General features: G+C 64.1%; 109 protein-coding genes and 2 pseudogenes (2 of these 111 only partly in view). 45 read left to right on the top strand and 66 right to left on the bottom strand.

What is annotated here, in order from left to right; all coding sequences use genetic code 11:
* The 3 genes in view from AC04SI_RS08740 to denD are tightly spaced (at most 60 nt apart) and all read left to right on the top strand, a layout consistent with a single transcriptional unit that may run on beyond the window.
* Positions 1–442 carry the end of a cation diffusion facilitator family transporter gene (locus AC04SI_RS08740; RefSeq protein ID WP_404276245.1) on the top strand. The gene continues 545 nt to the left of window position 1, outside the view, so 442 of the gene's 987 nt are visible here — the last part of the coding sequence; its start codon lies beyond the left edge, outside the window; the stop codon is at positions 440–442.
* Between the two features lie 60 nt (positions 443–502).
* Positions 503–709, top strand: coding sequence for a hypothetical protein (locus tag AC04SI_RS08735; RefSeq protein WP_404276243.1), 207 nt, complete (start codon positions 503–505; stop codon positions 707–709).
* A gap of 3 nt (positions 710–712) precedes the next feature.
* Positions 713–1690, top strand: a complete 978-nt coding sequence (gene denD / locus AC04SI_RS08730; protein ID WP_404276241.1) for a D-erythronate dehydrogenase — start codon at positions 713–715, stop codon at positions 1688–1690.
* Between the two features lie 19 nt (positions 1691–1709).
* Here denD and AC04SI_RS08725 read toward each other — a convergent pair whose 3' ends face one another.
* The 4 genes from AC04SI_RS08725 to AC04SI_RS08710 form a co-directional block, all read right to left on the bottom strand.
* A complete protein-coding gene (locus AC04SI_RS08725) occupies positions 1710–2888 on the bottom strand; it encodes a nickel/cobalt transporter (protein ID WP_488474187.1) in 1179 nt (392 codons plus the stop codon).
* 8 nt (positions 2889–2896) lie between these two features.
* Complete coding sequence (locus AC04SI_RS08720; RefSeq protein WP_404276240.1) at positions 2897–3565, bottom strand: DUF1007 family protein; 669 nt, start codon at positions 3563–3565, stop codon at positions 2897–2899.
* 87 nt (positions 3566–3652) lie between these two features.
* Entirely contained in the window at positions 3653–4552 is a 900-nt protein-coding gene (locus tag AC04SI_RS08715; RefSeq protein ID WP_404276238.1) for a LysR family transcriptional regulator, read from the bottom strand.
* A gap of 3 nt (positions 4553–4555) precedes the next feature.
* A complete protein-coding gene (locus AC04SI_RS08710; RefSeq protein ID WP_404276236.1) occupies positions 4556–5755 on the bottom strand; it encodes an amidase in 1200 nt (399 codons plus the stop codon).
* Positions 5756–6296: 541 nt separating this feature from the next.
* On the opposite strand from AC04SI_RS08710, the gene odc2 reads away from it, so the two are divergent.
* Entirely contained in the window at positions 6297–7430 is a 1134-nt protein-coding gene (gene odc2, locus AC04SI_RS08705; protein WP_192177854.1) for an ornithine/lysine decarboxylase, read from the top strand.
* A 97-nt stretch (positions 7431–7527) separates the two neighbouring features.
* A complete protein-coding gene (locus tag AC04SI_RS08700) occupies positions 7528–8097 on the top strand; it encodes a GNAT family N-acetyltransferase (protein WP_404276234.1) in 570 nt (189 codons plus the stop codon).
* A gap of 68 nt (positions 8098–8165) precedes the next feature.
* On the opposite strand, the gene AC04SI_RS08695 is transcribed toward AC04SI_RS08700, so the two are convergent.
* The 9 genes and pseudogenes from AC04SI_RS08695 to AC04SI_RS08655 all read right to left on the bottom strand — a co-directional run bounded on the left by AC04SI_RS08695 (position 8166) and on the right by AC04SI_RS08655 (position 13365).
* On the bottom strand, positions 8166–8450 hold the full coding sequence (locus AC04SI_RS08695) for an SCP2 sterol-binding domain-containing protein (protein ID WP_120014974.1): 285 nt from the start codon (positions 8448–8450) through the stop codon (positions 8166–8168).
* A 168-nt stretch (positions 8451–8618) separates the two neighbouring features.
* The gene (locus tag AC04SI_RS08690) at positions 8619–9143 is read right to left on the bottom strand and encodes a hypothetical protein (RefSeq protein WP_006199421.1); all 525 of its coding nucleotides are present in this window, start codon (positions 9141–9143) and stop codon (positions 8619–8621) included.
* A gap of 79 nt (positions 9144–9222) precedes the next feature.
* A complete protein-coding gene (locus AC04SI_RS08685; protein WP_404276231.1) occupies positions 9223–9645 on the bottom strand; it encodes a hypothetical protein in 423 nt (140 codons plus the stop codon).
* Between the two features lie 8 nt (positions 9646–9653).
* Positions 9654–9965, bottom strand: coding sequence for a rod-binding protein (locus AC04SI_RS08680; RefSeq protein WP_488474186.1), 312 nt, complete (start codon positions 9963–9965; stop codon positions 9654–9656).
* Positions 9966–10308: 343 nt separating this feature from the next.
* A pseudogene (locus tag AC04SI_RS08675) lies at positions 10309–10898 on the bottom strand (DUF924 family protein).
* Between the two features lie 2 nt (positions 10899–10900).
* Positions 10901–11812 carry an SDR family oxidoreductase gene (locus tag AC04SI_RS08670; RefSeq protein WP_404276227.1) on the bottom strand — a complete coding sequence of 304 codons (912 nt, stop codon included), beginning with the start codon at positions 11810–11812 and terminating at the stop codon, positions 10901–10903.
* A gap of 92 nt (positions 11813–11904) precedes the next feature.
* Complete coding sequence (locus tag AC04SI_RS08665; RefSeq protein WP_404276226.1) at positions 11905–12174, bottom strand: hypothetical protein; 270 nt, start codon at positions 12172–12174, stop codon at positions 11905–11907.
* A 322-nt stretch (positions 12175–12496) separates the two neighbouring features.
* Positions 12497–12778, bottom strand: a complete 282-nt coding sequence (locus AC04SI_RS08660) for a hypothetical protein (protein ID WP_404276225.1) — start codon at positions 12776–12778, stop codon at positions 12497–12499.
* Entirely contained in the window at positions 12721–13365 is a 645-nt protein-coding gene (locus tag AC04SI_RS08655) for a class I SAM-dependent methyltransferase (RefSeq protein ID WP_488474114.1), read from the bottom strand. The genes AC04SI_RS08660 and AC04SI_RS08655 overlap by 58 nt, the downstream gene beginning before the upstream one ends.
* A 316-nt stretch (positions 13366–13681) precedes the next feature.
* Here AC04SI_RS08655 and AC04SI_RS08650 point away from each other — a divergent pair, with 316 nt between their 5' ends.
* A complete protein-coding gene (locus tag AC04SI_RS08650) occupies positions 13682–15286 on the top strand; it encodes a bifunctional AfsR/SARP family transcriptional regulator/alpha/beta hydrolase (protein WP_404276224.1) in 1605 nt (534 codons plus the stop codon).
* 217 nt (positions 15287–15503) lie between these two features.
* On the top strand, positions 15504–16097 hold the full coding sequence (locus AC04SI_RS08645) for a transglutaminase-like cysteine peptidase (RefSeq protein ID WP_404276223.1): 594 nt from the start codon (positions 15504–15506) through the stop codon (positions 16095–16097).
* Positions 16098–16139: 42 nt separating this feature from the next.
* Here the strand turns inward: AC04SI_RS08645 and AC04SI_RS08640 are convergent, their stop codons facing one another.
* The 3 genes from AC04SI_RS08640 to flhA are packed head-to-tail and all read right to left on the bottom strand — an operon-like array spanning position 16140 to position 19364.
* Positions 16140–16523, bottom strand: a complete 384-nt coding sequence (locus AC04SI_RS08640; RefSeq protein ID WP_404276221.1) for a hypothetical protein — start codon at positions 16521–16523, stop codon at positions 16140–16142.
* A 4-nt stretch (positions 16524–16527) separates the two neighbouring features.
* Entirely contained in the window at positions 16528–17280 is a 753-nt protein-coding gene (gene fliR / locus AC04SI_RS08635) for a flagellar biosynthetic protein FliR (RefSeq protein ID WP_006199412.1), read from the bottom strand.
* Positions 17277–19364, bottom strand: a complete 2088-nt coding sequence (gene flhA / locus AC04SI_RS08630) for a flagellar biosynthesis protein FlhA (protein WP_404276217.1) — start codon at positions 19362–19364, stop codon at positions 17277–17279. Before flhA ends, fliR begins: the two co-directional genes overlap by 4 nt.
* Positions 19365–19471: 107 nt before the next feature.
* Here flhA and AC04SI_RS08625 point away from each other — a divergent pair, with 107 nt between their 5' ends.
* Complete coding sequence (locus AC04SI_RS08625; RefSeq protein ID WP_404276215.1) at positions 19472–19771, top strand: putative quinol monooxygenase; 300 nt, start codon at positions 19472–19474, stop codon at positions 19769–19771.
* 177 nt (positions 19772–19948) lie between these two features.
* On the top strand, positions 19949–21730 hold the full coding sequence (locus AC04SI_RS08620; RefSeq protein WP_488474113.1) for a chloride channel protein: 1782 nt from the start codon (positions 19949–19951) through the stop codon (positions 21728–21730).
* A 22-nt stretch (positions 21731–21752) separates the two neighbouring features.
* Here the strand turns inward: AC04SI_RS08620 and AC04SI_RS08615 are convergent, their stop codons facing one another.
* The 31 genes from AC04SI_RS08615 to AC04SI_RS08465 form a co-directional block, all read right to left on the bottom strand.
* Positions 21753–23396 carry an MFS transporter gene (locus AC04SI_RS08615; protein ID WP_404276212.1) on the bottom strand — a complete coding sequence of 548 codons (1644 nt, stop codon included), beginning with the start codon at positions 23394–23396 and terminating at the stop codon, positions 21753–21755.
* A 308-nt stretch (positions 23397–23704) separates the two neighbouring features.
* On the bottom strand, positions 23705–23971 hold the full coding sequence (fliQ, locus tag AC04SI_RS08610; protein ID WP_006204067.1) for a flagellar biosynthesis protein FliQ: 267 nt from the start codon (positions 23969–23971) through the stop codon (positions 23705–23707).
* A 27-nt stretch (positions 23972–23998) separates the two neighbouring features.
* Positions 23999–24406, bottom strand: a complete 408-nt coding sequence (gene flgD / locus AC04SI_RS08605) for a flagellar hook assembly protein FlgD (protein ID WP_120014896.1) — start codon at positions 24404–24406, stop codon at positions 23999–24001.
* Positions 24406–24849, bottom strand: a complete 444-nt coding sequence (gene flbT / locus AC04SI_RS08600) for a flagellar biosynthesis repressor FlbT (protein WP_006204069.1) — start codon at positions 24847–24849, stop codon at positions 24406–24408. The genes flgD and flbT overlap by 1 nt, the downstream gene beginning before the upstream one ends.
* Complete coding sequence (gene flaF, locus AC04SI_RS08595; protein WP_006204070.1) at positions 24846–25193, bottom strand: flagellar biosynthesis regulator FlaF; 348 nt, start codon at positions 25191–25193, stop codon at positions 24846–24848. Before flaF ends, flbT begins: the two co-directional genes overlap by 4 nt.
* A 31-nt stretch (positions 25194–25224) precedes the next feature.
* Complete coding sequence (locus AC04SI_RS08590; RefSeq protein ID WP_404276210.1) at positions 25225–26277, bottom strand: flagellar hook-associated family protein; 1053 nt, start codon at positions 26275–26277, stop codon at positions 25225–25227.
* Between the two features lie 3 nt (positions 26278–26280).
* Complete coding sequence (flgK, locus tag AC04SI_RS08585) at positions 26281–27732, bottom strand: flagellar hook-associated protein FlgK (protein ID WP_404276208.1); 1452 nt, start codon at positions 27730–27732, stop codon at positions 26281–26283.
* Positions 27733–27762: 30 nt separating this feature from the next.
* The gene (locus AC04SI_RS08580) at positions 27763–29019 is read right to left on the bottom strand and encodes a flagellar hook protein FlgE (protein ID WP_192177879.1); all 1257 of its coding nucleotides are present in this window, start codon (positions 29017–29019) and stop codon (positions 27763–27765) included.
* A gap of 104 nt (positions 29020–29123) precedes the next feature.
* Positions 29124–29792 carry a response regulator transcription factor gene (locus tag AC04SI_RS08575; protein WP_006204074.1) on the bottom strand — a complete coding sequence of 223 codons (669 nt, stop codon included), beginning with the start codon at positions 29790–29792 and terminating at the stop codon, positions 29124–29126.
* A 233-nt stretch (positions 29793–30025) separates the two neighbouring features.
* Complete coding sequence (locus AC04SI_RS08570; protein WP_404276206.1) at positions 30026–30616, bottom strand: transglycosylase SLT domain-containing protein; 591 nt, start codon at positions 30614–30616, stop codon at positions 30026–30028.
* Positions 30546–31838 carry a flagellar hook-length control protein FliK gene (fliK, locus tag AC04SI_RS08565; RefSeq protein WP_404276205.1) on the bottom strand — a complete coding sequence of 431 codons (1293 nt, stop codon included), beginning with the start codon at positions 31836–31838 and terminating at the stop codon, positions 30546–30548. The genes AC04SI_RS08570 and fliK overlap by 71 nt, the downstream gene beginning before the upstream one ends.
* A 101-nt stretch (positions 31839–31939) precedes the next feature.
* Positions 31940–33397, bottom strand: coding sequence for a chemotaxis protein MotC (locus AC04SI_RS08560; RefSeq protein ID WP_404276204.1), 1458 nt, complete (start codon positions 33395–33397; stop codon positions 31940–31942).
* Positions 33394–34773: a MotB family protein gene (locus tag AC04SI_RS08555; RefSeq protein WP_404276203.1), complete on the bottom strand. Its 1380-nt coding sequence runs from the start codon at positions 34771–34773 to the stop codon at positions 33394–33396. The genes AC04SI_RS08560 and AC04SI_RS08555 overlap by 4 nt, the downstream gene beginning before the upstream one ends.
* A complete protein-coding gene (locus tag AC04SI_RS08550; RefSeq protein ID WP_404276202.1) occupies positions 34770–35396 on the bottom strand; it encodes a hypothetical protein in 627 nt (208 codons plus the stop codon). Before AC04SI_RS08550 ends, AC04SI_RS08555 begins: the two co-directional genes overlap by 4 nt.
* 3 nt (positions 35397–35399) lie before the next feature.
* On the bottom strand, positions 35400–37046 hold the full coding sequence (fliF, locus tag AC04SI_RS08545; protein ID WP_404276201.1) for a flagellar basal-body MS-ring/collar protein FliF: 1647 nt from the start codon (positions 37044–37046) through the stop codon (positions 35400–35402).
* A 153-nt stretch (positions 37047–37199) separates the two neighbouring features.
* A complete protein-coding gene (locus tag AC04SI_RS08540) occupies positions 37200–38084 on the bottom strand; it encodes a flagellin N-terminal helical domain-containing protein (RefSeq protein WP_192177885.1) in 885 nt (294 codons plus the stop codon).
* A gap of 248 nt (positions 38085–38332) precedes the next feature.
* On the bottom strand, positions 38333–39217 hold the full coding sequence (locus AC04SI_RS08535) for a flagellin N-terminal helical domain-containing protein (protein ID WP_192177886.1): 885 nt from the start codon (positions 39215–39217) through the stop codon (positions 38333–38335).
* Positions 39218–39426: 209 nt separating this feature from the next.
* Positions 39427–40158: a flagellar type III secretion system pore protein FliP gene (fliP, locus tag AC04SI_RS08530; RefSeq protein ID WP_404276199.1), complete on the bottom strand. Its 732-nt coding sequence runs from the start codon at positions 40156–40158 to the stop codon at positions 39427–39429.
* Complete coding sequence (locus AC04SI_RS08525; protein WP_488474112.1) at positions 40155–40655, bottom strand: flagellar basal body-associated FliL family protein; 501 nt, start codon at positions 40653–40655, stop codon at positions 40155–40157. The genes fliP and AC04SI_RS08525 overlap by 4 nt, the downstream gene beginning before the upstream one ends.
* 27 nt (positions 40656–40682) lie before the next feature.
* Entirely contained in the window at positions 40683–41387 is a 705-nt protein-coding gene (gene flgH / locus AC04SI_RS08520; RefSeq protein WP_404276196.1) for a flagellar basal body L-ring protein FlgH, read from the bottom strand.
* Entirely contained in the window at positions 41384–41971 is a 588-nt protein-coding gene (locus AC04SI_RS08515) for a MotE family protein (RefSeq protein WP_404276195.1), read from the bottom strand. Before AC04SI_RS08515 ends, flgH begins: the two co-directional genes overlap by 4 nt.
* A 3-nt stretch (positions 41972–41974) precedes the next feature.
* The gene (locus tag AC04SI_RS08510) at positions 41975–43216 is read right to left on the bottom strand and encodes a flagellar basal body P-ring protein FlgI (RefSeq protein ID WP_006204087.1); all 1242 of its coding nucleotides are present in this window, start codon (positions 43214–43216) and stop codon (positions 41975–41977) included.
* Complete coding sequence (gene flgA / locus AC04SI_RS08505; RefSeq protein WP_404276192.1) at positions 43213–43737, bottom strand: flagellar basal body P-ring formation chaperone FlgA; 525 nt, start codon at positions 43735–43737, stop codon at positions 43213–43215. Before flgA ends, AC04SI_RS08510 begins: the two co-directional genes overlap by 4 nt.
* 6 nt (positions 43738–43743) lie before the next feature.
* On the bottom strand, positions 43744–44532 hold the full coding sequence (flgG, locus tag AC04SI_RS08500; protein ID WP_192177892.1) for a flagellar basal-body rod protein FlgG: 789 nt from the start codon (positions 44530–44532) through the stop codon (positions 43744–43746).
* A 9-nt stretch (positions 44533–44541) separates the two neighbouring features.
* Positions 44542–44877, bottom strand: a complete 336-nt coding sequence (fliE, locus tag AC04SI_RS08495; protein WP_488474111.1) for a flagellar hook-basal body complex protein FliE — start codon at positions 44875–44877, stop codon at positions 44542–44544.
* Positions 44877–45293, bottom strand: a complete 417-nt coding sequence (gene flgC / locus AC04SI_RS08490) for a flagellar basal body rod protein FlgC (protein ID WP_404276188.1) — start codon at positions 45291–45293, stop codon at positions 44877–44879. Before flgC ends, fliE begins: the two co-directional genes overlap by 1 nt.
* Before the next feature lies 1 nt (position 45294).
* Complete coding sequence (gene flgB, locus AC04SI_RS08485; RefSeq protein WP_404276186.1) at positions 45295–45675, bottom strand: flagellar basal body rod protein FlgB; 381 nt, start codon at positions 45673–45675, stop codon at positions 45295–45297.
* A gap of 95 nt (positions 45676–45770) precedes the next feature.
* Positions 45771–46571 (bottom strand): hypothetical protein, encoded by an 801-nt coding sequence (locus tag AC04SI_RS08480; protein ID WP_404276184.1) that lies wholly within the window; start codon positions 46569–46571, stop codon positions 45771–45773.
* Positions 46552–47973: a flagellar protein export ATPase FliI gene (gene fliI / locus AC04SI_RS08475; RefSeq protein WP_488474110.1), complete on the bottom strand. Its 1422-nt coding sequence runs from the start codon at positions 47971–47973 to the stop codon at positions 46552–46554. Before fliI ends, AC04SI_RS08480 begins: the two co-directional genes overlap by 20 nt.
* Positions 47974–47977: 4 nt before the next feature.
* The gene (flgF, locus tag AC04SI_RS08470) at positions 47978–48700 is read right to left on the bottom strand and encodes a flagellar basal-body rod protein FlgF (protein WP_488474109.1); all 723 of its coding nucleotides are present in this window, start codon (positions 48698–48700) and stop codon (positions 47978–47980) included.
* A gap of 7 nt (positions 48701–48707) precedes the next feature.
* Positions 48708–49484, bottom strand: coding sequence for a DUF1217 domain-containing protein (locus AC04SI_RS08465; protein WP_488474108.1), 777 nt, complete (start codon positions 49482–49484; stop codon positions 48708–48710).
* Between the two features lie 171 nt (positions 49485–49655).
* On the opposite strand from AC04SI_RS08465, the gene motA reads away from it, so the two are divergent.
* From motA to AC04SI_RS08435, 6 genes are read left to right on the top strand one after another with little or no spacing between them, the layout of a single operon-like run.
* Positions 49656–50531: a flagellar motor stator protein MotA gene (gene motA, locus AC04SI_RS08460; protein WP_192177899.1), complete on the top strand. Its 876-nt coding sequence runs from the start codon at positions 49656–49658 to the stop codon at positions 50529–50531.
* 31 nt (positions 50532–50562) lie between these two features.
* Entirely contained in the window at positions 50563–51498 is a 936-nt protein-coding gene (locus AC04SI_RS08455) for a FliM/FliN family flagellar motor switch protein (protein WP_404276176.1), read from the top strand.
* 34 nt (positions 51499–51532) lie between these two features.
* Complete coding sequence (gene fliN, locus AC04SI_RS08450) at positions 51533–51919, top strand: flagellar motor switch protein FliN (RefSeq protein WP_404276174.1); 387 nt, start codon at positions 51533–51535, stop codon at positions 51917–51919.
* A 30-nt stretch (positions 51920–51949) separates the two neighbouring features.
* Positions 51950–52966: a flagellar motor switch protein FliG gene (locus AC04SI_RS08445; protein ID WP_192177901.1), complete on the top strand. Its 1017-nt coding sequence runs from the start codon at positions 51950–51952 to the stop codon at positions 52964–52966.
* Between the two features lie 24 nt (positions 52967–52990).
* On the top strand, positions 52991–54073 hold the full coding sequence (gene flhB / locus AC04SI_RS08440) for a flagellar biosynthesis protein FlhB (RefSeq protein WP_488474107.1): 1083 nt from the start codon (positions 52991–52993) through the stop codon (positions 54071–54073).
* Complete coding sequence (locus AC04SI_RS08435; protein ID WP_192177903.1) at positions 54070–54504, top strand: hypothetical protein; 435 nt, start codon at positions 54070–54072, stop codon at positions 54502–54504. Before flhB ends, AC04SI_RS08435 begins: the two co-directional genes overlap by 4 nt.
* A 118-nt stretch (positions 54505–54622) precedes the next feature.
* On the opposite strand, the gene AC04SI_RS08430 is transcribed toward AC04SI_RS08435, so the two are convergent.
* Both AC04SI_RS08430 and AC04SI_RS08425 read right to left on the bottom strand, forming a co-directional pair.
* Entirely contained in the window at positions 54623–55393 is a 771-nt protein-coding gene (locus tag AC04SI_RS08430; RefSeq protein WP_404276171.1) for a helix-turn-helix transcriptional regulator, read from the bottom strand.
* Positions 55390–56019, bottom strand: coding sequence for a helix-turn-helix transcriptional regulator (locus AC04SI_RS08425; RefSeq protein WP_244425987.1), 630 nt, complete (start codon positions 56017–56019; stop codon positions 55390–55392). The genes AC04SI_RS08430 and AC04SI_RS08425 overlap by 4 nt, the downstream gene beginning before the upstream one ends.
* Before the next feature lie 530 nt (positions 56020–56549).
* Here AC04SI_RS08425 and AC04SI_RS08420 point away from each other — a divergent pair.
* Positions 56550–57743: a TMEM43 family protein gene (locus AC04SI_RS08420; RefSeq protein ID WP_488474106.1), complete on the top strand. Its 1194-nt coding sequence runs from the start codon at positions 56550–56552 to the stop codon at positions 57741–57743.
* A 39-nt stretch (positions 57744–57782) separates the two neighbouring features.
* On the opposite strand, the gene AC04SI_RS08415 is transcribed toward AC04SI_RS08420, so the two are convergent.
* Positions 57783–58814, bottom strand: a complete 1032-nt coding sequence (locus AC04SI_RS08415) for a histone deacetylase family protein (protein ID WP_404276169.1) — start codon at positions 58812–58814, stop codon at positions 57783–57785.
* Positions 58815–58983: 169 nt separating this feature from the next.
* On the opposite strand from AC04SI_RS08415, the gene AC04SI_RS08410 reads away from it, so the two are divergent.
* The 8 genes from AC04SI_RS08410 (at position 58984) to AC04SI_RS08375 (ending at position 69583) form a co-directional block, all read left to right on the top strand.
* Complete coding sequence (locus AC04SI_RS08410) at positions 58984–60648, top strand: amidohydrolase (RefSeq protein WP_404276168.1); 1665 nt, start codon at positions 58984–58986, stop codon at positions 60646–60648.
* A 125-nt stretch (positions 60649–60773) separates the two neighbouring features.
* Entirely contained in the window at positions 60774–61874 is a 1101-nt protein-coding gene (locus AC04SI_RS08405; RefSeq protein ID WP_404276469.1) for an ABC transporter ATP-binding protein, read from the top strand.
* Entirely contained in the window at positions 61874–62803 is a 930-nt protein-coding gene (locus AC04SI_RS08400) for an ABC transporter permease (protein WP_488474105.1), read from the top strand. Before AC04SI_RS08405 ends, AC04SI_RS08400 begins: the two co-directional genes overlap by 1 nt.
* Positions 62796–63608, top strand: coding sequence for an ABC transporter permease (locus AC04SI_RS08395; protein WP_488474104.1), 813 nt, complete (start codon positions 62796–62798; stop codon positions 63606–63608). Before AC04SI_RS08400 ends, AC04SI_RS08395 begins: the two co-directional genes overlap by 8 nt.
* Before the next feature lie 29 nt (positions 63609–63637).
* Positions 63638–64666 (top strand): extracellular solute-binding protein, encoded by a 1029-nt coding sequence (locus AC04SI_RS08390; RefSeq protein WP_488474103.1) that lies wholly within the window; start codon positions 63638–63640, stop codon positions 64664–64666.
* 63 nt (positions 64667–64729) lie between these two features.
* The gene (locus AC04SI_RS08385; protein WP_488474102.1) at positions 64730–65926 is read left to right on the top strand and encodes a serine hydrolase domain-containing protein; all 1197 of its coding nucleotides are present in this window, start codon (positions 64730–64732) and stop codon (positions 65924–65926) included.
* A 31-nt stretch (positions 65927–65957) separates the two neighbouring features.
* Positions 65958–67136: a serine hydrolase domain-containing protein gene (locus AC04SI_RS08380; protein WP_488474101.1), complete on the top strand. Its 1179-nt coding sequence runs from the start codon at positions 65958–65960 to the stop codon at positions 67134–67136.
* Between the two features lie 128 nt (positions 67137–67264).
* Positions 67265–69583, top strand: a complete 2319-nt coding sequence (locus tag AC04SI_RS08375; protein WP_488474100.1) for a Tex family protein — start codon at positions 67265–67267, stop codon at positions 69581–69583.
* Here AC04SI_RS08375 and AC04SI_RS08370 read toward each other — a convergent pair whose 3' ends face one another.
* Positions 69584–70480: a LysR family transcriptional regulator gene (locus tag AC04SI_RS08370; RefSeq protein WP_488474099.1), complete on the bottom strand. Its 897-nt coding sequence runs from the start codon at positions 70478–70480 to the stop codon at positions 69584–69586.
* 109 nt (positions 70481–70589) lie between these two features.
* On the opposite strand from AC04SI_RS08370, the gene AC04SI_RS08365 reads away from it, so the two are divergent.
* The 11 genes from AC04SI_RS08365 (at position 70590) to amaB (ending at position 86040) form a co-directional block, all read left to right on the top strand.
* On the top strand, positions 70590–71786 hold the full coding sequence (locus AC04SI_RS08365) for an acyl-CoA dehydrogenase (RefSeq protein ID WP_488474098.1): 1197 nt from the start codon (positions 70590–70592) through the stop codon (positions 71784–71786).
* A gap of 248 nt (positions 71787–72034) precedes the next feature.
* Positions 72035–75394, top strand: a complete 3360-nt coding sequence (locus tag AC04SI_RS08360; protein ID WP_488474097.1) for a transglutaminase family protein — start codon at positions 72035–72037, stop codon at positions 75392–75394.
* Between the two features lie 6 nt (positions 75395–75400).
* Complete coding sequence (locus AC04SI_RS08355; RefSeq protein WP_488474096.1) at positions 75401–77812, top strand: circularly permuted type 2 ATP-grasp protein; 2412 nt, start codon at positions 75401–75403, stop codon at positions 77810–77812.
* A 13-nt stretch (positions 77813–77825) separates the two neighbouring features.
* A complete protein-coding gene (locus AC04SI_RS08350; protein ID WP_488474095.1) occupies positions 77826–78710 on the top strand; it encodes a transglutaminase family protein in 885 nt (294 codons plus the stop codon).
* Between the two features lie 131 nt (positions 78711–78841).
* A complete protein-coding gene (locus AC04SI_RS08345) occupies positions 78842–79777 on the top strand; it encodes a glycosyltransferase family 2 protein (RefSeq protein WP_488474094.1) in 936 nt (311 codons plus the stop codon).
* A 22-nt stretch (positions 79778–79799) separates the two neighbouring features.
* Entirely contained in the window at positions 79800–80651 is an 852-nt protein-coding gene (locus AC04SI_RS08340; RefSeq protein WP_488474093.1) for a glycosyltransferase family 2 protein, read from the top strand.
* Positions 80652–80662: 11 nt separating this feature from the next.
* Entirely contained in the window at positions 80663–81400 is a 738-nt protein-coding gene (locus AC04SI_RS08335) for a hypothetical protein (protein ID WP_404276148.1), read from the top strand.
* Between the two features lie 85 nt (positions 81401–81485).
* The gene (locus AC04SI_RS08330) at positions 81486–82592 is read left to right on the top strand and encodes a DNA topoisomerase IB (protein ID WP_488474092.1); all 1107 of its coding nucleotides are present in this window, start codon (positions 81486–81488) and stop codon (positions 82590–82592) included.
* Positions 82593–82712: 120 nt separating this feature from the next.
* Positions 82713–83087 carry a YciI family protein gene (locus tag AC04SI_RS08325; protein WP_192177924.1) on the top strand — a complete coding sequence of 125 codons (375 nt, stop codon included), beginning with the start codon at positions 82713–82715 and terminating at the stop codon, positions 83085–83087.
* Entirely contained in the window at positions 83084–84358 is a 1275-nt protein-coding gene (locus AC04SI_RS08320) for an RNA polymerase sigma factor (RefSeq protein WP_488474091.1), read from the top strand. Before AC04SI_RS08325 ends, AC04SI_RS08320 begins: the two co-directional genes overlap by 4 nt.
* Before the next feature lie 167 nt (positions 84359–84525).
* Positions 84526–86040, top strand: coding sequence for an L-piperidine-6-carboxylate dehydrogenase (gene amaB, locus AC04SI_RS08315; RefSeq protein WP_488474090.1), 1515 nt, complete (start codon positions 84526–84528; stop codon positions 86038–86040).
* An 85-nt stretch (positions 86041–86125) separates the two neighbouring features.
* Here the strand turns inward: amaB and AC04SI_RS08310 are convergent, their stop codons facing one another.
* The 6 genes from AC04SI_RS08310 to AC04SI_RS08285 all read right to left on the bottom strand — a co-directional run bounded on the left by AC04SI_RS08310 (position 86126) and on the right by AC04SI_RS08285 (position 92207).
* Positions 86126–87214 carry an ABC transporter ATP-binding protein gene (locus AC04SI_RS08310; RefSeq protein WP_404276142.1) on the bottom strand — a complete coding sequence of 363 codons (1089 nt, stop codon included), beginning with the start codon at positions 87212–87214 and terminating at the stop codon, positions 86126–86128.
* A complete protein-coding gene (locus AC04SI_RS08305) occupies positions 87201–88139 on the bottom strand; it encodes a carbohydrate kinase family protein (protein WP_488474089.1) in 939 nt (312 codons plus the stop codon). Before AC04SI_RS08305 ends, AC04SI_RS08310 begins: the two co-directional genes overlap by 14 nt.
* Positions 88140–89156 carry an SIS domain-containing protein gene (locus AC04SI_RS08300; protein ID WP_488474088.1) on the bottom strand — a complete coding sequence of 339 codons (1017 nt, stop codon included), beginning with the start codon at positions 89154–89156 and terminating at the stop codon, positions 88140–88142. It abuts the gene before it with no gap.
* A gap of 2 nt (positions 89157–89158) precedes the next feature.
* Positions 89159–90004, bottom strand: coding sequence for a carbohydrate ABC transporter permease (locus AC04SI_RS08295; RefSeq protein ID WP_404276137.1), 846 nt, complete (start codon positions 90002–90004; stop codon positions 89159–89161).
* Positions 90004–90888 (bottom strand): carbohydrate ABC transporter permease, encoded by an 885-nt coding sequence (locus AC04SI_RS08290; protein WP_404276136.1) that lies wholly within the window; start codon positions 90886–90888, stop codon positions 90004–90006. The genes AC04SI_RS08295 and AC04SI_RS08290 overlap by 1 nt, the downstream gene beginning before the upstream one ends.
* 80 nt (positions 90889–90968) lie before the next feature.
* Entirely contained in the window at positions 90969–92207 is a 1239-nt protein-coding gene (locus AC04SI_RS08285; RefSeq protein WP_404276135.1) for an extracellular solute-binding protein, read from the bottom strand.
* A 211-nt stretch (positions 92208–92418) separates the two neighbouring features.
* Between AC04SI_RS08285 and AC04SI_RS08280 the strand changes: the two genes are divergently transcribed.
* Entirely contained in the window at positions 92419–93633 is a 1215-nt protein-coding gene (locus AC04SI_RS08280) for an ROK family transcriptional regulator (RefSeq protein WP_404276133.1), read from the top strand.
* Between the two features lie 9 nt (positions 93634–93642).
* Here AC04SI_RS08280 and AC04SI_RS08275 read toward each other — a convergent pair.
* Positions 93643–94312: pseudogene (locus AC04SI_RS08275) on the bottom strand (hypothetical protein).
* Between AC04SI_RS08275 and AC04SI_RS08270 the strand changes: the two are divergent.
* Entirely contained in the window at positions 94223–94546 is a 324-nt protein-coding gene (locus tag AC04SI_RS08270) for a hypothetical protein (protein ID WP_404276483.1), read from the top strand. The pseudogene AC04SI_RS08275 and the gene AC04SI_RS08270 overlap by 90 nt on opposite strands.
* A gap of 84 nt (positions 94547–94630) precedes the next feature.
* Here the strand turns inward: AC04SI_RS08270 and AC04SI_RS08265 are convergent, their stop codons facing one another.
* Complete coding sequence (locus AC04SI_RS08265; RefSeq protein WP_404276131.1) at positions 94631–95497, bottom strand: hypothetical protein; 867 nt, start codon at positions 95495–95497, stop codon at positions 94631–94633.
* 131 nt (positions 95498–95628) lie between these two features.
* Positions 95629–96342, bottom strand: a complete 714-nt coding sequence (locus AC04SI_RS08260) for a GntR family transcriptional regulator (protein ID WP_404276129.1) — start codon at positions 96340–96342, stop codon at positions 95629–95631.
* 264 nt (positions 96343–96606) lie between these two features.
* Between AC04SI_RS08260 and AC04SI_RS08255 the strand changes: the two genes are divergently transcribed.
* From AC04SI_RS08255 to AC04SI_RS08230, 6 genes are all read left to right on the top strand, one after another.
* Positions 96607–97695, top strand: a complete 1089-nt coding sequence (locus AC04SI_RS08255) for an ABC transporter ATP-binding protein (protein WP_404276127.1) — start codon at positions 96607–96609, stop codon at positions 97693–97695.
* Between the two features lie 34 nt (positions 97696–97729).
* Positions 97730–99019, top strand: a complete 1290-nt coding sequence (locus tag AC04SI_RS08250; RefSeq protein WP_065518292.1) for an ABC transporter substrate-binding protein — start codon at positions 97730–97732, stop codon at positions 99017–99019.
* Positions 99020–99238: 219 nt separating this feature from the next.
* Complete coding sequence (locus tag AC04SI_RS08245; protein WP_404276125.1) at positions 99239–100153, top strand: ABC transporter permease; 915 nt, start codon at positions 99239–99241, stop codon at positions 100151–100153.
* Position 100154: 1 nt separating this feature from the next.
* Complete coding sequence (locus AC04SI_RS08240) at positions 100155–100973, top strand: ABC transporter permease (RefSeq protein ID WP_488474087.1); 819 nt, start codon at positions 100155–100157, stop codon at positions 100971–100973.
* A gap of 8 nt (positions 100974–100981) precedes the next feature.
* Positions 100982–101728 (top strand): aspartate/glutamate racemase family protein, encoded by a 747-nt coding sequence (locus AC04SI_RS08235; RefSeq protein WP_488474185.1) that lies wholly within the window; start codon positions 100982–100984, stop codon positions 101726–101728.
* Positions 101729–101735: 7 nt separating this feature from the next.
* The gene (locus AC04SI_RS08230) at positions 101736–102569 is read left to right on the top strand and encodes a GNAT family N-acetyltransferase (RefSeq protein WP_488474184.1); all 834 of its coding nucleotides are present in this window, start codon (positions 101736–101738) and stop codon (positions 102567–102569) included.
* Positions 102570–102631: 62 nt separating this feature from the next.
* On the opposite strand, the gene melA (AC04SI_RS08225) is transcribed toward AC04SI_RS08230, so the two are convergent.
* The 6 genes from melA (AC04SI_RS08225) to melA (AC04SI_RS08200) form a co-directional block, all read right to left on the bottom strand.
* Entirely contained in the window at positions 102632–104002 is a 1371-nt protein-coding gene (melA, locus tag AC04SI_RS08225) for an alpha-glucosidase/alpha-galactosidase (RefSeq protein ID WP_404276119.1), read from the bottom strand.
* Between the two features lie 21 nt (positions 104003–104023).
* A complete protein-coding gene (locus AC04SI_RS08220) occupies positions 104024–105691 on the bottom strand; it encodes an ABC transporter ATP-binding protein (protein WP_404276117.1) in 1668 nt (555 codons plus the stop codon).
* Positions 105692–105701: 10 nt separating this feature from the next.
* Positions 105702–106841, bottom strand: a complete 1140-nt coding sequence (locus tag AC04SI_RS08215; RefSeq protein WP_488474086.1) for an ABC transporter permease — start codon at positions 106839–106841, stop codon at positions 105702–105704.
* 1 nt (position 106842) lies between these two features.
* Positions 106843–107850, bottom strand: coding sequence for an ABC transporter permease (locus tag AC04SI_RS08210; protein WP_404276113.1), 1008 nt, complete (start codon positions 107848–107850; stop codon positions 106843–106845).
* Between the two features lie 94 nt (positions 107851–107944).
* Positions 107945–110029, bottom strand: coding sequence for an ABC transporter substrate-binding protein (locus AC04SI_RS08205; protein WP_404276112.1), 2085 nt, complete (start codon positions 110027–110029; stop codon positions 107945–107947).
* Between the two features lie 114 nt (positions 110030–110143).
* Complete coding sequence (melA, locus tag AC04SI_RS08200; RefSeq protein ID WP_404276110.1) at positions 110144–111610, bottom strand: alpha-glucosidase/alpha-galactosidase; 1467 nt, start codon at positions 111608–111610, stop codon at positions 110144–110146.
* A 305-nt stretch (positions 111611–111915) separates the two neighbouring features.
* Between melA (AC04SI_RS08200) and AC04SI_RS08195 the strand changes: the two genes are divergently transcribed.
* Together AC04SI_RS08195 and eglC are read left to right on the top strand one after the other, a co-directional pair.
* Positions 111916–112713 (top strand): AraC family transcriptional regulator, encoded by a 798-nt coding sequence (locus tag AC04SI_RS08195; protein WP_404276466.1) that lies wholly within the window; start codon positions 111916–111918, stop codon positions 112711–112713.
* A 229-nt stretch (positions 112714–112942) separates the two neighbouring features.
* Positions 112943–113323 carry the start of an endo-1,3-1,4-beta-glycanase EglC gene (eglC, locus tag AC04SI_RS08190; RefSeq protein ID WP_404276109.1) on the top strand. The gene runs 1011 nt beyond the window's last position, so the window shows 381 of its 1392 coding nt (coding positions 1–381); it begins with the start codon at positions 112943–112945; its stop codon lies off the right edge, out of view.

Genomic DNA, 113323 nt, shown 5'->3' with positions numbered 1-113323 from the left:
CCTGGTCATCCTGGCGACCGGATGGACGCCCATCGATCCGATCCTGTCGGTGCTGGTCTCGCTGCTGATCCTGTCGACAGCGTGGTCGCTGATGCGCGAAGCCGCCCATGTCCTGCTCGAAGGCGTGCCGGCAAGCCTCGATCGCGATCTCATCGCCAAGGACATCGAGGGGACGGTGAAGGGCGTGCGCGAGGTGCATCACATGCATGTCTGGTCGCTCGATGGCTCAGCCAACATGGCGACGCTGCACGCCTGCCTCAATGACGGGGTCGATGCCCATACCGCCGTCAGCGCCATCAAGAAACGGCTTGCGGCCGAGCACGGCATCAACCATGCCACTGTCGAACCGGAATTCGGGCATTGCGCCGATGACGAGCATGATCACGACCATGATCATGATCATGCACATGGTACGGCGCCGCATCACGGTCACTATCACTGACGCAGGGAATCCCATGACATTGGCAATGAGCATGATTTTCCGCCGCATCGGGCGCGCGTGATGGATCGCGATACGCGCAATGCACTGATTGCGGCGGCATGGATCATGCTGCTGTTCGGCCTCGCCGCCTATTGGCTGCCAACGGTGATGCTGGCGGTCGGCAGCGTCTCGACCGTTCTCGCAGTCGTCGTCGCCGCCATCTTCCTGCTGGCGTTGTTCGTCGTGTTCTGGCTGCGCGGCCGCAGCCAACGCAAGAAGGGTCTCTGACAAATGCGCATTCTGATCACCGGAGCGGCAGGCATGGTCGGCCGCAAGCTCATTGCCCGGCTGGCGAAGGACCGGACGCTGCGCGGGCAGAAGATCACCGCGCTAGACCTGCACGACATCGTGCCGCCGCAGGCGCCCGTCATCGACGGCGTCGATACCTCCATCCATACCGGCGATCTCGCAGCACCCGGCGCGACGGCAAGCCTGGTGGCTTCGCGTCCCGACGTGATCTTTCATCTTGCCGGCATCGTGTCGGGCGAGGCGGAGGCCAATTTCGATCTCGGCTACCGCGTCAATCTCGACGGCACGCGTGCGCTGTTCGATGCCGTGCGGCTGGCGGCGTTCGCGCCGCGCCTTGTCTTCACCTCGTCGATCGCCGTGTTCGGCGCGCCGTTCCCGGATATCATCCCGGACGAATTCCATCCGACGCCGCTGACCTCCTACGGCACGCAGAAGCTGATTGGCGAGGCGCTGCTTGCCGACTATTCCAGGCGCGGGTTTTTCGATGGCATCGGCATCAGGCTCCCGACGATCTGTGTCAGGCCCGGAAAGCCGAACAAGGCTGCCTCCGGGTTCTTCTCCGGCATCATCCGCGAGCCGCTGAGCGGTCAGGAGGCGATCCTGCCGGTGCCGCGCTCGGTCGTGCACACCCATGCCAGCCCGCGCTCGGCGGTGAACTTCCTGATCCATGCCGCCGGGATCGACGGCAGTGCCGTCGGGCCGCGCCGCAACCTGACCATGCCCGGCGTCGCCGTCACGGTCGGCGAGCAGATCGAGGCGCTCGAGCGCGTCGCCGGGGCCGGCGCGGTGAAGCTGATCCGCGAGCAACCCGACGAAATGATCTGGGCGATCGTGAAGGGCTGGCCGACGCGGTTCGAGGCGCGGCGTTCGAGGGAGCTTGGCTTTACAGCCGAAAAGAGTTTCGACGAGATCATCCACGCTCATATCGAGGATGAGCTCGACGGCAAGGTGGCGAACTAAGCCTGATGGCGCCCGGGCGTTATACCCCGCCAGTCAGGCTTGCCGACAGCAGCAGCAATCCGAACAGGAAGACGAAGGCCGCGCCGCCGATCTCGACGATCGAGTGGATGCGGTTGCCCATACGGCCGTCACCGGCGAAATAGACGGCCCAGTTCTTGGCGGTGACGGCAAGCGTCGCCAGCGCCGAGACCGTGATCGCCGTGCCGAGCGACATCGCCAGGACCGACAGCAGGCCGCCGAGCCAAAACCCGTTAAGCAGCGCGAAGCTCAGCACGATCAGCGCGCCGGAGCAGGGGCGGATGCCGACGGCGGCCACCGCGGACCAGGCCGTGCGCCAGTCGAAACGATCGCCCGACAGCAGTGACGGATCGGGCGCATGCGAATGGCCGCAGGTCTCGCAGACCTCGCCCGCCGCGTGGTCGTGATGGGCATGCGCGCCATGATCGTGGTGATCGTGCGCGCCGTGGTCGTGATGATCGTGGGCATGTGCCCCGTGGTCGTGATCATGCGAATGGTCATGGTCCGTATGATCGTGGTCGTGACGCGCATGGGAATGCGCCGAATGCGCATGCGCGGCATGGGAATGGCCACCATGCGAATGGGCGTGAGCAGCCGAGAGACTGTAGGCCGGGCCGGGGCCGAACAGGCGCAGGACGGTGGGACCGAGCTTGCGCCACAGCAGCCAGGCACCGAACAAGGTGACGAAGACAAAGCTCATGATCTCCATGAACCATGCAGCGTCGGTCATCGAGACGGTGGTGCCGCGCAGCACGAAATAGGCGAGCAGCATGACGGCGATCGCCGTCAACCCCTGCAGCAGGGCCGAGACGAAGGACAGCAGGATTCCGCGCTTCAGCGCCACTTCGTTGGCCACCATGTAGGACGAGATCACCGCCTTGCCGTGACCGGGACCGGCGGCGTGGAAAATGCCATAGGCGAAGGAGAGCGCAATCAGCAGCCACATCTTGCTGCCGTCCTGGCGCATCGCTTTCATCGCCGTCGCCAGCGCGCGGTAGAATTCCTGCTGTCTGAGATTGATCCACATCAGGATGTGGGCGAACGGGCCGCTGGCGGTGGGGGCCATGCCGTCATTGGTGCCGATGCCGAGCGAGCTCTGGGCATGGGCGGAGCCGAGGAAGTGCGTCATCAGCAGAGCGGCGGCCACGAGGCCGAGCGCCAGGCGCGGGGACGGTTTCATCACCGGATCTATCCTTCTGGCGGGCAGTTCAGTTCGAGCTTGGTGGCGAAGATCTTGCTCATGTCGGTGCCTGTCGGATCGTTGAAGAAGGCTTCCGTCAAGGTCTTCTGGTTCTCTGCGATGGCCTCGTCCGGATCCGGACGGACGACCTTCTTGGTGCATGTCGAAGGCAGGCCTTCGACCGTGATGTTGGAATCCTCGGTGAAGTCGATTGCCGTATAGAAGGTCGGGTCGTAGACGCCGATGTCGATCTTGCCGGACAGCTTGATCGGCTGCTTCGGCTCGGACTCGAACAGGATGATCAATTGATCGTTCTCGAAATTGGCCATCAGGTGCGGCGGCGGCGTCATCGCCACGTCCTTGCCGTCGACGGTGACGAGCTGGAAGTAGTTGAATTCGGCGAGCGAAGCGTGGACGGTGTCAGCGACATCCTTCAGCTCCTTGTCGTCAAGCTTCAGGTCGGAGTTCTTGTCGAACTCCATCATCACCGTACTCGAAAACAGGTCGTCGAAGCGCCAGAGATGGCGCAGCGCTTTCACACTTTGGTGATCTGGGCTGAGGATGACGTCGAGGCGGGCCTCGGCGAAGACGTGGGGGTGCGCAGCGGCCGACTCGACCGCGGCAAATGTCGCCGCCATGGCCGAAGCCATCAAAATTGCCTGCCGTTTCAGCTGCATTCTCGGTCGCGATTCCATCGACTTCGGAGGTGGACCCGAGAGTTATCACAAAGGGGGCGAAATTGGGACCGCCGGGCACGAGGCCAGTCAGGCGGCGTCGCGCACCCTGAACCATTGCACCAGGAAATCGACGAAGACGCGGACCTTGGCGGGCAAATAGCGCCGATGCGGATAGACGGCGAAGATGCCGGCGCCCGACATGATACGGTCGTCCAGCGCGGTCACCAATCGGCCGCTCTCGAGATCGGGCGCGGCGATGAAATCCGGCAGTATGGTGAACCCCAGCCCCGACACAGCGGCAGCCCGTGCTGCCATCGGGCTGTTGACCTCGACCGGACCGGAGACCGAAACGCTCACCGTGTCGCTGCCGTCGCCCTTGAACTGCCAGTTGTTCAGCCCGCGACCGTTGGTGTCGACGATGCAGGGAATTCGGGCAAGGTCTTGCGGCCGCGCCGGCATGCCGTGCCTGGCGATGAGCTCCGGAGAGGCGCACAGCCGCACCGAAAACGGCGCCAGACGTCTGGCGATGAGCGAGGAATTCTCCAGCCGCGAAATGCGCACCGCGAGATCGAAGCCCTCCTCGACCAGGTCGACGAAGCGGTCGTCGAGCTGGATGTCGAGCACGATGTCGGGGTGCTGTTTGGCAAAGTCGATCAGCGATTGGCCGATCGGCGCGTCGGCGAAGGTGCGCGGCGCCGAAAGCTTGATGCGGCCCCGCACATCGCCGGAGGATTCGCGCACCGCATCGGCCAGGCTGTCGACCTCGCGCACGATCTCCGAGGCGCGCCGGTAATAGGTATGGCCGGCTTCGGTCATCGAGAACTGCCGCGTGGTGCGGTTCAACAGCAATGCGCCCAGCTCGTCCTCCAGTTCGCGCACATATTTCGACAGCAGCGCCTTGGAGCGGCCGATCTTGCGCGCGGCCGCCGAAAAGCCTTCGGCCTCGACCACGTCGATGAAGGCGCGCATGCGGGTCAGCGTGTCCATGGCTCAGGCCTTTCGTGCGGCGTCGAGAAGTTTGCGGCCGAGCCGTATCAGGGCAATGTCGCTTCCGGAAGGGCCGAGCAGCGAGAGGCCAAAGGGCGCACCGTCCACCGATCCGAGCGGCAGCGTGATCTGCGGAAAACCGGATAGGCCCGAAAGGCACAACAGATGCAGCGCCCTTTCGCGATAGGCCTGGAGCTGCTCGGCCGTGCCGTTGACGAGCGGTGCCGGGCCGGGAACCGTCGGCAGCACGAGAAAGCCATGGTTGCCAAGCAATCTGGCGAGCTCGGAGCGGAAGACCAGCCGGCGCGCCGTCTCTGCTTCAGCGGTTCTGGTGTCGACCGCGCGGCCGAAACCGAAGCGCTCGTCGACGCCGGGACCAAGGCGAGGCTCTCCAGCCGTGATCCACTCGCCATGCACCTGCCAGGCCTCGTAGGCCTGCAGCCGGCGAAAGCACCAATAGAGCTCGTCGGGGGAAGAGGCGAAGCTGTAGTCGATCGGCGTCGGCTCGCCGAAAACGGCTGCCGCCCACGCCTTCATTTCAGCATATTCGGCGGCCTCGGCCGGTCCGGCGACGAAGGCGTCCAGCCAGCCGATCGAAAGCGGGCGGTTGAGCGCGTGCTGATGCGGATCGCGGCCGAGCAGGAGTTTGCCGACCGCCTCGTAGGTCTCGATGTCGTCGGCGAACCAGCCGAACGTGTCGAGGCTTGGCGCCAGCTTCATGGCGCCCTCAAGTGAGATGCGGCCATGCGTGGTGCGCAGCCCGATCAGCCCGCAGAAGCTCGCAGGCGCCCGAATGGAGCCGCCGGTGTCCGAGCCGACGGCAATATCGGCGAGCCCGCCTGCCACCGCGGCGGCCGAGCCGGACGAGGAACCGCCAGTGACGCGGTCGGGCGCGGCCGGGTTCACCGGAAACGGGAAATGCGCGTTCTGGCCCATCAGCGAGAAGGCAAGCTCGTCGGTCTGGGTCTTGCCGATGAAGCGCGCGCCGGCATCGAGAATCACCTGCACGGCCTCGGCCGTCTGAGAGGCGGCGTGGGCCTCGGCGAATTTGCGCGGGTTCCCGCAGCCGGTGCGGTAGCCGGCGACGTCGTAGATGTCCTTGACTGCCAGCCTGAGGCCGACGAGCGGGCCCAACTGCGCATGCTCCACCGGCATTTGGCGAAGGTCGAGGAAAGCGTTGAGCGGGCCGTGTGTGCCTGTCATCGTTCAATATCCGGATACGGTCATGCGTAGATTGTTCGGTGCCGGAAATTTTACAACCAGGGGATACGATTTTTATTGATTGTGAAACCCTTCGCTCTTATATCGCGCTTGCCCAAAGTCGCACGTGCCTGTGGGTGTCCGCCGATCCTCGAATGGTGAGGGCAATCGGTAAGGTAACTGGAGCTAACCCCTCCAGTCGGTTTAGCGGCCAACCGCCAGACCGAGGACACCTTGAAGCAACGACGGTGCGGGCCTTTCTGGTGTTCTGCCGGTTGTCCAAAGACCGGGGTTACTGAAGAGGCACACCTTCATTGCCGGCAGTGCGGACGGGTCTCCCATCCAAGCCAAGGCAGACAAAGCGAACCGAGGCCGGGCAAGGCCAAGGTTCACCGCCGCGAGACGGCGCTTCATGGTTCCGGGGTCTCCACCGGCTGGTTCCATGGATTTCCGTCCCGCCTTTGTCCACCGCGTGTTCGCGAGGCCGACGGCCCGCGTCCCGCAGCCTTACTGCGCGCCGCAAGGCGCTGATGGAGAGACCCCGATGGCTACCCAGCGCATCCTTGACTTCCTCGCCACCCGACGTCCGAACGGCCCGTGCCTCGTCGTCGACCTCGATGTCGTGCGCGACAATTTCCGCGCCTTCGAGAAGGCGTTGCCCGATTCGAAAATCTATTATGCGGTGAAAGCAAACCCGGCGCCGGAAATCCTGCGCCTCCTTGCTGCGATGGGCTCGTCCTTCGACACCGCTTCCGTTGCCGAAGTCGAGATGGCGATGGACGCCGGTGCGCCGGCGGACCGCATCTCCTTCGGCAACACCATCAAGAAGGAGCGTGACATCGCACGCGCCTACCAGCTCGGCATTCGCCTGTTCGCGGTCGACTGCGTCGAGGAAGTCGAGAAGATCGCCCGTGTCGCTCCCGGCGCGCGCGTGTTCTGCCGCGTGCTGACCGACGGCGAGGGCGCCGAGTGGCCGCTGTCGCGCAAGTTCGGCTGCGTGCCGGCAATGGCCGTCGACGTGCTGCGCCATGCCAAGACGCTCGGCCTCGACGCCTATGGCGTGTCGTTCCATGTCGGCTCGCAGCAGACCGACCTGACCGCGTGGGATCGTGCGCTGGGCGACGCCAAGCATGTGTTCGCGACGCTCGCTGACGAAGGCATCGTCTTGAAGATGGTCAATATGGGCGGTGGTTTCCCGACCCGCTACCTGAAGGACGTGCCGGTGGCGCAGGCCTACGGCCAGGCGATCTTTTCGGCGCTGCGCAAGCATTTCGGCAATGCGCTGCCCGAGACCATCATCGAGCCGGGCCGCGGCATGGTCGGCAATGCCGGCGTTATCAAGTCGGAAGTCGTGCTGATCTCGAAGAAGGCCGACAACGACAATGTGCGCTGGGTGTTCCTCGACATCGGCAAGTTCGGCGGTCTCGCCGAAACAATGGACGAGGCGATCCGCTACCCGATCGTCACCGCGCATGACGGCACCGAGACCGCGCCTTGCGTGCTCGCCGGCCCGACCTGCGATTCGGCCGACGTGATGTACGAGAAGACGCCGTATCCGCTGCCCTTGTCGCTGACCATCGGCGACGAGGTGCTGATCGAAGGCACCGGCGCCTACACGACGACCTACGCTTCGGTCGCCTTCAATGGCTTCGAGCCGCTCCGATCCTACGTGATCTGACGGTTCGAAAGAACCGCTCAGATCATCCCAGGTGGGCGCCCGTCGCCCGCCCGGGCTCGCCTGTGGAACAGATCTCCGCTCGTGAAGGATCGCGGAAATGGAAATGCCAGTTGAAATCGTGAACCACTCGCCGGCCTTTGTGATGGTCGCCGAAACCGCCACCGATGAGGCGGCGCGCGAGGCTTTGCTCGATCGAGCCATGGGGCCGAAGCGGCGGAAAAAGTCGTCGGAGAAGCTGCGGCGCGGCCGCCGGCCTTCCGAAGGCCTCGCCTTTGTCGTGCGCGACGCCTCGGGCGCCGTCGTCGGCACCGTGCGGCTTTGGGACGTGAGGCTGGGCGAGGGCGGTCGGGCAGCGCTGCTGCTCGGCCCGCTCGCCGTCGACCCCGCCCTCAAGAATGCCGGCATCGGCTCGGCGCTGATGCGGCACGCGGTGGCCGAGGCGGCGCGCCTTGGCCACGGCGCCATCCTGTTGGTCGGCGACGCACCCTACTATGGGCGCTTCGGTTTCTCGGCGGCAAAGACCGGCGCACTTACCATGCCGGGCCCCTATGAGCGGCACCGGCTGCTGGCGCTGGAACTGACGGAAGGCGCGCTTGACGGCGCGCAGGGCACGCTACGGGCGGCGGGGCGCAAGCTGAAGGCGCTGCCGCTCACGTTCGCGGCGTAGAGCTTCCAGCCTGGATACAAGCAAAAACGCCGCCCGATGGGCGGCGTTCTATCTTGATCCGGAGCGGATCAGCCGAGCAGCTGGCTGAGCGCCATGGCGACCGTCATGTCGCCTTCGACCTTGATCTTGCCGGACATGAAAGCCATGGTCGGGTTCAGATCGCCTGCAATTAGCGAGTCCAGATCGTCGAGCGAGAGCTTTACGGTGCAATCGGTCGGTGCGTCGGTGGTCGAGATGGTCGCGCCGTCGATGACGATGACGCCGTCGCTACCCGTGTCGAACTTCACCGAATGCTCGAAACCGGCGCTTGCCACGCGCGACTTGATCCGGTCGGCAATCTCCTGAACGCCCATGGCTGTTCTCCTCGTCTGGTTGCGTTGATGCGCATATAGCTTTGAGTTGACGTTTACGTCAACGCGGCCGGGATGCGTCATCTTGGTTTTCGGCCGATATGTGAGGCGCCGTCTGAGCTTTCGCCTGAAACCAGACTAGCGCTCGTGGCCGATCCGCATTGCTGCAGGTCAATGTCCCGAGGCTGCCTTGGCCGGTTCCGTGGTCGCTGGCTCATCGTCATTTTTGCGCCGGCGCATAGCGTTGTCGCGGATCTCGTCCTTGGTCAGGAAGTTGACTTGGTCGACCAACACATCATGCACCAACTCGACGCCGACACGGGCGTTGACGGTTTCGCGGATGGCGTTGCGGAAGGCGTCGAGATCGATCGTTTCCTTCTTGGTGAAGTCGATCTGCGGATTGGCATAGAGGTAGGAATAGACCTGGTCGGTCATCAGTGCCGCGGCCGGGATCGACAGTTTCTTTATCTCGGCGGGTTCGACCGTATAGACGAGCTTGGTTAGAAAATAGCCGTCGATCCGGGAATCGCGGATCAGCGGCACCGAGATCATGTCGGTCTTGACGTAATCGAGACCGCCCAGCATCGGCTTGGGCGTCTCGCCGACGCCATTTTCGCCGGCTGCCTGGAACGAATAGAACACCGCGCCGAGCGTGGCGGCGCAGATCCAGATCGCGGCGGCGATGAATTTGATCATGTCTTTTTTTCTTGTTTGAGCATGATCTTGTCCGAAAACCGGGTCCCACTTTTCGCTGACGCGGTCCTGCGGTTCGGGATCACGCTCTTGCCCAGCCGAATTCGCCGGCCGAATAGGTGCCGTCGGCTTCGGCGCGCTGGATGGCGTTCTTCAAAAGACCGGCGACCTCGTTGACGGCGTTGAGATGAGCGAGGATCGCGGCCTCGTTGCGCGCCAGTTTCTGGCGCAGCCGCGTCAACCCCTCGCGGTGCTGCTCCAGGAATTCGATCTCGTTGCCGCCCTTGATGGCGCGGGTCAGCTCATAGAGGTAGCGGCTCTTGCGGGCGTTCGACGCCTTGAGGTCGAAACCGGTGCCGGTGCGGATGCCCGCCGTCTCCTCTTCGACCGCTTCCTCGATGCGGCCGATGATGGCGGCAAGGTTTCCGGGGCGCGCGAAGGCGATCGGCGCGTCAGGCGCGACCGTGCGGGCAGGCAGATTGGAGAAGTCCGATTTGTCGGCCATGTAGGTCCCTAGATCTCTTTATCTGTTTTTATGGTTGTCTCATCGCCGGTCATCGACCGCGCGGCCTGGCGCTGCAGTTCCTGGACCATGGAGGTCGACAGCCGGGTCTGCTGGTCGATCTCGGCCTTGTCCGGGCCGCCCGAAACGGGGCCGACGGGCACCATGCGCTTGCCGTCCATGTAGTGGTCAGCGAGCAGCGATTTGGCGATGCCGATGCCGCCGCGCGCGGCCATGACATCGGCCATGTGCTCGGCGAGCTGCGATTTCCACATGTCGCCGGCCAGCCCCTTGCCGTAAACGCCCTCGGTGTCCTTGGGCATCATGTTCTGGATGAAGGTCTGCAGCACCATCGCCTCGAAGCGCTGGAATTTTTTCTCCGGGTTGGCCGCCCCGGTTGCGTCAGCCGTGCTGCGCGACAGGATCGAGCCGGCATCAGCCGAAGCGGCGGTATCGACCGAAAAGGTCCCAGAAACACCGCCGGCCCGCTTTGTCAGCGCGGCGCGGGCGGCTTCGATGTCCGCCGGTTCGACTGCGCGGGCAACATCCAGAACGATGTCGCTGGGTGGAGAAATGGCCAAGAAGGTCCGCCTTTTGCCCGTTTTCGTGTCAAGACAATGCCCCAACAAGCTTGCGGCAGGCTTGCGAGGAGAGCCGATGCCTTTGTCAGCCGGCGAAACCGCCTTCATCGAGAAAGCATTGCTCCTCCGGCCGCATGGCGCGGCCGAGAATCGGTTGCGATGCGGGAAGCGTCCGAACCGCCTGATGATGTCGCGGTGGTGTTCGGCGCGCTCCAGGTTTGGTCCGCCGGTCTCGCTGGCCAGCGCCACCGAGCGGTCTTGGTCGGCAAGGCTCTCGGAATGGGCGAAGGGCAGCCTCAAGAACAGCTGCCAGGTCGGGTGCACCTCGTGCTCGAAACCCGCATCGATGGCGTCGGCCGCGATGCGGCGAGCCTTCTCGTCGGTCGCATACATGCGCGGCGTGCCGCGAAAGGCATTGCGTGGGAACTGGTCGAGCAGCACCAGCAGCGCCAGGGCGCCGTATGGTGTTGCCGCCGAGCCGTCGCAGTCGCCGCGTGCCGCCGCCTCGTGCAGCGGCAGGAAGCGGTCGCGAAAGACGCGGTCGAACTCCGTGTCCTTGGCGAACCACGCGGTGGGTCCCACCAGCCACCAGAAGTCGATGACTTCGGCGGCTTCGTGAGGCACATTTTCGAGCGCGGATGAACCGGCCCGGTCCTGGATCAGGATCGCTGCCATGGTCATGCCGCCCTCTCGGTGCCGGCCAGCGCCGGCCAGTCCTGAGCCTTTGCCCAGTCGGCGAACGAGGTTGGTTTGATCGCCAGCATGCCGATCGTGTCGGCGAGATCGACGGCGAACAGTATCGAGCGCTGCCGGTGCACCCAGGCGTAATTGGCGGCGACCTGTTCGGCCGCTTCCTTGCCCAGCATCGCGGTGAGGCCCGTGGCAAAGTCCGCCAGCGGTACCGGATAGTACTGGACCTGGCGGCCGACAATGTCGGACAGAACATCGCCAATCTGCTGTCCGGTGAGTGCCTCGGGGCCACCAATGTCTAAACTCGCGCCGGCAAGCTCCGGCCGGCGCATTGCCTCGACCACATAGGCCGCCATGTCTTCCGATGAGATCCAGGAGGTTCGAAAGTCCGACGGCAGCGGATAGGCGAACACGCCACGGTGAACGATCGCAGGCGCGCTCCAGGGCGCGGCGATATTGCTCATGTAGAGCGTCGGCTTGAGGACGATCGACGGCAGACCGGAAGCCTTCAAACGGTCGATGAGTTCGACCTTGGCCTCCATCAGCGCCGTGCCGGAATGCCTGGAAACATGACCGCTGGCGTTAAACACCAGAAGCTTGACGTCTGCCGCCAGCGCCGCGTCGATCATGTTGCGACCGTAGCGGAGAATTTCCTTGGGGCCGGCATCGAGCGGCAGCGTCAGCGCCACCGCATCGACTCCAAGGCAGGCGAGGCCGACACGGTCGGCATCGGCAAGGTCGCCGCGCACGATGTTGACGCCGTCACCAAACGGGTCGGGCGAGCCTTTGCGCAAGAGAAGGCGCACGGTCGCGCCCGCCGCGCGGCAGGCTTGCACGATGGCTGATCCCTGGGCGCCGCCGGCGCAGGCGACCAGAACTGAACTGGGGAAATCAGACATTAAGTTTGCTCCTCGGTCGCGAGGTGATTCCAAGCGGCGGGTGAGCCCGCCGCTTGGACGTCGGATGTCGACCGTGATGGTCGATCTCGCCATCAACGGCCCCAGATTCCCTGGCCATAACCCGGCGCGGGCTTATCGAAAGCCGAATTTCCACCCTGCGCCTTTTCGCCATCGTTCGTGCCGATGCTCTTCGTGCTGTTCGGGTCGATCGAGTAGCCGTTGTCGGACGCCATCGAAGAGTGGCCGGTGACCGGATAGCTGTCGGGGCCCGGGATGAAGTGCGAGCCATAGTGGTCGCTGCCGGCGAAAGCCATGCCGGAGGCAGACAGGAGCGCAACAGCGGCAAGAATGATCTTCTTCATTTCAATTCTCCATCGTTAAGAGTTTAACAATTGGCGGCCCGCGCTTTGCCTTGCACTGCGTTGATATGGCCGTCTTTTCAGGCACTTAGCAAAACCTCCCAGCCGTCATCCTTCTGGACGCGCGGCGGCAGGTTGTTCAGCGTACGATCGTCTTGGGTTTGGTCGTGCGCTGTTCGTGAGGCTGCTTACGGCAGCCGGAATCATCGAGAACTCTGGTCCTTCTTCCAAGGTCGCGGCCGAACCATTCGGCTACGTCAATGCGGCCTGTGGGGAATGGCGGTTCCCGATTACCGTTGCGTCGTAAAGTGAATGCCTCGGATCCTCACTGTTGCGAGCAGGTCCAGGCGCCGATCATGGGCGGAAACATGATGCAGGCTCCATGTGCGACAGCTTCCTCGCGCAGCCGGTCGGCAAGGTCGTCGATGCCGATCTCCGCGGCCGTGGTGATGCCTGTCCGCTCCATCGCTGGAATGAGGCTTCTGACGGTCTGCGCGATGTATTCATAGCCAAGCGATTCCCCGCCGCCTTCGACGCGGGCGCCGGAGATCATCTGCGGGACGGGCAAGCCGGCAGCGAGATAGGTCGAAAACAGCTTTCCGCCCATGTCGGTCTCAAAACCGGTTCGCGCGAAGGCCCGAACGATCCAGCCGAGCACCTGTGTGAAGAGCGGTGTTGTGGGGACGCTTCGTGCGTAGGCATCGACATCTCCTGGAAGGCGACGATGCCGCCCGGGCGCAAGAACCCTGCCAGACGGCGCAGCGTCTCGGCTGGTTCGGGCAGATACATCAGGATAAGCCGCCCGATGATGGCGTCGAACTTTCTCTCCGGAACGAAGCTGGCAAAATCGGCCGAGGCAAAGCGCACCCAGTAGCATTGTCCCGCTGCGACGGCACGACGCTCTGCCGTTTCGACCGCATCCTGCGACCGGTCGATGCCCAGCACCGACCCGCTCGGGCCAACCAGTTGCCCGGCAAGCAGAGAAACGTCGCCAACGCCGCAGCCCAGGTCGAGCACGTGCATGCCTTGCTTCAGTCCGTCTCGGCGCAGCACATCCTCTGTCAGGTCACGCACGAAGTCGCCCTGCAGCTGCAGCCGTTTGAATTCGCCTTCGGAATAGCCGAGCGTATACTGTCTGGTATCAAGGGTTTCGGTCCGGCCGTTTGGCCGGCGTTCGACAAAGCTGGTGTTCACTGCCCCGTCTCCTCAAAAACCGGTTTCCTGCTGGGGGCTGTCGAGAATCGTTCGAATCCGTACGACCGGTTGGAGTCTCATGCTCCACCTCGCCCAACATGTCTGGGCCGGTACCGGGTCTGAGTTGCTTTGATATCTGCCGCCCCGCAACGGCACGGGAACAAAATCCCGCCGACGATCTAACGCGATCAACGTGGTCGCAGGATCAGGGAGCTGCGTTTAAGCGAGCGTGGTAGCGAGCGTGGTAAGAAACGCCGCAAATGTGGTATTTTGCGTTGAAAGCGACCGGGGAGCGGGGGAACGCAGCCGGGGCGTAATGTCATCGCACATTCAGATCTGCCTTCTGGGTGAATTGCGCATTGTGTCGGACGGACGCCAGCTCGACCTGCCGCCGTCCAAGAAGACGCGCGCGCTGCTGGCCTATCTGGTGCTGACCGGTCGCCCGCACCGGCGCGAGCGATTGTGCGAGATTTTTTGGGAGCTGCCTGACGATCCGCGCGGATCGCTGAGATGGGCACTGAGCAAGATCCGTGCCCTGGTTGACGTGCCCGGCTCCGAGCGGTTGAGCGCCGATCGTGAACGCGTTTCCTTGATCCGGGATTCGGCGACGGTGGACTATCTTGAAATCGTCCAGCGACTGCAGGCTTCCTCACCGCCCGCCACACTCGATGAACTGCACGAATTGGGGAAGCTTCTGGCGCTGCCTTTGCTCGACGGGCTCGATCTGCCGCAGCTTGACGCCTACCAGGCCTGGCTCGCGGCCGAGCGCGAGGAGGCGCTGCAACTCCGTCTCGGTGTGCTGGAGCGCATCACGCTTCACCCCGAAACCAGCGACCGCGACGCAGTCAAATGGCTGCGCCAGTGGCAAAGCGCGGACCCGACTTCGGAACAGGCCGCCGGCATCCTGGTTCGAACGCTCAAGCGGCTCGGTCGCGGCGACGAAGCCGCCGGGGTGGTGAGCAACTACCGGCGCATGGCCAAGGACACCGGGTTAGCGCCGGTAGACGATCTGTCGGAAGTGGGGCCCCCACCCTCCGCGGCCGAGACGGCAACAATGGTGCCCAGCCTCCTGAAGCGCCAGTCGATCGGTTTTTGTCAGTCGGCAGATGGAGTGCGTATCGCCTACGCGACCGTGGGCACGGGACCGCCACTGGTCAAGGCCGCCAACTGGCTCAATCACCTTGAACTCGACTGGCAGAGTCCGATTTGGAGCAAGACTTTTCAGGCGCTGGCCGAGGGACGCACGTTTGTCCGCTACGATGAACGCGGCAACGGTCTTTCCGACTGGGAAGTGGACGACATCAGCTTCGAGGCGTTCGTGCGCGACCTCGAAACCGTTGTCGACGCGCTGCGGCTGGAGCGTTTCCCGCTGCTCGGCATGTCGCAAGGCTGCGCGGTGTCGATCGCCTATGCCCTGCGACATCCCGAGCGGGTGTCCGCGCTTGTACTGATTGGCGGCTACGCGGCAGGCTGGCGCATCGGCTGCACGGCAGAAGAGCAGGAGCGGCGCCAGGCGGTGATGACCTTGACCAAGCTCGGTTGGGGCACCAACAATCCCGCATATCGCCACATCTTCTCGCAGACTTTCATGCCGGACGGCACACCCGACGAACTTGCCTGGTTCGACGAATTCCAACGGCAGACCACCTCGCCGGACAATGCCGTCCGGTTCCAAGATGCATTCGGCGATATCGACGTGCGCTACCAGTTGGCGCAGCTGCACGTGCCAACCCTGGTGCTGCACGCCCGACACGATCAACGCATATCGCTCGATCAAGGCCGGGAACTTGCCATCGGCATTCCGAATGCCCGCTTCGTCGTGCTGGAGAGCCGAAGCCACATCATCTTAGGCCACGAACCCGCCTGGCCGGTATTCATGGACGAGGTCCAGCGGTTCCTCGCAGAGACAAATACAGCATAAGAAGGTCAATTTCAGAGCAGATTGGGCAGGTCCGATTTCCCCGTGCCCCTTGCGGCCTCTTTCTGGAAGTACGCTGGCTGTCTGCCGATAACCTCAAGTCTTATTTTAGAAAGTATTAATCTGTTAACGAGACTGCCTCGTTTGGGACCAAATTGAGCAGTTTAGAAACCGCTCATTAACCCGCCCCGCTCATCCTCAAATCCATGCACCGGAGACGTTGATTGTGAAACGCGATGTCGCGCTGATCGCATTTTTGCTGTCGTTTGCCTGCCCGTTTGCTGCGCAGGCAGGGACGACCATGGAAACCAAGGGCAAGGCGTTCGCGCCGCCCGCCTTCTATTCGTTCTGTAGCCGACAACCCAGCCTGTGCAGCACGGCCGGCGGAAAGAAGGTCGTCGCCCTGCAGCCCAAGCTCAGCTCGGAATTGAAGCAGGTGAACCGATCGGTCAATTCACGCATCACGGAGCTCAGCGATCGTGTCGCTGTCGGCAAGGACGACGACTGGCGCTTGCCGACCGTCTCTGGCGATTGCGAGGATATTGCGATCCTGAAGAAGCTTGAACTGATGAGGCGCGGCTGGCCGGCCTCGGCGCTCCTGTTGACTGTGGCAAGCTATGGCGGCGATGGGCACACGGTGCTGACCGTGCGCACCAGCGAGGGCGACCTGGTGCTCGACAATCTCACGAACTCCGTCCGTGACTGGTCCAGCACTCCCTACAGCTACTTCGCCCGACAGGCGCAGGGGAATGGCAAACGCTGGGAGCGGATCGGCGGCGCCAAGCCTATCCAGACGACCGCGACGGGCGGCTGAGGCTTCTCAGCTCGAAGTTCAGCCCCACGCAGAATTCCGCAGCTACTCGTGTCCCCGCTTCTGGGCGATCAGGTCGAGACGCTCGCGGTCGGAGCGTTCGCGCTCGTCGCGGCGGCGCACGTCCTTGTAGGCACGCTCGACCATGTTGGTGCGCGCGGTCGCCGTGGCGATCAGCGCGGCCTCCTGCCTGGCGCTTTCCTGGTTCGCCTCCTGGCGAACCAGCGCATTGGCGATGCGGCGATGGTAGAGGTCGGGAAACAGGCCGGCGAGCGACCGGTCGGCGTCGAAACGTTCGACCAGTTCCCTGGCTTCGGCTTCGGCGGCCGCGGCGGTTGTCAGGAATGTCGCGTGACGGGTTTCGTGCAGCGCCTTCAGCTGCTCCTGCACCTTGACCAGCTTCCTGAGGCGGTCCTTGCGCGTGGTCATCTGCCTACCGCGCGAGCGTCAGGTCGACAAAACCGTCGACGAACAGCGACAGCATGGTGCCGATGGCGAAATAGAAGATGATCAGCCCGCCGGCGATGACGAAGGGCAGCGAGATGAAATAGACCGGGATCTGCGGCGTCAGCTTGTTGACGAAGCCGATCGTCAGATTGACGAGGATGGCATAGGCGACGAAGGGGCTGCCGAGGCGGATGACCAGGAAGAAGGCGTCCGAAACGGTGTCGGTGAGATCGACCAGGGCCGCCTGCGGGTTGAAGAAGACATTGACCGGCGCGACGGTGTAGGAGGCGACCAGCGCCCGCACGATCTCATGGTCGAAATCGAAGACGAACAGCAAAAGCAGCGCCGAAAACGAGATGATGGCGGCAAGGGCCGCCTGCGGCTCCGCCTCCTCGATCGCCGGCCCGCCGGTGCCGCCATAGCCGATCAGCATGGCGATGGCCGAGCCCATGAAGCGCAGCGCCTCCATGTAGAGCCTCGTCATGGCGCCGATCAGTCCGCCGACCAGCAATTCCGAGACGATCATCGGCGCCAGGATCTGCGGACGCGGATCGACGAACGGATAGATGCGGTCCCAGAGGAAGGCGAGCAGCCCGCCGGTGGCGGCCACCGCCACGAACAGCCGGACCTGGATCGGCACGCGGGCGCTGGACAGGCCGGGCATCAGCATGAAGCAGGCGCCGATGCGGCAGAAGGCGAGGAAGGCGGCGATCACAACGCCTTGCGAGAGCGCGCTCACGATATGGTCCCGAGCACCTTGATCTCGACGCCCTTGGCGATTTCGACGTGGCTGAGCACCGGCAGCGTGGTGAACAGGCGCTCGATGATCATGCGCACATAGGGACGCGCATCCGGCGCGGTGACGAGGACGAAGCGCTCGCCGGCCTCGAGATGCTTGCGGATTGCCTTGGTCGCGTCCTGGCCGAATTCCTCGAGCTGGCGCGGGTCGATGTCGAATTCGCGCACCTCGCCCTTGGCGTCGCGCTTGAGGCTCTGGTGGAAAGCGAGGTCCCAGCGGTTGCCGAGCCGCAGCACCTTGAGCACGCCGCCTTCGGAGAGGTCGCCGCAGATCTGCTGCGCCATGCGGATGCGGACATGCTCGACGATCTGCTCGGTGCGGCGCACATGCGGGGCGATCTCGGCGATCGCCTCGATGATCAGGTGCAGATTGCGGATCGAGACGCGTTCGGCCAGCAAGAGCTTCAGCACCGCCTGCAGACCCGGATAGGAAATATGCGTGGTGCAGATCTCGTCGGCGAGCTTGCGGTATTCGGGGTCCTGGCGTTCGAGCAGCGCCTTCATGTCCTTATACGACAGAAGCTGCGGCAGGTTGTTGCGGATGACCTCGGACAGGTGGGTGAGCAGCACCGACATGTTGTCGGCGAAGGTGTAGTTCTCGCGCTTCAAATCCTCGGCGAAGGTTTCGAGTACGGAGAAGGCGCGCATGCCGAAAGCCGGCTCGCGGATCTCCTCGCCGGGAAGTTCCGGCACGTCGCGGGTGCCGAGCAGCACCATGATCTCGCCGACGCGCATCTGGTATTCGGCGACCACCGTGCCGTGGACCTTGATCTGGTAGCTCTTCGGCGGAATGGCGAAATCATCGGCGACGCGCACTTCCGGCACGACGAAGCCGTATTGCGTGGCGAACTTCTTGCGCATCTTGCCCATGCGGAAGACCAGTTCCTGATGCGATACCAGCAGCCTTGTCGAAAGCTGCTTGCCGATCAAGAGCTCGATCTCGGCGGTGGCGAGCGAGGCCTTGACCGAGTTCTTCTCTTCCTCGGCCTTGTTGGCCTTTTCCTGGTTCTTCACCGCCTCGGCGGCGGCGAGTGCCCGGTTGTGGCGCAGCGGGATGATGTAGCCGAGACCGGCCATACCGCCGGCAAGAGCAAAGAACGGGAACAGCGGCAGGCCGGGCATCAGACCCAGAATGACGAGCAGCGACGCCGCGACGTAGAGCGCGCGCGGATGGGCGCCGAGCTGACCGAACACCGCCTGGTTGGTCGAGCCACGCGTGCCGCCCTTGGAGACCAGAAGGCCGGCGGCGAGCGAGACGATGAGTGCCGGGATCTGGGTGACGAGGCCGTCGCCGACAGACAGCTTGATGAACACGTCGGCGGCCTGGCCCATGCCCATGTCGTGGCGGATGTAGCCGATGGCGATACCGCCGACGATATTGATGGCGGTGATGATGAGGCCGGCGATGGCATCGCCGCGGACGAATTTCGAGGCGCCGTCCATCGAGCCGAAGAAGGAGGATTCCTCCTCCAGTTCGCGGCGGCGCAGCTGCGCCGTCTTTTCGTCGATCATGCCGGCGGAAAGGTCGGCATCGATCGACATCTGCTTGCCGGGAATGGCGTCGAGGGTGAAGCGCGCGCCGACCTCGGCGATACGGGTGGCGCCCTTGGTGATGACGATGAAGTTCACCACAATCAGGATCAGGAAGACGATGAGGCCGATGACGAAGTCGCTGGCCATCACCAGCCGGGAGAAACCGGCAATGACATAGCCGGCGGCGTGGGTGCCTTCATTGCCATGCGCCAGGATCATGCGCGTGGTGGCGATGTTGAGCGACAGCCTCAGCATGGTTGCGATCAAGAGCACGGTCGGGAAGGACGAGAAATCGAGCGGGCGCTGGATCCAGAGCGCAACCATCAGGATCAGCACCGACAGCGCGATCGAGAAGGCAAGGCCGATATCGATGAGGAAGGCCGGGATCGGCAGGAACAGCACGGCCAGGATGATGACGATCCCGATCGCGAAGAAGACGTCGCGGCCGTTCTTGGCAACGGTGCCGGCTGCAATGCTTTCGCTGATCGCCATAATCGTCCTCAAATCATAAGCCTGCCGCGCGCGACAGCCTTGTAAGCCTAGCTGGCCAAGCTTGCGCGAGGGTGGGAGAATGCGCCCTGAGAGAAGAAGGGAATCGCATGCTCCTGATCATCGGCACGGTCCGTTTGCCGCCGGACAAGCTCGCTGAGGCAAGACCGGCCATGCAGCGGATGATCTCCGCCAGCCGCGCCGAGCCCGGCTGCATCGAATATTCCTATGCGCAAGATGTCCTCGACGCAGGGCTTATCCACGTCTCCGAAGTCTGGAGTGACCGCGCCGCGCTCGACGCGCATTTCAGCTCGGCGCACATCGCGGACTGGCGTGCAAGCTGGGCGACGCTCGGCATCGGTGATCGCAATCTGATGCTCTACGAAGCGGGCAATGCCAAGCCGACCTGATCGATCGAAGACAGTTTCGGCGATGCCGGCTCGGCGCTGCTGAGCTTCGCAGGGGTGGGAAGCTGCAGCGCGGTGCCAAAATGGCGCCACAAGCAGTCGGCATTGCGGTTGTCACGCAATGCCGCCGGGCGTATCAGGCGGCAGCTTCCACCTCTTGCTCAACGGCGAGCCGTTCCGGTGCTTTCCAGAAACGAACCTCAAGTCTATGCCCGCCGGCTCCGCGCGGTGCTGATCAGATCGATCCCGCTGCTCGAGGCGCGCGGCATCGTGATCGTCGTCCTGGCCGGTGTCGTGGGCGTGATGGCGGGCGTGCTGGTCACGGCGATGAGCCAGATGGTGCAGGGCATGCATGGGCTGCTGTTCGGGGTCCAGCCGGGCGGCCGGCTGTCGGCGATGTTTTCCTTATCCGACCCGGTTCAGGCGGCGATCCCGGCGATCGGCGGCATCCTGCTCGGTCTGTCGGTGGTCTGGCTGCGGAAGCGAAAGTTCCGCACCCCGGTCGATCCGATCGAGGCCAACGCGCTTTACGGTGGACGCATGTCGCTCACCGACACTTTCATCATCGCCGGGCAGACGATCATCTCGAGCGGCTTCGGGGCTTCGGTCGGACTGGAGGCCGGCTACACGCAAGTCGGCTCCGGCTTGGCGTCGCGGTTGGCGCGCGCCTTGAGGCTGCGTCGCAATGACGTGCGTATCCTGGTCGGCTGCGGCGCGGCAGGTGCTATCGCCGCCGCCTTCGATGCGCCGCTGACGGGGGCCTTCTACGGGTTCGAGCTGGTCATCGGCATCTATTCGGTCGCCAATGTCGCGCCGGTGATGACCGCCGCGATCTGCGCTTCGCTGACCGCCGAGGTGTTTGGTGGCGTGCCCTTTCCGCTGGAGCTCGCCGGCCTGCCGGCACTCACCGCCAGCCAGTATTTGCCGTTCCTGCTGCTCGGGCTTCTGGGCGGCGCCGCTTCCATCGCCATCATGCATCTGGTCAGCCTGATCGAGCGCGGCTTTGCCAGGCTTTCCATCGACGCCTCGCTGCGACCCTTCATCGGCGGCATTCTCGTCGGACTGCTGGGGCTGGTCACGCCGCAGGTCCTGTCCAGCGGCCATGGCGCCCTGCATCGCGAGTTCGCGATGAATTACGGCATCGCCGTCGTCGCAAGCGTCTTCGTGCTGAAGCTGGCGGCTTCAGCGATCTCGCTGGGCTCGGGCTTTCGCGGCGGCCTGTTCTTCGCCTCGCTGTTCCTCGGTGCGCTGCTCGGCAAGATCTTCGCCGGGGTGATGGCATTCGTATCGCCGGCAACCGGCATCGATCCGGCGGTTGCCGCCGTCGTGGGCATGACCTCGCTTGCCGTCGGCGTCGTCGGTGGGCCGCTGACCATGACGTTCCTGGCGCTGGAATCGACGCGCGACCTGACGCTGACCGGCGTCGTGCTGGTGGCCTCGATCATGTCGGCGATCCTGGTGCGCGAAACTTTCGGCTACTCGTTCTCGACGTGGCGTTTCCATCTGCGCGGCGAGACGATCCGCAGCGCGCACGACGTCGGCTGGATGCGCAGCCTCACCGTCGGCTCGATGATGCGCAAGGATGTCCGCACCATCGACGCTTCGACGACGCTTGGCGCTTTCCGTAAGGAAATCCCGCTCGGCTCAGCGCAACGCGTCATCGCGGTGGACGAGGGCCGGCACTATGTCGGCGTGCTGATCGTGGCCGAACTGCACAGCGAACTGTCCAACGGCGAGACGCCGGTGCGGACGCTTGCCCAGTTCAAGGATGCGGTTCTGGTGCCGACCATGAACGTCCAGTCGGCGGCCGAAACCTTCCAGCGCGCCGGCGCCGAGGAACTGGCCGTGGTCGAGGATTTCGCCGACTGCGTCGTGCTTGGGCTTTTGACCGAAAGCCATCTGATGCGGCGCTATGCCGAAGAACTCGACAAGGCGCGGCGGGATCTGTCCGGCGAGGGCTAGCCAGAGATCATACCGGCCCCGATCAGTGTTCGATCGGCCCCTTCGGCATGACGAGCGCGGTGCCGGCGGTCGTCGGCCGCTCGATCATGCGGCGGACGCGGGGCGACTCGCTGCCGCTGTGCAGCGCCCGTATGCGCTCGCCGATGACGGCGTCGGCATGGGTGGCGCGCCTGTTGTGGCGGATGTATTCGAGCCAGGTCGGCGTGTGGTAGTGCTCGATCCAGATCGCCGGATTTTCGAGGTCGCGCGCCAATGTCCAGTTGCGGGCGCCGTCGCGGCGGCGGATGCGGCCGCGCTCGGCCATGGTGGCGAGGAACTCCGGCACGTCCTCGTCACGGATGATGTATTCGATCATGATGGCGATCGGGCCGCTGCGCGGCTTGAGGTCGAGCCCGAGAGGCGGCTCCTTGAAGCGGTTGAGCGGGTCGAGATTGAGCACCGCCTGCTGGGGCAAAGGCAGCAGCAGGCCGATGGTGCCGCCTGCCAGCATGGCGATGCTTGCCACGATGAGCGCGGTCTCGGCGCCATGCGCGTCGGCGACGACGCCCCAGATCCAACTGCCAAGTGCGATGCCGCCGAAGGTCGCCGTCTGGTAGACCGAGAGCACCCGGCCGACCACCCAGCGCGGTGTCGACATCTGCACCGTGACGTTGAAATGCGACAGCGCGATCACCCAGCAGGCGCCGCCGACGAGCAGTCCGAGCGCAGTCTGCCAGGCGTGGTCGCTGATGGCGGCGTTGAAAGCGCAGACGGCGAAGCCGGCAAAAGCCATGCGCACCATCGTCTCGCTCGACAGCAACTGCCGCAGCCGCACGCTGATCAGCGCCCCGCCGACCGCGCCGATGCCGAAGGCGCCGAGCATGATGCCGTAGGTCAAGGCGTCGCCCTTGACGACATCGCGCGCCACCAGCGGCAGCAAGGCGAGCACCGCGCCGGCGCTGAAACCGAAGGCAAAACCCCTGACCAGGACCTTGCCGATGTTGGGCGACATGGCGACATAGCGCAGGCCGGCGCCCATCGCCGCTCCCAGCGTCTCGCGCGGCAGCGTCGACACCGGCAGATCCGGCTTCCAGCGAAACAGCACGATGATCAGGCCGACATAGCTTATTGCGTTGGCGGCGAAGGCAGCGGCAGCACCCGCGGCGGCGACGATGATGCCGCCGATCGCCGGGCCGACGCTGCGCGTCAGATTGAAGCCCAGTGAGTTCAGCGCGACGGCTGCCGGCAGCTTGGCGCGCGGCACCATGTCGCCGACCGAGGCCTGCCATGACGGATTGTTCAACGCCGTACCGCTGTCGATCAGGAAGGTGAAGGCAAGCAGCGTCCACGGCGTGATCAGGCCGAGGTAAGTGAAGACGGTCAGGAGCACCGAGACGACCAGCATGAAGGTCTGTGCGACCAGCATGACCTTGCGACGGTCGAAGCTGTCGGCGATGGCGCCGGCAACCAGCGCAAACAGCATGATCGGCAAGGTGGTCGAGGCCTGGACGAGCGCGACCTGGTAGGACGAGGTGGCGATCGAGGTCATCATCCAGGCGGCGCCGACGCCCTGGATCAGGCCGCCGAAATTCGACACCAGGCTGGCCGACCATACAGCCCGGAAAATGCCGTGCCGGAAGGGCGCCAACGCCGAGACGCGGTCGCCGCCCGGCTCGTCATCGATCATCAATGCTGTCCCGCCTGATTACGTCCGTACCCCTCACCGTCATGCCACCTATGGAGGTGGAACACGGCAGCGCGGGAGGCGAACACCACTTCGAAAAAGACCATGGTCCAACAACAGGATAGCACGGCAAAAATACGTCGGGACGCAACTAATCCAAAGGTCTTGGCGCTCTGGACCAATTTAGAGCCTGGTCCCGCGGCGTTCGCGGCGGTGTACAGCGCGTCGGTGAGGGTGCCCGCTGCAGCCGGCCGAAGATTTCGGGCATGCTGAATGGTACCTGGCGAAGGCGCTGGAATTTCCGCGCGGGCCTAGAAGCCGCTTTCGATGCGCTCGAAGATAACGTTGGTGAAGGCCGATATCTGGCCGCCGATAAACGGACCGGTCAGCGCCACCACCAGCATGATGGCGACGATCTTGGGGACGAAGGTGAGGGTGATTTCCTGGATCTGCGTCAAGGCCTGGATCAGGGCGATGCCGATACCGACCGCCATTGCCACCAGCACGACGGGAGCGGATGCGGTCAGCACCGTCCACACCGCGTATTGTACGATATCGAGGGCGTCTGCCTCGTTCATGGCACCGGCCTCGGCTATAGTTCGCGACTAGCTCGCGGCCTTGACCGAGACGCCCGAGGTCACGGGAACTTCCGTGCCGTTCTCCAGCACAGCGATAAGGCCGCTGCTGGCGAGGCGCACCGACGCCACGGTGCCTGATGTGTTGCCGTCGGCGGACGTTATCGAGCGGCCGATCAGGGCATCGGCCTGCGACAAGGCCGAGGATTGCATGATCTGGTCGAGCTTGGTGTTGGTCTGCACCGATTGCTCGACCTGCGAGAAGGTGGCGAGCTGGGCGACATACTGCGTCGAATCCATCGGCTTGGTCGGATCCTGGTTCTTCATTTCGGCGATCAGCAGCTTCAGGAACGACTGGTAGTCGACCGCTGTCTTGGAGGTCGACGTGGTGGTCGAATTGGCGCCGGTCGGTATGGTGGTCGTCATGTCAACGGTCATTAGTATCGGGCTCCCACGGCCAGCGGGCGCGGCGCACCCGCAACATCGTCATTGCCGCCAAGCGCGCGGCGTTCGAGCGGATAAAGCGCACGGATCGCCTTCAGCGCCTCATAGATATGGTCCTCGCCGACCATGCGGTCGATCTGCTTTAGCGCGCTGCAGATCCGTTCGTCCTCGAAACTCGCCAGCAGCATGGGCAGCGAGCGGCGGAACATGTCGCGCGCCTCGGAGGCCGCCTGCGGGTTCATCAGCATGACCTGCAGGATGAAATAGAGCTGCTTGAGCGGTGTCGACGCCTCGTCGGCCTGGATGACATGGCTTTCGAGCAGGAACTGCACGTCGTTCATCAGCTCGATGGCGACCTTGCGGTCGACGCGGATGACGGCGCCGTTGATGTAGATCTTCTCGTTCGGCTTCAGCGATATCTTCAGCGTGTTGGTCATTGAATGCCGTCCCGGATGATCTGGGACACTTCGATCAGGCCTTCGAAATTGTTCGTGCGGCCCTGACGGATGTCCTCGGCCTCGCGCAGCAGCCACAGGCCGATGGAGATCAGGTTGGCGCGCAATTCCTTGGGCAAGGCATTGTCGCTGGAGCCGAGATCCTCGACGAAGGTGGTCCATACCCGGTTGGTGAAGTGCAGCGCCTCGGCTGCTTCCATCGAACCATGGCCGACGGCCGCCGCCGCCGCGAGCATGTCGATCGAGCGGGTGAGCAGCTGCCGCTCCCGGTCCTTCGCGTCGGCGACGGAGTCGGTCTGGATGTCGGCGTAGGAGAATTGGTACATCTTGGGAGCTCTGCCGTTCCGGTGGGTGGTTTCAGGTCAGGTAATTCAACAGGCTGAGTTGCTGCAGGCGCGCCGTCAGCGCGAAGGACGTCTCGATATGCTGCGTCAGGTCGGCGACGCGGGTCGCGGCCTCGGCGGGATCGACGCCTACGAGGTCGATGATATGCTTCTCGAACAGGTCGACCTGGGTTTTCATGCGATCGGTGGCGTCGGACACGCGCTTCTGGGCGAGGCCGGCCTCGGACCGCACCTGGACAAGTCCGCCGATGGCCTCGCCGACCAGCGTTTGGGCGCGGCTGGTGACCGCAGTCCTCGCTGCCTGGCTGATGGTGCTGCTGGAAAGCAGGCTGGTGACCATGGCCGATGCCATGGCGAGCTTGCGGATGCCTTCTTCGTTGGCGCTGACCGAGGTTTCGGTGGTTTCGTTGAGCGCGATGCGGCTGGTGATCTGCTCATCGGTAGCGTTCGACCAGGTGCCTTGCCAGCCCGAGCCGAGGAACTGCGGCTCGACGCTGGTGGTGATGAAATCATCCATCTGGGCAGCAGTGATGCTGGCTGCGGCCGGATCGCCCTGCGCGAAACCGAAATAGGCGACGAAGGAAGCGTCGAAGGCAGCCTTGGCGGGGGAGCCGGTGGCCGCGAAATCATCGATCGGCTTGACGTCAGTGTTGGTGCCGGCGAACAGATATTCGCCATTCACGCCGGTGTTGAGGATTCCCGTCATCTGCTGCAGCGCCGAGGCGCCGGCGGCCTGCGTGATGCTGGTCGAGGAATCGCCGGATACGGCGCTGGTCAGGGCCGAGAGGAAACTCTGCGCAACATCGGAGAGCTGGCCAAGCGAATCCTGGGTCGATGTGAGCCGGGCGGCGACCAGCGCATTGGAATCGATGATGCCGTTCAGCCGGTCGAGATCGCGCGAGAAGGTCACGGCCTGAGTCGTGCGTCCGCCAAGCGCCAGACCGACATCGGCGACCTGACCCGTCGACGACTCCTTGGTCGCCTTGACCAGTTCGGCCTGCATGCGCATTTGCTGATAGCGCATGGCATTGGACAATGCAGCTGAGGAGACGGATGTGGCTTTCATGGATTATCCCACGGCATCGAGCAGGGCTGACAGCATGTCGTCGACAGTCTTCATCATGCGCGCCGAGGCCTGATAGGTGTGTTCGAGATCGAGCAGCAACGACATTTCCTGGTCGACATTGACGCCGGTGTCGTTGGACAGCGCCTCGGCCGTGCGCGTGGCCAGCGCTTCCTTGGCGTCGGCGGTCGTCGAGGCCTGCTGGCGCACGCCTTCGAACCAGCCGATGGCGTTGGCGGCATAGTCGGAGACGCTGGATGTCGTCGTGATGCCGGCGGCGGCATCGAAGGCCATCGGCTGGTCGAGCCTGTCGCCATAGGCGATCAATAGGTCGGAATAGGATGAGCCGCTGGTGTTGAGGATATAGGCCGCGCCGTTGGCGCCGCCGTCGCGCAGCAGCGCCGGGTCGCCGCCGGCGCTCGGATCCATCGCCATGTTGACGCTGATCGAACCGGCAAGGCCATTGACCAGCGTGCCGGCCGCCGGCACGGCGGGCGCGCCGGACCAGGTGAACAGGCCGGCCGCATCGGATTGCGACGGCGCGGTTTCGGCGAAGGCGGAGATGAGACCGCGCGCGGTCTCGTCGAGCTGGCTCTGCATGGTTGCGGCGACGCTGTCGCGCAAGGTTATCAGGCCGGCGAGCTTGCCGACAGCGCTGGTGTTGTCGCCGGTGCCGGCGGAGACCGGGACGTTGTCGATATAGATGGTGTTGCCAGGGGTGCCGGCGGTGTAGCCGGCCGACGGCGTGAAGCTCACCGAGCGCGGCACGGTCTCGAACAGCGTCGTGCCGTCGGTGGTGGTGATGACCATGTCGTTGTCGCCGCGCGTAAAGGTCGAGACGGGGACATATTCGGCAATCTTCTTCAGCAGCGCGTCGCGCTGGTCGAGCGCGTCGGACACGTCGGTGCCCGAACGCGTTCCGGAGATGACGGCCTTGTTGGCATCCTGGAACTGGCTGAGCAGCGAGTTGAGGTCATCGACGGCGGTGGCGATCTGGCTGTCGGTCCGGGTGCGGAAATCCTGGATCGCCGTGGTGCCGTCGTTCAGCGAGCGCACGACATCCTTGGCCGCGTCGATGACGCTGGCGCCGAGATTCTGGTTGGACGGCGTCGTCGCGTAGAGCTGCAGCGCATTCTGCAGATTGGCGATCGCGGTCGAAGGCGAGTAGGCGTTGTCGACGCCGTTTACAGCGAGATCCAGCTGGTCCATGCCGCTGTAGAGCGCGCTCTGGCCACTCCATGCCGAGAGCGCGCTGAGGTTCTGGCGAAACAGCAGGTCGTTGGCCGCTCGCTGGACCTCCACGGAACGGGCGCCGGGCGCCGTGCTGGTGATGACCGCGGTGCGGCGGGCGTAGTCCGAATTGGAGGCATCGGCGACGTTGCGGGAAACGATGCTGGTCTGTTTCGACGTGGCCAGAAGCGACGACTGGGCGATGCTCAATGCGGAAGACAGCGACATGCGGCTCTTTCACGGGCGGACGCCCGTCGTTTATCTCTTCAGGTTGACAAGGACGTCCATCAGGTCGGAACCCGTCTGGAAGACTTTCGAATTGGCGGTATAGCTGCGCTGCGCCGCGATCATGTTGGTGAGTTCCTCGGCGATATCGACGTTGGAATTCTCGAGTGCGCCTGAGACGATCGAGCCGAGCTTGCCTTCACTGGCGAAGCCGATGCGCACGGCGCCGGAGTCTGAACTCTGCGAATAGACATTGCCCGGCAATGCGGTGAGGCGATCGGGACTGGTCACGTCAGCCAGCGGGATCTTGTAGAGCGGCTTGGTGGAGCCGTCCTCATACTGCGCGTAGATGACGCCGTCCTCGCCGATCTGGACACTCTCGATGGTGCTCGGGGCGTTGCCGTTGACCTCAGCTTCTGAAACCGTGTAGCCGGTGCCGAGCTGGGTCAGCTTGGACAGATCGATGCTCAGGGCCGCGCCGTTCGGCACGGTGAGCGAGATGCTGTCGACGGCGCCCGTGAGCTTGCCGGTGGTGGTGTCGAAGGTCAGGTTGGCCGAACCCAGTGCGCCACCCGTATAGGGGAAGGACGTGCCGGCGGTGGCCTGGGACTGGTCGAAGACCGAGACTTCCCAGGTGCCGGTTCCGGTGTTGGTGAAATAGACGTCGAGCAGCACCTTGTTGCCGAGATTGTCATAGGCGACCAGCGAGGACTTCGACGTGTATTCGGCGGTCGCACTGTTGGTCGAGGGCAGGCTGCCGGCAGCAACCGTCGTTGCGCCCGCCGGCAGATTGCCGGTAAAGGTGCCCTCGGTGCTGGGGGTCGCCGTCATTTCCTGGTCGGAAATCTGCACCGGCACAAGGCCCTCGAAGCCGTTGGCGGTGGCGGCCGGCACGCCATTGTCGTAGCTGTAGGCCATCAGCTGGTAGCCGGCAGCGTTGACCAGCTTGCCCTCGGCGTTCGGAACGAAGGCACCTGCGCGGGTGAGGTAAGGCGTTCCGCTCGGATCCTGGACGACAAAGAAGCCGTCGCCATTGACCGCCAGGTCCGACACCGAAGTGGTGTACTGGAGCACGCCCTGGGCGCTGATCGAGGAGCGGACCGTCGTGGTGACGCCGCCCGAATTATAGGCGCCGCCGGTGCTCGGCATAACCAGCGTCGAAAACTCCGTCGAGGACCGCTTGTAGCCGGTGGTGTCGGAATTGGCGATGTTGTCGGCGACGGTCGACAGGCGATTTGCCTGCGCGTTCATGCCGGAAACGCCGGTCCGCATCATTCCGTACAGGCTCATCGAAACGTCTCCTCAATGCCCCGAGAGTGGGGTCCATGACAGTGGTCGCGAGCCTATGCCCTGTGTCTTGCGCGAGGCTGGCGCGGGCCGAGCGGGCGCGGGCATCAAAACACCAGCCGATAGCCGAGGAAGCGCTTGGAATCGATCGGGTCGTGGCCGAGCTTTTCGCGCAGCTTCTTGCGCAGCTTGCTGATATGGCTTTCCACCACGTTCTCCTCGACCTCCTCGTCGAAGATGCCGTAAATGGCGTTGAAGACCTGGGTCTTGGTTACGCGCCGTCCGCGATTGCTGGCCAGATATTCGAGGATACGGCGCTCGCGGCGCGGCAAGGGCAGCGGCTGGCCGTCGATCTCGGGATCGCGGCCGTCCATGAAGATGCGCATCGAGCCGACCTCGGTATAGGGCGCGTCTTCCTGCGCGCGGCGGCGGATGGCGGTGATGCGGGCCAGGATCTCGCGGATGTGAACCGGCTTGCGGATGACATCGTCGACGCCGCTCTCGAACAACCGAAGCGTGTTTTCGAGCGAGTGCTGCTCGCTCAGCGCAATGACCGGAGCACCGGTGCGGTCGCGGATCTGGCGTGGAGAAATCGCGCCTTCCCGGCAGTCGCCGATGAGGAAGGCCCTGACCGAGCGCAAATCGGTGTCGGCCGCCGAGTTCACCCATTCCCCGAATTCGCCCGGAGCGAAGCCTGCACAGGCGACGCCTTCGCGATCGAAAAGTGAGTTATAGCCTTCAGTTACGAGCTCTCGCTCGTCAACGATCACGATCATCGGCCCGCCCTCCGAATCAGCTCATTTGCCCCGTGGAAAAAGGCGTATCCGGTGGCGGGAATCCTGAACAACCGTCATTTCTTGTAGCTATTTTCTTGGGAGTTTTTTTGGGACGCGTAAATAAGCGCGGTCGCATGGGTGCATCGGCGGTGTATCGGCAGCTGCGTCTTGCGGGGGCGCGGCTGCCTCCAGCAGGGCTGAGAAAGTCGGCGAGGCTGTCGCGCGATCTACAATCATGGATTGCAGAAATCGCGAGCGTTGGGCGTCCATTTCCCGAAGCCGGTGGCGACCATGTTGGCGATGACGCGGCAGACATAGAGCTTCTGCGCCGGATCGTTGTCGGGCCCGGCATGGTATCGGGCCACCGCCATCGACCAAGTCAGGTGACGGGCATGGAGACTGGCCAGGAACCGCGCCGCGTAGTCGACGTTCTGGCGCGGGTCGAGCATGTCGGCGACGCTGCGGAAATGCGAGGCGTGATAGTGGTGGTTGACCTGCATGCAGCCGAGATCGATCAGCGTCTTGCCTTCGCGGCGGGCAGTCTCGAACGTTGCCAGGGCCTCGGCCCGGCTCCTGGGGAAGACAGCTTTTCCTTCTATGTTCAAAGCGTTAGGCTGGAGGCTGCCCTTGTTGCCGGTCTCGGTCAGTCCGACGGCATAGAGGATGCCGGCGGGCACGCCGTAACGGTCGGCGGCGCGCAGGATCTCCGGCTCGCAAGGATTGCCGGCCGCGTTCGCGGCGCCGGCGGTGACGCTAGATAAACATGCCGTCGCCAGTGCGCTCGCGAGCAGGCGAAACAGCACGGCCGATTTCCTGTGCGTCATTGCGGTAGTTCCTTCCCGGCTGCTGACCACCGGAACCGGCATTGCCGCCGCTCGGGTCGCCGGACTGAAAGGCGGACTGTTCACGCCCCGTCGACATCGGCAGGGAACTGCTTGCATCGGCGCGGGCGGTGGTGGGGGCTGCTATCGAAGGTTGCAGGATCGCGACCTTGTCGACGTCGAAACCGAGCCCGCGCAACGACTTGACGATGGCCTCGCTGTCGGCCGCCAGACGGCGGTATGCCTCATGGGTTTCGGGCTTCAATTCGATCGAAAGCTGCTCGCCGGCAAGCCGTAGGCTGGCGGTGACCATGCCAAGCTCGGCCGGGTGAAGCTCGATCTTCAGAATATGTGTCGGAACGGCAACAGAGCTGGCCATCTGCGGGCTCGCGGAGGCCGTCGAAAAAGCCTGACGCAGGCCGCTGTCGGACGTGATGGCGTCAAACAGGACCGATGTCGTCTGGCTCATCGGGCTTTGCGCTGGCGCCGGGAAGCTCTGCTCGGCGACGACGTCGATGCGTGCGGCGGACGTAGCCTGTTTTCCCTGTTCGGAGGGCATCGCCGATCTGATGGCTTCAAGGCTCTTCGACCCAGGCGCGGGCCGTTTTGCCGGCGATGCCGGCACGTCTGTCGCGACCTTGTCCTTCGACGGGATCGTAGTGTCGTCATCTGGACGCGGCGGCCCCTTGAGGACGGAGCCAACGACGTCCGGCTGCCGGAGCTGTCCTGGAAGGCTCACGCCGTTGGCGATGCGTTCGGCCTTTGCGATGGAGCCGACATCGCGCGCATCGGAGCCGGAGCTTGAGCGGGATTTCTTCAAGGAGGAAAGCTGTTGCTGCGCGGGCAGTGGCTGGCTTTCAAGCGTCGGCTCGGCTGTCTCCCGGTTGGCCGTGGCCGCGCTTACTTCCGCCTTGGCCGCGGCCGAGAATTGCCGGATGTCATGCAAGGCCATCAGCAACGGCAGGCGGTCCTGAAGCGATGCCACATTCGCGCTTTGCGCGGCCGGTTCCGCGTTGTCACTGGCCTTGCCCGTATCGGTGTCGGCATCCGCCTTCGCGATCCTGCCGGCGGGCTGTTTCGGCGAAGCGGCCCTGGCTGACGGCTCGTGGTCGGGCTGCACCTTGCCAAGGTTCACCGACGCACCCTTGGCCCATCGTGCGCCGTGCGGCCCTGCGTCGTTCGGCTGGCTTTCCGGTCCGGCCGGCTTTTCGGTGCCGCGCACCATGTCGTCGAAGCTTGACGTCTCGCTGCTGCCGTTCGTCGCCGCCGCCTTGGATGGCGCGCGCGTGGAAACAAGTCCCGGAAGGGCCTGGCCGAGGCTGGTGGTCATTTCGGAGCGGCTCCAAGCATCTGATCGATCAGGTCGAGTTGATGGCGCGTGTTGATCATCGCCGCGTCGGTGGGATCGTGCGGATCGAGGCCGCCAGCCGATGCCGATGCCGGTTGCGGCACCGGGGCATCGGTGGACGCGGACGCGACAGCCGGTGCAGCGGCAGGCGCGGAGCCCTGCGCCGCCGCCGCCGGGGAAGCAGAAGCCGCTGACGATTTATCCGGCGACGCGGCGGCCGCGGCCGGCGCTTCCGACGGCTTTGCGGCAGGGGCGGATGCTTCCAGCGCCGGCTGCTCGGACATCACGCCTTCGACCGGCGGAAGGCCGGCCTCGTCGGATTTGTCCGTTGCGGCGATTTCGGTCTCGGGTTTCGGCGCGGCGGCAGGGCCGGGTTCTTGGGCGGGAAGAGGGGCGGGCGGCGCGACCACTTCGCCGGCAATGGCTTGCGCGGCATCGAGCAGGTCGCGGTCGCTTTGCGAAAGCCTGCTGCGGTCGATCTTGCCCAGCTTGGCGCGCACGTCGTCGATTGTGCCCGACGTCACGGTGGACAGGCTGGAGTAGAGCTGGGCGCGCGGATCGTTCTCGTTGTTGTTGCCGTTGCGGCCCTGCTCGGCCCTGGCCGCGGCAAAGGCGGAGAGATCCGTCAGTCCGTCGATCGCCGCGCGGCGAGCGATACGCAGATAGATCACCTTCTCGCGTTCGGGATCCATCATCGCGGTGATGTCGGCGAGCTTGTCCTGGCTGATCGCCATGTGCAGCGTGATCATGCCCGAAACGAAGGAGTCCGCGAACTGGCTGGCATAGGGCGAATAGAGATAGCTCGCGACATACTGGGTGGAAGCAAGCGCGAAGCGCGCCGCGTCGCCCTGCGCCGCAGTGATGCCGACGGAGCGGCGAAGTGCTGCTTCCTCAACCAACGTGCCGGGGCTGAGCAGGCGGGCGTCGTCGAGCAGAGCGAGTGCCTCGGCCGGCTCGTCGGTGGCGAGCAGCGAGCCCTTGACCAGCGCCACGAAAGCGCCGAGGTCGCTCGGCAGCGTCATCGGGTCGATCGGCTTCAGTGCCTCTATCGCCTTGGCGGGCCGGCCGTTCAGATAGTCGATGATACCCTTGGCGATGGCGTGGCTTTGCGGATCCGCTTCGGCGCGTGAAGTCACCGCCTCGACCGTGACCGGGTTGCCGCCGCTCATGCCGTAGACGAGCAAGGCGCGGAAATTCTTCGGCTCCTTGAAATCCTCGGCATCCGCTGCGCGCAGGCGCGTGTCGACCATTTCCAGAAGCTTGGCCTGCATCGGCAGCGCCGCATGGTCGCCGGCGGCAATACGGTCCTGCACGAGCTGCAGTGAGCGCACCAGCTGATAGGGTTGCAAGGCCCCCTCGGCGAAGCCGGTCGAGGGCGGCCCGGCGGTCAGCAGCAGCAGGCCGATGGCGCGGCCGATGATGGTCGCACCTCTCATCCGCCGCTCGTCATCAGGATCTCGATGCGGCGGTTCGCGGCCGCCATCGGATCGGCGCGATCTTTCGGCTGACGGTCGGCAAAGCCCGCGACCTCGGTGATGCGACGTTCGTCGACGCCGCCGCGCACCAGCATGTAATAGGCGGAATGGGCACGCGCCGTGGACAGCCGCCAATTGTCGTAGGTGTCGCTGCGGAACGGCCGCGCGTCGGTATGGCCGTTGATGCTGATCGTGCCCTTCTGGCCGTTGACGATGCGGCCGATCTTCTCCATCGCCAGCACCAGCTCGCGCCTCGGCATGGCCGAGCCGATCTCGAACATGCCGAAATCGAGCTGGTCGGTGATCGAGATCACGACACCCTTGTCGGTTGCCTCGACCGAGACACCGTCATGCAGCTTGTCGCCCGGCTTGAAGGCCTCGGCCAGTTGCTGCTTGACCTCGGCCGCGGCCTTGACGGTGGCGGCGCTCGGCGCCTTTTCGCCGGCATCGGTCCTTGCGGTCTCCTCGGCCTTGACGGTTTCGACCTTTGCCGCGGGCTCGGTCTTCGGCGCCGGCTCGGCCTTCGCCATGGTTTCGGGTTTTGCCGCTTCGGTCTTTGCCGCCGACGCCGATTTCGGCTCCGTCTTGTCCGGCGCGGATTTTGCCAATGGCTCGAGCGGTGCAGCCGTCACGGGCGGCGCCGGCGGCACGGCCTTGACCTTCGGCACCTGACTTTCGGCGACCTTGTCGCCGGCCTTCACCGGATCGCCTTCGATCCTGGTGCGTTCGGCACTTGCCTCGGCGCCGGGCGCGGCCACCTGCTGCGACCAGAAGTCCGGCGCGAACGGATCGCGGTAGGATACGCCGCCGGAGGCACCGGTCGCCGGGCCGGCATTCTGCACCCCGCCATCGCCCTTCTCGCTGACGTTCTGCATCACGCCGGTGTCGGCGGCGATCTCCGACAGGACCGCGTAGGGGTCGGCAAACATCTGTTCGTCGGAGTGGTCCGATGCCTGTGAGGATTCCTTGGCTTGCCTTTTGTCCGAAGATCCGGCGGCGCCCTGGCCGTCCTCGCCGGCCTTGCTGGCCCCGTCCTGCGGGTTGTCGGCCGTCAGCCCGACCTTGCTCGGACCATCGCCGACATCTTCAAGCCCTTTGCGGCTGGAGTTGCGGTCGATCAACTCGACCGGGTTGAAGTAGCTGGCGACGGCCGCCTTGGTCTGCTCGTTGGCGGCGTTGATCAGCCACATGACGAGGAAGAAGCACATCATGGCGGTCATGAAATCGGCAAACGCGATCTTCCAGACGCCGCCATGATGGCCATCGTCGTGGTCGTCATGATTGCGCTTGACGATGATGATCTCGTGCCTGGCTTCGCCGGCCTCGACAGCGCTCATGACAGGATCTCGGACAGGGAAGCCGACCATTCGGCGATGCGCGTCTCGAAGACCGTTTCATCGATGGCAATTGTCAGGTCGAAACCTGGGCTCTCGACAAAGTCGAGTTGCGCAGCGCGCGGGCCGAGAGAGGTCTTCAACGTTTCGAACAGCGAAAGCGGGCCGCGCACGGAGATGCGCACCGCCTCGGAATCGGCGACGGCCTCGCCGATGGTGCGGGCAAGAGCCTCGATCGAGCGCTTCTGCAGGTCGTCGGTGACGATGCCGCCGACGATGCGGCCGACCGTGGCGCCGACAAGCCCGGTCACGCGTGTCTCCATCGCCTCGATGTGTGCCGCGACGGCGGCGCCGAGATCGCCGCCGAAGCTGTCGAGAAAGGCCTTTGCTTCCTCGGCATTGGCTTGGCGCTCGGCGTCGAGCGCGGCCTGGTGGTCGACGGCAAGGCGCGCTTCCAATGCTGCTTCGGCCTCGGCGACGGCTTCGGCGATCAGCGTACCGATATCGGCCTGCGGCGCGGGCGCTTCCGGCTTGCGCGCGGCTTCGCTCGCGGGCTGGGGTTGGCTGCCGCGCTGGGCACGCGTCCCGAAATCCGGCAGAAGGTCGAAGAGGGCGGCAGAGGCCATGGTTTATCCCGCGACTTCCTGGGCGGCCCATTTGCGCAGGATATGCGCGGTGCGCTCCTCATTGATGTCAACCATGCGGGCAAGGCGGTCCTGCGGTGCGGGCCTGATCTTCTGGCGAAGGTCGTCAAGCGGGGTGGAGCCGGGGCGGGTGCCCGGCAAGGCAACCGGAGCGGCCGCCGTTTCGAGAGCGGCGGGCTCGGGCGTTGGCAGCGAACGCTGCACGTCCTCGAAGCTCGGACCGGCGAGGGCTGGCGTTGCCTTTGCCGTCAGAGCAGCTGCCATCGGCCTCAGACCGAAGAAAGCCACCAGGAAAACCACGACGATGAAGGCGACGGCGTTGATGAGGGTGCCGGCATGCGTTCCGATCGATGCCAGCATGCCAGGCTGTTCGATCGGCTCGCCGTCCAGCCCGTCGATGAACTCGACAGCCGAGACGTCGATAACGTCGCCGCGCTTGTCGTCGAAGCCGGTGGCCGAAGCCACCATCTTCTGGATGTCGGCAACGCGCTTGGCGATCTGTTCGGGCGTTGCGTCCTTGCCGAGGATGGTCGCCAGCCGCTGCTGGTTGACGACGACGGCGATCGACATCTTGGTGACCGAATAGCCGTTGGAGACGGTGGCAATCTTCTTCGAATTGATCTCGTAGTTGGTGATCTCCTCCTTGCGGTCGTTCTGGGAGGAGGATTGCGGGCCCTCAGTGCTGGTGGTCTGGGTCTCCGGCAGGTTCTGCTCGACGCTTGTCGGGGCCGAAGCCTGCTTCTGGTTGTTGTTCTCATTGGCCCGCACCGACTGCACGGAACGTTCGACGCGCGACTCCGGATCGAAGATCGTCTCTTCGGTCTGGCGGGTGTCGGTGTTGACGTCGGCCTTGACGCTGGCACGGAAATTGTCGGGACCGAGATAGGGGGTCAGCGCGCGGCGGATGTTGTCGCCGATCTGCGCCTCCACCGTCTGCTCGACGCCCAGCGTGCGTGCGGCGCTGGTGTTGGAAGGGTCGTCCCCGGCCGCCAGAAGGTTGCCGTTGGAATCGAGCACCGTCACCTTGTCGGCCGAGAGACCGGGAACGGCGGCGGCGACGAGATGGCGGATCGACATGGCGCTCTTTTCGGCATCGATGCCGGAATAGCGGATGACCACCGAGGCGGAGGGCTGCTGCTCGTCGCGGCGGAAATTGGCGCGCTCTGACATGACGATGTGGACGCGCGCCGCCTTGATGCCGGCAATCGACTGGATGGTGCGCGCGATCTCGCCTTCCAGTGCCCGCACCCGGGTGATCTGCTGCATGAAGGATGTCAGGCCCAGCGAGCCGACATTGTCGAACAGCTCGTAGCCGGCATTGGCGCTGGTCGGCAGACCCTTCTCGGCAAGCAGCATGCGCGCCTGCGCGGTGGTGCCGGCCGGCACCAGCACGGTGGTGCCGTCGGGGCCGACGTCGAAGCCGATGCCGGCTTCGCCCAACACCAGGCCGATCTGGTTCACGTCGGAGCGTTCAAGTCCGACATAGAGCGTCTCGTAGGCCGGCCGGTTGAGATAGACCGAGGCAACGCCGATGACGGCCATGACCAGCGCGGCGATGCCGCCCAGCATGGCGAGGCGCTTGACGCCAAATCCCTGGAGATTCGAGATGATGCTCTGGATCTGTTCCGGCACGATTCAACGGCTCCCAGCAAGACTGTCCGTGGGAACACTAGACCGCGAAGCTTGTGCGAGGATGATAGGCTTAAACTGAAAGGCCGCGCCCCAGGCGCGGCCTTTCAATCCGAAGAAAAAGCTTGTCAATCCGAATGGAAAACTTGCTTGGGCCTAGCTCTTGAACAGCGACAGGATGGACTGCGAGTTGCCGTTGGCGATGGACAGCGCCTGGATGCCGAGCTGCTGCTGGACCTGGAGCGCCTGCAGGCGGGTCGATTCCTTGTTCATGTCGGCATCGACCAGGGCGCCGACGCCCTTGTCGATCGAGTCGCTTAGGTTCGACAGGAAGCTCTGCTGGGTGTCGATGCGCGACTTGGCGGCGCCGAGATAGGCAGCGCCGGTCGACAGTCTGGCAAGCGCGGTTTCAACGTTACCGAGTGCGGTGTCGATGGCCGTGTCGGTGACCGCGGCGGCGCTCGGATCGAAGAAGGTCGTGGCCAGCAGACCACCGACGATGCCGCCGGTGCCGGCCACGTCGAGAACCTGGGTGTCGGCGGCCGTGACGTCGATCGTGTCGATGGCGACGGTTGTGCCGGTACGGTTGTAGGAAGCGACGATCTTCAGGTCCGAAGCGGCCAAGCCGTCATTCTGCAGCAGATTCGAGCCGGCATAGCTGGCATTGGTGACGGACGACTTGATCTGGTCCTGGATGGCCTTGATTTCCGTCGCGATCTTCTGCTGGTTGTCCTGGCTCGCGCCACGGGCGGTGACGAGCTTGGCCTTGATCAGGTCGACCTGGTCCTTGATGTCGGTGATGGCGGTGTAGGCGGTGTCGACCTTGCCGGCGCCGAGGCCGAGCGAGTCCTGAACAGCCGAAAGCGCCTTGTTGTCGGATTTCATCGAGGTGGCGATCGACCAGTAGGCGGCGTTGTCGCTGGCGGTGGCGACGCGGTAGCCGGTCGAAATGCGGGCCTGCGTCGTTTCAAGCTGCTTGTTGGTGGCGTTGAGACTCTGAAGCGCGGTCAGCGCCGCGGCGTTGGTCATGATGCTTGCCAAGATACACCTCTTCTCAAAGCAGGCATGCCTCGCGCATGCCGGTCAACCTGTTCGGCGGGAGCGTCATGCCTGTCGACCAACTGGTGGTCTGCCCGTCCTAAGCGAATGGTTAACCATGAGTATCGCGATATCGTTAATGGCGCGTTAAAACCATGCTTTGACAACGAAAAACGGTAGCATCTTCACAACGAAAATCGGGCCGCGCTGATGGCGCGGCCCGATGCAGATAACTGAAGTCCGGTAAGCGATCAGCCGCGGAACAGCGACAGGATGGACTGCGAGTTGCCGTTGGCGATCGACAGCGCCTGGATACCGAGCTGCTGCTGGACCTGGAGGGCCTGCAGGCGGGTCGATTCCTTGTTCATGTCGGCATCGACCAGAGCGCCGACGCCCTTGTCGATCGAGTCGCTGAGGTTCGACAGGAAGCTCTTCTGGGTGTCAATACGCGACTTGGCGGCGCCGAGCGAGGCAGCGCCGGTGGACAGTGAGCTAAGCGCCGTTTCAACGTTGCCGAGTGCGGTGTCGATGGCGGCGTCGGTAACCGCAGCGGCGCTCGGATCGAAGAAGGTCGTGGCCAGCAGACCACCGACGATGCCGCCGGTGCCGGCCACGTCAAGAACCTGGGTGTCGGCAGCCGCGACATCGATCGTGTCGATGGTGACGGTCGCGCCGGTGCGGTTGTAGGAAGCGACGATCTTCAGGTCCGAAGCGGCGGCGCCGTCGTTCTGCAGCAGGTTCGAGCCGGCGAAATTGGCGTTGGTGACCGACGACTTGATCTGCGCCTGGATGGCGTTGATTTCGGTCGCGATCTTCTGCTGGTCTTCCTGGCTGGCGCCACGGGCGGTGACGAGCTTGGACTTGATCAGGTCGACCTGGTCCTTGACGTCATTGATGGCGGTGTAGGCGGTGTCGACCTTGCCGGCGCCGAGGCCGAGGGAGTCCTGAACGGCGGAAAGCGCCTTGTTGTCGGATTTCATCGAGGTGGCGATCGACCAGTAGGCGGCGTTGTCGCTGGCGGTGGCGACGCGGTAGCCGGTCGAAATGCGGGCCTGCGTCATTTCAAGCTGCTTGTTGGTGGAGTTCAGGCTCTGCAGCGCGGTCAGCGCCGAGGCGTTGGTCATGATACTGGACATGGCTACTCGTACCTTGTTTTTACACGTGTTTTTTTGACATACCGGCTTGTCCGGTATGACGGTGCGGCATCATGCCAATGATCGCTGAAACAGATCACCCGCCATCTGGAGCGACTATGGTGGCAAGTCCCTACCAAAGCGCTAAATCGGACGGTTAACCGAAAATATATTGCGGGAAATTCTTGCAGGCGCCGCGTTTGGCCGGACGGTCAGGTGAAGGATCGCACCAGGCTGCCGACGAGCAGGTTCCAGCCGTCGATCAAAACGAAGAACAGGATCTTGAAGGGCAGCGACACGACGGTCGGCGGCAGCATCATCATGCCCATGGCCATGGTGATGGTGGCGACGATCAGGTCGATGACGAGGAACGGCAGCACGATCAGGAAGCCGATCTCGAAGCCGCGGCGGATCTCCGAGATCATGAAGGCCGGCACCAGGATGCGCAGGTCGACGGTCTCCTTTGCAACGACCTGGCCGCGCTCGCGGGCAAGGTCGGCGAAGAGGTCGAAATCCTTGTCGCGCACATTGCGCAGCATGAAGGTACGGAACGGGTCCGAAATCTTCTCGAATGCCTCGGTCTGGCTGATCTGGTTGTCCATCAGCGGCTTGACGCCGGTGTTCCAGGCCTGGTCGAAGGTCGGCGCCATCACATAGAAGGTCATGAACAGCGATAGCGAGATAAGGATCAAATTGGCCGGAGTCGATTGCAGGCCGATGCCGGCGCGCAGGATCGAGAAGGCGATGACGAAGCGTGTGAAGCTCGTCACCATGATCAGCAGGCCCGGCGCCACCGACAGCACGGTGAGCAGGCCGAACATCTGGATGATGTAGCCGACGGTGGTGCCGTCGGCCTTGCCGATGCCGCCGAGATCCAGCTGCTGGGCTCCGGCGACGGATGTGGCGACGAACAACAGCGCCGCAGCGACGAGCAATTTTCTCATTCGAGCAGCAATGTCCTGATCAGAATCTGTTTGGCATGACCGCCGCTGCGGATAGCGGCGCGCTCCTCGAGGTCGGCCTTCAGATGCTGGTAGCCGCTGGCGCCCTCGATCTGATGCAGCTTCATCGTGCGCACCAGAGCTAGCAGATCCTGGTGGATCTCCTCGGTCATCGCCGATGGCTGCGGCGCGTCATAGACCACCGATGCCTCCAGCCTTATCCAGATCTCGGACGGCGCGGCGAGGTTGGTGGTGATCGGTGGTAGCGCGACAAGCGCCGGTCCGGCCTCGGTTCCGTGACCCTCGGCGCCCGCGGCCTTCCCGGTGCTGCCTTCGTTTTCCGGGGCCACCGGTACCGGCACCGGCCCCCCAGCGGCTTTCAGATAGCCGCCGGACATCCAGCCCATGCCGATGGCGGCGCCCGTCATCGCCAAGAGCATGGCGAGCTGGATAACAAGGGAAGGTCCCTTTTTTGGCTCGACCTGTTCGACATTCGCCATGGCTTGGTTTTCCCCTTCCGGCCCGTCCTAGAAAGGCAGGACCTGATCGAGGACCTGCTGGCCGTAAGCCGGCTGCTGGACCTCGCTGACGCGGCCACGGCCGCCATAGGAGATGCGCGCCTCGGCGATGCGTTCGTAGGAGATGGTGTTCTCGGCGCCGATGTCGGACGGCCGCACCATGCCGGCGATGGTCAGCACCCTGAGCTCGTAGTTGACGCGCACTTCCTGCGAGCCCCGGATCATCAGATTGCCGTTGGGCAGAACCTCGGTCACGACGGCGGCGACGTTCAGCTCGAGGTTTTCCGAGCGCTTGATTTCGCCGTCGGCGTTGGTTTCGGTGCTGGAGCTCAGGCCGGCATCACCCTTGCCGCTTGTGCTGTTGCCTTCCCATCCGAGCGTGACGTCATAGCCGAGCTTGCGCGCGGCGGTGCGGCTCCTGTCGTTCTGGTTCTTGAAGTTCGCCTTGTCGTTGAGCTTGATCTTGACCGTCAGGATGTCGCCATCGCGCAGTGCGCGCGGATCGGTGAACAGCCGGCTCTGGCGATCATCCCAAAGCGAGAATTTCTTCAAAGGCGCCGGCGGTGCTTCAGGATAGCTATAGGGGGCGTTGACGCTGCCGGTGATGCCAGAGCCGACCGGCGACAGCGCAGGCTCCCGGCCGACCTCCTTGAGATCGGTGCCGCAGCCTGACAGCACGGCGACGCCAAGCAGGATGAGCATTCTGCGGATCATGACGGATCTACCCTTCGCGCCGCGCTGGCCATGATGCCGGTGAGCGCTGCCGCCGCCTTCTGGTCCATTTCGTTGAGGATGACGCCGGCCTTGCGCGAATCGAGTTTCATCAGGATGGCGGCGGCGAGGTCGACATTGACCATCGCCAGGCGTTCGGCCGCGGCATCGGGCTTCATGCCGGCGTAGATCTTGACGACGCCGTCCTCGGCGCGCGCCAGGAACACCTCGCGCCGCTTCAGCCATTGCTCGTATTCGGCGCGCTTGTCTTCCAGCGCCTTCATGCGCTGGTCGATGCCGGCCTGCAGTTCCTTCAGCTCCTGCGCCTGCAGCGCATAGCGGCGGTCGCGCGCGGCGTCGGCGATGTTGGAGCAGAAGCGCTGGATCTCGCTTTCGTCCGGCGCCTTCTCCTTCGTCAGTTGCTGCGGGGCCACCGGCGGCGGCCCACTGGGCAGCACCTGGCGCACCGTGTCCTCGGCGCCGGCCGGGCCGATGGTCAGGAGCATGGCGGCGAGGGCCGAAGCGAGAAGCGCCGGCCCAGCGAAGCGAGAGTTCGGTTTTACGGAGAAAGGATCGATCATCGGCATGGCCTATTGGAGAACCAGGTCGGCCTGCAGGGCGCCGGCCGACTTGATGCCTTGCAGGATGGCAATGATGCCGTCGGGCTTGACGCCGAGGCGGTTGAGGCCGGAAACGAGCGTTTCGAGGTTGGGCCCGTCGAGCACGGCGACGCGCGCGTCCGGCCGGGTGGCCTCGATGGCGGTGAAGGGCTCGACCGCGGTCTCGCCCTTGGAGAAAGGCTCGGGTTGAACGACCCTCGGCGCCTCGGTGATGCGCACGGTGAGCGTGCCGTGGCTGATGGCGACCCGCGAGATCTTGACGTCGTTGCCGATGACGATGGTGCCGGTGCGCTCGTCGATGACGACGCGGGCCGGTGTGTCCGATTCGACGACCAGATTTTCGATCTCGGCGTAGAAGCGCGCCGCCGAAACGTTCTTCGGCCTTCTGATCTGCACCGTGCGGGCGTCGCGTTCGGCGGCCACGCGCATGCCGAAACGCTGCGCGGTGTAGTCATTGATGGCGTCGGCGATGCGAATGGCGGTCGAGAAATCGGGGTTGCGCAGTTGCAAGGTGAGCACGGCCTGGTCGTCGAACTCGGCCTGCACCGAACGCTCGACGATGGCACCGTTCGGCACCCGTCCGGCGGTCGGCACGCCTTGTGTCAGCTGCTCGGCCTGGCCCTGGGCGGTGAAGCCCGAAACGATGACGGATCCCTGTCCGACGGCATAGATCTCGCCGTCCGCGGCCTTTAGCGGCGTCATGATCAGCGTGCCGCCGGCCAGCGATGTCGCATCACCCATCGAGGAGACGTCGATGTCGATGCGGGCCCCCGACTGGACGAAGGCAGGCATGTTGGCGGTGACGATGACAGCGGCGACGTTCTTGGCGCGGGCACTGCCGCCCTCGGTGGCGATGCCGAGGTTTTCCAGCATGGCGCGGATCGACTGTTCGGTGAAAGGCGAATTACGCAGGCTGTCGCCCGATCCGGCCAGGCCAATGACCAGACCGTAGCCGACAAGCTGGTTGTCGCGCGCGCTCTGCAACTGGGCGATGTCCTTGATGCGCGACGCCACTTGACCCGGTGGCAGCGAGCTCGGCCCATTCGACACCCGGAACATCCGGCTGGTGGTGGCCGGGTCGTATTCCGGATCGTTGTAGACGCCGCCGTTCCTGGCGGCGAGCTCGCGCTTGGCCTTGGGCGTCAGCCCGTCGGCCAGGGCCGGCTGCAGGCCGAGAACGGCCGCCAGCAATAAGGCAAGTCCGCGCGTCATGTCGCGCTGACCCTGATGGTCCCGTCGGCCATCACCGTGCCGGAGATGATCTTGCCGCTGTCGACGTTGCGAACCTTGACGAGGTCGCCGGCAGCACCTGGTTGCAGGGTGACGCCCGAAGCCGAGATGGTCAGCCCGCCGGCGGTGAAATAGATCTGCACGGCAGCGCCCTGCTCGACCAGCCAGGCGTCGCGGATGGCGGCGGTGGGAATGTAGCGGCCGGGCAGCAGCGTGCGCTTGGCGACCTTGCCCTGGAGTTCCTCGGCCCGCGTGGCGACCGCATCAGGCTTGTGCTTGCCCGGCAGCAGCGTCACCTGCTTCAGGACGCCAAGCTCGACCGTCTCGCCCGGATAGATCACCCGGTTGGGGATCAGCACGACTTCGCTGACGGTCTGGTTGCTGGCGATCTGATTGGCCGACTGATTTGCCGACTCTTGGGCAACAGCGGGCACGCCGCCGGCCACCAGCGCCAGGATCAGCGCGGTGCGGAGGAATGCGGAGCGGGAGGTCGGCGAGGCCATCATCCGTTACCTGATGTTCTTGGACACCACCGAGGCCATGTCGTCGGCCGCCTGGATGACCTTGGAGTTCATCTCGTAGGCGCGCTGCGCCGAGATCAGTTCGGTGATTTCCTTGACCGGATCGACATTGGACGCCTCGAGATAGCCCTGCTCGACCGTAGCGAAGCCCGGGTCGCCGGGCACGCCGACATTGGCCGGGCCCGAAGCCGCAGTCTCCTGGAACAGATTGTCGCCGAGTGGTGCGAGGCCGGCCTCGTTGGCGAAGTTGGCGAGTTGGAGCTGGCCGAGAAGCTGGAGATCGGTCTGGCCATCGATGCGGGCGAAGATCTGGCCCGTTTTGTTGACGATGACCTCGACCGCATCGGCAGGCACGGTAATGGCCGGGACGACATTGGCGCCGTCGACAGTCACCAGCTGTCCCGTGGCGTTGGTGTTGAAGGCGCCGGCGCGGCTGTAGAGCGTGCCGCCGTCGGCGCCCTCGATCTGGAACCAGCCCCTGCCGGTCAGCGCCATGTCGAAGCTGTTGCCGGTGCTGGTCAATTCGCCCTGGGTGTGGACGTTGCGGACGGCCGTCGTCTTGACGCCGAGACCGATCGAGACGCCTTCCGGCACCAGCGAGGTGTTGGCGCGGTTGGGCACGCCCTGCGTGCGGTCGACCTGATAGAGCAGGTCGGAGAATTCGGCCCGGGCGCGCTTGTAGCCGGTGGTGTTGATGTTGGCGATGTTGTTGGCGATGACTTCCAGATTGGTCTGCTGGGCGTTCATGCCGGTGGCGGCGATGGCGAGTGCTTTCATGATGCGCTCCTAAATGCCCATGCGGCTGACTTCGAGATAGGCCGAGACGACCTTGTCGCGGATCGCGACCGCCGTCTGCAGGGCCTGCTGGGCACTCATGACGGCGTCGACGACCTGGCGCGTATCGGCGTCGCCGCTGAGCGCCTTGATCGATACCTGCTCGGCATTCTGCAAGGTGTTGACGGTCTTCGACGCAGCATGGCTCAGCGCCTCGGCAAAGGGCGCACCGACATTCTCCGTGGCCTGCGGCGACACGATGCCCTGGAACAGCCCTGTCGCCCCTTCGGCGCCTTCGGTCACCGGTTTGAGCTGAAGTGCGCCAATGTTGCCGATGCCGCTGATCATTACTGGTTCCTCATCAGGTCGATGGTCATGGAAATCAGGTCGCGCGCCTGCTTGATGACCTGAAGATTGGCCTCATAGGAGCGGTTGGCCTCGCTCATGTCGGCCATTTCGATCAGCACGTTGACGTTGGGCATCTTGACGTAGCCCTTGTCGTTGGCGGCTTCGTTGCCAGGCTGGAATTCAACGGGAAAATCCGAGGGGTCGCGGGCGATCGAGTTGACCTCGACGAGCGAGCCGCCGGATGAGCGGTCGAGCTCGGAGGCAAAGCTGATGGTCTTGCGGCGATAAGGATCGGAGCCCGGAGTCGTGCCCGTCGACTGGGCGTTGGCGAGGTTTTCCGAGACCACGCGCAGACGCTCCGACTGGGCGCCGAGGCCGGATGCGGCGACTTTGAGGGCTGCGGTCAGCGCGTCCATGTCAGCTCTTCACCGCCATCATCATCATGGAATGGAAAGCCTTGACGATCGCGGTGTTCAGCTCGAAAGAGCGACGGACCTCACCGGCCTTCATCAACTCGTCTTCCAGCACCACCGTGTTCTTGGACGGCATGATCGACCCGGTGGTTTCCTCCGGCTTGACGGTGAAGCCGGCATTGGTCGCCTCGGTGCCGAGGTGGCCGGCCTGGGTGGCCTGCAGCGACACCGCTGTGCGGTCGAGGACCTTTTCGAAGGGCTCGACATCGCCTGCGGTGTAGCCCGGCGTGTTGGCGTTGGCGATGTTGGAGGCAATGGCGGACTGGCGCACGGCCAGCCACTGCGACTGCTTGGTGGCAAGATCGAAAAGGTTGACGGGCTCCATGGGAATCTCCGGGCGGGTACGCACAAGACTAGGCTGCCAGTCTTGCGCGGACCTTGCGCTGAACCTGCGTCAGCGGGGGCGTGGCCCTGACGCGGCTATTTGGAGAGCTCGATCACCTGGTCGGTGCTGGTGACCATGACCCAATTGCCGCCGCGCTGCTCGATCGACGAGACGCGGCTGGAATCCGGCAGCACCGAACCGCGCTGGACGATCCACAGGCCGGCGTCGTCCTCGATCATGGCGCGGCCGTTGGCGACGTGCACCATGCGGAATTTGCCGGCATCGGCCGGGAAGGGCTGCTGCTCGAGACCAGGCGCCTGGTCGGGATCCTCGGTCTGGTCGGGCAAGGTGCCGGTGGCGAACAGGTCGACATCGGGGGGGACATCCTTGGCCGTCAGCGGCGCACCGCGATTTTCCAGATGCGAGCTGCCGCTGACACGACCGGGATTGGTGCCGCTGCCGCCGAAGTTGAGCGCCTGCACGCCGAACTGTTCCTGGTTGAAGAAAATGTACCAGGGAAACAGTGCGCAGATCAGGCCGAGCGTGATGCCAAGGGCTGCGACGACAAAGTCGCTGCGCCGGTCGGGCTTCTTTCCCAATCGGGGAAATTCCACCTTTGGCGGTTGCGGCCATTCGGTGCGCGGAAACAGCCCGTCGATGAGCGAGTCGCGGCTGGCCTCTGTCATCTCGACAGCCTCGGCCTGGGGACCCCTAGGGAGGGGAGGCTTGGCAGCCCTGGCCAGTGCAGCCTCAGCTTTGGCAACCCAGGCCCTGGCAGAAAGTGCCTTGGCAATTCTCGCTTCGTCAGCCCTGGCCTGTTCCTTGGCGTTGGCCTCGGCGATCATCTCGCGCAAGATGCGCTCGGTGTATTGACGCTCACTCTCCTGCATCGCCATTCTGCTTTCCCTTCAGGTGGCGGGCGAGATCGGCGAACGGATCGACCGACGCGCGGTCCCTCGGCGACTGCGTCAGCGCCTCGTAGATCAGCGGCACCTGGCGCACGGCGATGTCGAGCTCGGCATCGGCGCCGCCCTGATAAGCGCCGAGCAGACGGATGTCGCGCGTGTCCTCGAAGCGCGAGATCATCGACTTCAGCCGGGTCACCAGCATGCGCTGCTCGGGGCTCCATGCCTTGTCGGCCAGGCGCGAGATCGACGACAGCGGATTGACCGGCGGATAACGTCCCTGTTCGGCGATCGCGCGGTCGAGCACGACATGGCCGTCGAGGATGCCGCGCACCGAATCGGCGACCGGATCATTGTGGTCGTCGCCGTCGACCAGCACCGAGATGATGGCGGTGATCGACCCCTTGCCTTGGACCCCCGGGCCCTCGATGCCGGGTCCGGCCCGCTCGAGCAGCTTGGGCAGATCGGTGAACACCGAGGCCGGGTAGCCACGCGCGACTGGCGGCTCGCCGGTCCCCGTCGCCACCTCGCGCAGCGCATGGGCGAAGCGGGTGATCGAATCGAGCACCAGAAGCACGCGATGGCCCTGGTCGCGAAAATGCTCGGCGACGCGCATGGCGGTGTCGGGTGCGCGCCGGCGCATCATCGCGCTCTCGTCGCTGGTGGCGACGACGGCCACGGTCTTGGCCATGCTTTCGGCGCCGATCGTGTCCTCGAGGAATTCGCGCACCTCGCGCCCGCGTTCGCCGATGAGCGCCACGACGACCGTATCGAAGGCATCGGCGCCAGCGAGCATCGCCAGCAGCGTCGACTTGCCGACGCCCGATCCGGCAAAGACGCCGAGACGCTGGCCGAAGCAGAGCGGGGTGAAGATGTCGATGACCCGAACGCCGGTCATGAAAGCGGTGCCGACGCGCTGCCGCGCCATGGCGCCCGGTGTCGTCGTGCCTTCTCCCACGGCGACGCCCGATCTCACCAGCGGCGGACCGCCGTCGATGACGCGGGTGAGCGCGTCGATGGCACGTCCGCGCCACGAGGCGTGCGGCGTCACCGTCAGCGGGCCGCGCCGGAACACGGCGTCGCCGATGCCGGCATCGGCGCTGCGTTCGAAAGGCGCCACGACGACCTCGTCGCGACCGATCTTGACGATTTCGCCACGGCGCGTGCCGGAATGGCCGCGCTGCTCGACGATGTCGCCCAGCCTGGCGATGCCAGACAGGCCGCGCACCTTGTAATGGGTCGGCGAGATTTCGGCGACGCGGCCGCCGCGCCGCAGTAACGCATCTGGGTCATCGAACCGGCGCCAGATATGCTCCAGCGCCGCCAGCCGGTCTTGCGGCGCGGCGTCGGGCCGCTTTTCCAGGGCGCGTATCGAGGGCAGGCCGGTCGACATGCCGCTACTTGGAGCCGAGCGTCTTGATCGCGTCGTCGGTGGTCGTATTGGCCTGGCGTATCAGCGCCGCGGTGTTCTCGAAAGCGCGCTGGACCATGATCAGCCGGGTCATTTCCAGCACCGGATTGACGTTGGATTCTTCCAGGAACCCTTGCGCGACACCAACATCGGAGCGGTCGGTGACCGGCTCGGGCGTACGCGCTGGAACGATGCCCGAATTGCCGTAGCGGACAAAGTTCTGTCCGGGGTCGAAATCGTAGAGACCGATGGCGCCGACGAGCTGATCGCCCTGGCGCAGCGAGCCGTCGGCACCGGCCTTGGGTGGGCCGTTGCGCGGGTCGAGCTGGATCGGCGCGCCGCCGCTGTCGAGCACCGGATGGCCCTCGATCGACATCAGTTCGCCGGCATCGTTCATCGAGAAGCGGCCGTCGCGTGTCATCACCGTGCCGACGGGCGTCTCGATGGCGAACCAGGCGTCGCCCTGGATGGCAAAGTCGAAGGGATTGCCGGTCTCGGTCATCGAGCCATGCGCATTGGAAAGATAGGTGTTACCGGAAGAGGCGAAAGAGACGGACTTTGGCCCGGTGCCGGAGACGACGTCCTCGAACTTCACGCCGGTAGCGCGAAAGCCGATGGTCGAGGCGTTGGCGACATTGTCGGCGATGGTGTCGAGCCGGCGCTCGAGCGCGATCTGCGACGACAGGGCTACGTAGAGGCTGTCCTGCATGGTGTTCTCAGAACCTCAGTTTCTGCATGGCCATCATCAGATCGGTAGATATGCCGACCGTGGTCGGCTGGGCGAAAAGCACGCTGACCGATGTCTGCGCCGTCGAGGTCGGGTTGTTGATCTCCCACATGCTGGTGAAGCGGGTGAGGAACTTGCTCAGCTTTTCGGGGTCGGTGAAATCGGCGATGTCGAGCTTCTGCTCGAACGCCTGCGCCTGCTTGTCGATGTCGGCGGAGGCGAAGGAATCCGGCAGGCCGAGCGCGGTGCGGACCACGCTGGCGAGCGCGGTATCGGCAAGCACGTCGTACCAGTTGGTGATGCTGGACGCCTTGCGGTCGAAGTACAGCGCCAGCCGCACGCCTTCATTGGTCTCGCCGGCGTTTTCCTCCAGCGTCTGGCGCATGTATTTGTCGACCGTGTCCTGCTGGGCGGCGGGGAACAGCGTGGCGGTCTCGCCATAGGCGGCGAAATTGAATGCCTTGACGAAGGCGGCGTAGCGCTTGTCGGTCAGTTTGTTGGCGAAGCTGTCCTCGTCCGAGACGCCTTCCTTCAGTGCCTTGACCATGAAAGCCTTGGCGTAGGCCATGTCGCCGAGGCCGTATGCCTTCATGGCATAGGTGAACAGGCGTGTGTCCTTGACGAAATCGTCGATGGTTTTGACGTTGCCGATATTGGTAAGATAATAGTCGGTGTCGCGCTTCACGACAGGCTGCGCCTCGACCTGGTCGAGTGACTTGGTGATGTCCTTGGTGATGAGCTGATAGCTCGTATAAGTGTCCAACACGCTGCGCCTCCGGCCGAAGCTATGTCAGGACAATATCCTCACTTCCTTGCGCGAAGCTGAATCCGTGTCGGGACATGTTTCGCGACGCTCGTGCAACATTGGGGATTCAAGCCTCACACAAGGCACGGGGATTATCCGTTGATCCTGAAGCGACATGCGGAAGGATCTTGCGTGGGCATTCTGATTGGACTGGTGGTGACGCTCGGCTGCGTTCTCGGCGGCTTCATGGCCATGGGCGGCCATCTTCACGTGCTGATGCAGCCATGGGAAGCGGTGATCATCTGCGGTGCGGCGCTTGGCACCTTCCTCGTGGCCAACCCGATGAAGACCGTCAAGGATACCGGCAAAGGCATTCTCGAAGCCTTCAAGCAGGCGGTGCCGAAGGAGCGGGACTATCTTGAAACGCTCGGCGTACTGCACAGCCTGATGCGCGAGCTACGGTCCAAGTCACGCAGCGAGGTCGAGGCGCATATCGACAATCCGGAGGAATCGGCGATCTTCCAGGCATTCCCGACGGTGCTGCACAACCATGACCTGACGCATTTCATCTGCGACTACTGCCGCATCATCATCATCGGTAATGCGCGCTCGCATGAGATCGAGGCGCTGATGGACGAGGAGATACACACCATCAAGGCCGACAAGATGAAGGCCTATCATGCCCTGGTGGCGGTGGGTGACGGCCTGCCTGCGCTTGGCATCGTGGCCGCCGTGCTCGGCGTGGTCAAGGCGATGGGCGCGCTCGACCAGTCGCCGGAAATCCTCGGCGGCCTGATCGGCGCGGCGCTTGTCGGAACCTTCCTCGGCATCTTCCTGTCCTATGCTCTGGTCGGGCCGGTCGCCACCAAGATCAAGACCGTGCGCGAGAAGCGGAACCGGCTCTATATCATCGTCAAGCAGACCTTGCTGGCCTATATGAACGGCGCCCTGCCGCAGGTCGCGATCGAGTTCGGGCGCAAGACCATCTCGTCTTACGAGCGGCCGACGATCGACGCCGTCGAGCAGAGCACGATGAACACCGGCACGGCCGAGAAGAAAGCGGCCTGAGCATGCGCAGCGACAGAGGCCGTTCGTCGTCATGACCAGCCCAGGCAGTCCGTCCGAGACCCGTTCCTTGATCATCGAGCGTCTGGTCGGCGACAGCGGCGAAGCCGCCCATGTCATCGGCGCCGGGCGCGGGATGGCCGAGCGCGCCGTGCCGCTGCTGCAGAAGAGCCTCGCCGGTGAACTAGGCGCACCAGTCACCGTCGACCTGCGCGCGGTAGAGGTAAGCCGCGTGCCCGACGCGCGCGCGTATGCCGGCGACACATTCGCCATGACCATCGTTACGTCGCCGACGTCCTCCGACGCCATGACTCTGGTGATCGATGCGCCTGCCATCGCGGTGATGGTCTGTGCGCTGTTCGGGGGTGATCCGGACCTGGCGGTTTCGCCGATCGAGCGTGAGCTGTCGCAGATCGAGACCGACGTGGCGACGATGGTGTTCCAGGAAGTGGCGCAGGCCTTGAACGGATCGGGCAGGCGCTCGCTCGAGCTGCGGCTGCCGGTACAGCGCGCGATGTCCGGTGCGGAAGCCAAGCGGCGCGTGCTGCGCGATGGAGCGGCGGTTCGCATGGTCTTCGGCATCTCGACGCCGACCGATAGCGGCACGGTCACGGTGATGATCCCGCAACGCATCCTGCTGGCGACCCGTGGCGGCGCGGCCGGTGCCAATGACGACCAGACGACGGGGTCGGACTGGCGGGCGCGGTTCTCGGAAGAGGTGATGCGCTCGACGGTGACGCTGAAGGCGACCATGCCGCTCGCGCGGCTGACGCTTGGCGACCTCGCCAGCCTCGAGGTGGGGCAGATCATCGAATTCGAGGAGACCGCGCAATCGCAGGCGCGGCTCAGCGCACGCGACAAGACGCTATTCGTTTGCGAGTTCGGCAAGCTCGGCCAGAATTACACCGTTCGCGTCCGCCATCCCTACGATGCTGGGCAGGACTTCATCGATGGGCTGATGCCGGGCTGACGCCGGCAGGCTCGAGTTTTTTGGGAGACGATCAATGGCCAAGACCAAGGTGGAAGCCGAACTCGACCAGCCGGACGAGCAACTCGACCGTGCCATCGAGGAATTGCGCGGCGTTCTCCAGGAAGAGGAGAAGCGTCCGGACGTTGCCTTCCGCGCGGCATCGGGCGCCAATTCGAACATCATCATGAGCATCCCGGTCGATGTGCAGATCATCCTCGGCAGCACCGAAATGCCGGTGTCCGACCTGATGGCGCTGCAGAAGGGCTCGACGGTGGCGCTCAACCGGCGCATCGGCGAACCCGTCGACGTGGTGGTCAACGGCCGCAAGATCGCGCGCGGCGAGATCACCGTGCTCGAAAGCGACCCGTCGCGCTTCGGCATCAGGCTGACCGAAATCATCGCGGCCACGATGAGTGCATAGGATAACCGGCGTGTCGCAGGGACAGACAGCATGACGACGCTTACCGCGCTGACGCGCCCGCAGAAGGCCGCCGCCATACTGGTAGCCATGGGCAAGCCCTCGGCCAGCCGGCTGCTCAAATTCTTCAAGCAGGAGGAACTCAAGGCGCTGATCGAGGGGGCGCGGCTGCTGCGCACGATTCCGCAGAGCGACCTCGAACGCATCGTCGCCGAATTCGAGGCCGAGTTCACCGAAGGCGCGGGGCTGCTCGATTCCGCCGACAGGATGGACACGATCCTCAATGAGTCGCTGTCGCCGGAAGAAATGAGCGCCATTATGGGCGACAAGAAGTTCGAGGTGGCGCCGGAACGGCCGCAGCCGATCTGGCCCGATCTGGAGAAGCTCGAGCCGGCACGGCTAGGCACCTTCCTCGCCAGCGAGCACGCGCAGACCGCGGCCATGGTGCTGTCGAAGCTTGCCCCGCAAGCTGCGGCGAACGTGCTGTTGACCATGGCAAAACCGATGCGCGGCGAAATCATCAAGCGCATGGTGACGATGGCGACCATTCCGGATGCGGCCGCGAAGATCGTCGAAAGCCAGTTGCGCTCGAGTTTGCTGTCGCAAGCCGCAACCAAGGACATTTCTGCCGGGCAGGCGCGGGTCGCCAGCGTGCTCAACGAAATGGACAAGCCGCAGCTCGAAGAGGTCATGCAGGACCTGGAAGAGGCGGGCACGCCCGACCTCGACGGCGTCAGGTCGCGGCTGTTCGCCTTCGACGACCTGCCGTTGCTGACCCAGAAAGCGCGGGTGCTTCTGTTCGACGGGCTGTCGACAGAACTGGTTACGCTGGCGCTGCGCGGCGCACCGCCGGCGCTGACCGAATCGGTGCTGTCGGCGATCGGCGCACGTTCGCGGCGCATGATCGAATCCGAACTCGGGCAGGGCTCGGAAGGCATCGCCCTTGCAGACATCATGACTGCCCGCAAGACGATCGCGGTGGCGACGATCCGTCTGTCGCGCGAGGGGGCTTTCGAACTGCCCTCCTCGACGCAGAACGCCGCAGCCTGATGGCGACGGGCCGGCTAGTCCAATATGGCTGAGGCGGTCGACAAGGACTCGAAAACCGAGGAAGCCACAGAAAAGAAGATCCGTGACACGGTCGAACAGGGCAAGCTGCCCAATTCGCGCGAGACCGCCATCTTCACGTCCTTCGTCGCCATACTGGTGTTCACCGTCTTCTACGCCAAGGACGCCATCGTCGATCTCGGCATGTTCCTGTCGATGTTCCTGGAGAAGCCGGAGGCCTGGCCGATGGACACCGAGACCGACGTCATCGCGCTCTACAAGACCGTCATGTTCGAGATCGGCCGCGCCGTCGTCAGCCTGCTGGTGTTGCTGGTGGTGGCCGGCGTCGGCGCTTCGGTGTTGCAGAACATGCCGCAGTTCGTCGGCGAGCGGGTCAGGCCGCAACTGTCGCGCATTTCGATCACCAAGGGTTGGAGCCGCCTGTTCGGCGCCCAGGGCTTCGTCGAGTTCCTGAAATCGCTGGGCAAGCTCGGCTTGGCCGTCGTCGTGCTTTTCTTCACGCTGTCGGAGGACCACCGCAAGCTGCTCGCCGGGATGATCACCAACCTGGTCGCTTTCGGTCTCGTCATCAGGGGCATCGTCATCGACATCCTGGTGGCGATCGTCTTCGTCATAGGACTGATTGCGACGGTCGACCTGGTCTGGTCACGTTTCCATTGGCGGCGCGACCTGCGCATGAGCAAGCAGGAGGTCAAGGACGAGATGAAGCAGGCGGAAGGCGATCCGATCGTCAAGTCGCGGCTCAGATCGTTGGCGCGCGATCGCGCCCGCAAGCGGATGATGACGGCGGTGCCGCGCGCCACGCTGATCATTGCCAACCCGACCCACTTCTCGATCGCGCTAAAATACGTCCGCGACGAGGATGCGGCGCCGCTGGTGCTGGCCAAGGGCCAGGATCTGGTGGCGCTCAAGATCCGTGAGATCGCCAGAGAGAACAATATCCCGATCTTCGAGGACGTGGCGCTTGCCCGCTCCATGTACAAGCAAGTTTCGGTTGATAGCGTGATCCCGTCGCAATTCTATCAGGCCGTCGCCGAGTTGGTGCGGATCGTCTACTCGAAAAAGGCTGAGCGCAGACTGACCTCATGAACCGGCAACCTTACGCAAAATCCCGCGAGATCATCGTCGCCAACGCCATCGAGCAGGTGATCGCCGAGCTCAGGCTGATCGATGTCGCCGACTACATCGCCTTCATCCGGCTGGAGCATTTCGCCTGCCTGTCAGACCTGGTGGATTCGGCGGCCGAACTGTTCTTCATGGCCGGCACGCTCAGGCTCGGCCATGGCGGCGAGGCCCATGTCGACTGGAGCGGCAGTCCGCGCATCGTGCTGGATCTGGAGCTCAGGCCGCCCGGCGTCACTGTCTATTTCCAGCTGACGTTGAACGAAGACAAATCGTCGGTGGCCGTCAACTACGTGTCATTCGAAAAGCCGGGCGAAAACCCCGAGCACAACACCGCCTTGCTGGAGGCCGTGATCGAGCAGGCGCGCATCCGCAGGACCGAGCCGCTCGCCTTCTGAAAATCAGGCGCTTGTTGGTGGGAGCACGTCGGAGTCGCTTCGTGCACTGCGCGCTTGTCGATGTTGCCGCGACGCCGCCGCGCCACCTTCGGTCATTTCCGAGAGCGAATTTCCAGGCCTACTCGATCAACCCCAGCCGCAGCGCCTTGGCCACCGCCTGGTTGCGGTTGACTGCGTTGAGCTTCTGCGTCGACTGGGTCAAGTACTGGTTGGCGGTGTGCACCGACAGCTTAAGCAGCTTGGCGATCTCCTCGCTGGTGTTGCCGTTGGCGGTCAGCTTCAGGCATTCGAGCTCGCGCTTGGAGATCGACCGCATCCTGCCGGCGTCGCTCGGGCGCATGCGGGCGACCGCGGCAAACAGCGTGAAACTGCGTGCATGGATTTCGTAGAGCGCGTCTTGCGGCAAGGCGATCTCCGAGCCCAGGAACACGACCAGCCCGCACTGGCCGCGATCGGCATGAACGGGGAAGGCAATGCCATTGGTGCCTGGCGCCAAGGGTGCGGTTCGTTCCGACCAGGCGAGGTCCTTGAAGGTCTCCTGCGAGCTGGCGATGCCGTCGTCGGCCCACCAGCGCGGCGCCGTCGAAATGCGGGTGTGGCGCACCATCTCCTCGCCATTGGCGCCAGAGATGAATTTTGTCGCCACCGCGGTGCTGGGATAGTCGGAATCGAAGCAGGGGACGAGGCGTGCCCGCTCCGCCGAAGGGCTGACAAAGAACAGGCCGAAGGCCGAGGCGTTGATGTCGACGGCGATCCAGCGGCAGCGGCGCACGGCATCCGGAATGGTGACGGCGTGATGGGTTTCGGAACCAAGCGAGAAGGCGCCGAACGGATTGCGCTGCTCGTTGAAAAGGGCTTCGGCCGCCTCCTTGACGTGTGCGTGTTTCAAATGATGCCGCTCCTGATCGCCGTCGCGATGGCCATCGCGCGGTTGCTGGCCGCGAATTTCTGAATGGCGTGGGTGATGTAGCTGTTGACGGTGTTCGACGAGACGCCAAGGATAAGCGCGACCTCGTCCGTCGTCTTGCCCTCGGACACCCAGAACAGGCATTCGCGCTCGCGGTCGGACAGTGGATCCTGCATGGCGGCGGCGGCGATCAGCTGCGGGATGGTGGAGAGCGCGTAGCAGCACTTCAACTGAGCCTTCATCAGCGCCGGCTGGTCGATCTTGCCCGGTTCGGCAGCTGAAAACAGTGCGAACAGACGCTGGCGACCGACGTTCAGCCTGAGCGAGTAGATCTCGGCATGGCCGAGCACGTCGAGAAGCCGAGCCTCCTCGCCGGTGAGCAGTCCACCGGTGTCGGGGGCATGCGCTGCCACCAGCGCCTGCGGGCGGATGCCGGGCGCCGCGGTCAGCGGACCCTGGGCGAGGCCGCCGATCAGCCGTTTGCCGATGAGCTCGATGGCGTCGAAAATCCAGTTGGAGGACACGATGCGCGCGTCGTTGCGGTCCTGGTCGTGGACGATGGCGACGAGCATGTAGCTGTCGGCGCCGATCTCTGCGGCAAGCTGCATGAAAAAGCTGGTGAGGTCGCCGCGAGACGCAAGGCGCGATGGTTCGGATTGGAGAAGCGCGGCGGGACTGCCCATTTTATGCTTTGGCCGGAATCGATCCATGTGCCCGGTGCTGGCTTTGCCAGCGGCCGAACCCGAATACGCATCACTTTGACGAAGACACACTCTGGGCGCGGTCAGCGCCCAACCAGGCCGAATCCATTCAGGGAACGCGAAGCCGTCCGCGTCTGGTGCCGGACGATGCCGGTACTTGAGACTTTGGGTTGGTCGCCGCGCCCCCCAAGGACCGGCTGATTCGGGTCTAATCTACCCGCAGATGAATCCGACATCAAATGCGATTTGACAAAAACGAATCCGATGGACTCCGATTGCGACTCAGCGGCCGTTTCATGTTGCCTTCGGCCGGATTTTTCGACGGGAAAAGCAGGAGCCGGTGCGGGCCCGCGGTATCGGCGCGCGCCTGATTCCGATAGGATTCGCGGGAGCGGGAATGGCTGGGCGTCCATGCCGGCGACTTTGCGGGGGCAACAATGAGCGATTCATTTCGGGAAGTGACATCCGTTTCGTGGTTCGGGCGGATCAAGCGCGCTGTCGGCGGGGTGGTCTTCGGCCTGCTCCTGATCGTGCTGATGGTCATCGGCCTGTTCTGGAACGAGGGCCGCGCGGTGCAGACGGCGCGCTCGCTGGCCGAGGGATCGGGCGCCGTCGTCTCGGTCAGCGCCGACAGCATCGATGCCGGCAATGACGGCAAGCTCGTGCATGTCACCGGGCCGGTGATCGCGGACAGCGGCCTCGCTGATCCGGATTTCGGCATTGCGGCGCAAGGACTGCGCCTGTCGCGCAGTGTCGAGATGTATCAGTGGAAAGAGGAATCGAAGTCGGAGACGACCAAGAAGCTCGGCGGCGGCGAGGAGACGGTGACGACCTACAGCTATTCCAAGGTGTGGGACGACAGCCAGATCGATTCCTCGGATTTCAAGAAGCCGGACGGCCACCAGAATCCGCCGATGGCGATCCACAGCAGGACCTTCCAGATTCCGGACGGCAAGCTCGGCGCCTTCATGCTCGACACGCCGGTGCTCGATCGCATCGAAGGCGACAAGGAATTTTCGCTCTCGTCCAGCCAGTCGGCCGCGATCAAGGCCGCCTATGCCGGCACGAAGCCCGTCACCATCGTCGACGGCGGGATCTACCTCGGCGCCGATGCGATATCGCCGGCGCTGGGCGACTATCGCATCGGTTACGACCTGGCGCCGCTCGGTGTGATCAGCATCGTGGCGCGCCAGACCGGCAGCCAGTTCGAACCCTACCAGACCGTTGCCGGCGACCAGTTGGTCATGGTCGATACCGGCGATGTGCCGGCGGCAAAGATGTTCGCCGACGCGGTCTCGGAAAACACATTGATCACCTGGCTGTTGCGTGCCGCCGGCCTGCTGCTGCTGACGATCGGCTTTGCCCTGTTTCTCAGCCCGATCGGCGTCATCCTCGACGTCATTCCGTTCCTCGGCAGCATCGCGCGGATGGGAACCGGCATCATCGCCTTCTTCCTGGCGATCCTGGTCGGGACGACGACGATCGCCATCGCCTGGTTCTGGTACCGGCCGCTGCTGGCGGCAGGCATCCTGGCGGCAGGCCTCATCGCCGCGGCGGCGGTCTACTATCTCGGCCGGTCGCGCAGACCGGCCGCTCCGGCAGCCGCGCCAGGCGTTGGCGCCCCGACCTGATCGCGAGAGCCGGGCGGGGTTGCCGTCCGGTCCTGGCTGTTAGCGATCCTCGAAGCCGGTCAGCACGCCGACGGCGTTGATGCCGATCTCCTCGACAGCGTAGCCGCCTTCCATGACGAACAGCGTCGGCAGGCCGAGCCGCGCGATGCGGCGGCCGATCTTGGGGTAGTCGGCGCTTTTCAGCTTGAACTGGCTGATCGGATCCTTCTCGAAGGTGTCGACGCCGAGCGAGACGACGACGACATCGGGCGCATAGGCGGCGAGTTTGGCGCAGGCGTCCTCCAGCGAGGCGTTCCAGGCGTCCCAGCCAGTGCCGAAGGGCATCGGGTAGTTGAGGTTGAAGCCTTCACCATCGCCCGCGCCGCGCTCGTCGGTATGGCCAAGGAAGAACGGATATTCGGTCATCGGGTCGCCATGCAGGTTGATGACCTGGACGTCGCCGCGGTCGTAGAAGATCTCCTGGGTGCCGTTGCCGTGGTGGTAGTCGACATCGAGGATGGAGACGCGGCTTGCGCCCTGGTCCAGGAACCATTGCGCGGCGACGGCGGCGTTGTTGATGAAGCAATAGCCGCCCATGAAGGCAGCACCCGCGTGATGGCCGGGCGGACGGCAGAGCGCGAAAGCCGATCGTTCGCCGACCTTGACCAGGCCGGCCGCCGTCAGGGCGACGTCGTAGGAGGACTTGATCGCGGCCCAGGTGCCTTCGACGAAGGTGGCGCCGGCGTCGAACGAATAGTAGCCCAGCAAGGCATCGATGCGCTGCGGCGGCGCGTCGCCGCGCAGGCCGCGTGTCGGCCAGGTGAAGGCCATGGCCGAGCCCTTGAAGCCGGCGGCCGTCCATTGCGGCCACACCGTCGGCAGGAAGTCGATGTAGTCTGCCCTGTGGATGCGCTTGGCGGCGGCAAGGTCATGCTCGGCAGGAGCGATGATCGGCCCGAGCTTCTCGCTTTCGACCCGCGCCCTGATGAATTCCGCCCGCGACGGCTTCTCGAAACCCAGCACGATCGCCGCCGTCACCAGTTCCATCTGGCCGGCATGACCGGCATGGAGAGGGGAAAAAACTGTCTTCATTTTGGGAGTTGGCTCGCTCTTCGGGTTGCGTGTCTGCGGGTCTCTCACTGCTTTGTGACAGAGAGTTTCGGTGTCGCCAAGGGCCATAGCGAATTGTTGCTTGGGGGCAGCACGGGATGGCTTGCCAGACGCCAATTCTCTGCTAGCCTAGCTCAAACGGGAGAAAATTATGCCGCCATCGGCCGATCTGATTGTCGAGAATGCCAGCATTTTGACGATGGATCCCGATACCCCCCGCGCCGAGGCGATCGCCATCAAGGGCGGTGACATCATTGCGATCGCAGATCGCGCCAGGGTGCTGGACTACAAAGGCGCAGGCACCCGCGTCATCGACGCGGGCGGCGGCTCCGTCCTGCCCGGCTTCATCGAAGCGCATATGCATCTTTTCGGCGGCGCGGCCGAACTCGACAATCTGCATCTTGCAGGCGTGCATGGCTTCGACGCCCTGCGCGACGCGATCCGCCCCTATGCGTCGGCGCGGCCCAACGCCAGACTGCTGCTCGGCGCCGGGGTCGATTACTCCATCCTGTCGAGCGATGAGCCGGTCACACGTCATCATCTCGACCGCATCATTCCAGACCGGCCCTTCGCCATGTCGGCTTCCGATCACCACACGATGTGGGCGAACACCAAGGCGCTGGAGCAGGCGGGCATCCTGCATGGCAGGCAACTAGGGCCGGGCAACGAGATCGTGATGGGAGCGGACGGACTTGCCGCCGGCGAGCTGCGCGAAGGCGAGGCATTCGGCCCGATCCTGGAGCACTTCGGGCAGAACCGCACGCGGCTCGGTCTGACGGGCGGCGAGCCGGAGCCCTATCCATCCGCTGAAGAACTGGCTGCCGACCGCGACCTGATGCACCGCGGACTTCAGTGGTGCGCCCAGCACGGCATTACGTCGATCCAGAACATGGACGGCAATCTCTACCAGCTCGAACTGCTTGCCGGCCTGGAAGAAGAAGGGCGGCTGCTCTGCCGGACGAAGATCCCGTTCCACTTCAAGAATTTCATGACGCTGGACATTCTGGAAAAAGCCTCGCGTATGGCCGCGGCTTACAAATCCGAATGGCTGTCGTCGGGTATGGTCAAGGTCTTCTATGACGGCGTGCTCGATTCATGGACCGCCGTGATGGTCGACGACTATGCCGACCGGCCGGGCTGGCGCGGCGAGCCGCTGTTCACGCCAGAGCACTTCGCGCAAGTGGCGGTGGAAGCCGACAGGCGCGGCCTGCAGATCGCCGTGCATTCGATCGGCGACGGCGCGGTGCGGGCCGTGCTCGACGGCTACCAGGCGGCGCAGAAGGCGAACGGCAAGCGCGACAGCCGGCACCGGGTCGAGCATATCGAGGTCACCACCCCCTCGGACGTGCCGCGGTTTGCCGAACTCGGCGTCATCGCTTCGATGCAGCCGCCGCATCCGCCCGGCGCCATGAACTTCCCGCTGGAGCCGACGCTTTCGCGCATCGGCCGCGAGAAGTGGCCGCTGAGCTATGCCTGGCGCACCCTGAAAAATGCCGGTGCGCGTGTCGTGTTCGCGTCCGACTGGCCGGTCTCGCCGGTAGATCCGATCCTGGGCATCCAGGCGGCGGTGATGCGCAAACCTTGGGCAGAGGGGCTGCCGGACCAGAGCTTCTCGCTGCATGAATCGATTGCCGGCTACACGGTGGAAGGGGCTTATGCCGAGTTCATGGAACATCGCAAGGGCCGCCTGAAGCCGGGCTACATGGCCGATCTCGTGGCGCTGTCGGCCGATATCGAGGCAACTGCACCGGAAGCGCTGCATACGTTGCGACCGGTGACGACCATCTGTGGAGGCAAGATCACCTATCAAGCCTGACAGGCATGGGAATTGCCTTTTAGATCAAGGTCTAGCTCTACAGTTGCCAAGCCGATTGGCTTGTGATGACAATCAAACCGGAACAAAACCTGCCGCCAAGAGCAGGCTTTCTCAATGGGGTAGTCGTGCCGGAACAACCGGGTAAGAATGCAATCGAGGTGCGTGGCGTCCGCAAGGTGTTCGGCACCGGAGAGGCGCAAGTCGCCGCGCTGGACACCGTCTCCGTCGCCATCCGCGAAAATGAGTTCTTCACGCTGCTTGGGCCGTCCGGCTGCGGAAAGACGACGCTTCTGAGGCTGATCGCCGGCTTCGACTTTCCGAGCGAAGGCGAGATCCTGCTCTACGGCCAGGACATCGCACCCCTGCCGCCGTTCAAGCGGCCGGTCAACACCGTCTTTCAGTCCTATGCGCTGTTCCCGCATATGACGGTGGCGCAGAATATCGGGTTCGGCCTTGAGATGCTGGGCAAGCCGAAGGCCGAGATCCAGGCCCGCGTCGCCCAGATGCTGAAGCTGGTCAAGATGGAGGCCCTCGCCGGCCGCCGCACCAGCCAGATCTCGGGCGGCCAGCAGCAGCGCGTGGCGCTCGCGCGGGCACTCGCACCGCAGCCCAAAGTGCTGCTGCTCGACGAGCCTTTGTCCGCGCTCGACTACAAGCTGCGCAAGGAAATGCAGATCGAGCTGAAGCGGCTGCAGCACGAGACCGGCATCACTTTCATCTTCGTCACTCACGACCAGGAAGAAGCGCTGACCATGTCCGACCGGATCGCGGTGATGTCGTCGGGCAAGATCCTGCAGGTCGGCGCGCCGCGCGACATCTATGACCGCCCGGCCGAGCGCTTCGTCGCCGACTTCATCGGCGAGACCAACTTCCTCAAGGGCACCGTGGTGTCGAAGAAATCCGGCGTCGCGACGGTAAAGCTTGCCTCCGACGCAACGGTTGCGGCCGGGTTCCCCGAAGGTTTCGATCCTTCCGGCGCCGTGACGGTCGTGGTGCGGCCCGAGCATGCGGATCTGGTTGCCGATGCGGCCAAGGGCACGGTTGCGGGGATCTTGGCCAATGTCGTCTATTTCGGCACCGACACCCACTACCACGTGAAGCTCGACGGGGGTGACAACTTCATCGTGCGCCACCAGAACAGCCGGTCCGGCGCGGTGGCATTCGAACCGGGCGCCAAGGTGGGCATCGTGTTCGAGGACGACGGCGCCCGGATCTTGAGGGACTGATGTCGATCACCCTTTCAAAAGCTGCGATGTTCGAAGCCCAGGCGGAAAAGGTCACCAGCTGGCGCAACCGTCTGCTTGCGCTGCCGGCTTTGGTCATCATCGGCATTTTCGGCGTGCTGCCGCTGCTGATAATCTTCGTCTATTCGTTTCTCCAGGCTGCACCCTATGGTGGCGTGCAATGGAAGTTCTCGACCGACGCCTATCTGAACTTCCTGTTCCAGCGCGATATTTTCGACGACACGCTGCAGTTCACGCCGGACTTCCTGATCATCTACCTGCGCTCGTTTCTGTTTGCCGTGGTGACGACGGTGATCTGCCTGCTGCTTGGTTTTCCGACCGCCTATTTCATGGCGACGCGGCCGCCGGCGCAGCGCAACTGGTGGGTGCTTTTGATCACCATTCCGTTCTGGTCGAACCTTCTTGTGCGTACGCTGGCGATCATGTTCATCATCCGCGACGAGGGCCTCATCAACAATGCGCTGATGGGGCTTGGTTTGATCGAGAAGCCGATCACCATGCTCTACACCAACTTCGCCATCCAGCTCGGCCTGCTCTACTCGTTCCTGCCGTTCATGATCCTGCCGCTCTATTCCAGCCTGGAAAAGCTGGATTTCAGGCTGGTCGAGGCCGCGAACGACCTCTACGCGACACGGCGGCAGGTTCTCTGGCGGGTGATCATTCCGCTGTCGCTGCCCGGCATCATCGCTGGCTGCTTGCTGGTCTTCATTCCGGCCCTCGGCGCCTATGTGACGCCGCTGATCCTTGGCGGCGGCATCCATTTGATGATCGGCGACCTCATCGCCCAGCAGTTCGGCTCCGGACGCAACTGGCCGCTTGGCTGCGCCCAGGCGCTGATCCTGATGGCCGCGGTTTTGGTCGCGCTCTATTTCTATGTCCGCAACACGTCGGGGAAGATCCGGCATGGCTGATCCCCGTACCACCGACATCAAGGGCCAGCCGGGCTTCCGCTCGATCGCCATCCTCTGCCTGTGCGTGCTTTACGTGCCGATCCTGATCCTGATGATCTTTTCGTTCAACACGGGTTCGCTCGTCACTCATTGGGAGGGTGTCGGGTTCGGCTGGTACGGCAGTGCGCTGCTCAACGAGGAATTCCACCGCGCCGCCCAGAACACGCTGATCATCTCGACGAGCGCTACCATCATTTCGACGATCGTCGCAACACTGGCGGCGATCGGCATGACAAGGGTGAAACCGTGGCGCGGGCTTCCGGCCGCCTTCATGGTGATAAACCTGCCGCTGATGGTCCCCGAGATCATCACGGCGGTAGCGACCTTGTCCTTCTTCGCTCTGATCGCCGGGGCCTTCGGGCTGAATTTCGGCATTGGCAATCTGATCCTCGCCCACACCGTCTTTTGCATTCCTTTCGCCTATATGCCGATCAGGGCGCGTCTCGAGGACATGGACCTGACGCTCGAGGCCGCCGCGGCCGATCTCTACGCCACGCCGTGGCATGCGTTCCGCCGCATAACGCTGCCCTTGCTTGTCCCCGGTATCATGTCGGGTGCCGCGCTCGCCTTCATCGTGTCCTTCGACGATTTCACCATCACGCAGCTCGTCGCCGGTCCCGGCCAGACGACGCTGCCGCTCTACATCTGGAACCAGATCAGGCGGCCGATGACGCCGGAGATCAATGCCATCTCCACCATCCTGCTGCTGGTCTCGATCCTCTTCGTCTCGGTATCGTTCCTGATCGCGCGCCGGCGCGCCAAATGAAGAATAATGGGAAGGCAAAGGAGAACAAAATGTCTAGGAAACTGATGGCTGCCGTTTCGACGGCAGTGCTGTTGTGGGCAGTGCCCGCGCTCGCCGACGGCGAACTGCACATCTACAATTGGGGTGACTACACCAATCCCAAGCTGATCGAAAAGTTCGAGAAACAGTACAACGTCAAGGTCACGCTGGACGACTACGATTCCAACGAAACCATGTTGTCGAAGGTACGCGCCGGCAATTCCGGCTACGACATCGTGGTGCCGTCGGACTACACCGTGAAGATCATGATCGACGAGGGCCTGCTCGAAAAGACCGAGCCCAATGCGATGCCGAACGGCAAGAACATCGACTCGCGCTTCCTCGACATCTACTGGGACAGCGGCCGTCACTACACCGCGCCGTGGCAGTTCGGCACGACGACATTCGAAGTCAACACCGACAAGTTCAAGGGCGGCATCGACACGCTGGCGATCCTGTTCGACCCGCCGGACGAGTTGAAGGGCCAGATCAACATGCTCGACGACGTCAACACCGTCATGCATGCGGCCGAGCGCTATGCCGGCGTGCCACGCTGCGGCGCAGACAAGGCCGACCTCAAGAAGGTCAACGACGTCCTGATGGCGGCCAAGCCGTCGTGGAAGACCTTCAGCTATGACACGATCACCAAGATCACCTCCGGCGACGTCATCGTCACGCAAGCGTGGAATGGCGCCACCTATCGCGCGCGCCAAAAGGTCCCGGCGATCAAATATGCCTATCCGAAGGAGGGCATCGAAGGCTGGATGGACAATGTGGGGGTGCTGAAGGGCGCCAAGAACCTCGAGAATGCCAAGCTGTTCCAGGACTTCATCATGGCTCCGGAGAATGCGGCGCTGATTTCGGAATTCGCCGGCTACGATAACGGCATTGTCGGCAGCCACAAATTCCTTCCCGCCGATTTCGCGGCCTCGCCGGAACTCAATCCGCCGGCTGGTGCGCCTGCGGCGGAATTCGTCCCGCCATGCCCGCCCGAGGTGGTCGAGATTTACAACAAGATCTGGACCAATCTGCGCAAATAGGTTCGGTCTAGAAGCCAATGGAAGGGGGCTTTTGGCCTCCCTTCTTCGCTTCCGGGAGGCTCGATGACATCCTACCGCAACTCCGATCCGCGGCCGCCGATCATGCAGGGCTCGCCGCCGCAGATGGTGCCGCCGAAGCTCGATTGGGATAGGGGCCCTTGGAACCGCTGGGCATTCCAGCACATCCGCGAATTCCTGCCGACCGCCGAGGTCTGGCGCGGGCACGGCCATCGCCGCCGGCTCGAACTGGCCGAGGTCGATCTCGACGCACTGCCGGTGGGGGACAGCACGGGTGCATCGACAACGCTCGCCGGGCTGCTCGACGAGACCTATACGGACGGCTTCCTGGTGCTCAAGGACGGCAAGGTCGCGTATGAGCGCTATTTCAACGGCATGGACGAACGCACGCTGCATCTGTCGCAATCGATGGCGAAGTCGGTGACCGCCTCGGTGTTCGGCATACTGGTAGGACGCGGCCTGATCGACCCGGCCAAACCGGTGACGACCTATCTGCCGGAGCTCGGGTCCACTGGCTGGGCGGGCGCCAGCGTGCAGCATGTGCTCGACATGACCACAGGCGTGCGCTTCTCCGAGGAATACACCGACCCCTATTCCGACATCGGCCAGGTCGATGTCGCGGGCGGCTGGAAACCGGTGCCGCCGGACAGCGATCCGGCGTTCGAATGGCCGTCGCATATGTTCGAGCTGATCCTGCGACTGAAGGAGCAAATCCGGCCGCACGGCGAGGCTTTCGAGTACCGCTCCATCGAGACCGATGTGCTCGCCTTCATCATGGAACGGGTGACCGGCAAGCGGCTGCCGCAACTGGTTTCCGAAGAGCTCTGGCAAAAGCTCGGTGCGGACGAGAGCGCCTGCTTCACCGTCGACAGTGCCGGCTATGCTGTGGCCGACGGCGGCTTCAATGCGACGCTGCGCGACTATGGCCGCTTCGGCCAGCTAATCCTCGACCATGGCGGCGGCGTGGTGCCGGCCGACTGGATCGAGACGACGCGCAATGGCAAGCATGCGCCGGATTTCAATCCCAGCCTGCCGGAAGGCAGCTACCGCAACCAGTTCTGGATCGAGGATCCGCGCTCGCGCGCACTGATGTGCCGCGGCGTGTTCGGACAGATGATCCATATCGACTGGGACACGAGGATGGTGGTGGTGAAGCTGTCGACCTATCCGGATTTCACCAACATCGCCTATTCGGTGGCGACGCTGAAGGCCGTGCACGCCATCGCTGCGGCGCTGGCCTGAATCTCCAGGAAAAAGAGCCGGAAGGAATGCCATGACCGGCAAGACCGCGTTCGAGACCAGATATGGCTTTGCCCGCAGTGCGGTGCTGCTTTCCAACTGGCGCGAAAACCCGTTCAACCGCTGGTCGTTCCAGAATGTCGGCGAGCTGGTGCCAAGCGCGCCTGTCGCGGCGTCAAGCGGCACAGAGCCGCCTCGGCAAGAACTCGGAAGCTTGCTTGGCGAAAAGGTCAGCCTAGCGAATGGGCCGGAAACGGTGGCGGCCTTCCTCGCGCGCTCCGACACCGACGCGCTGACGATCATGAAGGCCGGTACGATCGTTGGCGACTGGTTCGCGCCGCATATGGATTTCGGCGGACGCCACATCATCTTCTCGATCAGCAAGTCCTTCACCGCCATTCTCGCCGGCATATTGGAAGGCGAGGGGGTGTTCGACCCGGAAGCACCTGTCATCAGCTACATTCCGGAAGCCAAGGGATCGGCCTATGGCGATGCGAGCGTCCGGCATGTGCTCGACATGAGCGTCAGCCTCGACTTCGAGGAGGCCTATCTCGATCCGGAAAGCGCCTTTGCCCGCTATCGCCGCGCCACGCTTTGGAACCCGGGCGGCGGCACGGAAAGCCTGCGCGAATTCATCCTGACGCTGCAGCGGCTGGCCGAACCACATGGCCAGACCTTCCGCTATCGCTCGCCCAATTCCGACCTGCTCGGCATGCTGGTCGAGCGCGCCTCCGGCCAGCGTCTGACCGATCTGCTGCGCGAGAAATTGTGGCTGCCGCTCGGTGCGGCGAGCGAAGCCTCGATTACCGTCGACATGGAAGGGACGGCGCGCACGGCCGGCGGTATTTCGGTGACGCCGCGCGATCTGGCGCGTGTCGGCGAGATGATGCGGCAGGGCGGCACGGCCAATGGCCGCCGCATCGTGCCGGAAGCCTGGGTGCGCGACACGGTCGAAACAGGCGGCAGTTCCGAAGCCTGGCAGCGCGGCACGATGGCCTTCCTGTTTCCGCAGGGACGTTACCGCAACAAATGGTACCAGACAGGGGCGCAAAGCAGCGCCTTCTGCGGCATCGGCATCCATGGCCAGTGGCTGTACGTCAATCCCAAGACGGAAGTGGTGATCGCAAAGATGTCGTCGCAGCCGGTGCCGGTCGACGACCAACTCGATGTCGCGGCCGTCGCCTTTTTCGAGGCGCTGAGCCGGATGGTCTGAGGCGTTCCGCGCCCCGCTCGCAGCACGCTTTCCTGTGGACCCGCCGGCTGGCTGAAAACAGCGCGGTTGGCGGGGCGGACATCCCGGCCTATGGTCGCCGCTCTTTTCGACAAGGCATGAGACACAGCATGGCATCCGACATCAAGCGCATCGCGGCAATCATCGCGGTCGAGATCGGCGCGCGGCCAGAGCAAGCAGCGGCGGCGATCGGCCTGCTGGACGAGGGCGCGACAGTGCCGTTCGTGGCGCGCTACCGCAAGGAGGTCACCGGCGGGTTGGACGACACGCAATTGCGCGACCTTGCCGAGCGACTGGCCTATCTGCGCGAACTCGATGCGCGCCGCGACACCATCCTCGGTTCGATCCGCGAGCAGGGCAAGCTGACCGAAGAGCTTGAAGCCAAGATCGCTGCCGCTGCCACCAAGGCCGAACTCGAAGACATTTATCTGCCCTACAAGCCGAAGCGGAGGACCAAAGCCGAGATCGCCAGGGAGCGTGGGCTGGGGCCGCTGGCCGAAGCCATCCTCGCCGACCGCTCGGCGGTGCCCGCCGAACTGGCGCTCGCCTATGTCACGGAAGACGTGGCCGACGCCAAGGCGGTGCTCGACGGCGCGCGCGACATCCTGTCGGAACAGTTCGCCGAAAATGCCGATCTGGTCGGCAAGCTGCGGAGCTACATGAAGGAGCGGGCCTTCCTGCGCGCCAGGGTGGTCGATGGCAAGCAGGAGGCCGGCGCGAAATTCTCCGACTATTTCGACCATGTCGAGCGCTGGGCCAACGTGCCGAGCCATCGCGCGCTCGCCATGCTGCGCGGCCGCAACGAAGAGGTGCTGTCGCTCGACATTGAGGTCGATGCCGACGATGCGTCTGCGGTGAAGCCGGTCGAGCGGATGGTCGCCAACGCCTATGCCATCGGTGGCAGCCTGCCGGGCGACCGCTGGCTGATGGAGGTGGCCGGCTGGACGTGGCGCATAAAATTGTCGCTGCACCTGACGCTCGATCTGATGCGAGACCTGCGCGAGCGGGCCGAGGAAGAGGCGATCCACGTCTTTGCCCGCAATCTGAAGGATTTGCTGCTTGCAGCACCAGCCGGATCGCGACCGACGATGGGGCTCGATCCGGGCATCCGCACCGGCGTCAAGGTCGCGGTGGTCGACGGCACCGGCAAGCTGATGGCGACGACGACGGTCTATCCGTTCCCGCCCAGAAACGATGTGCGCGGCACGCAAGCCGAACTGGCGAAGCTCGTCCGCCTGCACAGGATAGAGCTCATCTCGATCGGCAACGGTACGGGCAGCCGCGAGACGGAGAAGCTGGTGGCCGACATGCTGTCGGATCTGCCGACCGACAGCGGTCCCAAACCGCTCAAAGTGATCGTCAGCGAAGCCGGCGCCTCGGTCTATTCCGCTTCGGCGACAGCGGCGGCGGAATTTCCCGGCCTCGACGTGTCGCTGCGCGGCGCGGTGTCGATCGCGCGGCGCCTGCAGGATCCGCTGGCCGAACTGGTCAAGATCGAACCAAAGTCGATCGGCGTCGGCCAGTACCAGCACGATGTCGACCAATACCGGCTCGGCCGCTCGCTGGAAGCGGTGGTCGAGGATGCGGTCAATGCCGTCGGCGTCGATCTCAACACGGCGTCGGCGCCGCTGCTGGCGCGGGTTTCAGGCCTTGGCGCGTCGCTCGCCGACGCGATCGTCGCGCATCGCGATGCGGCCGGCCCGTTCGCCAGCCGGAAGGATCTGCTCAAAGTCTCCCGCCTTGGGCCGCGCGCCTTCGAGCAATGCGCCGGCTTCCTGCGCATCCCGAACGGCAGCGAGCCGCTCGATGCTTCCTCCGTGCATCCGGAAGCCTATGGCGTGGCGAAGAAGATCGTCGCCGCCTGCGGCCGCGACCTGCGCGCGCTGATGGGTGACAGTGCCGCGCTCAAGGCGCTCGATCCGCGTGTCTTCGTCGACGAGCGGTTCGGCCTGCCGACGGTGCGTGACATATTGGCGGAGCTGGAAAAGCCCGGTCGCGACCCGCGCCCCGGCTTCAAGACCGCGACCTTCGCCGACGGCGTCGACGACATCAAGGATCTGAAGCCCGGCATGCTGCTCGAAGGCACCGTCACCAATGTCGCCGCCTTCGGCGCTTTCGTCGACATCGGCGTGCATCAGGACGGCTTGGTGCACGTCTCGCAACTGGCGGACCGCTTCGTCAAGGATGCGCATGAGGTGGTCAAGGCCGGCGACGTGGTCAAGGTGCGCGTCGTCGATGTCGACATCAAGCGCAAGCGCATTGCTCTCTCCATGCGCAAGGACGGCGACGGTAGTGCGTCGCGGACCGGGCCGCGCGATAATGGTGGCAAGCCGGCACCGCGTTCGCCGGCGCCGCAGCGCCAGCCGGAACGGCCGGCTCAGCAAGGCGCGTTCGGCGCCGCATTGGCGGATGCGATGAAGCGGAAGTAGCTACTGCTCCATCGGGAGGTGACCCAGCAGCCAGTCGCGGAAACTGGCGACGGGCGGATGGCCGCGCTTGTCGTGCGGGACGACCAGATAATAGGCGCTGCGGCTTTGCATCGGCCTGCCCGGTGCCGGCACGAGCTGGCCGCGCTGCAATTCGCCTGATATCAGGATCTGTGGCAGCAGCGCCACGCCAAGCCCGGCCATACAGGCCTGGGCGGCGGTGCCGAATTGCTCGAACTGCATCCCCGGTCCGGTTGGCGCGCTCAAACCCTGATGCTCGAACCATTCGGTCCAGGCGCCGGGGCGGGTCGCCATGTGCAGCAGCGGCAGACGGCCGATGTCGGCAGCGGTGGCAATCTCGCGGCCGGCCAGGAATTGGGGCGACACGACTGGCGCCACCGTCTCGCGCATCAGCAGCGTGGAGTCGGCGTCCGGCCAGTCGGGCAGGCCGTAATGGATGGCGGCATCCAGCCTTTCGCGGGCGAAGTCGAAACGGCCGATGCGGGTAACGAAGTTGATGGTGATGTCGGGGTTGGTTGCGACGAAATCCGGGATCAGCGGCATCAGCCAGCGGGTGCCGAAGGTCGGCAGGATGGCCAGATTCAGGATGCCACTATGCCGGTTGCTCATCAATCCAAGAGCCGCGTCGCGCAACTGGCCAAGCGCGGAGCGCACCGCCTCGGCGTAGATTTCGCCTGCCGTCGACAGCCGGACATTGCGGCTGTCGCGCTCGAACAGCCGGCGGCCGAACTGCTCTTCCAGCAGCCCGATCTGCCGGCTGACGGCGCCCTGGGTCAGGTCGAGTTCGCGTGCGGCGGCGGTGAAGGAGCCGAGGCGCGCCACCGCCTCGAAAGCGGCAAGGGCACTGATGTTGGGCAAAAGGCGGCGCTGGACGTTCATGATCCATTGCTAGCGCTCATTGATCGGTGATGCAATTTCGTTTGATTTTTTCGAGGCGGAGGCGGATAAGCCCGGCATTCAAGATTTCCGTTTGGGAGAGACCGAGGCCATGGCCGCCGACAAGAACGCGTTCGTCTGGGAAGACCCTTTCCTGATCGAGAACCAGCTTTCGGAAGACGAGCGCATGGTGCGCGACGGTGCTGCGGCCTTTGCCGCCGACAAGCTCGCGCCGCGGATCGAGGAGGCCTACCTCGAGGAGAAGACCGATGCCGGCATCTTCCGCGAGATGGGCGAGGCGGGCCTGCTCGGTATCACCATTCCGGAAGAATATGGCGGCCTCGGCGCCAACTATGTGACCTACGGGCTGGTGGCACGTGAAGTCGAGCGCGTCGATTCGGGCTACCGCTCGATGATGAGCGTGCAGTCGTCGCTGGTCATGTATCCGATCCATGCCTATGGCTCGGAGGAACAGCGCAAGAAATATCTGCCGAAGCTGGCCTCGGGCGAATGGATCGGCTGCTTCGGCCTGACCGAGCCGGATGCCGGCTCCGATCCGGGCGGCATGAAGACGCGGGCCGAAAAGACGGCGAACGGCTACAAGCTCAGCGGCTCGAAAATGTGGATCTCCAACGCGCCGATCGCCGACGTGTTCGTCGTCTGGGCGAAGTTAAAGGGCGAGAACGGCAAGGACGAGATTCGCGGTTTCGTGCTGGAGAAGGGCATGAAGGGACTGTCGGCGCCGAAGATCGGCGGCAAGCTCAGCCTGAGGGCCTCGATCACCGGCGAAGTGGTGATGGAAGGCGTCGAGGTCGGCGAGGACGCATTGCTGCCCAACGCCAAGGGCCTCGGCGGTCCGTTCGGCTGTCTCAACCGGGCGCGTTACGGCATCTCCTGGGGCGCCATTGGCGCGGCCGAGGATTGCTGGCACCGGGCCCGCCAATACGGCCTCGACCGCAAGCAGTTCGGCAAGCCGCTGGCCGGCACGCAGTTGTTCCAGAAGAAGCTCGCCGACATGCAGACCGAAATCGCGCTGGGCTTGCAGGGCTCGCTGCGCGTCGGCCGGCTGATGGACGAAGGCAAGTTGGCGCCCGAGATGATCTCGATCGTCAAGCGCAACAATTGCGGCAAGGCGCTCGACATCGCCCGCCAGGCCCGCGACATGCATGGCGGCAACGGCATCCAGATCGGTTACCACGTCATGCGCCACGCGCAGAACCTGGAGACGGTCAACACCTATGAGGGCACGCATGACGTGCATGCGCTGATCCTCGGACGGGCTCAGACGGGTATCCAGGCGTTTTTCTAAGCTGGGTAGATATTCAGGTGATGCTGCAAACGGCAACTTCCTGCGCTTCCGGTGCTCACGTACTTGAGTACGCTCCGCTCCGGTTCTCAGAAGTCACCATTTTCGGCTCGGCCTGACCTGAATCTCAACACAGCTTAGCCGGCAACGCTGCTTAAATTAGGTGCAGCGCAACATCTCTGCTTGGAGAATGACCGCCAGATGTGTCAGGGTTCAGCGAATTCGTTTGAAACGCCGATCTCCGGGGCCCCATGGCAATTCTGGCAGCCGTCTACCACCTGACCCACTACAAATACGACCGGCCGGTGGTTCTCGGCCCGCAGGTCATCAGACTGCAGCCGGCGCCGCATTCCCGCACCAAGGTCTTGAGCCATTCGCTGAAGGTCGAGCCAAAGAACCATTTCGTCAATCTGCAGCAGGACCCCTACGGCAATTTCCTCGCCCGTTTCGTCTTCCCGGAGCCGGTGACCGAACTGAAAATCGAGGTCGATCTCGTCGCCGACATGACGGTCTACAATCCGTTCGATTTCTTCGTCGAGCCGTCGGCCGAGACGTTTCCGTTCGAATATCCGGAAGAGATCCGCGACGATCTCGCCATCTACCGGACGCCGGAGCCGGCGGGGCCGCTGCTGTCAGCCCTCCTGAAGACCATCGACCGCAGCCCCAAAAATACCGTCGATTTCCTCGTCGACCTCAATGCGCGGCTGCAGCGCGAGATCGCCTACATCGTGCGCATGGAAACCGGCGTCTTCTCGCCCGAGGAGACGCTGGCCGCCGCCAAGGGATCGTGCCGGGATTCCAGCTGGCTGCTGGTACAGATCCTGCGCAATCTCGGCATCGCCGCGCGTTTCGTCTCCGGCTATCTGGTCCAGCTCAAGCCTGATCTCGTCGCGCTCGACGGACCGCCCGGCACGGCGATCGATTTCACCGATCTGCACGCCTGGTGCGAGGTCTATATACCAGGTGCCGGCTGGATCGGCTTCGACCCGACCTCCGGCCTGCTCACCGGCGAAAGCCATGTGCCGCTGGCGGCGACGCCGCATTTCCGCAACGCAGCGCCCATTTCCGGCATGGCGAGCTTCGCCAATGTCGAATTCGGCTTCGATATGCGGGTCGACCGCATCGCCGAGCATCCGCGCATCACTAAGCCGTTCTCCGACGAAAGCTGGCAGGCGCTCGATGCGCTGGGCAACAAGGTCGATGGCGCGCTCCAGGCCGGCGACGTGCGGCTGACCATGGGCGGCGAGCCGACCTTCGTGTCGATCGACGATTTCGAGTCGGCCGAGTGGAACACCGCCGCCGTCGGCCCGACCAAGCGCGAGAAGGCCGATGCGCTGATTCGGAAACTGCGCGAGCGCTTCGCGCCGGGCGGTTTTCTGCATTACGGCCAGGGCAAATGGTATCCAGGCGAAAGCCTGCCGCGCTGGACCTTTTCGCTCTACTGGCGCGCCGATGGCGAGCCGGTGTGGAGCGACCCGACGCTGATCGCACGGGAAAAGAGCGACGCAAAGGTCGGGTCGCAGCAGGCCGAAAGCCTGCTGATGGCGATCGCAGGCGAGCTCGGCATCGACAAGGCGATGGTCAGCGAAGCGTTCGAAGACCCGGCCGAATGGCTGCTCAAGGAAGGCAAGCTGCCCGACAATGTCGATCCCTCCAACTCGAAGCTGGAAGACCCGGAAGAGCGCAGCCGCATGGCAAAAGTGTTCGAGCGCGGGCTGACCAAACCGTCGGGTTACGTGCTGCCGGTACAGCGCTGGAACAGCCAGGCATCGGAACCGCGCTGGCGCTCGGAGAAATGGAAGACGCGGCGCGGCCGCCTGTTTCTGGTGCCCGGCGATTCACCGGTCGGCTACCGCCTGCCGCTCGGCACGCTGCCCTATGTGCCGCCGGCGCAATTCCCCTACATCGTGCCGGTCGACCCGTCGCTGCCGCGCGGACCGTTGCCGGCGCGCGAGGCCATCTTGCCCGCGCTGTCGCCGGCCGAGCTTGAAGGCGCCGACGAAATGGCGCGCCGCCAGCAGGCGGTATCCTTCACGGCGACAACCGGGCAGCAGGACCGCGTCGAGCAGGAGATCACCGAGATCGGCGGCGCGGTGCGTACAGCACTTTCGGTCGAGCCGCGTGACGGGCGGCTCTGCGTGTTCATGCCGCCGGTCGAGGCGCTGGAGGACTATCTCGAACTGGTGGCGGCAGCCGAGAACGCGGCCAGGGGATTAGGCCTGCCTGTGCATATCGAGGGTTATGGCCCGCCGCACGATCCGCGCCTCAACGTCATCCGCGTGGCGCCCGATCCGGGCGTCATCGAAGTCAACATTCATCCGGCCGCGAACTGGCAGGATTGCGTGGCGACGACGACGGCGATCTACGAGGAGGCGCGGCAGACGCGGCTTGGCGCCGACAAGTTCATGATCGACGGTCGTCACACCGGCACCGGCGGCGGCAACCATGTCGTGGTCGGCGGCGCGACGCCCGACGACAGCCCGTTCCTGCGCCGTCCCGATTTGCTGAAGAGCCTGGTGCTGCAATGGCAGCGCCACCCATCGCTCTCCTATCTGTTTTCGGGCCTGTTCATCGGCCCGACCAGCCAGGCGCCGCGCTTCGACGAGGCGCGCCACGATTCGCTCTACGAGCTCGAGATCGCCATGGCGCAGGTGCCGCATCCGGACAAAGGCGCGGCACCCTTGCCGTGGCTGGTCGACCGGCTGTTCCGCAATCTGTTGACCGACGTCACCGGCAACACGCACCGCTCGGAAATCTGCATCGACAAATTGTTTTCGCCCGACGGACCGACGGGCCGTCTCGGCCTGGTCGAGTTCCGCGGCTTCGAGATGCCGCCCAATGCGCGCATGAGCCTGGCGCAGCAATTGCTTGTTAGGGCGATCATTGCCCGCGCGTGGAAGAACCCGCTCGACGGGCGCTTCGTGCGCTGGGGCACGTCGCTGCATGACCGCTTCATGCTGCCGCACCATGTCTGGGCGGATTTTCTCGACGTGCTCGACGATCTCAAGCTCAACGGCTTCGAGTTCCGCCCGGAATGGTTCAACGCACAGCTCGAATTCCGCTTCCCCTTCTGCGGCGAGGTCCAGCATGCGGGCATAAAGCTGGAATTGCGGCAGGCGCTGGAGCCCTGGCACGTTATGGGCGAGCAAGGCGCCATCGGCGGCACCGTGCGTTTCGTCGATTCCTCGGTCGAGCGGCTGCAGGTCAAGACCGAAGGCCTCAACCCTGAGCGCCATGCAATCGTCTGCAATGGCCACACCGTGCCGATGAAGGTGACCGACAACCGCGAGATCGCGGTGGCCGGCGTTCGCTTCAAGGCCTGGCAGCCGGCGTCGGGCCTGCACCCGGCGCTGCCGGTCAACACGCCGCTGATCTTCGACATCTACGACCGCTGGTCGGGCCGCGCGGTCGGCGGCTGCGTCTACCATGTCGCGCATCCCGGCGGGCGCAGCTACGACACCTTTCCGGTCAATGGCAATGAGGCCGAGGCGCGGCGGCTTGCCCGCTTCGAGCCGCGCGGCCATACGCCGTCCGGCTACGCGCTGCGCAACGAAGAAGCCTCTGAAGATTTTCCGATGACCCTTGACCTCCGGCGGCCACCAAGACTCTGATCAGCGATGGCAAAGGGGAATCAGAAAAAGATACGTGGCAAGCCGCTGACGCACAGTCTGCTTGAGCACTACCAGCCGATCGACGGCGTCGTCGACGAGATGGTCGATGCATCTGGCAATCCGCGTCCGATCTGGCAGGATTTCATCGAGGCGCTGGAGGAACTGGGGCCGGAAAAGCTCGGCCAGCGTTTCGCCCGCGCCGACCAGTATCTGCGCGACGCCGGCGTCTACTACCGCGTCTACGACAAGGCCGGCGCCAACGAGCGGGAATGGCCGCTGGCGCATGTCCCGCTGCTGATCGAGGAAAAGGAGTGGGCCGACATCAGTGCCGGTCTTGTCCAGCGCGCCGATCTGTTCGAAGAGATATTGGCCGACATATACGGGTCGAACCGGCTGATCGACAAGGGCATTCTGCCGGCCGGCCTGATCGCGGCGAGCCCCGAATATTTGCGGCCCGTCGTCGGCGTCCGGCCTGCCAGCGGCCATTTCCTCCACATGCTCGCCTTCGAACTCGGCCGCGGCCCGGACGGACGTTGGTGGGTGCTGGGCGACCGCACGCAGGCGCCTTCAGGAGCGGGCTTTGCGCTGGAGAACCGCGTCGCCACCACCCGCGCGCTGTCCGACATCTATGGCGAGATGCATGTGCATCGGCTTGCCGGTTTCTTCCGCCGTTTTCGCGACGCGCTGATCGGCATGGCCAAGGTATCGGGCGGCCGCGTCGCCATCCTGACGCCGGGGCCGCTCAACGAAACCTATTACGAGCACGCCTATATCGCCCGCTATCTCGGCATCATGCTGCTCGAGGGCGAGGATCTGACCGTCTCGGGCGGCAGACTGATGGTGCGCACGGTCTCGGGGCTGAAGCCGGTCGACGTGCTGTGGCGGCGGCTCGACGCCGCCTTCGCCGATCCGCTGGAGCTCAGGCCGGACTCGCAGATCGGCACGCCGGGGCTGGTCGAGGCAATCCGCCAGGGGGCGGTTTCGGCCGTCAACGCGCTCGGTTCCGGCCTGCTGGAAACGCGGGCGCTGCAGTCGTTCCTTCCGAGGATTGCGCGCGAGTTGCGGGGCGAGGAGCTTCTCTTGCCAAGCGTCGCCACCTGGTGGTGCGGGCAAGAGAGCGAGCGCCGGCATGTGCTCGCTAATTTCGACCGCATGGTTGTCGGTCCGGCGCTGTCGACGCGGCTTGCCTTTGAGGATGACGATTCGACCCGGCTCGGGTCGACACTGTCCGACGAGGAACGGGCCGAACTGGTCGCCCGGATCGAGCGCGATGGCGGCGGCTTCGTCGGCCAGGAAGCGGTGACGCTGTCGACCACGCCGGTCTATATCGGCGGCTGGCTGGAGCCGCGGCCGGCAAGCCTGCGCGTCTATCTGGCTCGAACACCGGAAGGCTGGACGGTGATGCCCGGCGGCTTTGCCCGCATCGGCTTTTCGCTCGATCCGACGGCGATCGCCATGCAGCGCGGCGGCCAGGCAGCGGACGTGTGGGTGGTCAGCGACCGGCCGGTGGAGCGCGAGACGCTGCTGCCGCAGGAGCATGACAGCTTCACCCGCACCATGCCGGGCAGCCTGCCCAGCCGGGCAGCGGAAAACCTGACATGGCTCGGCCGCTATATCGAACGGTCGGAAGACACGGTACGCATCCTGCGCGCCTATCACGTGCGGCTGGCCGAGACCTCCGATCCTGAAATGCCGCTGCTTGCCGACGTCAGGGACTATCTCGAACCTTTCGGCATCGACGTCGATTCGGCGATCCCGCTCGGCCTGATCAGCACGCTGGACAGCGCCGTCTACAGCGCCGGCCAGATCCGCGACCGGTTTTCGCCCGATGGCTGGCTGGCGCTGAAGGATCTGTCGAAGACCATCCATCAGTTCGCGACCACCGTGGCGCCGGGCGACGACGCGACGCGGGCAATGACGGTGATCCTGCGCAAGCTCGCGGGCTTTTCCGGCCTGCTGCACGAGAACATGTACCGCTTCACCGGCTGGCGTTTCCTGGAAATCGGCCGGCGGCTGGAGCGCGGCATCCAGATCGCCCGCACGCTGGCCTACCTGACCAGGACCGGAGCGCCGGACGGGGCGCTCGATATGATGCTGGAGATCGGCGACAGCGTCATGACCCACCGGCGGCAATATCCGGTGCAGGCCGGGCGGCGCACGGTAATCGATCTCCTGGCGCTCGATCCGCTCAATCCGCGCTCGATCCTGTTCCAGCTCGAGCGGCTGAAAGCCGAAATCGGGCTGTTGCCCACCGTCGGCGGCGAAGGACACATGTCGCCGGCGGCCAAGGAGATCCTGCAGCTCAACACGGCGATCGCCGTGATGGAGCCTTCGGACACGACGGCGAACGCACTCGACGATCTCGCCGGCGAGATCGGCGGCCTCTACAACAGCCTCGCCAAGGCCTATTTCGGATAAGATCAAGGCAGCCATGCTCTACGACATCAGGCTTCATCTGAGCTACGACTACGATGCGGCGGCCGGCGGCGGCCGCCATCAGGTGCGCGTGCTGCCGCCGACCATCTCAGGCGTGCAGCGGGTGGTTGCCGCGTCTCTGTCGTTCGCGCCGGCGCCCAGCGAACGCGCGGACTTTTCCGACTTTTTCGGCAACAATGTCACCTCGATCGCCGTTCGCGATGCCCATGATGCTTTGGACATCCGGATGAGCGCGCGCGTGTCCGTGTCGCGCCCGGAGCCCGGGCTCGACGTGTCGCCCGGAATAGATCGGCTGAAGGAGGAACTCGGCGCGGTGCGGTCGCTGGCGCCCGATGCGCCGCACCACTTTCTCGCCGCCAGCGATCATGCCGGCATCGATGCGGCGATCACAGCATACGCGCAAGCGAGCGTCTTGGGCTCGACCGCCGGCACGGTCATCGACCTGTGCAACCGCATCCATCGCGATTTCACCTATGATGGTAAGGCGACGACCGTCCAGACCCGCGCCAGCGATGCCTTCGGCCTGAGGCGAGGCGTCTGCCAGGATTTCTCGCATATCATGATTTCAGGCCTGCGCGGCCTCGGCATTCCGGCCGGCTATGTCAGCGGGTTCCTGCGCACCATTCCGCCCAAGGGCAAACCCCGGCTGGAAGGCGCCGACGCCATGCATGCCTGGGTCAAGGCATGGTGCGGCCGTGATGCCGGCTGGCAGGAATTCGATCCGACCAATGGGATGCGGGCAAGCAACGACCACATCACCGTCGGTTACGGCCGCGACTATTCCGATGTGGCGCCGATCGTCGGCGTGCTGAAGACCACGGGCGGACAGGTCGGCGAGCAAGCGGTCGACGTCATTCCGGTCGCCCTCGAGAAAGTCTGACCGGATCCCAGGTTCAAGCTGTTCGTAAGTCTCCGGGCGAGCAAAGACTGCTTCTCAAACGCCGATGCTGCCGTTATCTTGGGGACAGGGGTTGGGGCCGCCGGACGCAAGCGCCGGCGCGGAGTTTGCACTTGAAAGCGGTCAGCGTCATCATTCCGGCACATAATGCGGCGGCCACGATAGCCGGCACGCTGGCGTCGCTTCGTTCAGAGGCGGCGGTCATCGGCGAGGTGCTGCTGGTCGACGATGCGTCCTCGGACGGCACGGCTGCGGTGGCTGAGGACGTCGCCGCGCGGCTGGCCTTGCCGTTGCGCGTGATTGCGTCGAGCTGCCGGGACGCCGGCGGCGCCCGCAATCTGGCCCTGGCGCAGGCGGACTGCCCATGGATATACATGATCGATGCCGATGATCTGCATCTGGAAGGCGGCCTGAGATCGCTGCTTTCGCGAAGCGACGCGCAACCCGGAGCCGAGATGGTGGTCGGCGCCTTTCGCCGCCGCACCAAGGGCGAGCACCACCAGTTCAAGTTGCCGTACGGCTATACGGCCACCGGCATCGCCAACGCTTCGGCCTATCTGGAAGGTCAGGTTCGCTCGATCGCGGTCGGCAGCGCGCTGGTGTCCCGGCGCGCGGTCGGCGAGACGAGGTTCCCGACCGCGCTCGCCTATGACGAGGACACGCTGTTCTGGGCGCGGCTGATGTGCCTGGCCCCGCTTGCCGTCATTACACAGCCCGTCATGACCTACTTCGTCTCGGCGGAGCGCTCCGACGACCGTTTCACGATTAAGCCGGCACAACGCTTCCTCGCCTGGCGCCACGCCTTGCGTCAACTCACCGACTGCGGCATCGCCAGGTCGACACTGAAAACGAGGGAAGGCCTGGTCGCGCTCAAGATCGCCCGCGTCCACTATGCGCGCGGCGACTTTGCCACGGCAGCGCGGTTCCTTGCCGTGGCCAAGGCCGCGCCGAAGATCCCCTCGGACATTTGGCGCTGCATGCGCTACCAGTTCAAGCTCGCGGTGCGGCGCCGTTTCTCCATTTCACACGCCCTGCTGCAAAGTGCCTGATTCACACCGGCCGAAGCTTGCTGTGGTCGTCATTGGCTACCGCGCGCCGGTTCAGATAGTCGATGCGGTGACATCTCTGCTTGATCAGAACACGCCGCTCGAGATCGTCGTGGTCAACTCAGGTGGTGGGGACGTGCTGGCACTGTTGGCTGGCGTTGGGATCAAGGTGCCGGTGATCGAGATCAGTCGAAGGCTGTTTGTCGGTGCGGCCCGCAATGTCGGCATAGCGGCGACACAAGCGCCCTTCGTTGCTTTTCTTGCTGACGATTGCCTCGCCTGTCCCGGCTGGGCCGAGGCACGGATAGAGCGACATCTGGCCGGCGACCGCATGGTGGCGAGCGCCATCGTGAACAGCCATCCGCGCAATCTGATTGCCTGTGCGGCTCATCTGATCATGTTCATGCGACGACTTCCCGGTTTGCCGGCGGATCGTGCGCTGCGATACGGCGTGTCGTTCGATCGCCGGCTGTTCGATGAATACGGCTTGTTCGATGAAGAGCTGCGAGCCGGCGAAGATACCAACTTTCTGGACAGGCTGCCGCGGGAACCTCTGCCCGTCTGGGAGCCGCGTGTGCAAACAGTGCATCGCAATGAAACAAGCCTGGTGCGACTGTTTGCCGATCAATACCGGCGTGGATGTCGACGCGGTGACTACCTTGTCGCGTCCAGCCCAAAGACGCCGTTCCGATTTTTTCGCGACACCTTTCACGACCGGCATAATGTCCGCAAGCTGGCGAAGATCGGGCTTTCCGGACGGGATCGAACCTTCGCGATGATGTCGCTGCCAATTGTCTGGCTGGCCCTGTTGATCAAATCGGTGGGCGTCTATGCCGGCGCGCGCGACGGTGCGAAAGCGGGCAAGCGACTGCAATGATGACATCCCACATGAAACCCCAACCTGCGCGACGGACCAGATTGTTCCGCTCGCGGCAGAGAGTTATCGCGGTCTTCAGCTATCGCTTTGACGCGCATCTGGTTTCCGATCTTATCGCCAATCTCGATCCGATCGTCGATGGCTGGATTGCCTATGACGATCGCAAGGCGACGGGGGCTTTCAGCAGCGAGCCGCGTCGGCGGCACGCCCTGCTCGCGGCGGCGCGCGACGCTGCCGCCGACTGGATTTTGGCTATCGATCCCGACGAGCGGCTGGAGCGCGGTGCGGCGGAGCGGATCGCAAAATTGACGAGTGTCTACAGGCGAATTGCCTGGGGGTTCAGACTCCGTGAAATGTATTCGCCGACCGACTACCGCGTCGATGGGCTATGGGGCGAAAAAATTCAGTACCGCCTGTTCAAAGCCTACGACCCGGCAAACTGCCGGTCCAAGGACCTTCATGATCTCTGGTATCCTTCCAGTGTCGGGTTCAAAGCCAGGGATAGTGGGCTCAACCTCTATCATCTGAAAATGATCGAGCCCAAGCGGCGGATCGCCCGCCGTGATCTTTATGACTATCTCGATCCGGGGCATGTGCTTCAGGACGTGGGCTACGATTACCTCGCTGACGAGGCCGGGGCAGTCTTTGAACGCATTTCCCCTGGACGCGAATACCATCCACCTCATGTCGACGATGGCGGCCTGTGGATGGCCGACATTGCAGCCGGGATGCACGGCCGGCCACCCTGATCGGTCAACCCCGAAAACATTCCCTGACGACGGAACCTGCCGTCGATCCGTTGCTTATCTACGCGGAAGTTCTCGCGGAGAGGACATGCTGGACAAATCCGGGTCGTCACACGACCAATCGGCCGACAGGAAAGTTGCACCAGGCAATGGAGCGGCGACGAATGGCGCCCAGGCTTCCGCCGACCAGGTGTCGCTGACCTATGTTTCCGACAGCGAAGCCGGCATCCGCCGCCTCAGGGCAGGCAAGGGCTTCTCCTACAAGGGGCCGAACGACCGCGCGGTGAGCGAGAGCACCATCGCGCGCATCAAGGCGCTCGCCATACCGCCGGCCTGGACCGATGTGTGGATATCGCCCGATCCGGACGGCCACATCCAGGCGACCGGCCGCGACCAGCGTGGACGCAAGCAGTATCGCTATCATCCACTATGGGCCGAGGAGCGCGACGGGGCCAAATATTCGAGCCTGGTCGCCTTTGCCGAAAGCCTGCCCGAACTGCGCCGCCGCATCGATGCCGATCTGCGCCGCCACGGCCTGCCGGCGGAACGCGTTGTCGCGGCGGTTGTCTGGCTGCTCGACAACACCATGATCCGCGTCGGCAACGCCGCCTATGCGCGCGACAACAAGAGCTTCGGACTGACGACGCTGCGCGACCGTCATGTCGACATCAGCGGCTCCAGCCTGCGCTTTGCCTTCAAGGGCAAGTCCGGCAAGGAATGGAAACTGAATCTGGTCGATCGCCGGATCGCCAGGATCGTGCGCGGCGCCCAGGAGCTGCCGGGGCAGAAGCTGTTCCAGTATCTCGACGAGGACGGCAACAGGCATCCCGTGCGTTCCGACGACGTCAATCGCTACATCCGCGATGCGGCCGGCGCGGATTTCAGTTCCAAGCACTTCCGCACCTGGGGAGGAACAATCCATGCCGCCTCGCTGTTTGCGCAGACGGAGGCTCCCGAAAGCCAGGCGCAAATCAAGCGGGTGATGAACGGCGTCATCGACAAGGTCGCCGAGCGACTCGGCAATACGCGCGCCGTCTGCCGCAAATGCTACATCTATCCCACCGTCTTCGAGGCCTGGTCGCAAGGGCGGTTGCTCGGTGAAATGGCGCAGGCCAACAAACGCAAACGGGCGATACCGGGGCTCGATGACGAGGAGACGCTGATCCTGCGATGGCTGAAGATGCAAGAGAGCTGATGCGGGCGGGCGAATTTCTCGCGGGCTCATGATGCGCCATCGCAAGCTCAGATTTTTTTATCGACCTTATGTCGGGAACGGTCCTACTGTCTCGTCCTTTGACAGAGAAAAGGACCGATCATGCTCTACGCTATCCTCTGCTATGCTTCCGAAGACGTCGTTTGCTCCTGGAGCAAGGAGCAGGACGATGAGGTCATGGCCAATCTCCTCAATGTCCAGGAAAAATACGCGCAGGCCGGCCGGCTTGGCCCGGTGGCGCGGCTTTTGCCGACGACCGCCGCGACAACGCTGAGAAAGGTCAAGGGTGAATCCGTCGTCATCGACGGCCCGTTTGCCGAGACCAAGGAACAGTTCCTCGGTTTCTACACGCTCGAATGTGCCGATCTCGACGAGGCCGTGGAGTTCGCCCGCGAACTCTCCGAGGTCAACCCCAGCGGCGGTTCCTACGAGATACGCCCGGTTTCCGTCTACAACCCCGCCAGAGTTCCCGCATGACCGAGCTTGCCTGGATCAGCAATGCGATCAGCACCGCCCGTCCGCAGGCGATGGGCGCGCTGCTTCGCTACTTCCGCGACCTCGACGCCGCGGAAGAGGCTTTCCAGGACGCCTGCCTCAGGGCACTAAAGAACTGGCCGAAAAACGGCCCGCCACGCGATCCCGCCGCCTGGCTGATCTTCGTCGGCCGCAACAGCGGCATCGACGCGGTGCGCAAGCGCTCCAAGCAGGCGCCGCTGCCGGAAGAGGATCAGATCTCCGACCTCGAGGACGCCGAAAGCGATATCGCCGAGCGGCTGGACGGCGCGCATTATCGCGACGACATTTTGCGGCTGTTGTTCATCTGCTGCCACCCGGACCTGCCGGCGACGCAGCAGATCGCGGTGGCGCTGCGCATCGTCTCCGGTCTGACCGTCAAGCAGATCGCGCGTGCCTTCCTGGTTGGCGAAAGCGCCATGGAGCAGCGCATCACCCGCGCCAAGGCGCGCATTGCGGACGCAGGCGTGCCGTTCGAGACGCCGGGCGCGGTCGAGCGCTCGGAACGCCTCGCGGCTGTCGCCGCCATGGTCTATCTGATCTTCAACGAACGCTATTCGACCAACAGCGGCGAGGCGCCGGCCCGTGCGCCGCTCTGCGAGGAGGCGATCCGGCTGGCGCGTTTGCTGCTCAGGCTATTCCAGACCGAGCCGGAGATCATGGGACTGACGGCGCTGCTTCTGCTCCAGCATGCGCGAGCGCCGGCTCGCTTCGACGAAAACGGCGAGATTGTGCTGCTCGAGGACCAGAACCGCAGCCTGTGGAGCCGCAAGATGATCGACGAGGGACTGGCGCTGGTCGACAAGGCGCTGCGCCACCAGAAGCCCGGACCCTATCAGGTGCAGGCGGCGATCGCCGCTCTGCACGCACGCGCGGCGAAGCCTGAGGATACCGACTGGACCGAGATAGATCTGCTCTACAGCCTGCTCGAACAGATGCAGCCGTCGCCGGTGATAACGCTGAACCGCGCCGTCGCGGTGGCCAAGGTGCGCGGCCCGGAAGCGGCTCTTGCCATGATCGAGCCGCTTGGGGAAAGGCTGTCCGGCTATTTCCACTTCTTTGGCCTCAAAGGCGGCTTGCTGATGGAGCTTGGCCGCGGTGAGGAGGCACGGGTCGCCTTCGACCGCGCCATTGCGCTGGCCAATACGGCCGCGGAGGCCGCCCATATCCGCATGCATATCGACCGCCTGATCAAGGACGGTGCGGCGAAGGCCACCGCGAAGACAGCGCGCTGAAGCCCGTCGGGCTCAATCGTGCAGCCCAGGCTTAGACCATGCCGGGGTGGCGGTTTTTCCCTGAAACGAGTAATGCCACGCCATGACAGCGCCCGATGGCACAATGGTGCGTGGGCGCAAGGCTTTGACCTCCGTTCTATAAGCGACGGGATTTGAAAGGGACAAAAATGACGATAGCGAAGGAAACGGCCGAACTGCTGGCGAAACTGGGCGTCGCCAAGGATGCGCTGGTCGGTGGCGACCTCATAGTGCGCAGCCCGGTGACGGGCGAGCAGATCGCGGCGCTGAAGACGATCTCGCCGGCCGACGCGACAAAGACCATCGACGCCGCGCACAAGGCCTTCCAGGCGTGGCGGCTGGTACCGGGGCCGAGGCGCGGCGAGCTGGTGCGGCTGCTCGGCGAGGAATTGCGCGCGCACAAGGCCGAGCTTGGCCGACTGGTGTCGATCGAGGTCGGCAAAATCCCGTCCGAAGGCCTCGGCGAAGTGCAGGAGATGATCGACATCTGCGATTTCGCCGTTGGTCTCTCCCGGCAATTGTACGGCCTGACCATCGCCACCGAGCGCCCCGGGCATCGCATGATGGAGACCTGGCATCCGCTCGGCGTCGTCGGCGTCATCTCGGCCTTCAATTTCCCGGTGGCGGTGTGGTCGTGGAACGCGGCCCTTGCGCTGGTTTGCGGCGACGCCGTGGTGTGGAAGCCGTCGGAAAAGACACCGCTGACCGCGCTTGCCTGCGAGGCGATTTTTGCGCGTGCGGTCAAGCGCTTCGGCACTGATGCGCCGCAGGGCCTGGCACCCGTGCTGATCGGCGACCGCGCCGTCGGCGAGATCCTGGTCGACCATCCCAAAGTGCCGCTGGTTTCGGCCACCGGCTCGACCCGCATGGGCCGCGATGTCGGTCCGCGGCTGGCCAAGCGCTTTGCCCGCGCCGTGCTGGAGCTCGGCGGCAACAATGCCGGCATCGTTTGCCCGACGGCCGATCTCGACATGGCGCTGCGCGCCATCGCCTTCGGCGCCATGGGCACGGCCGGCCAGCGCTGCACGACGCTGCGGCGTCTGTTCGTACATGACAGCGTCTACGACGCGCTGCTGCCGCGCCTGAAGAAGGCCTATCAGAGCGTTTCGGTCGGCAATCCGCTGGAGACCTCTTCGCTGGTCGGTCCGCTCATCGACAAGGCCGCGTACGAGGCCATGCAGAAGGCGCTGACGGAAGCCACTGTGCATGGCGGCAAGGTGACCGGCGGCTCGCGGGTCGAGAACGGCCATCCGGACGCCTACTACGTGCATCCGGCGCTGGTCGAGATGCCGAAGCAGGTTTCGCCGGTGACGGAAGAGACGTTCGCGCCGATCCTCTATGTGATGAAATATTCCGATTTCGACGCCGTGCTCGACGAGCACAATGCGGTCGGCGCCGGACTGTCATCGTCGATCTTCACCCGCGACCTGCAGGAGTCCGAGCGCTTCCTCGGCGTCGACGGTTCGGACTGCGGCATCGCCAACGTCAACATCGGCACGTCGGGCGCCGAGATCGGCGGTGCCTTCGGCGGCGAGAAGGAAACCGGCGGCGGCCGCGAGAGCGGTTCGGACGCCTGGAAGGCCTATATGCGCCGCGCCACCAACACGGTGAACTATTCCAAGGCGCTGCCGCTGGCGCAGGGCGTATCCTTCGACATCGACTGAGGACGGTCGTCCCGTTCTGGCGGCCTTGACCGCCGAACCGTCATACAAAAGCCGACGACGCCTGAGGCGTTGTCGGCTTTTGCGTTTAGCGGGCTGTTTCGAAGGCTTTGCCGGTCGCCGGGTCGAACAGGCGCAGCGCGTCCTCGTCGAAGGTGAAGGCGCATGGTTCGCCCTTGGCGACGCGGGCGCGTGGCGGCAGGCAAGCTGTCAGCCGTTGACTGCCGATGCGGGCCGTGGTGACCAGTTCCGGGCCGGTGAGTTCGACCACGTCGATCTCGACCGGCAACGAGAACTCCGTTGCGGCGCCGGTTGCCAGGCGAAGCGCCTCGGGCCTGATCCCGACAATGACCGGCGCGCCGTTCGGCGCCGCGTTCCTGAAGCCGGCCGGTAGCGTCAGCCGCGCGTCCGAGCCTGCAATGGCTAGCTGTCCATTCTCGACTGTTGCTTGCAGCATGTTCATCGACGGCGCGCCGACGAAACCCGCCACATAGAGCGTCGCCGGGTAATTGTAGATCTCCTCGGGCGTGCCGAGCTGCTCGATCCTGCCGTCGCGCATGACGGCGATGCGCGTTGCCAGCGTCATCGCCTCGATCTGGTCGTGGGTGACGTAGACGACGGTGGTCTGCAGCATCTGGTGCAGGCGCTTCAACTCGGTGCGCATTTCCAGGCGCAGCTTGGCGTCGAGATTGGAGAGCGGCTCGTCGAAGAGAAAGACCTGCGGCTTGCGCACCAGCGCCCTGCCGATGGCGACGCGCTGGCGCTGGCCGCCGGAAAGCTGGCCAGGCTTGCGGTCGAGCAGGGGTTCGATCTGCAGCAGTTTCGCCGCGTCGCGCACCGCCCTGTCGCGCTCGGCGACAGGAACCTTGCGCATCTCCAGCCCGAAACCGATGTTGCGGTGAACGGTGAGGTTCGGATAGAGCGCGTAGGACTGGAAGACCATGGCGATGTCGCGGTTCTTCGGGTGGACGCCGAGCACCGAGCGGCCGCCGATCATCACCTCGCCGCTGGTCGCTTCGGCGAGCCCGGCGATAATGTTGAGCAGCGTTGACTTCCCGCAGCCGGACGAGCCGAGCAGCACCAGGAACTCGCCGCTTTCCAGGGCGATGTCGATGCCTTTCAGCGTTTCGACGGCGCCGTAGTTCTTGCGGATGTCGCGGATTTCAAGCGCGCTCATGGCTGGCGTCCTCGAATTGCAGGGCTCCGCCATAGTTGCGGGGCAAAGTGGAGATGGCGCGAGACGCCACCTGTGTCGCGAAGGAGAGGCACGAGGCCAGCGGCTGGTCGCGCGTCAGTGCCGCCAGGAAGGCGGCGTTGAAGACGTCGCCGGCGCCGATCGTGTCGACGACCTTCACGTCGGGCGCCGGCGCTTCGACGAGGGCGCCATCCGGCCCGACGGCGAGGGCGCCTTGCGGTCCGCGCTTGACCACGGCCACGGCGCCTTTCTTCATGCCGAACCTGATCTCGCGCGCGGCATCGACGGGGTCTTCCAACGCAGCAAGGGTCAGCGTCTCGACCTCGTTGAACAGCGCCAGCTCGCAGCGCGACAGCCAGGCACGCGCAGCCGTGCAGTTCGCCGCCGTCCAGCCGTCGATCGGCCATCCGGTGTCGAGCGCCACGGCGATGCGATGCCTGTCCGCCCAGTCGAAGAACGCGTCATAGTCGCGGGTGAGATCGTCGGTGAGGAAGGCGCCGCAGAGCAGTGCGCATCCGCCCGACAGCCGCTTGCCGTCGAGACCGGAGATGACGTCGGCGAGGCTCAGGCGCGGCAAGTGCCCGCGCGTGGTGAAGAAGGTGCGCTCGCCGTCGGGATGGGTCATGCCGACCGACAGTGTCGTGCCCTCGGGGCGCATCGGCCATTTTTCGGCGCGGTAGCCGAAGGCTTCACGCAGCCAGCGGCCGAACTGGTCGTCGCCGACATTGGCGGCGATGTCGAAGTCGACGTCCAGCGCCTGCCAGGCAAGTGCGGTGTTTCCCGCCTGTCCGCCGACGCGCAACTCGTCATGGTCGACGACGGTCTCGGTCCCCGCCTTGGGCCACGGTGCGACCGGGCCGACGATCAGGTCGACATTGACGTTGCCGATCACCGCAAGCGGCCGCATTCATTCGCTCCTGGTGATCTTGGTGGAGCGGACCGGCGTGCCGGCATCGTCGACGCGGGCGTCGGCGAAGGCGATCATAAGGCGCTGCGCCACCGGCAGCATGGCAAAGATCGCCGCGAGCCCCGAAGCCGGCTTGAGGGCGAGCGTCACGGCTCCAGAGACCGGCGCCTGTCCGGAGGAATCGAAAATGACGAGCGGCGCGCCGGCTTCGACCACGGAGACGGCCATGGCGGTCACCAGTTCCGCCGTCGGGTCGTCGCCGCGAAACAGGATGACGCCGGTGCGCTGGCCAAGCATCTCCATCGGTCCATGGCGAAGCTGGCCGCCTTCGAGGGAAAAGCAAGGCAGCCGCGACAATTCGGTGAGGCCGAGCGCCAGCGCTTCGGCGAGGCCCTGCAGTCGACGGCCGGAGGTGACGATGGTCGTCACGCCGCTCAAGGCAGCAAGCGCGATGTCGATATCGACGGTTTCAGGGGCTTCCAGCGCCGCAAGGGCGGCGGCCGGATCGTCGCCGAGCGCCGCCAGGATCGCCAGGTGCAAGGCGAAGCTTACGGTCAGGCTGCGGGTCGCGGCGAAGGCCAGTTCCGTGCCGCCGGCGCCGATCAGGCTCGGCGCGGTTCTGGCAAGGAAGGAGGCACTTTCCAACGTCAGGCCGAAGGCGTCAGCACCATCGCCCTTTTCTGCGAACCATCTGACGACTTCAGCGCTTTCGCCGGACTGTGAGGTGACGAGCACGGTCCTGCCGGCGAGCGGCAGCGGCTGTCCCAATTGCTCGGAGAGCGGCAATGCGAGGGCGTCTATGCCATGCGCCCGGTAGAGCGGTTCGACGGCCCGTCCGACCGCATGCGAGCCACCCATGCCGAGCAGGAGCAAACGGCCGCTCTGCCGGATCGCGGCCGCGACCTTTGCCGCGATGGTCGCGTTCTGCTGGAATGAAGCGATGGCGTCTGCATGCTGGCGCGCCATTTCGCGGTCGATCGCGAGGAGGCCAGCCGGGCGGGGTTTTCCTGCAGGCATTATCATCCTTTCACGCCGCCGCTGGTGAGGCCGGAAATCAGCGCGCGCTGCATGACCAGGCCGATCAGCACCGGCGGCAGAGCGGCGAGCACGCCGGCGGTGGCGATCAGCCCGTAGTCGGAGACGCGGCCGCCGGCGAGATCGGCGATGGCGACCGTCAGCGTCTTGGCGCGCTGGTCCGAGGTGAAGAGCAAGGCGTAGAAAAACTCGTCCCAGGCAAGCAGCACCGCAAACAGCGCCGATGTCGCCACCACGGGTGCCGCCAGCGGCAGTGTGATGATGCGCAGGGTCTGGAACAGGCCGGCGCCGTCGATCATCGCCGCCGCCTCGATCTCGCGCGGGATGGCGTCGAAACCCGACTTCATCAGCCAGGTGGTGAAGGGCGCCAGGATGGTCAGATAGACCACCGCCAGGCCGAAGACATTGTTGAGCAGGCCAAGATAGGAAAGCCCCATATAGAGCGGCACGGCCAGCGCCACCGGCGGCAGCATATAGGTAGCGATCACCATCGACAGCGACCAGCCGATCGACGGCGTGCGCGAAACCGCCCAGCCGGCAGGGATGGCGAGCAGCAGTGCGGCAAGCGTCGCCATGCCGGCGATCTCGAGGCTGTTGCGCAGCGATGCGGTGAAGGCTGCGCCTGCGCTGTTTTCGGCCGTCGACAGCAATTGCTGGTAGCGGGAGAAGTCAGCCGCTTGCGGCCACCAGCGCAGCGGCTTGGCGGCAAGGTCGGCGGCCGGCGAGATGCTCATGACGAACAGCCAGGCAATCGGTGCCAGGATGACGACGGCAAGCAGGGCCGCGCAGGCATAGATGAAGACGGTGAAGGCGGGGCTCTTGCGTTCCATCAGGTGGCACTCCCGGCGGTCTTCTTCACCAGTGCGGCATAGGCGAGCGCCAGCACGGTGACGAGCAAGGTGACGATCAACGCCAGCGAGGCGCCGGAACCGGCGCGCTGGAAGGAGAAGGCCTCCTGGTAGACGAGGATCGACAGCGTGCGCGTGCTGTTGGCCGGGCCGCCGCGCGTCATCACCCAGATGATGTCGAAGACCTTGAAGGCCTCGATGGTGCGTAGCACCAGCGCCACCATCAGCGGTCCGGCGAGATAGGGCAGGATGACGAAACGAAAACGCGCGAACGGCCCGGCGCCGTCGACCAGCGAAGCGGCGGTGATGTCGCGCGGCACGGCCTGCATGGCGGCGAGCGCGATCAGGGCGACCAGCGGAAAATTCTTCCAGCAATCGGCGATGATCAGCGCCGCCAACGCCGTTCCCGGCTCGCCGAGCCAGGAGCGGTAGGCGTCGATGAGGTGCAACTGCGTGAGCGCTGCGTTCAGCGCGCCATATTCGGGATTGTAGATCAGCCGCCAGAGCGTGGCGTTGACCACGGTCGGTAGCGCCCAGGGCAGGATCATCAACGCCCGCAAGAAGGTGCGGCCGCGAAATTCCTGGTTCAGCAACAGTGCTGCCAGAACGCCGATCACCATTTCGATGGCGACGGATGCGACGGCAAACCAGGTCGTGGTGACCAGCGTGCGTGAAAAGTTCGAGCTGGACAGCATCTTGGTGTAATTGTCGATGCCGACGAAATTGCCCGCCGTGCCGACCAGCTTGGCGTCGGTGAAGGACAGGCCGACAGTGTCGACGAGCGGCCAGCCGATGACGGCGACCATGACCACGAGAAGCGGCAGCATCAGCAGCCACGCACGGGTCGTCATCCAGGTGCCCGACATCGGAGGCGCCTCTCCCAGGTCATCACTGTTTCAGAAATAGCACGGGCGGCACGAGGCCGCCCGTCTGGCAAAAGTCCGACTTAAAGACCGCTATTTTCGGCAGCCGTCTTCAAGGCATCTTCCGGCGTAGCCGATCCGAGCAGCGATTCCTGGATCGCCTGCTGCAGGGCGGTCGACATCTCCTGGTATTTCGGCGTCGTCGGCCGCGGATACATAGCGGCAAGCCCGACCTTCGCCGTGGCGATCAGTTCTTCCTGGCCCTTGGTGACGGCCGGATCGTCGTAGGACGACGCCCAGATCGGCAAGCTGAGCTTGGCGTACTGGTTCTGCGTCGCCTGCGAGGTCATGAACTCGATGTACTTCCAGGCTTCATCCGGGTGCTTGGAGACCGCGGTGACGCCAAGGCCCATCGAGCCGTTGACGGCCGATACCTCGCTCTTGCCGGCAATGCCCGGCGCCGGCACGACGCCGACCTTGCCCGCGACCTTGCTGTCCTTCGGGTTGTTTGCCATGTTGTACATGTAGGTCCAGTTGAGCGCGAAGGCGGCGTCGCCGTTCTCGAACACCTTGCGGACGTCCTCTTCAAGGAATTCCTTGGAATTCGGATTGGTGACACCCGACTTGTAGCTGGCGACCATGTATTTCAGCGCATCGAGCCCGCCGCCATTCTGGAAGTCCGGCTTGCCGTCCTTGAGGAAATCGCCGCCATAGGCGCTGACCAGCATGGCGTAGTCGCAGATCACGGCTTCGGCCTGCGACCAGCTCCAGGCGATCGGTGTCGCCAGCAAGCCCTTGTCCTTGATGATCTTGGCCTGCTCGCTCAGCTCGTCCCAGGTCTTGGGCGGGCTCTTGATGCCGGCCTTCTCCAGGATTTCCTTGTTGTAGAACAGGTACTTGGTGTCGAGGATCCAGGGCATGCCATAGTATTTTCCGTCATACTCGACGGTGGTCCAGGCGCCCGGCAGCACGCCCTTCTTCATCTCGTCGGTGATCTTCGACGAGACGTCGACCAGCACCTTGTTGGTGGCATATTCGGCCGGCCAGATGACGTCGAACAGCACGACGTCGTAGCCGCCGCCCGAGCCCTGCGCGAGCACTGTCTTGTCGTGCAGGCCCTCATAGGGAACGAATTCGAGATTGACCTTGATGTCGGGATTGGCCTTGGCGAAGGCATCCGTCATGGCACGGACGTCGGCTTCGCTGTAGGCGGCCTGCGCCATGAAGAGCGCGTTCAGCGTTGTTTCGGCGAAAGCGTGGGGAACCAGCAGTCCTCCAACGAAGACCGCGCCCAGAAGCGTCTTACCGATTGATTTCAGCATTTGTCATCTCCCATTTCCGGCGTTGGCGAGTCGGCGTTGCATCGCCTTCCCGAATTGATGTCGCGGTGACCTGGGCTTGCTCGAGCGACCGGAGGCGATAGGCATGGAGCCCTGGCCGTCTTCTTATGGAGCGCTCGGCTTCGCTATTAAGTCAATCCGCTTGACTTAATTAGTTGATCAATCCTTTAATGGTGTCAAGAGGGAAACGCCGGTGAACGAAAACAGCTCGATCCGCGCCAAAAGCGGCACCAACCAGGAAGGCACCAGTGCGCATAACCGCCGCGTCATGATCGAGGCGCTGCGGCTCAACGGCGCGCTGTCCAGAGCCGACCTGGCGCGGGCGACGCAGCTGACCAAGCAGGCGGTTTCGAACATCATCGAGGATCTCGAGCGCGACGGGCTGGTCGTCGCCCTCGAGACGGTGCGCAAGGGCAGGGGCCAGCCCTCGACCCCCTACAGGCTGGTTCCGGAAGGCGCCTTCGCCATCGGGCTGCAGATCGACCGGCATCTGACACGGGCGGTCGTTGTCGATCTGGTCGGCAGCGTGCTGACACGGGCCGAGGCGAACCTGCCGCTCGACGAACCGTCTGAAGGCGTCAAGATCATCCTCGGCCTCATCGATGGCGTCCGGCGCGAGCTGGCCGGCATTTCCAGCCAGTCCGAAAGCCGGCTGGTCGGCCTCGGCGTCGCCATGCCCGGCCCGTTCGGGCTGAAGAATTCCGACGACAAATGGATGATGCCGGCCTGGCAGAAATTTCCTTTGCTGGAAACGCTGGCGGCAGGCACGGGATTGAACGTCGGGCTGCAGAACGACGCCGCCGCCTGTGCCACGGCGGAGCGCATCGTCGGCGCCGCGCACGGTGTCGACCACGCGGTCTGCCTCTATGTCGGCTACGGCATCGCCGCAGGTCTGATCCTGAATGGCGAGCTCTACACCGGCGGCAACGGCAATGCCGGCGAGATTGGCAGGGCGCTGCTGTCGCCGGCCGGCCCGGGCTCGACGCCGCTCGAGCACCGCGCCTCGCTCGCCTCGCTCTACCAGCATCTCGGGCTGGATGCCGCCGACGCGCACCTCTATGAGCGGATGGGCGCGTTGGCGCTGGCCGAGGATCCGAAGGTCATGGCCTGGATCGAGGGGGCGGCGCATGATCTGCGCTGGAGCGTGCATCTCATCGAAACGATCTTCGATCCGCAGACGGTGATCCTGACCAGCGGCGCGCCGGAGACGCTGGCCCGCCGCCTGCTGGAGGCGATGCAGCCGCTGCTGCCGTCGATCGCCGACCGGCCCGGACGGACATTGCCGCGCCTGCAGCTCGGCATCACCGATCCTTGGTCGATTGCGCTCGGCGCCGCCGCCGAGCCGATCAGCCGCGCCTTCGACCCGCGCTTCTCCGCGATCCTGAAGACACGGGCCGGAGGATTCTGAGTTGGGCCGTCAGCTGTCCGCCAATGCCGGAACACACGCTTCGAAGGCAGCATCGATGATGGCGAGCTTGACGGCCTGGGCGGTCATGTATTCGCGGTAGAAGTCGTTCGACACCCACATCACCGAATTGCCGCGCTGGCCGAGCCAGCCGACGCTGCCAAGCTCCTCGGCGTCGCGCAATTTGCGCGCCAGATGCGTGCGCGAGAGCTTCAGCCATCTGGCGAAGTCGCCGATCGAAACCACGCCGGTCGGGATATGGTCCAGGCCGGCATGATCGGGGTCGACGCCCGAGATCAGCCAGTCCATGACGACGCCGCCATTGTTCAGCCAGGTGAACAGCGAAAAGGTCTGCCTGGGTTCGCGCACCGGGTTGGAGGAAAGCAGGCCCTCCGCCACCAGCGGCTGCAATCTGGCCAGCATTGCGGGCTGCTCGAGGAACCGGGTCAACCGGGCCCCCGCCGTCGAGGCTGTCCAGCGTCTGCAGGTGGGCAAGCATCCAGCCCGTCACCGCCTCCAAAGTGAGCTGCGTTGGTTGCAGAGGCCGAATGCGCCCATCCTCGCTCGCCGGCACAAGCTGGATGAAATTGTAGTGCAGCATCTCCTTGACGAAGGCGTCGGCGGTGTTGCGGCTGGCCACCTGGTGCTGGCGGATCACGTCGATGAAACGGGCGGTCGTCAGCTCCTTGCGGTAGTCGCGCGGATCGCGCCTGAAGTGCAAAGCGAGCCCGGTATGTGCCATCAGCCAGCGCTGCTGGGTGGCAAAGACGGAAGCAAGACGCGGGTTCCCTTGATAGGCCTGGAGCAATGCCAGCGCCTGCGCCCGGACATAGCGGTGCAATGCCGGATGACCGGAAATCTCTTCAGCGTTCAGCGCCATCCCCCCAGATCCCGCTCACGTCTCGTGACGATCTGACGGCGATAGCAGTTTCCACTTGCCGCCGCCAGACTGCGGACCGGCAATGCCGAAGACATGATCAGGCGTGCGCGGGGGCGGTGCTCAGCGATCTTCCGATGGCGGAAAACAGGCTTCGAAGGCGGCATCGACGATGGCGAGCTTGGCCGCCTGTACGGTCATATATTCCTGGTAGAACCCCTTCGAGACCCACATCAGCGAATGTCCGCGCTGGCCAGCCCAGCCGATGCTGCCGAGTTCCTCGGCGTCGTGCAGTTTGCGGGCGAGGTGGGTGCGCGAAAGCTTCAGCCATCTGGCAAACTCGCCGATCGACACCACACTGGTCGGTATCTGGTCGAGCCCGGCATTCTCGGGGTCGATGCCGGACATCAGCCAGTCCATGACGATGCCGCCATTGTTGAGCCAGATGAACAGCGAGAAGGTCTGCTTGGGCTCGCGCACCGGCGCCGAAGCCAAAAGGCCATCGGCCACCAGCGGCTGCAGTTTGGCGAGCTTTTCGGGATGATCGAGAAAGGTGGACAAGCGGCTGCCGCCGTCGAGGCTGTCCAGAGTCTGTAGATGGGCGAGGACCCAGCCAGTGAATGTCTGCACGGTGGCCGCCGTAGGCTGCATGGGATGAGCCCGCCCGTCCTCGCTCGTCGAAAGATATTCGGCGATCTTGTAGTGCAGCATCTCCTTGAGGAAGGCTTCGGCGGTGTTGCGGCTGGCGACCGAATCCCGGCGTATGGCCTCGATGAAACGCGCCGTCGTCAGCGCGGTATGGCGGTCGCGCGGATCGCGCCTGAAATGCAGGGCAAGGCCGACATGGCCCATCAGCCAGCGCTGCTGGGTGGCAAACACGGCGGCGAGCCGCGGGCTCGTTTCAAAGATCTCTATCAGCGCCCGCGACTGTGCCTGAACAGCGCGGTGCAACGCCGGATGGCCGGCAATATCTTCGGCTTTCAGCGCCATCCTCCAGTGCTCCGATTCAGCCCCCCGAACCGTGAAACACACATCACATTTTCAGCCTTAACCGTCTGTGTCCAGCGCCGAAAACCCGTCAAAAGGTCCAAACGGATCGCAGCCGGCATGCAGAGCGCTTTTCAGAATTCGAGCGCTTGCCTCAGCGCCGGTCCGCTCCTGACGCGGAGGTCGAGATCGGCCTCGATATGGTCGATGTGGTGCAGCATCAGCGCGCTGGCGCGGTCGGCATTGCCGGCCTCGAGCGCCTCGAGGATCTGCAAATGCTCGTTGTGGCCGCAGCTCGAAATGCCGGAGCGGCCGTAGAGCGCGATCACCAGTGAGGAGCGCGCAACCAGTTCCTCCATGAAGCGCTGCAGGATGACGTTGCCGGCCACCGATGCCAGCAGCAGATGGAAATCGCCCGATGCCTTGATTTCCGATCGTCTTGCGGTTGGTCCGCGTTCGGCGATGAAGCGGCCCTCTTCCTCGAGCTGGGTCTTGAAGGCAGCGACGTCAGCCGATGTCATGCGACCGGCGGCGGCGATCGCGATGCCGGGTTCGATGAGCCGGCGTGAGGCAAAGACCTGGCGGGCTTCCTCCGGCGAAGGGTTGGCGACAAAGGCGCCGCGATTGCGCTCGGTGCGCACCAGACCCTCGAAGGAAAGCATCTGCAGGGCTGCGCGTGCCACGGTGCGGCTGACGTCGAACAGCGTGCCGACCTCGCCCTCCGACAGTTTGGTTCCGGGCGCCAGACGGCGGTCGACGATGGCGTCGCGCAGCTGGTCGCGGATCGCCTGGGCGCGATCCTCGTTAGCGCCGTCGATAGCAGGGAATGTCTGGTCGGCTATGTTCATGGCGGCAAGGTCCCAAAACCCTTCTAGCCTGAATCGGGTTACTTGGACGAGAGCCAAAGTGAACGCGATCTTGGAAAAAGATTGCATACGATTTCTGCCGACATCGCTGACAATCGCCCATAATTTGTGCATCGCACAAGGGTGCTGTTTTATCGGGCAGGGGGCTTCGATGCCGATTCTTGCAGGGATTCAATTACTTGATGATCGCCGCGGGCAATTGGCACGCATGATGCTTTGGTTCATGCGACCAAAGCGAGGAACGGAATGTCCAAAGCCGCCGAAATCGACATCGTGTCCGTTTCGAAAGTCTATGGAACGACGACTGCCGTCGAGGCCATCAGCCTGAAAATCCCGGCAGGCACCTATTGCTGCCTGCTCGGCCCGTCCGGCTGTGGTAAAACCTCGACGCTGCGCATGATCGCCGGGCATGAGAGCATTTCGAGCGGTGACGTCCGCCTCGGCAATACCGTCGTCACCGACCTGCCGCCGGCCAAGCGCGGCACGGCGATGATGTTCCAGTCTTATGCGCTGTTTCCGCATCTCGATCTCATCGACAACGTCGCTTTCAGCCTGAAGATGAAGGGCGTCGGCAAGGAGGAGCGCCGAGCCAAGGCGCTCGACATGCTGAAGCTGATGCAGATGGAGGCTTATGCGGCGCGCCGTCCGGCGCAGCTTTCCGGCGGCCAGCAGCAGCGCGTGGCGCTGGCCCGCGCCCTGATCACCGATCCCGAGGCGCTGCTGCTCGACGAGCCGCTTTCGGCGCTCGACCCGTTCCTGAAGATCCGCATGCGCGCCGAGCTGAAGAAGCTGCAGACCTCGCTCGGCATCACTTTCGTCCACGTCACCCATAGCCAGGAAGAGGCGATGGCGCTGGCCGACCTGATCGTGGTGATGAATGACGGCCGCATCGAACAGGCGGCGCATCCGCGCACGGTGTTCGAGCGGCCAGCCACCGCTTTCGTCGCCCGCTTCATGGGCGACCACAACGTCGTTTCTGGCCGCGTCGCCGGCAGCCGCGACGGCATGGTGGTGTTCGACGTGCCGGGCGGTCCTTCGCTCGCGGCCAGCGGGCAGGGCCGGGAGGTCGGCGAGCCGATCGACATCGCCATCCGCACCGACCACGTGCGCATCGGCGAGCCGCCGGCTAAGGGGCTCGGCTTCACCGGCATCGTTGCCAACGTCGAATACCGCGGCTCGACCGTGAAGCTCTCCGTCAACGGCGCCGGCATCGAGGATTTCACTGTCATCGTCGACGACACCGACTTCTTCACCAAACCGGTTGCCGTCAGCGATGCGGTGCCGATTGCATGGGATGCCGAGGACGCAATCGTCCTTGGCCGTCTCGATTCCTGAACCAGCATAACCAACCAGAACAGGGGAACTGACCATGACCAACACAACAAACAAGAAAGCAGGAATCTCACGTCGTTCGCTGCTGAAGACGGGTGCCGCCGCCGTCGGTTTTGCCGCCGGCTCCGGCGCGATCACCGGCTTCCCGACCATCTGGGCGCAGACGAACATCACGCTGCGCCAATTCGGCACCGGCGTGTCGAACCTCAACGCCATCGCCGACAAGTGCAAGGCCGATCTCGGGATCACGCTGGAGATGACGGCGACCGATTCCGACGCCGCCGCCCAGCGGGCGGTGACGCAGCCCGACAGCTACGACATCGCCGACATCGAATACTGGATCTGCAAGAAGGTGTTCCCCACCGGCGTGCTGCAGCCGATGGATGTCAGCAAGTTGAAATATTACGACGAGCTGGTGCCGCTGTTCAAAACCGGCAAGCTGACGCCGGACAGCGTCATTGCCCAGGGCACGGCGCCGCACACGGTAGGCTATGTCGAGGCGCAGGACAGCAAGGTCTTCGCCAAGGCGCCGACCAACTGGTTCACCATGGTGCCGACCATCTACAATGCCGATACGCTCGGCATCCGCCCCGACCTCGTCGGCCGCGACATCACCACCTGGGCCGACATCATGGACCCGGCCTTCAAGGGCAAGACCGCGATTCTCAACATCCCGTCGATCGGCATCATGGACGCGGCGATGATCATGGAAGCCATGGGCAACATCAAATATGCCGACAAGGGCAACATGACCAAGGAAGAGATCGACAAGACGATCGACTTCCTGATCAAGGCCAAGCAGGACGGCCAGTTCCGCGCCTTCTGGAAGTCCTTCGACGAGAGCGTCAATTTGATGGCTTCGGGCGAAGTGGTGATCCAGTCGATGTGGTCGCCTGCCGTCGCCGCCGTGCGCTCCAAGGGCATCCCCTGTCGCTTCCAGCCGCTCAAGGAAGGCTATCGCTCATGGGGTGGCGGCCTTGGCCTGGCTGCCCATCTCAAGGGTGCTGAGCTCGATGCGGCCTATGAATACATCAACTGGTACACGTCGGGCTGGGTCGGCGGCTATCTCAACCGCCAGGGCTATTACTCGGCCAACATGGTCTCGGCCAAGAAGTTCATGTCCGAGGACGAATGGGGCTACTGGATCGAGGGCAAGCCGGCCAAGGGCGAGATCAAGGCGCCCGACGGCACCGTCATGGAAAAGGCCGGCGCGGTTCGCGACGGCGGCTCTTTCGAAGAGCGCATGGGCAGGGTCGCCTGCTGGAACTCGGTGATGGACGAGGACCGCTACATGGTGAAGCGCTGGAACGAGTTCATCGCGGCGTAAAGCGGACGCGTTCACTGTGCGATCCTTCGCGCCCCCCTCTGTCCTACAGGACATCTCCCCCACAAGGGGGGAGATTGGCAGCTTCATGGCCGGCTCTTCCTTAGCAACGTTGGAGATTGGCGAAGGCAGTTATGAGAGTTCAATCTTCCCCCTCGTGGGGGAGATGTCTGGTAGGACAGAGGAGGGCGCGAAGGATTGCGAGTCAGGAGGCCTTTCCCCATGACCGTGGCTCTCGACCAGCCTGCGGCCACGACGGTGGCCAAGCCCGCCAGACGCCGCCGCTTCTCGTTCGGCGCCGTCGCGCCGTATCTGCAGTCGGCGCCGCTGGCGCTGATCCTCGGCGCGTTCCTGCTTTTGCCGATCGTCATGATCGTCGTCGTCTCCTTCTGGGACTACGACTTCGCCGCCATGTATCCGGATTTCCTGACCACCAATTATTCCGACGTGCTGGGTTCCTGGGTCACCTGGAAGACCTATCTCAACACCATCAAATTCGCCGTCATCGTCTGGGCGCTGACCTTGTTCATCGGCTTCTGGGTCGCCTATTTCCTTGCCTTCCACATCCGCACCACGGCCATGCAGATGGTGCTGTTCCTGGTCTGCACGGTGCCGTTCCTGACTTCCAACATCATCCGCATGATCTCGTGGATCCCGGTGCTTGGCCGCAACGGGCTGATCAACTCGACGCTGGTGCATATGGGCCTGGTGCCGAAGCCGATCGAATGGCTGCTCTATTCCGAATTCGCCGTGGTTCTCGCCATGGTGCATCTCTACACGCTGTTCATGGTGACGCCGATCTTCAACACGCTGATGCGCATCGACCGCTCGCTGTTCGAGGCCGCGCGCGACGCTGGCGCGTCCGGCTGGCAGGTGCTGTGGAACGTCGTCATCCCGCTGGCCAAGCCCGGCATGGCGATCGGCACTATCTTTGTCGTCACGCTTGTCATGGCCGACTTCTCGACGGTGCAGGTGATGTCGGGCGGGCAGAGCGCCTCGGTCGCGCTGATGATGAAGAACCAGATGTCGCTGCTGCAATATCCGGCCGCCGCCGCCAACGCGGTGGTGCTCCTGGTGCTGGTGCTGCTGATGGTCGCCGGCATCCTGCGCATCGTCGACATCCGCAAGGAGCTCTGACGTGAACCACGAGAAGCGCACCCTCGAATTCTACGTGCTGGCGGTGTTCTTCGCCCTCTTCGTGCTGTTCCTCTACGGCCCGCTTTCGGCGATCCTGATCTTGTCCTTCCAGGGTGAGAATGGTGGACTGACGTTTCCACTCAATGGCGTCTCGCTGCACTGGTTCGCCAATCTTTTCGAGCGTCAGGCGGTCGGCGATTTCGGCGGCAGCTTCAAGCGTTCGCTGGTGCTGGGGGTGATGGTGATGGTCGTCACCGTCGTGGTGTCACTGCTGGCGGGCCTCGCCTTCCGCCGCAGGTTTCGTGGCGCGACGGCGCTGTTCTATCTGGCCGTCGCCAGCCTCGTCGTGCCGTCGATCATCATCAGCCTCGGCATCGGCGTCGTCTTCCAGCAGATCGGCTTTCGGCCGGCCTGGTACACATCCGCTTTCGGCGCGCATCTGACCTGGACCTTGCCGTTCGGCGTGATGATCATGTTTGCCGTCTTCAACCGCTTCTCGCCGGCCTATGAGGAGGCCGCGCGCGACCTCGGGGCATCTTCCTGGCAGACCTTCGCGCATGTCGTGCTGCCGATGATCGCGCCCAGCCTGATCGGTGTGGGCCTGTTCGGTTTCACGCTCTCCTATGATGAGTTCGCGCGCACGCTGATGACCTCAGGCACGTTCAACACGCTGCCGCTCGAAATCTACGGCATGACGACGAACGTGACGACGCCGGTGCTCTACGCGCTGGGCACGGTGACAACCGTGTTCTCCTTCCTGGTAATCCTGCTGACGCTCGGCGCCATCCTCTATGTCGGCCGCCGCCGGGCAAGGGCTTGAGAACCGCAGTGCAGATCCTCGTCGTCAATCCGAACACCACGGCCAGCATGACCGCAACGATCGGCGCCGCCGCGCGATCTGTCGCCGGCGCCTGGACGGAAATCGTTGCCGTCACCTCGTCGATGGGGCCAGTGTCGATCGAAGGCTATTATGACGAGGCGCTGGCCGTGCCGGGCCTGCTGGTCGAGATCGCTGCCGGCGAGCGCGCGGGGGCGCAGGCGGCCATCATCGCCTGTTTCGACGATACCGGGCTGGACGCTGCGCGCGCCATGACCAACATCCCGGTCGTCGGCATTTGCGAGGCGGCGCTCAGCATAGCGTCGTTCATCGCCCAGCGTTTCACCGTCGTGACGACGACCAAGCGGTCGTGGGTTCCCGTCGAGGCGCTGGTGCAGCGCTACGGCATGGCCGGCCGGGCGCGCGTTCGCGCCGCCGACATTCCGGTACTGGCGCTTGAGGACCCGGCTTCGGGCGCGGCCGAGAAACTGCGCGGCGAGATTGCGCGCGCGCTCGACGAGGATCGCGCCGAGGCCATCGTGCTCGGCTGCGCCGGCATGGCCGATCTCGCGGCAGAGCTGCAGCGGGAATTCGGCGTTCCGGTGATCGACGGCGTCGGCGCCGCCGTCAAACAGGCAGAGGCGCTGATTGCACTTGGCCTGTCGACATCCAAACGCGGTGCCTATGCAAACCCGCTGGCAAAGCCCTATCTTGGTGCATTGGAATCCTTTGCCCCTGGTGCCGTCGCCGCCGAGTGATCGCAAAATGCCCCGAACGATCCGGACCCTGACCTCAAAGGAGGTTGAAACGCTTGTCGACTGGGCGGCGGGCGAGGGCTGGAATCCCGGTCTCGGCGATGCCGCCGTGTTCCGGGGGGCCGACCCCGAGGGTTTCATCGGCGCCTTCGTCGATGGCGAGATGGTGGCCGGCATTTCGGCCGTCGGCTATGGCGCCGGGTTCGGCTTCATCGGCCTCTATATCTGCCGCCCGGACAGGCGCGGCGAGGGGCATGGCAAGGCGGTCTGGGACGCCGGCATGGCGCGGCTCGGCAACCGCAGCATCGGGCTCGACGGCGTCGCCGAGCAGCGGGCCAACTACCGGCGCATGGGGTTCGTGCCAGCCTATGAGACCGTCCGCTACAGCGGGCGTGTCGCCGGCCTCGCCGGCGGCGGTAGCATCAGACCTGTGGCAGCCGAGCACATCGCCGACATCCTGGCTTACGACCGCAAATGTTTCTCGGCGTCGCGGCAAGCTTTCCTGAACGGTTGGCTGCAGCCGCCGCACATTGCGCTCGTGGCGATGAATTCAGCTGGCGTTTCCGGCTATAGCGTGGCGCGACAGTGCAGGGAGGGGTTCAAGGTCGGACCGCTCTTGGCCGACGATACGCACGTCGCGTTGCAATTGCTGGGGGTGCTGGCAGCGGCGATGGCGGGGGACGCGCTTCACATCGACGTGCCCGCGGCCAATAGCGGTTTCATCGCCGCGCTTCAGGCGGGCGGCTTGAGACCAGGCTTCACGACGACCCGCATGTACCGGGGAGGCGTGCCCAGGATTGCCTCGTCAAAGGTGTTCGGGATCACGACCCTGGAACTAGGCTGATCCCGACCTGAAATCTCACGCACGAGCAAGCTCCCGCCAGCCGGCGGGATCGGCAGCGAATGTCAGGCCGCGCGGACCCCGGGTGCCTTGCGCGCCCAGGCGGGCAACCAGTCGCCATGCGTCGCGAGCAGTTCATCCACCAGCGACCATATCTGGTCGAGGTCGAGTTCAGCCGCCGTGTGCGGATCCATCATCGCCGCGTGGTAGATATGCTCGCGGTTCTCCGTCATAAGCGCCTGGACCGTCAGTTCCTGCACATTGATGTTGGTGCGGATCAGCGCCGTAAGCTGCGGCGGCAATGCGCCGATGAAGGTTGGCTGGATGCCGGAGGCATCGACGAGGCACGGCACCTCGGCCGCGCAATTTTCGGGCAATGAGGTGATGCAGCCATTGTTGCGGACGTTGCCGTAGATCACCGAGGGTTCGCCCGTCCACACCGAATTCATGATCGAGGAGGCGTATTCCTTCGACTGCTCGACCTCGATCTTGTCGGCGGAGCGATAGGCTTCCGCTTGTCCTTTCCAGCGCTCGATCTGCTCGATGCAGCGCTTCGGATATTCATCGAGCGGGATGCCGAATTTCTCGATCAGATCCTCGCGCCCTTCCTTGATGAAGTAGGGCGTGTACTCGGCGAAATGCTCCGAGCTTTCGGTGACGAAGTAGCCGAGGCGCGTCAGCATTTCGTAGCGCACCTTGTTTGGGCAGCGCGGGTTCCAGCCGGGTTTCGGCGCGCGGCCCTCGCGGTAGGCGCGCACGAGATCCGGATAGAGGTTGCGATAGGAGCCGTCCGGCTGGCGATGCTCGAACTTGAGATAAAACGCCATGTGGTTGATGCCGGCCGAGCGGTAGCGGATTTCCTCGTAGGGAATGTCGAGATCGTGCGCCAGCTCCATCGCGGTGCCCTGCACGGAATGGCAGAGGCCGACCTGCTTGATGTCAGGATATTTCTCGGCGATCGCCCAGGTGTTGATCGCCATCGGGTTCACGTATTGCAGCATGATCGCCTGCGGGCAGACGGCGAGCATGTCCTCGCAGATCTTCCACAGATGCGGCACGGTTCTGAGGCCCCGCATGATACCGCCGACGCCGAGCGTGTCGGCGATGGTCTGGCGCAGGCCGTATTTCTTCGGGACTTCGAAGTCGGTGACCGTGCACGGCACGTAGCCGCCGATCTGGAAGGCGACGACGACGAAATCGGCACCCGCCAGCGCCCTGCGCTGGTCGGTGTAGGTCTCGGCTTTGGCCTTTACCCCGAGCGTCGAGATCAGCTTGTTGACGACGATGGCGCTCTCTTCGATGCGCTGCGGGTTGAGGTCCATCAGCGCGATCGTCGCACCGGACAACGAGGGACGCTGCAGCACGTCGCCGACGATGTTTTTCATGAAAACGGTGGAGCCAGCTCCGATGAATGCGATCTTGGGATTTCTTGCCATAACAGTCTCCGGCATATGCGATCAGGCTACCTCGAAAGCGGCTTTGACGAGCCGTTCCGTGTAAGCGGTTTTGGGATTGGACAGAACTTCGTTGACGGGACCCTCTTCCATGATCTTGCCGTGCTGCATGACAATCACGCGGTGGCATAGCGCCCGCACGACCTTGAGATCGTGCGAGATGAAGAGGTAGCTGAGGCCCCGTTCGCGCTGCAGCTTGCGCAGCAGTTCGATGATCTGCGCCTGGACCGAGAGGTCCAGCGCCGATGTCGGCTCGTCGAGCACGATGAATTCGGGCTCCAGCGCGATGGCGCGGGCAATGGCGATGCGCTGGCGTTGGCCGCCGGAAAACTCATGCGGGAAGCGCGACAGGATATTGTCCGGCATGCCGGCGCTGACCAGCGCATCGCGCACCCGTTCGATGCGGTCGTTCTTGGTGACGCCGATGCTGTTGACGATCAGCCCTTCCTCGATGATCTGGCCGATCGTCATGCGCGGATTGAGCGATGAGAAGGGATCCTGGAACACGACCTGCATGCGCGAGCGCAAAGGCCGCATCTCCGATCGCGACCTGCCGTGGATAGGCTGGCCATCGAAATGGATCTCGCCGCTGGTGGCATTGTTGAGCCTGAGCAGCGCCTCGCCGAAGGTCGTCTTGCCGGATCCGGATTCGCCGACCAGCCCCAGCGTTTCGTGGCGGCGAAGGCTGAGGTCGAGACTGTCGACGGCGACGAGCTCGCGCCAGTCAGGCTTGAAGAAGGTGCCATGCCGCAGCATGAAGGACACGCGAACGCGTTTGGCATCGAGAATGATGCCGGACCCTTCCGGCAGCGGATTGGCCTGGCCGCGCGGCTCGGACCCAAGCAGGTGCTGTGTGTAGGGATGCTGCGGATTGGCGAAAAGCCTCTCCGTCACATTGTGCTCGCACATCGCCCCGTGCTGCATGACGTAGACATAGTCGGAGAACTTGCGCACCACGGTCAGGTCGTGGGTGATCAGGATCACCGCCATCCGCAATTTCTGCTGCAGGTTGCGAATGAGGTTGAGGATCTGCGCCTGGACGGTGACGTCGAGCGCTGTCGTCGGCTCGTCGGCGATCAGCACGTCCGGATCGTTGGCTAAAGCCATGGCGATCATCACACGCTGCCGCTGGCCGCCGGAAAGCTGATGCGGATACTGTTTCAGCCGCGCCGCGGGGTCGGGGATCTGCACCTGCTGCAGAAGTTCGAGCGCGCGTGCCTCTGCCTGCCTGCGGCTCGTCTTGCGATGCACCCGTATTGCTTCGACGATCTGGCTGCCGATCGTGTAGATCGGGTTGAGCGAGCTCATCGGTTCCTGGAAGATCATCGAGATGCGGTCGCCGCGCAGTTTGCGCCGGGCTCGCTCGGAAAACTTCAGGATGTTTTGCCCATCATATTCGACGGTCGATTTGGGCGACACGACCGCGCGCTTCGACAACAGGCCCATGACGGTGCGCGCCGTCACCGATTTGCCCGACCCGGATTCGCCGACGATGGCGATGGTCTCGCCACGATAGAGCTGGAAGGAGATGTCCTTGACGGCCTGGACCATGCCGTCCTCGACCTTGAAGTCGACGGCGATGCTGCGGGCATCGATGACAGGGTTTTCCGAACGCCCGGCATGGTCGAGCCGGACAGGCGGTGCGAAGGCATTGACGAGCGCGACAGCCATCACATGCCCCTCAATAAGGATCGACTGCATCGCGCAGCCCATCGCCAAGCGCGTTGAAGGCGAAAACGGTAACAAGCACGAAGCCGACAGGGGCGAGGATCCAGGGATAGGTGCCGATGACCGAGTACGTGGCGGTGTCCTGCAGCATCAGCCCCCATGAGATCAGCGGCGGCTTCACGGCGAAACCGAGAAAGCCCAGGAATGATTCAAGCAGGACCACACTCGGGATCGCCAGCGTGACGGCGACGATGACGTGGCTCATCACGTTGGGAAAAATGTGCTGCATGATAATGCGGCGGTCGGTGGCGCCGACCGCCATTGCCGCGCGAACATAGTCGATGCGGGCAAGCGCCAGCGTCTTGCCGCGCACTTCGCGCGACATCTGCGCCCAGCCGAGCGCCGACATGATGACGATCACGAAGGCGAGGAAGACATTGGTCGGCGCCGTCACTGGGACAAGCGATGTCAGCGCGAGGTAAAGCGGCAATTGCGGGAAGGCGAGCACCAGTTCGACGAAGCGCTGTACCCAGACATCGAACGTGCCGCCGAAATAGCCCGACACCATGCCGACTGTGGTGCCGATCACGGTGACGATGAAGACCACGGTCAGTGCGATCATCAAGGAGATGCGCGAGCCATAGATGGCGCGGGCCAGCACGTCGCGGCCGAATTTGTCGGTGCCGAGGAAATGCACCGGCTGGCCGTCGGTCGAGCCGAAGAAGTGCCGGTTCGCGGGGATCAGGCCAAGCAGCCTGTAGTCGGCGCCCTTGACGAAGAAGCCGAGCAGCCGCGGATGGTCATAGGCCGGTCCGACGACCGGCTGGAAGGTGACGGGGTCAAGTTCCTCGGAATCCGCCAGCGCATAGACGCGCGGCTGGAAGACGAAATTGCCGTCCTTGTCATGGAAGCTCATCACCTGCGGCGGGGCGAAACCGACATCGGTGATCTTGGGGTCCATGGGTGCGAAGAAATCGGCAAACACCGCCATCAGCACCAGCAGCACGACCAGGATGAGCCCGGCCATGCCGGTCCAGGATCGTTTCAGGCGGCGCCAGACGAGCGCGAGATAGCTCTCATTGCCGTGCGGCCGTTTCTCTTTCTCGACCGATATTTCGGGCGGTGGCGGCAGCGAGGGCTCGCGGGCAAGCATCTCAGGTCCCTCCGTACTGGCGGACACGGGGGTCGAGCAGGGCGAGCAGCATATCGGCGATGATGTTGCCGACGATCAGCGTCGCCGACAGCACCATCATGAAGGTCGCGGTGACATAGACGTCGCCGACCGCCATCGAACCGACGATCGCCGGGCCGACGGTCGGCAGCGCGAAGATGATCGCGGTCTCGATCTCGCCGGTGAGCATGTAGGGCAGCACCACGCCCTGATACATGACCAAAGGATGCAGCGCATTGGGCACCGCATGGCGCATGACCACCGCACTGCCGCTCAGGCCCTTGGCACGGGCGGTCTCGACATATTGCGCGTTCAGCGTGTCGAGCAGATTGCCGCGCATGACGCGCATGTTGTAGGCGAGCCCGCCGAAAGTGGCGATCGCCACGACCGGCCAGACATGTTTGACGAGGTCGACGAACTTCGCCCATGACCACGGCGCGCCGCCATATTGCGGCGAAAAGAAGCTGCCGATCTCGGACACGTTGAACTGGAAGACCAGCAGGTAGACGATGATCAGCGCCATCAGGAAGCGCGGCACCGTCATGCCGAGGAAGGCGACAGCCGACAGCGCGCTGTCGATCCAGCTGTACTGCCTGGTCGCCGCCCAGATGCCGAATGTGATGCCCAGCACCGAAGCTAACAGGTGGCAGACAAGCGCCAGCAGCAAGGTGCGTGGCAGGCGTTCGCCGACCACGTCGGCGACCGGCTTGTTGTAGTAGAGGCTGTAGCCGAAATCACCGCGGGTGACGATGCCGGTGATCCAGTTGAAATACTGGACCGGCATCGGCTTATCGAGACCGTGCTCGACCCGGTAGGCCTGCGCCTGGGCGTCGGCCTCGGCGAAGGAGGCTCCGCCCTGGTTGATGAGCTGCGAACGGATGTAGTCGGCGTAGTCGCCGGGCGGCGCCTGGATGATGGCGAAGGTGACCAGGCTCAGGATGACGAGAACCGGTATTGCGGATGCTATGCGTATCATCAGGAATCGCAGCATCGGACCGTTTCTCCTCCTTGCATTCGGGTTCAGGTATCCTTGTCCCCGGCCGCGCCGCAGCGCGGCCGGGGACCTTCGCAGTCAGGGAGGAAACTCAGTTCGTCGTACCCTTGTCCCCGGGCTTTCCGGGCAATTGCTCGGGGAACAGTTCGTATTTCTGCTGCTTGTCGGCGGCGACAAAGACCCGCTCGCGGACGATCGAGTCCTCGGCCCAGTTGAACATGAAGATCGGCGTTCCCTGGGGAATGTTCGAGAAGCGCTTGTTGATGATCAACGCGCCGGGATATTCGGTCAGCCCGACGTTGTAGACGTGTTCTGTCGAGATCTTCTGGAACTTCTTCATCAGGCTGGCGCGCTCGTCATTGTCCTCAGACGAGACGAACTTGTTGACGATGTCGACGAGGTCCTTTTCGAACGGCATCAGATCGACCTCGCCATTCTCTGGTGCGCGGTGGTTCCAGCTGGTCTTCGGGCCGACAGGAGCCAGTTGCTCGGTGTTCTGCACGACCGACGTCAGCTCTTGGTCATTGCGCCTTACCAGCCAGTCGAAGCGGCCGGAATATTGCGAGGCGTCGCGCTGGGTACCGTTCAACCCGTTCAGAACCACCCGAAGCCCGAGCTTTTCCATCTGGCCGACGACACCTTCGGCAAGGCTCTTGTCGGTGGTGTAGTCGTTGTTGACCAACATGACGATCTCGACATTTTTGCCGCCGGCGGTGCCAGCCGGGAAATTGACGAAGCCGTCGCCATCCGTGTCCTTCAGGCCTGCCTTAGCGAGTTCCGCCTTGGCGCCTTCGAGATCGAATGGATAGTAGACGGTCGAATTGCGGTCATAGAAGCTGGTGCCCGAGGAGAAGCCGCCCGGATAGATCGCTGTGAAAGGACCCTTGACCAGCGAGTCGCCGAGCGCCTTGCGGTCGAGCGCCATGGTGACGGCCTTGCGGAAGTCCTCGTTGCGGTTCAGTTCGCGGATTGCCTGGCCGCGTTCATCTGGGTTGCCCCAGCCATTGGTCGAGAAATTCATGCGCAGATTGTAGCCGATCAGGCGCGGGCCGAAGGCAAGGCGGGCCGGCGCATCCTTATCCGCCGCACGCTTCAGCGAGGCGACGAAGTTCTCAGGCTGTTCGAGGTTGGAGACGTCGGCTGAGCCCGCCACCGCCTGAACGTCGCGGTCGGCCCAGGTCGATAGCTTGTAGTGCAGTTCATTGAGATAAGGGAGCTGGTTGCCCTTCTCGTCGACCTTCCAGTAGTAGGGATTGCGGCGCATGACGACGATGTCGTCAGGGCGGTATTCAACCGGCACCCAGGCGCCCATCACGGGAATGTTCATGTATTCCGGCGGGAAGGCGTTCTTGAACTGCTCGTAGGTGTTCTTCGAGTATTTCGGATGCTGCGGCTTCAGAATGTGCGCGGGGCCGGGGCAGAATGTGCCGTAGGCCATGGCATAGAGGTACTGCTTCGGGAAGGCGTCCTTGAAGGTCCATTCGACGGTGTAGTCGTCGATCTTCTTCAGCGTCGTGCCGACGCCGAAGGTTTCCTGCGTCGCGCCATTGAGCGGCGAGACGTTGGGGTCGACGACTTCGTCGTCCCAGTAGAACATGACGTCGTCGGCATTGAAGGGAACGCCGTCCGACCATTTCGCGCCTTCGATCAGATGCATGGTCAGCTTGTGGCCGTCCGTCGACCAGTCCCAGCTCTTGGCCAGGTTCGGCAGCGGCTCGGTGTCCTTGGCCTCGACCTGGAACAGCGGCGCGGTGCGGGTCAGGCATTCGGAAAGGCCGATATCGATGCCGCCCCAGCCTTGCGTCTGGCCGGCGCCATAGTTCCAGCCTTCCGGCCGGCCGCCGATGACGTGGCGCATGGTGTCGCCATAGACGCCGATGCCGTCCGGCATGTTGCCGGTCTTGAAGACCAGCGGCTCCTTCGGTAGGCGATCCTTGACGGGCGGCAGCTTGCCGGCCTTGACGTATTTCTCGGTGACCCAGTCGGGTTCGTGGTACTCGGGCAGCGCCTTGAACTCCAGAATGGAGTCGCGCGCGACATATTTGATTTTCCCTTCGGCGGGGAATTGCGCCGGCGCCGGCGGCACGGTCGGTTCGGATGCGTAGGCACTCAGCGCGGTGGCGGATACGCTCAGCGCCAGCCCTGCCAAAATGCTGATGTTGCGGAAGTTCCTCATCGTCTTTCCTCCCATTTGTTGGGAGCGTGCTTTACGCCGCTCCATTTCTGCTCGAGCGATTTGCATGCCGTGCGGCTTCGGTCTTCCTCCCGGAAATTCGCCGCTGCGCAAAACTCAGACGGCCTGCTTCAGCGCCGCCTTTTCGGCGCGCAATTCCTCGATCGAGCGGACGTCGCGCCGCGCGGCACCTGCCCAATCCCTGGTCCGGACTATGGATTTCGAGAGCCGCTCCTTGGCTGCCGGAATTGCATCCGCGTATTGCGGCAGCCAGCGGGCCTGGGCGACGACCATCTCGTCGACCATCTGCCAGACTTCCTCCGGCGTCGACACGGCGCCAACCAGCGGATCATGCAGCACTGCGAGCTTGAGCAGGTCGATGTCGCCGCTGATCGCCGCATGCACCGACATGCGCTGGACGTTGATCGAGGAAATGCAGGTGGCGGCGCAGGCTTCCGGCAGCGTGATGCCCGAGGTCATGTTGATACCGAAGCGATCGACGAAACCAGGCGACTCGATGATCGCGTCCTGCGGCAGGTTGGTGATGACGCCATTGTTCTTGACGTTGAAATGGCCGCGATAGACGCGGTTCGTCTCCAGCGCCTCCAGAATGTGGCTGGCATGCTCGTTGGAGCGCTTGGCAGGGTCGATCGGCTTCGATGCGGCCTCGAGAAACTGCGGGAATTCCGTCTCGAACCAGTTTCGCGTTTCGGTCGAGTAGCGGAGGTAGCCACCGGTCTCACCATGGATCCAGTCGGACATGTCGATCCAGCGGGTGATTTCATCCGGCCGCTTGCGATACCAAGGCAGATATTCGGACAGGTGACCATTGCTTTCGGTCGAATAGACACCGAAGCGCTTCAGGACGTCGATGCGCAGCTTTTCCTGCTGCGAATAGACCGGATGCGCCTCGAAAGCGGCGACCAGCTCGTCCTTGCCGATCCTACGGCCGTTGAGGCGCAGATCGATGAACCAGGTCTGGTGGTTGATGCCGGAGCAGATGTAGTCGAGTTCGCTGTGGGATTTGGCGCCGAGCACTTCGGCGATCTGTTCGGCGCCGTGCTGGACACCGTGGCAAAGGCCGACCGTATCGACCTTGCCATATTCGATCGCCGCCCAGGTATTCATGGCCATCGGGTTGGCATAGTTCAGGAATTTCGCGCCAGGCTCGGCAAACTCGCGAATGTCCTTGCAGAAATCGAGAATGACCGGAATGTTGCGCTGGCCGTAGAGGATGCCGCCGGCGCAGATCGTATCGCCGACGCACTGGTCGATGCCATATTTCAAGGGAATGCGGATGTCGTCGGCATAGGCTTCGAGCCCGCCGACTCGCACGCAGCTGATCACGTAGCGGGCGCCTTCGAGCGCCTCGCGACGGTCGGTAGTCGCCGTGACCCTCGTGGGTAGTCTGTTGGCTTCGACGATCCGGTCGAGGATCGCCTTGATCATCTGGAGGTTGTGGTCGCTGAGGTCGGTCAGCGCGAATTCGATATCCTGGAATTCGGGAACGCACAGGATGTCGGTGAAGAGCTTCTTGGTGAAGCCGACGCTCCCCGCGCCGATGATAGCGATCTTGAAACTCATCTGCCTGGCCTCGACCTGATCGAAAGAAGTTGGGCAAGGGCGGCGAAAAGAGGTCCGATCCACATGCCGGGGCATGTGGCCAAGACAAGCCGGAATCCGGCGTCTCCTCCTGTCCGTTCCTCGACCGCTATTTGTTTTGCACTGCGGTTTGTTTTGCTTTTCGTAACGCATTATGCGCCTAATCGAGCAAGCGACCAGAGAAGGATTATGCTTTCAGGGGTAATTTTGTGCTGCGAAAGCTGATCGACACTGGGCCGTCGGCCAGGACAGTCTCGCTGCCGCGCGGCCGCCAGCGCCTGCACACTATGCCGACGAGCTCCGGCTACGAAGTGCGCGAGAACGAGGTCTATGACTGGGACGGGCGCAAGCGTGGCCAGACGCCGTTTACGGTGCTCCAGCATACGATCAGCGGCACTGGCCGGCTGCGCTACGAGAGCCGGAATTACCGCCTGCAAAAGGGCGATACGCTGCTGGTCCTGGTGCCGCACAACCACCGCTATTGGCTCGCCAAGGGCGAACGTTGGGAATATTTCTGGATCTCGATGAACGGCGAGGAGGCGCTGCGCATCCACAAGTCGATCCTTTCCGCGGTTGGTCCGGTGCTGCGGCTGCAGCCGTCGACGATCGATCATCTCGCCGATTGCAGCGTGCGCCTGATCACGGGAGCGGTCACGCCCGGAGCTGCGTCGGCCGTGGCCTACGAGGCGGCGATGGCGCTCTATGACGATGTCTTCGGCTCGCATGCCTTTGCCGACGAGAAGAGTGCCATGCAGCCGGTGGTCGACCACATCAAGGCCAATCTCGACAGGCCGCTCCGCGTTGCCGATCTCGCCGAGATCAGCGGGCTGAGCCGCGCGCATTTCTCGCGCTGCTTTGCCGAGAGCGAAGGCATTCCGCCCGCCGAATTCGTGCTGCAGCAGCGGCTGCAGCGGGCGGCGAAACTCTTGACGAAAGCCGATTTCCTGCCGGTGAAGGAGGTGGCCATCATGTGCGGATTCGAAGACGCCAACTACTTTTCGAAAGTCTTCCGCCGCTTGTACGGCACCAACCCGACGCAATTCCGCACCACCGGCATGTATGCCAGCATGGGAAACCACCGTTAGATGGGATGTCCATCCAAGCCGCAGTCGCGATGCACAGATTGCACCGACTCGTGACCACAAAAAGTGCTGGCGGCCCAATCCTTATGCATTCGAGGCAATGAGGGCGGCCGGACAGCCTGCGTGTTAAGTTCCTGGTAACTCTCCTAAGTCGACGACCAAATAAGGGGTTGGCTTCTCTTGCTTGCCATAGATGCTAGGGCCGGCATCGAAGCGAGACGAGGAGACCAGAATGGCCACCGTCCTGAACGCCAAGGGAGTCGCACTCCCCTACAGCGGGTCCTCGACAAAGTGGTACTCGGCGACGAATTCCGGCCCGGCACTTTATGGCAGCATCTACAACGACTCGATCTACGGCGACGCTAGCGTCAGCGTCACGATGTATGGCGGCAAGGGCGACGACATTTACTATCTGTATTCCACGAAGAACATGGCGGTCGAACTGGCCAATGAGGGTGTCGACACCATCTCGACCTGGATGAGTTACAGGCTGCCAGCGAATTTCGAGAACCTGACGGTCACGGGCGACAAACACTATGCTTTCGGAAACGCGGCGAACAACATCATTACCGGCGGCTCCGGCCAACAGACACTTGACGGCTTGAAGGGCGAT

The sequence above is a fragment of the Mesorhizobium sp. CNPSo 4689 genome (assembly GCF_057784325.1).
The sequence above is the reverse complement of the archived record's forward strand: the minus strand, read 5'-3'. Positions and strand labels throughout refer to the sequence as shown.

Bases quoted from the DNA above. Each gene is read 5' to 3' on its own strand.
- AC04SI_RS08385 (WP_488474102.1), top strand. From the start codon at position 64,730: ATGACATCCTACCGCAACTCCGATCCGCGGCCGCCGATCATGCAGGGC.
- AC04SI_RS08375 (WP_488474100.1), top strand. From the start codon at position 67,265: ATGGCATCCGACATCAAGCGCATCGCGGCAATCATCGCGGTCGAGATC.
- AC04SI_RS08515 (WP_404276195.1), bottom strand. From the start codon at position 41,971: ATGCCGATGATCGATCCTTTCTCCGTAAAACCGAACTCTCGCTTCGCT.
- AC04SI_RS08300 (WP_488474088.1), bottom strand. From the start codon at position 89,156: ATGCCTGCAGGAAAACCCCGCCCGGCTGGCCTCCTCGCGATCGACCGC.
- AC04SI_RS08350 (WP_488474095.1), top strand. From the start codon at position 77,826: ATGCTCTACGACATCAGGCTTCATCTGAGCTACGACTACGATGCGGCG.
- fliK (WP_404276205.1), bottom strand. From the start codon at position 31,838: ATGGTGCGCGGCACCGAAAAGCCGGCCGGACCGGAAAGCCAGCCGAAC.
- fliN (WP_404276174.1), top strand. From the start codon at position 51,533: ATGGCCAAGACCAAGGTGGAAGCCGAACTCGACCAGCCGGACGAGCAA.
- melA (WP_404276119.1), bottom strand. From the start codon at position 104,002: ATGGCAAGAAATCCCAAGATCGCATTCATCGGAGCTGGCTCCACCGTT.
- AC04SI_RS08715 (WP_404276238.1), bottom strand. From the start codon at position 4,552: ATGGACACGCTGACCCGCATGCGCGCCTTCATCGACGTGGTCGAGGCC.
- AC04SI_RS08665 (WP_404276226.1), bottom strand. From the start codon at position 12,174: ATGAAGAAGATCATTCTTGCCGCTGTTGCGCTCCTGTCTGCCTCCGGC.
- fliE (WP_488474111.1), bottom strand. From the start codon at position 44,877: ATGATCAGCGGCATCGGCAACATTGGCGCACTTCAGCTCAAACCGGTG.
- AC04SI_RS08615 (WP_404276212.1), bottom strand. From the start codon at position 23,396: ATGATCGATGACGAGCCGGGCGGCGACCGCGTCTCGGCGTTGGCGCCC.
- AC04SI_RS08725 (WP_488474187.1), bottom strand. From the start codon at position 2,888: ATGAAACCGTCCCCGCGCCTGGCGCTCGGCCTCGTGGCCGCCGCTCTG.
- AC04SI_RS08245 (WP_404276125.1), top strand. From the start codon at position 99,239: ATGACCGTGGCTCTCGACCAGCCTGCGGCCACGACGGTGGCCAAGCCC.
- AC04SI_RS08210 (WP_404276113.1), bottom strand. From the start codon at position 107,850: ATGCTGCGATTCCTGATGATACGCATAGCATCCGCAATACCGGTTCTC.
- AC04SI_RS08310 (WP_404276142.1), bottom strand. From the start codon at position 87,214: ATGAGCGCGCTTGAAATCCGCGACATCCGCAAGAACTACGGCGCCGTC.
- AC04SI_RS08695 (WP_120014974.1), bottom strand. From the start codon at position 8,450: ATGGGCGTTCAGGAGATTGCCGACCGGATCAAGTCGCGCGTGGCAAGC.
- AC04SI_RS08535 (WP_192177886.1), bottom strand. From the start codon at position 39,217: ATGTCCAGTATCATGACCAACGCCTCGGCGCTGACCGCGCTGCAGAGC.
- AC04SI_RS08590 (WP_404276210.1), bottom strand. From the start codon at position 26,277: ATGAAAGCCACATCCGTCTCCTCAGCTGCATTGTCCAATGCCATGCGC.
- AC04SI_RS08700 (WP_404276234.1), top strand. From the start codon at position 7,528: ATGGAAATGCCAGTTGAAATCGTGAACCACTCGCCGGCCTTTGTGATG.
- AC04SI_RS08580 (WP_192177879.1), bottom strand. From the start codon at position 29,019: ATGAGCCTGTACGGAATGATGCGGACCGGCGTTTCCGGCATGAACGCG.
- flgH (WP_404276196.1), bottom strand. From the start codon at position 41,387: ATGATCCGCAGAATGCTCATCCTGCTTGGCGTCGCCGTGCTGTCAGGC.
- AC04SI_RS08525 (WP_488474112.1), bottom strand. From the start codon at position 40,655: ATGGCGAATGTCGAACAGGTCGAGCCAAAAAAGGGACCTTCCCTTGTT.
- AC04SI_RS08320 (WP_488474091.1), top strand. From the start codon at position 83,084: ATGACCGAGCTTGCCTGGATCAGCAATGCGATCAGCACCGCCCGTCCG.
- amaB (WP_488474090.1), top strand. From the start codon at position 84,526: ATGACGATAGCGAAGGAAACGGCCGAACTGCTGGCGAAACTGGGCGTC.
- AC04SI_RS08355 (WP_488474096.1), top strand. From the start codon at position 75,401: ATGGCAAAGGGGAATCAGAAAAAGATACGTGGCAAGCCGCTGACGCAC.
- AC04SI_RS08330 (WP_488474092.1), top strand. From the start codon at position 81,486: ATGCTGGACAAATCCGGGTCGTCACACGACCAATCGGCCGACAGGAAA.
- AC04SI_RS08370 (WP_488474099.1), bottom strand. From the start codon at position 70,480: ATGAACGTCCAGCGCCGCCTTTTGCCCAACATCAGTGCCCTTGCCGCT.
- AC04SI_RS08660 (WP_404276225.1), bottom strand. From the start codon at position 12,778: ATGGGCGGAAAGCTGTTTTCGACCTATCTCGCTGCCGGCTTGCCCGTC.
- flhB (WP_488474107.1), top strand. From the start codon at position 52,991: ATGGCTGAGGCGGTCGACAAGGACTCGAAAACCGAGGAAGCCACAGAA.
- AC04SI_RS08195 (WP_404276466.1), top strand. From the start codon at position 111,916: ATGCCGACGAGCTCCGGCTACGAAGTGCGCGAGAACGAGGTCTATGAC.
- AC04SI_RS08325 (WP_192177924.1), top strand. From the start codon at position 82,713: ATGCTCTACGCTATCCTCTGCTATGCTTCCGAAGACGTCGTTTGCTCC.
- melA (WP_404276110.1), bottom strand. From the start codon at position 111,610: ATGAGTTTCAAGATCGCTATCATCGGCGCGGGGAGCGTCGGCTTCACC.
- AC04SI_RS08255 (WP_404276127.1), top strand. From the start codon at position 96,607: ATGTCCAAAGCCGCCGAAATCGACATCGTGTCCGTTTCGAAAGTCTAT.
- denD (WP_404276241.1), top strand. From the start codon at position 713: ATGCGCATTCTGATCACCGGAGCGGCAGGCATGGTCGGCCGCAAGCTC.
- AC04SI_RS08305 (WP_488474089.1), bottom strand. From the start codon at position 88,139: ATGCGGCCGCTTGCGGTGATCGGCAACGTCAATGTCGACCTGATCGTC.
- AC04SI_RS08335 (WP_404276148.1), top strand. From the start codon at position 80,663: ATGAAACCCCAACCTGCGCGACGGACCAGATTGTTCCGCTCGCGGCAG.
- flgG (WP_192177892.1), bottom strand. From the start codon at position 44,532: ATGAAAGCACTCGCCATCGCCGCCACCGGCATGAACGCCCAGCAGACC.
- AC04SI_RS08425 (WP_244425987.1), bottom strand. From the start codon at position 56,019: ATGCAGCTTGCCGCAGAGATCGGCGCCGACAGCTACATGCTCGTCGCC.
- AC04SI_RS08415 (WP_404276169.1), bottom strand. From the start codon at position 58,814: ATGAAGACAGTTTTTTCCCCTCTCCATGCCGGTCATGCCGGCCAGATG.
- AC04SI_RS08365 (WP_488474098.1), top strand. From the start codon at position 70,590: ATGGCCGCCGACAAGAACGCGTTCGTCTGGGAAGACCCTTTCCTGATC.
- flgK (WP_404276208.1), bottom strand. From the start codon at position 27,732: ATGTCGCTGTCTTCCGCATTGAGCATCGCCCAGTCGTCGCTTCTGGCC.
- flgB (WP_404276186.1), bottom strand. From the start codon at position 45,675: ATGGAGCCCGTCAACCTTTTCGATCTTGCCACCAAGCAGTCGCAGTGG.
- AC04SI_RS08640 (WP_404276221.1), bottom strand. From the start codon at position 16,523: ATGACCACGCGCAAGGACCGCCTCAGGAAGCTGGTCAAGGTGCAGGAG.
- flaF (WP_006204070.1), bottom strand. From the start codon at position 25,193: ATGTACCAATTCTCCTACGCCGACATCCAGACCGACTCCGTCGCCGAC.
- AC04SI_RS08220 (WP_404276117.1), bottom strand. From the start codon at position 105,691: ATGGCTGTCGCGCTCGTCAATGCCTTCGCACCGCCTGTCCGGCTCGAC.
- AC04SI_RS08625 (WP_404276215.1), top strand. From the start codon at position 19,472: ATGCTCCTGATCATCGGCACGGTCCGTTTGCCGCCGGACAAGCTCGCT.
- AC04SI_RS08735 (WP_404276243.1), top strand. From the start codon at position 503: ATGGATCGCGATACGCGCAATGCACTGATTGCGGCGGCATGGATCATG.
- AC04SI_RS08230 (WP_488474184.1), top strand. From the start codon at position 101,736: ATGCCCCGAACGATCCGGACCCTGACCTCAAAGGAGGTTGAAACGCTT.
- AC04SI_RS08390 (WP_488474103.1), top strand. From the start codon at position 63,638: ATGTCTAGGAAACTGATGGCTGCCGTTTCGACGGCAGTGCTGTTGTGG.
- AC04SI_RS08555 (WP_404276203.1), bottom strand. From the start codon at position 34,773: ATGAGCGCTGTCGAGGCCGGCGAAGCCAGGCACGAGATCATCATCGTC.
- AC04SI_RS08205 (WP_404276112.1), bottom strand. From the start codon at position 110,029: ATGAGGAACTTCCGCAACATCAGCATTTTGGCAGGGCTGGCGCTGAGC.
- flgF (WP_488474109.1), bottom strand. From the start codon at position 48,700: ATGCAGGACAGCCTCTACGTAGCCCTGTCGTCGCAGATCGCGCTCGAG.
- AC04SI_RS08685 (WP_404276231.1), bottom strand. From the start codon at position 9,645: ATGGCCGACAAATCGGACTTCTCCAATCTGCCTGCCCGCACGGTCGCG.
- AC04SI_RS08480 (WP_404276184.1), bottom strand. From the start codon at position 46,571: ATGGCGATGCAGGAGAGTGAGCGTCAATACACCGAGCGCATCTTGCGC.
- AC04SI_RS08265 (WP_404276131.1), bottom strand. From the start codon at position 95,497: ATGGCGCTGAAAGCCGAAGATATTGCCGGCCATCCGGCGTTGCACCGC.
- AC04SI_RS08290 (WP_404276136.1), bottom strand. From the start codon at position 90,888: ATGTCGGGCACCTGGATGACGACCCGTGCGTGGCTGCTGATGCTGCCG.
- AC04SI_RS08680 (WP_488474186.1), bottom strand. From the start codon at position 9,965: ATGCCCAAGGACACCGAGGGCGTTTACGGCAAGGGGCTGGCCGGCGAC.
- AC04SI_RS08360 (WP_488474097.1), top strand. From the start codon at position 72,035: ATGGCAATTCTGGCAGCCGTCTACCACCTGACCCACTACAAATACGAC.
- flgA (WP_404276192.1), bottom strand. From the start codon at position 43,737: ATGGCCTCGCCGACCTCCCGCTCCGCATTCCTCCGCACCGCGCTGATC.
- AC04SI_RS08690 (WP_006199421.1), bottom strand. From the start codon at position 9,143: ATGATCAAATTCATCGCCGCCGCGATCTGGATCTGCGCCGCCACGCTC.
- AC04SI_RS08445 (WP_192177901.1), top strand. From the start codon at position 51,950: ATGACGACGCTTACCGCGCTGACGCGCCCGCAGAAGGCCGCCGCCATA.
- AC04SI_RS08380 (WP_488474101.1), top strand. From the start codon at position 65,958: ATGACCGGCAAGACCGCGTTCGAGACCAGATATGGCTTTGCCCGCAGT.
- AC04SI_RS08560 (WP_404276204.1), bottom strand. From the start codon at position 33,397: ATGAGAGGTGCGACCATCATCGGCCGCGCCATCGGCCTGCTGCTGCTG.
- AC04SI_RS08420 (WP_488474106.1), top strand. From the start codon at position 56,550: ATGAGCGATTCATTTCGGGAAGTGACATCCGTTTCGTGGTTCGGGCGG.
- AC04SI_RS08295 (WP_404276137.1), bottom strand. From the start codon at position 90,004: ATGGAACGCAAGAGCCCCGCCTTCACCGTCTTCATCTATGCCTGCGCG.
- AC04SI_RS08455 (WP_404276176.1), top strand. From the start codon at position 50,563: ATGACCAGCCCAGGCAGTCCGTCCGAGACCCGTTCCTTGATCATCGAG.
- AC04SI_RS08400 (WP_488474105.1), top strand. From the start codon at position 61,874: ATGTCGATCACCCTTTCAAAAGCTGCGATGTTCGAAGCCCAGGCGGAA.
- fliI (WP_488474110.1), bottom strand. From the start codon at position 47,973: ATGTCGACCGGCCTGCCCTCGATACGCGCCCTGGAAAAGCGGCCCGAC.
- AC04SI_RS08260 (WP_404276129.1), bottom strand. From the start codon at position 96,342: ATGAACATAGCCGACCAGACATTCCCTGCTATCGACGGCGCTAACGAG.
- AC04SI_RS08650 (WP_404276224.1), top strand. From the start codon at position 13,682: ATGTCATCGCACATTCAGATCTGCCTTCTGGGTGAATTGCGCATTGTG.
- AC04SI_RS08720 (WP_404276240.1), bottom strand. From the start codon at position 3,565: ATGCAGCTGAAACGGCAGGCAATTTTGATGGCTTCGGCCATGGCGGCG.
- flbT (WP_006204069.1), bottom strand. From the start codon at position 24,849: ATGACCAACACGCTGAAGATATCGCTGAAGCCGAACGAGAAGATCTAC.
- AC04SI_RS08670 (WP_404276227.1), bottom strand. From the start codon at position 11,812: ATGTCTGATTTCCCCAGTTCAGTTCTGGTCGCCTGCGCCGGCGGCGCC.
- fliP (WP_404276199.1), bottom strand. From the start codon at position 40,158: ATGAGAAAATTGCTCGTCGCTGCGGCGCTGTTGTTCGTCGCCACATCC.
- fliQ (WP_006204067.1), bottom strand. From the start codon at position 23,971: ATGAACGAGGCAGACGCCCTCGATATCGTACAATACGCGGTGTGGACG.
- AC04SI_RS08435 (WP_192177903.1), top strand. From the start codon at position 54,070: ATGAACCGGCAACCTTACGCAAAATCCCGCGAGATCATCGTCGCCAAC.
- AC04SI_RS08285 (WP_404276135.1), bottom strand. From the start codon at position 92,207: ATGCTGAAATCAATCGGTAAGACGCTTCTGGGCGCGGTCTTCGTTGGA.
- AC04SI_RS08215 (WP_488474086.1), bottom strand. From the start codon at position 106,841: ATGCTTGCCCGCGAGCCCTCGCTGCCGCCACCGCCCGAAATATCGGTC.
- odc2 (WP_192177854.1), top strand. From the start codon at position 6,297: ATGGCTACCCAGCGCATCCTTGACTTCCTCGCCACCCGACGTCCGAAC.
- AC04SI_RS08570 (WP_404276206.1), bottom strand. From the start codon at position 30,616: ATGACGCACAGGAAATCGGCCGTGCTGTTTCGCCTGCTCGCGAGCGCA.
- AC04SI_RS08550 (WP_404276202.1), bottom strand. From the start codon at position 35,396: ATGGCCTCTGCCGCCCTCTTCGACCTTCTGCCGGATTTCGGGACGCGT.
- AC04SI_RS08250 (WP_065518292.1), top strand. From the start codon at position 97,730: ATGACCAACACAACAAACAAGAAAGCAGGAATCTCACGTCGTTCGCTG.
- flgC (WP_404276188.1), bottom strand. From the start codon at position 45,293: ATGGACGCGCTGACCGCAGCCCTCAAAGTCGCCGCATCCGGCCTCGGC.
- flgD (WP_120014896.1), bottom strand. From the start codon at position 24,406: ATGACCGTTGACATGACGACCACCATACCGACCGGCGCCAATTCGACC.
- AC04SI_RS08510 (WP_006204087.1), bottom strand. From the start codon at position 43,216: ATGACGCGCGGACTTGCCTTATTGCTGGCGGCCGTTCTCGGCCTGCAG.
- AC04SI_RS08710 (WP_404276236.1), bottom strand. From the start codon at position 5,755: ATGACAGGCACACACGGCCCGCTCAACGCTTTCCTCGACCTTCGCCAA.
- AC04SI_RS08575 (WP_006204074.1), bottom strand. From the start codon at position 29,792: ATGATCGTGATCGTTGACGAGCGAGAGCTCGTAACTGAAGGCTATAAC.
- AC04SI_RS08395 (WP_488474104.1), top strand. From the start codon at position 62,796: ATGGCTGATCCCCGTACCACCGACATCAAGGGCCAGCCGGGCTTCCGC.
- flhA (WP_404276217.1), bottom strand. From the start codon at position 19,364: ATGGCGATCAGCGAAAGCATTGCAGCCGGCACCGTTGCCAAGAACGGC.
- AC04SI_RS08410 (WP_404276168.1), top strand. From the start codon at position 58,984: ATGCCGCCATCGGCCGATCTGATTGTCGAGAATGCCAGCATTTTGACG.